The organism is Vibrio sp. 811, assembly GCF_033339195.1.
On the sequence record NZ_JAWOUB010000001.1, the window covers coordinates 346028 to 461370 of the forward strand.

Genomic DNA, 115343 nt, shown 5'->3' on the forward strand with positions numbered 1-115343 from the left:
AAGAGTTTCCAGGGTTTTATTTATATATACCTTCACGAGAGCATATGCCGAAAAAAATCCGCGTCTTGATGGATTTTTTAATCAAAAAGCGCGAAGCTCTGAAACTCAAAGAGTAATTGCCAAATTGCTTTAAATAAAAAAAGCGAGCACGAGGCTCGCTTTTAACTTTCTGTTTTCGTTATATATTACAATAGCTCAACCGATTGTTTGGCTATCACAAATTCCTCGTTAGTAGGAATAACTAGTGCTTTCGCACCGAGCAACTCAGATGTTGCAATAACACCTGCGTTACCAAATCTTGCGTCTTCGTTACCTTTCTCATCTTCAACAAAACCTAACAGTTTTAGGTTTTTCAAGATTTCACGACGAATTGGTAGTGAGTTTTCACCAATACCACCAGTGAAGATGATGCCGTCTAATGAATCCAGAGCCGCGAGGTAGGAAGTAATGTATTTCGCAACGCGGTAAGTGAAGATCTCAAATGCCAACTTCGCACGTGAATTCCCCGCTTCCATTGCTTCTAGTACGCCACGAGCATCACTTGTCACACCAGATACACCTAAGAAACCTGACTTCTTGTTCATCATCTCGAACACTTCGTCTTTTTCCCAGCCTTTACGGAAAAGGAACTCGATAACACTTGGGTCTAGGTCACCACAGCGAGTGCCCATCATTAGGCCAGCTAACGGCGTCAAACCCATACTTGTATCAACACATTCGCCATTTTTAACCGCACTCACTGATGCACCGTTACCTAAGTGCACAGTGATAAAGCTGCTTTCTTCAACCGGCTTATCTAGCATTTTCGCTGCTTCACGGCTTACGTAGTAGTGGCTTGTACCGTGAGCACCGTAACGACGCACTTTATGCTCTTCGTAAAGCTCGTAAGGAAGTGCGTACATAAAGGCTTTGGCTGGCATTGTTTGGTGGAAAGCAGTGTCAAATACAGCAAATTGAGGCAGTGAAGGGAACGCCGCCATTGCCGCTCTCATGCCTTCAGCGTTCGCTTTGTTATGAAGTGGTGCAAGTTCAGCAAGGCGCTCTACTTCTTGAATAACTGTTTCATCAACTTTCACAGTTCCTTTAAAGGTTTCACCGCCTGCGACAATGCGATGGCCTACAGCGACAAATTTTGAGCTCAAACCTAGAGTTTCGAGTAGTTTTACCACTCGCTCAACAGCGTACTGATGATGGTTACCGCCAGCTGGAATTGCTTCAACGGTTTTTTCTCCCTGATATTTCCAACTGATTTCAGCTTCAGGTAGACCAAAACACTCACCAATACCTGATACCAAAGCTTCACCGGTTTCAGAATCAATAACAGCAAATTTTAATGAAGAGCTACCAGAGTTGATCACCAGTACAAACGAATTAGACATGAAATAGTTATCCTGTTGTAGAGCAGAGGTTGTAATAGCGCTTGTGCGCTGCGTACTTCTTGTTTGCCCCTCTATTATTCAATAATTTTTTAATCTTTCAACAATCTTTTAGTAAAAGCGATTTGATTGAACAAATTTTGTTGATCTGTAGCAAGTTTTGATTTTATTTGAAGGCTAAAAAATATCACTTGTTAAACATAATTTATGAATAGGTCAATTTGTACAAAGTCAGATATATAAGCTACGTTGTTTATTGGGTGAACAAAAATAACAAACCAATCAATAAATCGGGGTAATAATGTGCCCACTATTGCATTTCTATTAGTGATCTTAGGTTTGATTTTGCTCTGCTGGGGATGGCAGATGACAAAAAACATCTGCTCGAAAACTGACGTAACCGGGTGGACTTTCCTATTATTGTTAATCAGCTGTTTCATTTTTGCTTATGCCGTTTTTTTGCACGCCATCATGCAAAAACCTATTGCTTCTCTCTTAGAAACTGGGGTTTCTCTTATACTTTTTGGCGGCAGTATCTTTGTCGTGCTGGTGATTAAGTGGAGCAACGATTCGATATTAGAGCTTCATACCGTTGCTGAAAGAGAGAAGCGCAATGCTGTCCATGACGCTCTTACTGGGCTCCCTAATCGTAAATACTGCTTTGAGTCTATCGAAGGCAGAATACAATCTAGAGACCCATTCTCGGTGATCCTTTTTGACGTGGTTAATTTTAAACAGGTCAACGATGCAATGGGTCACTTTTGTGGAGACCAGTTACTTATTCAAATTGGTCAACGCCTTCAGGGGAAACTGAAAGGCAATGACCAGATATTCCGCGTTGGTGGTGATGAATTTGTCATCCTGACATCTTCTGCATGCGAGGAAACGGGTAAAAAACTCATAGAAGAACTAGATTCTGCAATGTCTGAACGCTTTCATTTAGATGAGTTTCAAGTTTCCTGCCGCGTTGTTTTTGGTATAAGCACCTACCCATATGACGCCCTAACCAATGATCTTTTGATCAAGCACGCAGATATCGCTATGTATCACGCCAAGCGTAATGGCAATCTTTTTGCGTTTTATAATGAGGATATGAACGTCGGGGCTAAGTACCAACTTGAGATATCTTCTCGTATTCAATGTGCGCTTGAAAAAGAAGAGTTTCAGTTATATTACCAACCGTTGATTGATGCACACACTAACTTAGCTGTCGGTTTTGAAGCAGTGATTCGTTGGCATGACGAAAATGGTAAAACGATCTCACCCAACGACTTCATTCCTATCGCAGAGCGTAGCAATCAGGTGCACAACATTACCATGTGGGTTCTTAACCAAGTAGAAAGGGATCTGCAAACATTTATAGAGAAAGGCATTAAGCTTCCTGTCCACGTAAACTTATCAGCGAAAGATCTCTCATCTAACTTGCTGTTTAATCGCTTAGAAACTTTGCTCAAAGTAAACCCGCAATTCGCTGACCTAATAAGTTTAGAGATCACTGAAACGATGGCGATCGATAGGGTCGTTGAGCTCAACCCCTTAATTCATCAAATTAAAGGATTGGGTATAAAGATCAGCTTGGATGATTTTGGCACTGGGTATTCATCTTTGTCACTGTTAAGAGATCTTCCGGTTGATCAAATTAAAATCGACCGCTCATTTCTTTCCACAGCAAGCCGCACAGAAGGCTCCCGCTCTATCGTTGAGAACACGATTGCGCTAGCACATGGATTAGGGTATTCGGTCGTAGCAGAAGGCGTTCAAGACATGGACACACTGCATTTTTTGAGAAGTCGAGGCTGTGACATCATTCAGGGTTACTTGTTCTGTCCTGCCCTGCCCTTAGACGAAGTAATAAGTTGGGTAAACAAACACGATGAAAAGCAAAACCGTATTAGACGCGCATAAAAAAGCCGAGCGCTTTGCTCGGCTTTCAATTCTTTTTGTAGCAACTTAAACCGTCGCTTTAATCACTCGTGATTATGCGTCTGTACGACGGCCACGACCGTGACCACGTTCACCACGATGTGCACCACGGTGATCACCACCACGGTTGCGATCGAAACGACGTTCGCCACCTTCGCGATTGCCATCGCGGTTGCCGTCACGGTTACCGCGGAAGCCACCTTCGCGACGACCGCCTTCACGACGATCACCACCACGATTGCCGCCTTCGCGGTTGCCACGGTAACCACCGCCATCACGACGACCACCATCGCGACGACCACCGTCACGGCGACCACCACGAGACTCGCGGAAATCATCGAAGTCACATACTACAGCACCAACATCTTGTTGACGGATACGTAGTTTGCTTAGCTTGTTCGCTGCGTCTGAAGTCATTGCTTTAGGTAGCTGTACGAATGTGTGACCTTGAGCTAGTTTGATCGCACCGATAGAACCTTTACCTAGACCTAGTTCGTTTGCTAGAGCGCCAACGATGTCTTTAACTTGAACGCCTTGCTCACGACCAACTTGAAGCTGGTAAGTATCCCAGTCTTGGTTGTTGAAGTTACGACCGCCGTCGCGACCACCTTCACGGCGCTCTTTACGACGTTGCTTGTCACGCTCAATTGCTTCAACCATTGGGTCTTCGCCAATATAGAACAGAGGACGTTTGCCTTGCTGACGCTTAAGAAGCATAGCAGCAAGTGTTGCAGGGTCGATGTCTAGAGAAGTCTGTAGTTTCTCTACCAACTCAGCAAATTTGTCTAGTGCTTTGTGCTCTTTCTCTGCTTCAAGCTCAGCGCCTAGCTTAGCTAGACGAGCTTCAGCAACTTGGTCACGTAGAGGAAGTTGGATTTCTTCCATAGATGACTTAGTTACACGCTCGATAGTGCGAAGCATACGAATTTGGTTAGTGCGAACTAGAAGGATCGCTTTACCCTTACGTCCAGCACGGCCAGTACGACCGATACGGTGGATGTATGACTCAACATCAAATGGGATGTCGTAGTTGAATACGTGCGTAATACGTGGAACGTCAAGACCGCGAGCTACAACATCAGTTGCAACTAGGATGTCAATAACACCTTGTTTGATGTGATCAACAGTACGCTCACGTAGAGACTGAGGAATGTCACCGTGCAGTGCAGCTGCTTTAAAGCCACGTGCAGATAGCCAGTCAGCCAGACGCTCAGTATCTTGACGAGTACGTACGAATACGATTGACGCGTCAGTTTCTTCAGTTTCAAGAAGACGAGACATCGCTTCATCTTTCTCTACACCTTTCACTACCCAGAACTGTTGTTGAACTTTGTCTACAGTGTGGTTTTTACCAGCTACGTCAACCGTTACAGGGTCACGAAGGAAACGCTCAACGATCTTCTTCAGCATTGGAGGCATAGTTGCAGAAAACAGAACGCGTTGTGCTGACTCTGGAGCGTGCTCCATGATCGCAGTTACGTCATCTACGAAACCCATGTTTAGCATTTCGTCTGCTTCATCAAGAACGAAAGTACTAACTTCGTCTAGGTGTAGACGTTCGCGATTGATAAGATCTTGAACACGGCCTGGAGTACCGACAACTACATGAGCGCCACTTTTAAGAGCACGCATTTGGTCGACAATAGATGCGCCACCGTAAATCTCTAGAACTTTCAAACCTTTGATGTTTTTACCAAGGTTTTTCATTTCCGCTGCAACCTGAATTGCCAGCTCACGAGTCGGAGCAAGTACAATCGCTTGCGGTTTGCGTTGGTTTAGATCGAGTTTGTTGAGAAGAGGCAGAGAGAACGCTGCTGTTTTACCTGTACCTGTTTGAGCTTTACCCAGCGCGTCAGCACCTTCCAATAGGTGTGGGATTGCCGCAGCCTGAATTGGAGTTGGTGACACGAAACCCATTCCGTCTAGAGCAGAAAGGATAGAATCATTCAGAGATAAATCACTGAATTGAATAACAGAATCTTGCATTGGGATCCTACTTAATTAAACAAAAAAACAGTCCCATATGCTCTTCCAATTCGATACTGATCCATCCAGATACTGATTCCATTCAGACGGGAACACAGCACAGTACACAACCGCGATAAGCCATTAGGGACGACTAAGGGAGGCGGATTATTCCTTAAAAGCATAAAAAAATCCAGAAAAAATTGAATTACATCACAATTTATTCTCAACAATGGTATTTTTAGCATATTTTTCCACCAACCCTACCATTCCCCGTAGATTCGCGTAACTCACAGATGAGAATTTCATCAATATTTAAGCCAATTTCTCGTGGTTAAATTGGCAAAATTCACGGCGAAATTACGCTCCACAGGTAGTAATAATAGCTCGCAATGATTATAGTGTGCCCAACTCCATAGGTAATTTAAGAAAAGATGTTTCAAGATAACCCACTACTCGCTCAGCTTAAGCAGCAAATCCAAGAAAACCTGCCTAAAAAAGAAGGCTCAATAAAAGCCACAGATAAAGGCTTTGGCTTTTTGGAAGTGGACAGTAAGACGAGCTTCTTCATCCCGCCTGCGTACATGAAAAAGTGCATGCACGGTGACAAAGTCATCGCCATTATCCGCACCGAAAATGAACGCGAAGTTGCAGAGCCACAAGAGCTGCTAGAACAAGCCGTGACTCGCTTTATTGGTCGAGTAAAAATGTTCAAAGGCAAGCTCAACGTAGCACCTGATCACCCACAGCTTAAAAAGCCATCTCTTAAAGCGAAACTAAAGAAAGGTCTAAAACCTGACGAGTTCGCCGAAGGTGATTGGGTTGTCGCACATCTTATTCGCCACCCTCTAAAAGGCGATAACTCTTTCTTCGTAGAAATTTCTGAAAAAATCACTGACGCGAATGATAAAATTGCGCCTTGGTGGGTAACGCTTGCTCAAAACGATCTACCAAACTCTGAGCCAGCAGGCATCGATAACTGGGAACTGAAAGACGACGCGGAGCTAGAACGCGTAGACATGACTCATGTTCCATTCGTCACTATCGACGGTGAATCGACTAAAGATATGGACGATGCGCTGTACGCGAAGAAAACCGTATCTGGCGATTTCGAACTCACCATCGCTATTGCGGACCCAACCGCTTACATCACACCTGAAGATGAAATGGATAAAGTAGCGCGTGAGCGTGGCTATACTATCTATCTTCCAGGACGCAACATCCCGATGCTACCTCGCGATTTAGCGGACAACCTATGTTCTCTGATTGAAGGTGAAACCCGCCCTGCTATTTGCTGTACCGTAACGGTAAGTAAAGATGGTGTGATTGGCGACGATATTAAATTCTTCGCGGCAAACATCAAATCACATGCACGCCTAGCATACGATCACGTGTCTGATTGGTTAGAAAACGGCAGCTCTGAAGCATGGACGCCATCTGAAGAGATCGCGACCATCGTTCGTGATCTTTATGAGTTCTCTCTTGCTCGCGCTGAATGGCGTGAGAAAAACGCAGTGGTCTTCCCTGATCGTCCTGACTACCGTTTTGAGCTCAGTGAAGATAACGATGTAATCGCTATCCACGCTGACATGCGCCGCAGTGCAAACCGCCTTGTTGAAGAATCCATGATTACCGCAAACATCTGTGCAGGTCGTACATTACGCGATAAATTTGAAACAGGTGTCTTCAATACGCATGCAGGTATCAAGAACGAGAAGATTGAAGAAGTGGTTCAACTTGTCAATCCAGAAGGCCAGTTGGAGTTCACAGCGGAGTCTATTGCTACGCTAGAAGGCTTTGCTGCGTTGCGCCGCTGGTTGGCTGCTCAAGAAACGTCTTATCTAGATAACCGTATTCGTAAGTTCCAAGCATACAGCGAAGTGGGTAATCAGCCTCTGCCTCATTATGCAATGGGTTTAGACATCTATGCAACTTGGACATCACCAATTCGTAAATACGGTGATATGATCAACCACCGTATGTTGAAGGCCGTCATCCTTGGTAAAGAACCCGTACAAAAACCAGATGACCAAGTAGGCGAAGAGCTAGCTCTACATCGTAAACATCATAAAATCGCTGAGCGAAATGTCTCAGATTGGCTATATGCACGTACGCTTGCTGATGAGCCGAGCAAGAAAACTTGTTTCACAGGTGAGATTTTCGATATTAATCGTGCAGGCGCACGTGTCCGACTTCTCGAAAATGGCGCAGCAGCCTTTATTCCTGGTGCACTAATTCTTGATAATAAAGAAAGAATTGAGTGCAATGGCGACAACGGTACCATCTCTATCGATAAAGAGGTCGTATACAAACTTGGGGATACATTGGAAATTGTCCTTACGGACGTAAACCAAGAAAACCGCAGTTTAGTTGCAAAGCCAACCCAGGTATTCGCTGAACAACCAGCAGCACAAACAGAACAGACTGTAAGTGAATAATACCGAATGAAGTTAAAAGGCGCTCTATTGAGCGCCTTTTTTATTTGTTATGTAAAACGATAAGAACGAGTATGCCGAACATTGAGATCATTCGCTTTAATCACTTCACTGCGCGCAAAAGTGAGCGTTACACTGCAACACATAATGGATTATATATTGTTGAAGAAGGTGCCCTATTAGTTCATCAACCTAATGGTGAGCAATTTGAACTTAAAGCCGGAGATTTCACACTCTATAACTCCGCAGATCTGAGCAGTGCAGAAGCCGTCTCTAGTGACGGTGGCTTTAAAGCACTGGCTTTGGTCTTCAACCCAAACATATTCTGTGACTTTAAGAAAGCGCACCCGATGCTACGTTCCAAAACGGAAGAAAGGCGCTTCTATCCTTTTTCAACGCAATCCAGTAGCGAAGTAGCACAATTGAAGGACATGTTGGTTAAGTTAGCGAGTCGCAACGCTCCAGACTACACACAAAGCCATATCGCAATGGCATTGCTGTCGTTGATGGTTGAGGTAGAGCCAAACATCCTATCTATCATAGATGATGCAAGTAGCCTGAGCGACTCTCAAAAAGCCATTAAGTACATTGAGGGTAATATTGAAAAAGACATCACGCTAGAAGGCTTAGCGGCTCATATGAGCATGTCCATCGCGACCTTGAAACGTCGCCTCGCCGCAGATGATCTTTCGTTTTCTCAGATATTAAAGGTGAAACGGATAAACTTCGCAGCAACCCAACTGCGCAAGTCAGAAAAATCAATAACAGAAATAGCGTTTGAGTCTGGTTTTAAAAGTGCAGCGCATTTCAGTACAGCATTTAAATCCGTTTACAACATGACCCCCAAAGACTTTAGAAACCAAGTCGTTAAGCCTAAAGTATAAATCATGTCGGCATTCGCATCCGTTGGGCTCGCCCTATTCCCAAAAACACGCTTGAGGATCGCGCTCCAACTCGTTGAGTAAGTCCTCAAGCATTCGGCTAAATGGAAGTGGCTTATAAGGCACCCACCTTAACAGCTCGTTGTGATATGTGGGAACATAGAAATACCAAAGTTGGTTGTCCTCATCAAACATGATCTTCGCGACGGGAGAAGTATACTCGCTATGCTGAGAGTCGAGGAGAAAATGCGCCCGATGAAGCTCAACGCCATTTTCTACTAGCTCATAGAGGCACTTGCCCTGTTCGACAGGCAAGTTAGCATTACGCGCAGAGCAGAGCGATTGAACTGATTTGTATAAACGACTTGTCGCCATTTGGGACACTGACATCAACGTTCTCCCGATGGATGATAGTTAGAGCTGTCGATCCTAGTATATAACCTTTACATCATCACCGATGGTAGTTATCTACCTAACTCAAGTATAAGATATCTATATTATCATTTACCCAGATTATCATCTCAATCCACTTGGAAACGCTAGCTCCATCACCTCTTGACTAGAAACAATTCCCCTGTTTAGCGCTAACAGTTCACAAAAGTGTAACCTGAACGCAATATCATAAACTCTGCTTTATCCCGTATATGGAGTTTAATATGTTACGTTTTACTGTGGCGACGTTATTGGCCATAGCAGTCTCCCTCCCTACCATTGCAAAAGAAATCAACATCTCGGGTTCAACGTCGGTTGCTCGTGTGATGGATGTACTTGCTGAGGAATACAACAAAACACACCCAGACGATTACGTTGCTGTTCAGGGCATTGGTTCGAGTGCTGGTATCACCATGGTCAATAAAGGAGTAGCCGAAATAGGCATGAGCTCTCGCTATCTGACTGAAAGCGAAAAAGGTGAAGATCTCAATGTATACCCTATCGCTTATGATGGCCTCGCTGTTGTTGTAAACCGTACCAACTCTGTAGAAAACCTTTCTCAGCAACAGCTGTTTGATATTTACAAAGGTAAGATTAAGAATTGGAAAGAGGTCGGGGGCGCAGATCAGCCTATCGCGGTGGTTACTAGAGAAGCGTCTTCAGGTTCACGTTACAGCTTCGAAAGCTTGCTGGGACTGACCAAAATCGTTAATGATCGCCTTGTCTCGGATATCAGCCCAAACAACTTGGTTGTAAACAGCAACAGCATGGTAAAAACCATTGTTAACCATAACACTCGCGCCATTGGTTTTATCTCTGTAGGGTCAGTAGATCGCTCGATCAAGGCGATTCAGTTAGATGGTATTGACCCAACCTCGACAAACATTAGCAATCATAAGTACAAGTTGGCGCGACCATTCCTAGTGCTATACAAAGTAGATAAGATTAGCGATGCAGGTAAAGGTTTTATCGCTTTCCTTCGTTCAGAGCAGGGACAAAAAGCGATTGCAGATTACGGTTATACACCAGTAAAAAACTTTAATCAGTAAAAATAAAAAAGAGAGCACCTTGATGCTCTCTTTTCCTATGTCGTGTTCTATCCGGTTTCGGAATTAGAAATGCAGTTGAATTACAGAGACCACAACCGCACCAGGTCGACGAATACCTTCAATTTCCACTTTAATTTCGCGCTCAATCTCCAAACCTTTTTTGATTGGCGTTACTTTTGTTAACGTGCTGACTGCACGAACATTATTGCCTGCTTTGACAGGGTAAGGGAAACGGACTTGGTTTAAACCCAAGTTAACTACCATTTTAGCTGTTGGGAACATTGGCTTGTCTGGATCAACTGAATCCGTCAGTTTAGGCAGCAATGCTAATGTTAAAAAGCCATGAGCGATAGTTGTCTTAAATGGAGATTCAGTTGAAGCACGCTCTGGATCAGTATGAATCCATTGCATGTCTTCCGTTACCGCACCAAATTGGTTAATACGTTCTTGAGACACATGAACCCAATCACCAGTGTGAATAACTTCGCCAATTTTTTCACTTAACTCGTCATAAAGCTTTTGAGCCTCAGGTGCCATTACGATCGGTGCAGGTTGAGGTGCAACTTCTTCGTTGACGGCTGGCTGCTGGTGATCACGAACTTTTGAGAAAAGAAAGCTATTTTGAGCTTTCCCCAAAAAGTCACTCCAATAATCGCGTAACGTTGGAGACATCCAATTCATAAACTCGGATTGATGAGCAGAAATCGCATCAACTTTGTCTTTAAATAGATTTGTGACCTTCATAAACACCCTTAAGAATTCTAAGCACAACTGGCTATACCAGTTAATTTTGAATTAGTTCACAAAGTCTTGCAAATACTTTCGGGCGAACACATGTACCCTAAAAGCATGTTATGTCTTATATATCAGTAAGATAACAATAAAACACCATTTTATTGACGTGCGCCAATATAAAGTAAAAACTCTATAAATTGGTACTTTTTGTCCCTTTTTCACTCCGTTTTCAAACTGTCCAACATCAGATCAGTGATCATAAAACAAGCAAACTGTACTTCTATTATAATTCAGCACTTTACAAGTCGGACTATGCTCCTTATTATACCGCCCACACGGAGAGATGGCTGAGTGGTTGAAAGCACCGGTCTTGAAAACCGGCATACGTTAATAGCGTATCTAGGGTTCAAATCCCTATCTCTCCGCCACTTATTTAGAGAGCTCGCATTTATTGCGAGCTCTCGTCGTTTTAGCTCTTACAAAAACGAGATTTAGAAATCCTCGCTCGTAAGCGAATCCAGCACTTCACTATATTCCAGTTAAAAGCCCGCTAATGTTTAGCGGGCTTTTAACTTCGATTTTCTAAAGTTTAAGCAAACTTCTTAATCATTTCAGACAGGTCATTGGTGCAATTTTGCACTTTGGTGTTCATATGATTCGTTTCAGTCATCAGTTCATACGATTCACTGTACTTTAAATTAAGCGACTGGATGTTTTCATTTATTTCATCCGTTACATAAACCTGCTCTTCTATCGCGACCGCAATTTGTTGGTTTCGTTCGACGACGTCCTGAACAAGGGACTCCAGTTGTTGAATGCTATCCAAAGCAGTACCTAGCAATGTTACCGTTCCGGTCGACATTTCATTACCTTTCTCTAACGCAGAAACCGCTGATTTGCTCCCATTTTGAATCCCTTCAATGGCCGATTTAATCTCTGTTGTCGATTCCTGAGTTCTTTTAGCTAAGGTTCTCACTTCATCTGCTACAACGGCAAACCCTCTGCCTTGTTCGCCTGCCCTCGCGGCTTCAATTGCAGCGTTCAACGCTAATAAATTAGTTTGTTCGGCAATACCATTGATGACTTCAACAACGGTTCCAATTTGCTCGGTTTGTTGGTTCAAACGTATGACCACTTTAGATATTTCGCCGAGCTCACCCACCAACTCTAAAACCGATTGGTTAACATTATCGATAACGCTACGGCTGTCTATCATCGTATTTTGCGCTTCTAACGTAGCCTCGGCGGTCGCTTGAGCATTATTTGATATCTCAGATGAAGAGGCTTGCATCTCGTTGACCGCTGTTGCGACCGAGTCAATCTCCACTTTCTGTGCGCTTAAGTTCTCCGTCACTTGCTGGCTATTTGTCGCAGCACTGTTAGCACTTGCGCGCGTTTTTTCGCAAGAGTCTTTTACAGACACGCCAACGCGCCCCAATAGCGCATTGGCAAATTGCTTACGCATCTTCATACCCAGCTCAATCTCAGCCAGATCGTTGATTCTTCCGCAATAAATATATTCCATGAGTGGATTGTTGAAGTCTTGCCTAGCCTGTTTAGCGAGCTTCTCAACTGGTCTGGTTAATACATAAATAGAGAAAACGGAAAGTAACGCAACAACGCCAAACGCTATCACTGGTGATTGATTCATTTGTAGAATGAGTAAGCCAAGAAGGTTTGAAATTAAAAGGAAGAAGGCCGATCTCATCCACAAACGTGTACGAGGAAGATACATTTTCCACGGCTTACGATTATTTCGAAGCTTCGAATACGCTTTTTCCGCTCGCTGGATGTGTATACGCTCAGGTTTAAATCTCACTGATTGGTATTCCACAACTTCACCATTAGATTTTATAGGAGAAGCAAACGCGTCAACCCAATAATAGCCGCCGTTTTTACGTCGATTTTTGACCATTCCCATCCAGTGTTTGCCAGTTTTCAGGTGAGTCCATAAATCTTTAAAAGCCTGTTTTGGCATATCAGGATGACGCACAACATTGTGGGGTTTACCGATAAGCTCCCCTTCATCAAACCCCGCTACTTCATTAAAGTTTTCACTGGCATATTTGATGTAACTGGAGGTATCGGTAATGGAAACTAGGCTGTAACTCGAAGGGTAATCGTATTCCGTTTCACTCATAAACATGTGTCCTTACATTGATTAATTAACAAACGGCAAATATGAATTTATCAGCATAACATTTACATGCATAATGATAGATTGATTCAAAAATAAAACAAAATTATTGACAAGCTTACTTGTTACTTAATGACTCTAGTCGCATTTTTATCCTCTAATACAAGGCTTCGTTGATATGCACAAGACTGAGCACTGTTCAAAATTAATACACAAAAGCGCTTCCGTACTGAGTTCGTAAATTGTTATAAGTAATCCACTAAAACGAAAACAAGGAAGACAAACACAATGACTATTCACTTTCGTCAGCTTGCAGCTAAGAGAAACACGACACACTTGTTTATTGACGATTGGAAAATTAACACTCAGCAGTCTTGGGGGATATTCAGCGCGGATGGAGATATTGGCTCTCTGCTTGGAGACCTTATTTGTGATGAAATGTCACCAAATAGTGGGGAAATTGAGCTAAATGGGCTATCCGTTGCGCAAGTGTCGTTATCAGAGCAACAGCGATTACTGGAAAGAGAATTAGAAAAAGATGATACGGATTTTCTTGATCGTATCGACCAAGGAAGCACTGTTTATTCATTAATCCTAGAACAGAGCCAAGACACTAACTTAACTGAACAGCTAGTTAATGATCTCGACCTAAGTCATCTTAGAGATAGTGGCTTCCGTGTTCTCTCTACCGGAGAAACCAGAAGAGTAATGCTCGCCCGAGCTTTAGCCACACAACCTGACTTAGTATTACTCGATAATCCATTTACTGGCTTAGATATTGCGCACCGAGCTGCTCTCGCTCGCTATTTACACTCGCTTTCTCAAAATGTGCAACTACTCATAACCTTCTCTCGCGAATCTGACATGCCTGAGTGGATCAATAGCATCGCGCTTTTCAGTGCAGGAAAGCTTGATAGTACAATGGATAAGTCCAGTTGGGATAATCATCCAATCATTGGACAAATTAAATCTCAGTCAGAACAACAGAGTGAAGAAATGATGAGCTTGATACGTCAGCATCAGCACTCGACACCATTCAACAACCCAATATTTGAACTAAAGAATGGGGCTGTTGAATACACCGATAAGAAGATTTTTACTGGCTTGAACTGGCGCATAGACAAGGGCCAACATTGGCAGGTCAAAGGTCCAAATGGTTGTGGAAAGAGTACCTTACTTGGATTGATCTTTGGCGATCATCCGCAATGCTACAGCAATGACATTGATATTTTTGGTAAAAAGCGTGGTACTGGCGAGACAATCTGGGAAATTAAGCAGCATATCGGTATGGTGTCTTCAGCGCTACACCTCCAATATCGAGTCAATTGCAGCGCATTAGAAGTCATTTTGTCAGGATTTTACGATTCGATTGGGTTGTATAACCAGCCAACTCGCAAAGAGATGGATATTGCAAACGAGTGGCTCGATATCTTACATATGAGCCAGTACAAAAAAACCTCATTTAAGCAATTAGAGTACGGTCAGCAGCGACTATTACTGATTGCAAGAGCCATCGTGAAACAACCCACATTATTGATTTTGGACGAGCCGTATCAAGGGTTAGATTTTTTGGGTAGACGGTTAGTTAAGAACACACTTGAACTCATCGCTAGAGAGAATTTAAGCCAACTATTGTATGTGTCTCACTACCAAGAAGACCGCTTAGATAGCATCAAAAATGAGTTAGAGTTTGTGTTTGATGAAAATGCTCAGTGTTACAGAGCTAACGTCTACCAATCATAATGACTTCGCTGCGCAAGCTGCTCATAAGGTAATGGTTTGGAGTACAGGTATCCCTGATGATATCTCACTCCCATCTGCTTTAAGTGTTCAGCTTGTGCTATGGTTTCCACGCCTTCAGCGATCAATTGTACTTGTAATTCTTCCGCGAAGTGAACCATCGCTTTTAAGACAGAAGCACTAAGGCTAGGAATACCAATGGTTTCGACAAAGCACTTATCGATTTTTAAGTAATCTATGCGCATGTGCTGTAGAAATGCTAACGAGGTTTGGCCAGTTCCAAAATCATCGATCAGCACATCAATACCATGCACTCGCAGTGCTGCAATGCATTTTCTCGCCTCTGAATCAATGAGCTGACGCTCCGTTATCTCTACCCCTAATGAGACTTTGTTTCGGCTCAACTGTCTGTCGAGCAATTGAATTTTTCTGATCGCGTTTGGTCCGACTAAATAACCAGGCGGCACGTTAATACCAAGGTGGACAGGCTGATCAAAGCCTAATTTACTGAAGTCCTCTGCCGCTTTATCCAGAACGAAATCAGTAAGTAAAAAAACCAATCCACTTTGCTCTGCCGCAGGGACAAACTCATCCGGAGAAATGAACCCCTTACTTTGATGCTCCCATCGCACTAGCGCTTCAAACCCGAATAACTGGCCGGTATCAACGTTAACTTGCGGTTGGTAATACAGGGTCAACTCTCCTCTTTTTATCGCTCTTTTAAGATCCAGTATCAAATTGCGATGAGGATCAATAAACTTATTCAACGCATACAAGCAAAGGTAGATCACGAAAATAATTGGAATTGAGTACAAAAAATAGGAAAGTGTTCTCTGTTTGACGAAAAGATCGCTGGCTTCACTCAAAGCTTCATACTCAAACATTTGCGACGATTTGATACCGATAGGATTACTTCCCGCTCTTAATGCTCCTTCTGGTGAAACTTGATCATGGATAAACAGCGCAGAGCGTTTTAGGCGTAAATCGTTGTTAAACCCTATTGTCGCATTAAAGTAGTCATGATCGATAATCGTTACGGCTTGATAACCCCGCTCTCCTTCCGTTACCACTAGCAAGAACTGATCGTACAAGCTATCAACACTACCAAGCGCTAGCGTTTGTCCCTTGGGAAAGGCGATGTGCTCAGCTAACGGTTTAGAGATACTTCCCAATTTCGAAGAACAAGTAATGACTCCCTCTTTCACAATGAGCATTTCTTCAATATCTCGTTCAAACATTAAGCTTTGCTGGAGCTCTTCACATCGTTCAGGGTGTAGCAACGCCGTGCGGTTTTCTGTCTCTATTTGGAATAAAATTTCATCTGCAATTTGCACATTTTTTTCTAATAAATGATTGAGATTGTTTTGCACGCTTTCACGAGCTAAATACAAAACCTCTCCAATAACCAAGGGAATAGGCAGAAGAAAAATGATGGCTTTTTTAAAAATCGCCTTATTCAGCATATAAAAGTAACCTTTTATAAAACCGATTTACTGAGATGGTACCTCGATTCCGATACCCGCTAGCAACTCACGTTTTTTAACATTATTTGTTTGGATTAACTCAGTATGCGAAACGCTGAGTAATACCGCAAACTAAACAATGTCTTATTCACTCCTGTTCCAATTTAGTATCAAGCGCCTCAAACCTGAGACTTTAATTCGACACCATGTTATGTCTATCGGTACTTGCGAAAGTCTTTACCTGTCTGTTTCTCATCATGTAAGAATTACCCATTAAAATTATTTTTCTTTTCTCAGTGATTAAGAATTATATTTGTCGTAACTCCTACAACACGTTACAACACTCTCATGACGACAAACAAAGCTAATGCTAACCAGGTAAACGAAAAATCACTGCAGTTGTTAATGCAAGTTGCAGTTAGTCCGTTCCCAGTTTCTGCGAAAACGCTAAGCGAGCAATTGAACGTTCCTTTAAGCAGCCTTTACCGACACTTAAAACTGCTTAAAGAGTGGAACTTGATCGAAGAAAGCGTTCACGACAAGACATTTGTAGTTGGTCCGGCGGCATTATTACTCATGCACAGCTATGAGACCGCGCAACATGGGCTCGACATGGTCGAAACCATACTGGCTAGGTTGGTACAACAAACCGGGGAAATGGCCGCTTATATGGTACCAGCGGGTTATCGTGCGCTTTGTGTCAGACAGAAAGAAAGTATGCAGGCGCTGCGTTGCAGCTTCGTCCAGGGTCAAAGTCAACCTCTGCTGCGCGGTGCCTCATCTAAAGTGATGCTTGCTTTTATGCCTCAAAGTCGATGCGAGAAAATCTTGAGATATTTTAATCAAGATCACCGACGTGACGAGTGGGAAAAAGAGCTCACAACCATCCGTAAACACGGATATGCCGTCAGTACTTCTGAGATTGACCCTGGTGTTTCAGGTATTAGCGCACCGGTAATGAAAGGAAGCAAACTGATTGGCGCAGTCTCGGTGATGGCTCCGGCCCACCGAGTCGAAAAGGATAAGCAGCGCATTATTTTACATGTACTGCAAGCGGCAAGGGCACTACCACCAGAAAGGTAATTCATCATGTTAAGCTTTTTCAAACGCTATAAACTCCACCACACCGTGAAACAGCCGCAGCATTACCCTTTTTCTTTTATGACAGTGTGTGAGTATTTGCCACCCATGTCTAAGGGCGCGTTTGAATTAGCTGATCAAAGTTTGGAAAATGCTAGCGATTGGCTATACCAACAGCATGATCATGAAACCGCTGAAAACTTTGGTCACTTCAACCACGACAAGCTGGAAAATGGCGAGTTTCAGGAAGCATTAAGCCTTTCGCTTTCTCGCCACTCAATTCCTGTTTTAGTCACTAACTGTACCGAGGCAATCTTGTCCATGTTACCTGTGGTCGTGTCCTATCGAGACGAAGTGGGTGTGGTAAATATTGGACATGACATGAACTTGAAACCAACACTTGAACCACGTTTAGGCTCGGCATTCCATTTTGCTCTTTCTCGCTATCAAAACGTGCGATTATTTTTTGCTGGTGTTAGCGAACAAGATACAAAGCAAGAAACGTGGGAATACGCGGAGGATCAAGGTTGTGACTGGGTAACCGATAAAGAGTTTTCTTTTCGTCATCGCAATAATGTTAAGCAACAGATCGGCAATTACCTAGACCACTGCGACCAAATAATCATTAGTATCGACCTTGGATCTCTAAAAACCAAAAACAGCCTTGATGGCGCGTCAGAAATTGATATCCAAATGGTTCTACGCACGATTAGGCAATGTTTGGTTGCAGGTAAAGTGAGAGCAATTCAGCTCGTTGGCGATCGAGATTGTCTGGTGTATTCGAGACAAACGAAAGCCATACTAGAAGAGTTATATCAGATGGCTCCACTCATCGTTCACGCTGCCTAGCGTTATAAACATTCAGAATCAGGATCGCGTCCTTCCTGATTCTGAACCAACATGCTTACTTATTATCCTTAACTAACAAATAGTTACACATATAAATCGACACACATCACACTTGCCTCTTGAACTAACCTGACACTTACGTTGTAATAAGGCCGCTAAACTTTGGTATGACATACGAAATAAAAAACAACCAAAGTTCAATAACTAAGCGGCTTCAAAACAAAAAGTACCGCAGCTATTCCAATTTCAGTGAGCATTTGCTCACGCTCGCTTGATGCCATCTTGTTCCACTCATTAGGACATTTGATGATGCGTCTTTGCAGTATTTTCACTGCGGTTCTTTTTTTACCGCTAACCTCACACGCCACCACCTATGACGTAAAAGATCTATCTGAGTTAGGTCAACTTTGCTCACACAAGAGTTTTAGTATCGAAAGCGATGGCACGACTTATCGCTGTACAGGGAAACTAGTCCTACCCGCTGGTGATAAAATTGTCTCCTCATTACCGGAAAAAGAGATAACGTTAAAAGCAGATTATGGAATTGTGTTAGAGGGGAATAATACGATTGGTGAACCCAATAAACGTATCTCTCTACACGCCCTCGCTACCGGATTAACGGTTAACAATGAGAAAGCATCAAACCTCGACGATTACCAAAACAAACACACTGTCATCTATGGTGATCTTCTATCGGCATACCCAACAAAGCTGCATAACATTCTCATAGACGGGAATATTAAGCTAACAGGTTCGACACTTAACATTGATGGAACGTACAACACCATTATTGGAGATATTTCGACACACAGCACGACCAATATACTTAATACAAACATCTGTGGTAAGGTCGAATCACAAGGCGAAACACTACACCTAAAAACAAACCATCCTTTACAAGACCATTTTGTCGTCGGTGATGTTTCTGCGCACAACTCTCTGATTATAAAAGATATGTCGATCTATGGTACGGCTGAATCTGTAGGATCGTCAGCTACATTAAGTGGCTCATTCTATAGTTCCACCGCAGCAATTAAATACTTCCACACATTGAACTTCAACAACGCTCCAAATCAGCCTAGTCAAGTTTGTGGTGAAATCCAACAAGCGCCAGGAAGTGCACAAACGAAAGCACAAGACAACACATACACGCAATACTGTGGATTTGACCAGGCTGATTGTCACTACTCTTCCCAAATCTGTCCAATCACCCCTCAAGATGTTCCGAATTGCAGCATGCAGCCTCCATCGGAGAACGACTTAAACCTCAGCGTCACACCATCGGACGACATGGCACTGATGTGCGGCGACGATCTTCCGCAATTTACAGCAATGACAACCAATAATGGAGAAGTTGTAAGCGCAGAAGTCAGTGCAGCCCTATCACACCCTGACTTGTTCACTTTAGAGGTGATCAAAGGTCAGCAGACATTAAAAGCAAACCAATTTATGTCTGACGACAATGGTGAGCTCGTTGTTCGAGTGGTCCCGAACGATATTGATACCATCGCGTTAGGTACTAACTACACGCTGACTTTCACTATGGCAGAAGACACCAGCAAACATCAAACGGTTAGCTTTATGTTTACGCCATTTATGTTTGAGGCCTACTCAAAGACGAAAAGCGCCACTTTAAATGAAATACGCGTTATTGCAGGTAAACCAGAAAACGTGCATACGCGATTGCTTGCTTGTGCTTCCACCGGCGAACCTGTAGTCGCAAGCAACTACAATGGTACTCCTAAGGTTTTTCATCCATTGGTTCAACCATTAGGAGGAAGTGAAGGAAACTTTAGCTATTCAGCGGAATTTAAAGACGGCTTGTCTGAACATGGTCTTGTCACGAACGAGTCCGGCATATTTGAAGTGACATTGTCCGATCATTTTGAATGTGAGGGATTTGAAGAGTGCCCTGAAGAAGGCAAAGTGGAAGTGAAAGGGACATTTAATGTGCACTCGCGACCATGGACACTCGCTATTTGTGACAACCAACGTGCTTTGCCTTCTGGCACCTCTGAACAAGGAGAAGGGTTTCTTGCTGCCGGAGAACTTTTCTCTCTAACGGTGAAACCAATCATTTGGCAACCTGACGGCTCTGTAAGTGGGTCTGTTGAATCAGCACGCTATTGTAATGCTTCTATCACCCGTAATTTTACGCTTGATGACGCTCCAGCAGCATCGGTTGTCTTGTCGAGTGAGCAACATACGCCATCAGAGACAGCGAACCAAACCTCAAAATTGCTAAAAAGTAGTGACTCACTGGCTCAGGCGCATAATTCAGCCAAGAATGATCAATTCGTCTTTAATGGATTATATTGGGAAGAAGTCGGGAGCTTGAGAGTAAAAGCAAACCTAGAAAGTAAATATCTAGGTATGACTGTGAACGAAGGCTATCGTTACGTTGGTCGTTTTTACCCAAAATATTTTCAAGTGCAAGACCAAGAATGGCACTACCCACATGGCCAAACTTTTGCTTACATGAATCAACCTTTTGAGAAAGTCACTTACGATGTTGTCGCACTCAATGCGAATAAGGAAAACGTGAAGAATTACGTCCACTTTTCGTCTAACCTTCAACAACATTTCGATTTAGGCGAGCTAAGCTCATACTCCGATCGGTTTTTGCCGCCTAAGCCTAAGAAGGTAGACTGGAAACTACTGGGTAGCGCGAGTGTTGGAACGTTTGTTATAGAGAAGCCCTCGACCAATGCGACTTGTAACAATAGCCCATGCTGGAGAAAGAACACGACAGATAAGCAATATCCTGATGGCCCATTTAATAAAGGGACTAACAGTGACAGCAGCAAAATAGGTATAGTCACGACTAAAGCCGTTGATGAGGTAAATTTCTTTGATAACAGCGAAATGCTCACTCAACAACCGGACATTCGATTCGGTCGTTTGAACTTTCAAGATGTAGGTGGCAACCAAGGCATGGTGTTCAAAGTGCCACTTGCTGTAGAAACTTGGCAAAACGGTCGATTTACGACTAACTTCGATGACAGTTCAACGACGGCGAATGGTGAATATTACTTCAGCACGCCAATTTGGTCGAATGCGCCTGCAAACAACGCCATGCTTTCTGGAGTTGGGACAATGCATGTTGGCAGGATGACCGATATCGTTGCAAGCCAAATTGACTCAGCACGCGAGCAAATACAATTCCACCTGGATTTAGACGGCTCAGGTAATCGCATCCCTTGGCTGAAATACGATTGGGATAACACGACAAGTGAAGAGGAAAATCCACCTGTTACAGTTACGTTTGGTATTCACCGAGGAAACGATCGCATTATTTATCGTGGTGAGCCAAATATGCTTGGCCTAAATTAACGCGAAACGACAAAACAAAAAGAGCCCCTCAATTGAGGGGCTCTTTTCACACAGACTGTGTAATTTACTTTACGCCACGACGCGCTTTCAGGCGCTTCACCATAGCAAGACGACGCTCTGCCGACCCTTGGTCTGTTGCCGACTGGTTCGGGTTATTACGACGACCTTGACGATTCTTAAACGCTGGTTTTGAGTGCAGCTTTTCAATGTAAGATTCACGCTGTTTTGGTTCATAGCCTGCAAGCTCAATACGGCGAATTCGCTGCTGGATCAGATTTTCAACCTGAACAACCGTGAGCTCTTCATCTCGGTTTACAAATGAAACGGCATGACCTTGTTTACCTGCACGGCCTGTACGACCAATTCGGTGAACGTAATCTTCCGCTAGAAAAGGCATGTCATAGTTCACAACGTGAGGTAAATCTTCAATATCTAGACCTCGAGCAGCGACATCGGTAGCCACCATGACACGTGCTTTACCGGACTTGAACTCTTCTAACGCACGACGACGAGCACTTTGAGCACGGTCACCATGACAAACCACCGCTTTGATACCATCAAGTTTCAGCTCTTTTACCACTTCGTTTGCGGTCTCTTTGTAGTTCACAAATACCAACACTTGTTTCCAGTTCTTACGACCAATCAGCTCCGAAAGCAGTTCCGTTTTTCGCTCTTGATCAACTGGATATAACACGTGAGCAACTGTCTGTGCTGTCGTATTCGCTCGCTCAACTTCAATACGCTTAGGCTTACGCAGGATATCTTTTGCTAACAGATTTAGTTGGCTCGAAGTCGTTGCCGAAAACATCATAATTTGCGGATCAGTATCCACATCTAGCATGATCTTACGTACTGCGTGAATAAAGCCCATGTCCAAGATACGGTCTGCTTCATCAAACACTAAAAACTCTAAGTGTGCGACCGAGACATTACCTTGTTCAATGTGCTCTTCCAATCGACCAGGTGTAGCCACTAGGATATCTACACCGTTTTCTAATGCCGTTACTTGAGAAGACATTTTACGGCCACCGAAAATCGCGGCCACCGACAGGTTCGTGTACTTCGTGTAAGCTTTGATGTTGTCAGCAATTTGTTCAGCAAGCTCACGAGTTGGAGCCATGATAAGTGCGCGAGCAGTCTTACGAGAAGCGCTACGGTTACTGTCTAGCAGCTGCTGAATCATAGGCAGAGAAAACGCAGCCGTTTTACCAGTACCTGTTTGTGCTGTAGCGAAAATATCATGGCCTTTGCGAGCCATTGGAATCGCCTTCTGTTGAATTGGCGTTAACTTTTCATAACCGCATTCTGCCAGTGCTTTAACCACTTCTGGCGCAAAACCTTGAGATGAAAATGACATTGAGCGTATTCCTTAAACAAACCACTAAAAATAGCTTTAAAAATTTAGCCGTGCACTATACCCGAATTTGAGTGATTTATCTCACTTTTCTCATTGAAACGCTACAAAAGCAAAAACGGCGAACGCAGACAGATTGCTGGCTCACCGTTTCCGTTTAACATTTGTTCGATTTAACGCTTGATGCCAGACAACTGAAGGAGAATTCGCTCAAGCTCATCCCATGGCAACAGCTGAGAATCTATCACTTCTAATCGTGATTCAAACCCTTCTAAGCTGATTTCATTCACCGACACGACTCGGTTGGCAACATTAAACGCGTAGCACCCCTGATCCGTGTTGACCACCGCTTTAACGCGTTCCGCCGTTAAGTCCGAAAGCATTGAGAAAAGTTTATCAAAATCAAACGTGTACTCTGCCCCAAACAACCACCCGCAGCTAAAATACCCTTGCCCTTTGTTCTCTTTGCGCACAAAGGCTTCACCTGGCGGCAACTGGAATTGAGGCTCTTGGTGAGCATGGTCATGATGATGTGACTCGATATGGGAAGAAGCGCTGCCGTAAACCCGTTCGATATCCAATACTTCTATCGGTAACTCACCATCATGAATAAGCTTACTGAATACTTTTGAGGGAGATTGGTCCGTCACCCAGTCATTAAACACATCAATGTCGTGACTGGTACAAAGGTCAACCTTACTACCTATAACCACATCTGCACTGTCTAACTGGTCCACGAAATTTTGGTTAGAAAGGTATTTTTCATCACTTAAGTTACGCGGATCAACCAGAGCGATCGTCGCTTTTAGATCAACGTAAGGTTCATACTGCTGTGAGGTAAGCGTCGCGATAACCTGTTTTGGATGACCAAGGCCTGTCGGCTCAATCAATAAACGGTCCGGTTTTTGGCGCAGTAACGCGGTAATACCGACCGACATCGGCACACCCGCTGTGCAACACATACAGCCACCCGGCACTTCTTTAATCAGCGCACCTTGGTCGGTCATCAATGCACCGTCGATGCCAATCTCACCAAATTCATTGACCAAAACCGCCCAGTTTTCGTTTTCCGGTTTGTTCTTCAGTAGATTTAAAATCGTGGTCGTTTTACCGACACCCAAAAATCCGGTCAGTATGTTGGTTGGTACTCGATTTGACATGCTTATCTCCGACACGTTAGTGCATTAATGCTCCAGCAAAGTATACGGAGAATGTGACTCGCTTCAACGCTTTTTATCGCACGCATCAAGCTCATTGCATGATGCGTTGGAACACATTTTTCGAGCTTGTTTGGGTTGACTTATCAACTCTGAACGCTTCATATCAGACAGGTATCTACTGGTATAAATAACGCAAGTAAAAAACGCGATAATAGCGACTACGATGGGAAGAACTCCGAGCGTGTTTTCGAATTTAAGCGCAGCAATAGCCAACGCGAAAACAACGACAGAGATAAGTGCGATTGACTTACTTTTGTTGCTTTTCATAATAACTCGCCTTTCGTAAAGTTAGCCCCCTAACACCTCCTGTACTAGAGGAATGTCAGTTTGAACAACATCCAACCTGACTATTCAATGCTACTCCTTTCGCTACTTGTGAAATTTGACAAAGCTAACATTTACTACAACATCAAACGACGAGCTTAGTATTATCTTTCAGATACTTACTGGATTTTAAAACACTTACTAGCAAATCGTTCCACCGCTTACCAGGATATCGCTATCATTGGCAATACAAACTTGCGCCACCAGCTTTAGCCCTTCGACTATCATGTCCAAAGACATAGAAGGCTGACTGCCATCTGCTGCTTGTTCTGGCAATAATGGAATATGAACAAACCCGTGACGAATCGGATTGTCTTTCAAGTAATGTTGGATCCCATAAAAGAGATGGTTACATACAAATGTTCCAGCACTGTTGGAAATCTGGCTAGGTATACCCTGCGTTTGCAACGTTTGCACAACACGCTTTATCGGTAGTGTCGAGAAGTAAGCATCAGGACCATCAGCCACCACGGGTTCATCAATCGGCTGATGACCAGCGTTATCTGGAATACGAAAATCATCCACATTAATTGCGACACGCTCTGGGGTGATCGCGCCACGTCCGGCCGCTTGCCCAACGGTAATCACACAATCTGGCTGGTGCGCTTCTATCGCTTCAATAACGACTTTCACCGAGTCATATCGAACTACGGAGACTGGGCAAGTAACTATCACACCGCCTTTTATGGCCGCAGCCTCTAATTGCTTGACCGCTTCTAAGGCGGGGTTAATGGCGTCACCACCAAAAGGTTCAAAACCGGTAATCAGGACTTTCTTCATAACAGCCTTTAGGAAAAGAGTTTTACAAATTATTGCACTCCCCTTCACCCCATCCAATAGCAAAAGTATTGTTGACATAAGCCAGACAACATTGTGTGACTCATGTCTAACCAGAGAGTGTTTTCTGCCTCATTGAATCTAGGCAAGTTCCGGACTATCGAGACTAACTTATTGATGATTAGTGGCAGGGCAAGGTTCTCTCATTACATGACGCACGTAGAAGCTTGGTTTCCACGCTTAACTTAGGTAGAGTACGCGACCGCAATGCAATTCGAAGAGATTGAATACAATGAATATTGATAACCATGTAATCGAAACGATTGAAGAGTTAGAGGCATTTCTGCATTTAGTAGAAAGCGGCGCTCTGGGTCTTGAAGGTGTCACTGGCGTTGCGCTAGCCACCTCTAATACCGATGGCCGTCCATTTGTTGCCGTATTAGGAGAAAAGCACCAATTGCTCCTTGGCCGCTGGGTTTCGCAGCACGTATATGACAATGGTAAAGACATCGTTCGTAACGGCCCAACCAGAAAACACTAAGCGCTCGACGCCACCTATAACATCACGCCGTCTTATACACCAAGCGTATGCTTTGAAAGCAATGCGCTTGGTGTACTCAAAAAAATAAAAAAGAAAAGGCTAGCCTTTATTAATTTTGTCGGTATACTGCACATCAGCTCTTACGGAAAGAGCTATTAATGTAATTAAAGATCAAAGTTTCTCTCAGTTCCACATCGAATTCCTCGTTTACGTTCCTGCGACAAAATAGTTATCTCTAAAATCATATAGTAGCACTTGATATTAGCTAAAAATTCAATATTTAAAACAATCAAATATAGAGGTATCTATGTCTAATAAATTAACTGGTTCAGTAAAATGGTTCAACGAAACTAAAGGTTTTGGTTTTATTTCTCAAGACAATGGCGGTGATGACGTATTCGTTCACTTCCGTTCTATTGTTTCTGAAGGCTTCAAAACTCTTACTGAAGGCCAAAAAGTATCGTTCGTTGTTGAACAAGGTAACAAAGGTTTACAAGCAGCTGAAGTAACTGCACTGTAATTCTTTGTGTGGCATCAATGTTGTTGGTGCCACAATCCCCTTCCACTTATTACTGTCCTTACTATTCTCTATCTAAGTTTATATACCCAAATCACTTACCTCTCCCACACCATCATTAATCACTTTCAATAAAGTCACTTTGGTATACATCTTTAGGTAACCACACAGTCTACCTTGCAATTCCAGTTTGGAACTAAATTAATCTCATTCATATCTGAATCACTTCGCCTCATGCTTTGCTCATAAAAATAAAGTTTATAAAATAAAAGCGATTGGCGAATATAAGAGAAAAAATGAAATTAAATATATCTGCTCAATAAATAAATTCTAATAATTACGAGCACATTATCCCTAGCTAAGAGATTGAGTTTGCACTGAAATGCCATTACATGAAGCCATTTATCGGACAACACTTCATAGGGACAGCGTCTGGATTCACACACTTCGGAGCATTTGTTGAGTTAGAGGAAAACCGAATCGAAGGTCTCATTCCTTTATCAACTTTCCAAAATGGTGAGTTCGAATTTGATGCAGTCAAACAAAAAATTTCCAGCCAGAGCGCCACGTTTACTTTAGGGACCAAAGTGCACGTGTTGGTTAAAGACACCGATTCGAAACAAAGAAAGATCATGTTCAACTTAAAAAATGCGGAACACGCGGTAGGTTAGCCTGTTTTAGGTTACTTTCTAATCCATTAATCAAAAATAAAAAATAAGCTTTTAATACCGCAATTAACTTGTGACATTTCGCTGACATCGACTCATTCTAAAACCCTAATATCTGACATAGGAAACGAATCTAATTTTTGTTTCCAGACACCATCGCAGAGTGTATTTCCAGCACTCTGTTTGCCTCGAGAGGTTCTTATGACAGCCTAGGATCTCTCGAGGCTTTTTTGCACCTATTCAAACCACCTGATTCTACATCACAACTATTATCCCCTACACAAACTGTACTTTTTAACTAGCGCACTAGATCGCGAACTCTGATTTAAGCAACTGATCACACAACCACTTCTAAATTTTGGGTATAAAAGTATCAATACTTTCGTTAACTAGGATGTAAATAATGAAAAACTCGTTTGATCTCACTATGCCCAACGGAGAAGGATACTTTGGTGAATACGGTGGTAGCTTTGTTCCACCTGAGCTTGAACAAATCATGCATAACATCAACGCAGCTTATGAGGAATGCAGCAAAGATCCTGAATTTAAAGCGGAACTCGCTCGCCTGTATAAGCACTTTGTTGGACGACCTAGCCCAATCTTCCATGCGGAAAACTTGTCTAAAAAATACGGAGCAGACATCTACCTAAAGCGCGAAGACTTAAACCATACAGGCGCACATAAAATTAACCACTGCTTAGGAGAAGCCATTCTCGCTAAAAAGATGGGTAAGAAGAAACTGATTGCTGAAACTGGCGCAGGACAACACGGTGTTGCGCTTGCTACAGCCGCGGCATTGGTTGGCTTGAAATGCGACATTTACATGGGTGAAGTTGATATCGCCAAAGAACATCCGAATGTCGTCCGCATGAGAATCCTTGGTGCTAATGTCATTCCTGCCACTCATGGGCGCAAAACCCTCAAAGAAGCGGTAGATTCTGCATTCGAAGCTTATCTGAAAGATCCTGATACACAACTTTATGCGATAGGCTCTGTCGTTGGCCCTCACCCATTCCCTAAAATGGTACGAGATTTCCAATCAATTATCGGTAACGAAGCACGAGTTCAATTCAAAGAAATGACCGGCAAGTTACCCAATAATCTCGTCGCATGCGTTGGAGGTGGTTCTAACGCGATGGGGCTGTTTACTGCTTTCTTAGAGGATGAACAAGTCGCCATTCACGGCGTTGAACCTGCGGGCCGCTCTTTGCAAAAGGTTGGCGAGCATGCTGCAACACTCACACTCGGTGAGCCAGGTATCATGCACGGATTTAAGTCTTACATGCTTAAAGATGCACAAGGTGAACCTCAGGAAGTGTACTCTGTAGCAAGTGGCTTGGATTACCCATCGGTTGGACCTCAGCATAGTTACTTAAAAGACATTGGCCGTGTCAATTACGGCTCAATCAGTGATGACGAAGCGATTGATGCCTTCTTTGAGCTGTCTCGTGAAGAGGGAATAATCCCTGCTATTGAATCCTCACACGCTGTCGCTTACGCAATTAAACTCGCGCAGCAAGGAGAAACCGGCTCGATTTTGATCAACTTATCAGGCCGTGGTGACAAAGACATTGATTTTGTCGTTGAACACTACGGCGCAAAATACGGCATTGAATCACTCATATAGCCTAACTCCGTAGCCTAACCCTACATGCAAAAAGCTACCTGGTACTAGGTAGCTTTTTGTTTTTGTCTACTATTTTAAGAAGCAAGTCCCTTTACTCACTGTTCTCACTATACCTTTAGAGCATAATTCGATTAACCGATAAGAGCTGGAATGCCTGGAAGCTGACCAACAATAGCAAGGGAGCCTGCACAAACGATAAACGCAGTGCCAGGAATCAGATATTTATCTTTGCGCGATAGTTCGTTAGCACGCTCATGGTCGCCGATAAGCCCGAGGTTATCCAACAGCATCGTGATTGCCCAACCGAAGACTGGATTAACGAATGCACAGGCAAAAATACAGATACCTGCACTGAGTGAATCTTTATGCTTATGGATCATCTGCATACCCGCTTCTAAAAGTGGTAAGAATACACCGACAATCAAAGCAACACGCAGAACAGGCTCCCACATTGCTAGATCCATTGGGTAGCCAATTACCGCCGCCGCAATACACATGAAACCCGTTAACAGTGCGCCACCTGGAATAGGACGTTTGGCAATTGCGGCTGGAATCATGTACGTACCCCAAGAAGAAGCTAAATTACCGCCACCTAATAGTGAACCAACCCCCTGACGAACAGACGCTCCGACCATCGTGTCGTCGACATCCATGAGTACGCCTTTCGCTTCTTTTGGGTAGTTAAGTTCTTGAAACACACGATGGCCGAGATAATCAGGGGACCACATAGCGACTGCCAATAGAGCAAATGGAGTCACGGCAATAAAGTGCTCTAGGGTTGGCCAGCCTAACTGCCAGCCTGTATCTTCACCCCACCAGTAGAATGGACTGAAATTAGGCAGGCCCGGCTCTGTGGTAAAAGCAAACTCAGCGCCCATCAAATAAGCAACAATACCCGCGAGTGCAGAGCACAGTGGGATAGCTAGCCAACGTTTATTGATCTTGGCTAAGTAAGCGTAAACCATAACGGTTAGGCCTATGACCACAAACGAAATGTAACCTTGGTCCGTACTTGCAGCCCACGCTTCCGTCTTATTAATTTGCCCGAGCAACCCAACAGCACCAAGGTAGATCAACAACCCTCCTCGAACCCCGATACCAGTCAGAGTCATGAGTTTAGAGCCACCTTTGGTTAAAGCGAGAATTAAACCAAAAACACATACCATCAAACCTAGCGCGAGAGGGTGTCCTCCTGCTGCTGCGATCATAGGAATCAGCGGTATCATTGGGCCATGGGTTCCCGCTAAGTTTGCATTCGGGTTTAGGATGGCAGAAAACAGAATGACGAACAGGGCTCCAGCGATAAGTAATTCGTAACGCACGTTTTCTGCAATGAATTCCGGAGATAAACCAAACTGAGCAGCAAAAGCGGAAACCATGGCAGTGACCATCACCACCTTACCAATAGTTGCTGCTAATGCAGGTACCCAGTCTTCGATTTCAATACTGTAATCACGTGAGGGCAAATGAATTCCCCAGCGACGGAAGCTCATGACGGTTAAATCATGATTTAGAAAGTCTTCTCGGCTTTCAAATTCATGCGGTTTTTTGCGCACATCCCTGTAAAAAGTCTTACTTTTGTCAGACATTGAGTCATCCTTTTATGTTTCAACGTTGAACTACGTCAACTAGAGTTTCGCTTGGTAGACAGACCTTCGACCAATACGAGACAACACCCACATCAAACTTCTAGGCCATACTAAGAAAGCGGCATGAACCAATTTTGATTTTGAGCTTATTAAGCATGTGTTGCTATGGGTAGGAATATTAGACATTAGTAAAAGAACAACAAAAATCTCACTTATTACACAATAATTTAACATTAAACTAAGACGCTTGAACTTTTATGAGTCATTTTTGAGCAGAGAGCTAAGTAGAACGGCCAATTCCGATTTATACTTTCGAGGTAGAGAGCACTGCGCTCGCATCCATCGCAAAGTAACTATAGATATCTCTGCATTGTATACTTTGTTAAACTCCGCCCTTTAATGAGTAAGGCCCTTAAAAATGATGACTGACGAAGAGAGAATCGAGCTGCAACAGAACAATCCACTGCACGGGTTAAAGCTAGAGACTATGTTGCAAGAGTTAGTAGATTTTTACGGCTGGGACATTCTAGATACAGCAATGCGTTTTAATTGCTTTAACACTAAGCCTTCGATTGCAAGTAGCGTGAAGTATTTAAAGAAAACCGAATGGGCGAGAGAAAAATTAGAAAACTTTTACCTTTATCGCTTTAAGCGTATGCCACGCGCGAGCGAAGAAGAATACAACTTACCACCAAGAGCTCGTACCTTCCCTCATGACCTTGAACCTAAAGAGCCAATGCCGCTAACCGTTGACTCTATTCTTAAGTCACAAGCTAAAGCAGCGTCTGCATTTAAAAAGCGTTCACCTCGCGGACGCCCTGCTCGTCGCCAATAACACTATCTTGAAAAGCAATAGAGCCCTACTGGTAGCTCCAGCAGGGCTCTATTGTTCTTTAAAGGAATGGCTAGAAGCGAAGACTCAAGCTAGTGAGCATTCCCTTTCTCCAGCAACTCCCGTAAGTAAACTCACATGTAGTTTACGTTTTCTATTGATTACGCTTTTTCTTCTTTTTACCCGTACCTGCTGGCTTCGCTCGCGGCTTCATTGGTAAAAAGTAGGCTTCACTCTGATCGTCTTCCACTTCAAAACCGACTACCTGCTCGCGTTCAAGTTGGAACTTATTTTTCTTTTCTATCACTTTGAAATGGTGGTAGTCGTCGTAATCGATAAGAGATAACCCTAAACCTACTTCACCAGCACGACCACTACGACCGATTCGATGCATATAATCAGCAGGGCTACGCGGAAGATCGAAGTTAATCACCACTGGAAGTTTTTCAATATCAAGGCCGCGTGCTGCGATATCGGTGGCAATAAGAACTTGAATCTCGCCAGACTTAAAACCGTCAAGGACACGAGTACGAGCGCCCTGCCCTTTATCACCATGGAAAACTTCAGCGGTAATACCGCGTTTTGACAGCTTTTGAGCTAAATGGTTACAGGCATTCTTAGCATTCACAAAAATCAAAGTCTGTCGCCACTGATGCTGTTTGATTAAGTGCGCGAGTACCGCCGTCTTCTCACCTTTATTTACACTAAACACGCGCTGCACCAAAGTGCTGGCTTCTGCGCTCTGCAACTGAACTTCAACAGGGTCGCGGAGCAACTGCTGAGCCAGCGTCGTGACTTTATCAGGGAAAGTAGCAGAAAATAACAGCGTCTGTTTCTTCTCTGGTAGTAACGCAAGAATCTTATTCAGTTCTTCGGTAAATCCGAGGCTCAACATTCGGTCGGCTTCGTCAAGAACAAGCGTTTTTACTTGGTCCAACTTAATCGCGTTACTGGATACCAGATCAAGTAATCGACCCGGCGTTGCAACAATGATGTCACAGCCACCACGAAGCGCCAGCATTTGTGGGTTCACCGATACACCACCAAATACGGCAACCGTTTTGATCTTATCTCTGAGATGGTATGAGTAAGATTTGACGTTATATGCCACCTGTGATGCCAACTCACGAGTTGGTACTAAAATCAGGTGGGAAACGAAGTTGCCACGGCGATTGTTTGATTCGTCTTGCTGAACAATTTTTTGCAAGATTGGCAGCGAAAAAGCAGCGGTTTTACCAGACCCCGTATTGGCACCACCAATAATATCTTTCCCTTCAAGGATATCAGGAATAGCACGGGATTGAATGGGCGTCGGTTGGCTGTATTCCAACGCTTCTAGTCGCTCGACTAATGTTGGAATCAGGCCAAGATCGGCAAATGTCGCTTGCTGTGTTTTATCTGTCATTACGATGAGTGGCTCAGTGCTAGTAAAGGCCGTGTATCTTATGCTATTTCGCGTCTGGATGTTAGAAATAATGGCCCAAACAGAAGATTGGTGAAAGAAGCACTATAGGGTTCAGGAATTTCCTTTCACTAAAAATGAGTTAATGGTTTCGGTAACCAATACTCTACGACCAAGATGGTAGCGTTCGCGACGAATCTGTTATCCACTTCGAAATTGATTTCAGCTCATTTGGGGTAGAAAGAAGTTAGAAGCACTTGCTTATGTTGGGTGAGTAAATGTATGTAAAGCCTCAGTACATAAAAACGAACCTAATTTAGGTAAGCTCTGGCAACTATATGCCACGACTCGAAAAGTAACGCGTGGGTGTATCGCCATAGACCCGACGAAACATCGCAATAAAGTTACTGGGTGTCGAATAACCCAAAGCATGTGCAACCGCTCCTACAGATTCCCCTCGAGCTATCATTTCTAATGAATGTATTAGCAGTACTTGTTGCCGCCATTCACTAAAACTCATGTTTAACTCACTTCGAATCAATCCCAGCACTCTCTTGGACAAAACCTTCTTAGTTCTATCACTTAAATTAGAGAAATACGGATAACTTTTGGTATCAGAAAGTCGCTTCTTTATATATCCAGTCCGGCTGGGCAGATCAAAAGCCTTTGATGTTAATTTTTAAAGCAAACATCAAAGGGTAGATAGTAATTCATAGGCCCTTTAAGAGTGTACGAATTATTCGATCGCGAAATATACGTAAGATAAACCATGTTATCGCTATCGTCGCTGATACCACAACCAAACTGTCTACAGCCATCACGATGTAGAATAAGCAGCCGACAATAACACCAATCAGCATCGCTACGTTAAATGGAAAAGCGTTACATTTAACTATACCGGATGAGCCTTCTCTTAGCTCTACCTTTAGTCCTTGCAAGTAAAAGAAGAGTAAAGCGCACCCACCGAAAAGACCCAATATTGCTATAATCATTATAACTCCGAAGGATTGATTAGGCCTCTGAGGATCAGTTCTTTTCTCGCATCTTTCATGCCTTTGGTTTGCATTGCATTAAAACCAATAATCATTATCACAAAAGCGCCAAGCATTCGCCCTGACTCACCTACAAGTCGCTTTCTTAATCCCAATTCTTTCGCTGTCTCTAGCACCTTATTCGAACTAGCGATACTCGTTAGACCTTTGGTCACTGTTGTTTTCATTCCTTCATTAAAAACAGAATATGCGCCAGCGGCTAACACTCCGACTGAAATCGTTGGAACATCAAAGCCAAGGCTACTGAGTAAGTCAGAGATTTTCTTGTTTGAATTATAATAACTTTTTAACTCAGAATCACTTAGTGACCAGCAGAACCAGTATGGATTTGCGACAATTTGGCCTATCATTCCATAGAGTTTAGACTTCAAGCGATTGTTCTTTAAATTCAACACACTACTCGTTACTTTTCTTTGGTCGGGCTTCGATAAATGTCTGTACAACACAATACCAGACAAAAGGCTTAACGATTGATTTTCGCGATGTAAATCATTTCTATATGGTTCTAGACTCATGAGAACAATGAAGAACTTTAACGGCTCTTGATTGTGTTGCCGGTGGGTGTATCTGGAAGATGTGACGCTTAAAGAGTCCATGCCTAAAAGTCCTTTGTTAATTTCAATACACAAACCATTACATAATAATAAGTAGGCGTTTCTTGTGTAAAATGTTATTAGCTTCTAGTGTATTGGCATCTAGCACTATATTAAAAGTGAGACCTAGTAAGCCCTGAGAGCGGTATCCACTTTTAGATTACAAAAGCTGATGCAAATTTATGAAGTTGCGTCGTTGACTGTAACTTGGCGAAAATCATTTTGGGGCACTTTTGCGTTGGAAAGTACTCAACATGAAGGCTCTCGACAAAGATGAATCAACTCGATGCTGCCCAAAAGACGTCTAAGCGAGTTTCAGATTTCAAGTAACTTTTGAGACTTTGAGCACAACTTCGAGCACTTTATGTATATCGGTGTGTTCAATCCTAATAGAGCATTGAATAGTTAGATATTGAGCAATCCATGTGAACTATGAAACTTAAGTTAACCGTTTGATTTGCTCTCTTACGATATCTAAAGCTGATTGCAATTGTAATCGGCTTAATGGACCTGCAAGTGATATCCTCACTGCTGCCGGCACTTCATACCGACCCACAGCAAACATTTCCGCTTCCCTCACTCTGACACCATGTTTCAACAACGACTGGTTAAAGTGATATCCTGTTAATGGCTCAGGCAAAGGTAGCCACACATTGTAACCAGGAACACCAATCTGGATTTCGGGAAATACTGCCTTCCAGATCCGATGACGTGCACTGAGTTCCATCGCTATCTCTTTGTCCACGGCTTGCATAGCTCCGCTAGTTAACCAACGACAAACAAGGTCGATTATCAAAGGGCTAACATACATACAACTGGCTCGTAGCGCACGTTGCAGTAAATCTTTGAACGACAAAGGCAGAATGATGAAACCCAGCCGCAATCCACCTGCAAAGTACTTAGAAAAACTGCCCACGTATAAGGTAATATCTGGAGCGATAGCAACTAAGGGACTCTTTCGATGAGACGGTGGGCAGTAGAGAACATCGTCCTCAATAATCAACACATTGTAACGACGACATATCTCTATGATTTTTAGTCTTCGGCTATCCGTTAACTGAGCTCCGGTCGGGTTCTGTACTCCCGGCGTAAGATAAAGCAGTTTTGGGCGATGCCTCTTACAGTGCAAAGCCAGATCTTCTGGATCTAATCCATGTTCATCGACTTTTACTGGCACTAGCTTTCGTTCGGATTGCTGACATGCATAGATGAACTCTGGATAACACAGCCCTTCAGCAAGAATTGTATCTTTAGGGCGGCTTAGAGATTGAATAATCAACGATATCCCGTGTTGCCCTCCATGAGTCCACACTAGACGCCGTGCATCAATATCGATATTGAATTTGGTCATCAGCCATTGTCGAAGAGTCTCGTTATGACCCCGAATGCCATCAGCGGAGTAGTAATCCAGCACGGCTGCCTGCGCAATTTCCTCGTGTGATAGCTCTTTCAACGCATTCGCAAGAAATTTCGGCTGCGATAATAGCAAAGGTCGGCAACGTGCCAGATCAATGCCTTTTTCTTCCAATACCGGATGATAAAAGTGGTTCAGTTCAGTTTCTCTGTTACGTACATAAGTACCGCTTCCTACTTTTGGTTCCGTTAAGCCCCTCCGCTCTAGCTCCCTATATGCCCTCGTCACCGTTCCAACCGTCACACCTAAGCGATAAGATAAAATACGCTGAGGAGGTAATTTAGTGTCTGGTTCAAGTTCACCACTCTCTATCACCTCTGCAATCGCTTCAGCCAGTGCCATAAACTTAGGTCCGGAACGACCCGATATATCAGGGACTAACATTGTCTCTCTCCGAAGGGGTACAATTAACTCTTGTATTCAGGATAAATAAGGCCTGACGAAAATGAAATCAAAGAATTGTCACCATGACGCATTAACTGTAGGTCTCTCTCACTTCATCCCTTTATTCTTGGCTTATCAGCACTAATTTGAGAAGAAAAGAAATGACAACATTATGGGACCTAACTCCAGCGATGAGTTTATTTGCGTTTGTCACCGCCATAACACCCGGCCCAAATAACTTATTGCTCGCCAACTCAGGGGCACAATTTGGTATAAGGAAATCATGGCGACACCTAATTGGTATCCGTATTGGCGTAATAGGGTTAATTCTGCTTTGTGCATGTGGTGTCGGTGTTGCCCTACAAACTCATCCAAGTTGGTATCTCGCTATAAAATACATCGGTCTGGTTTACATGTTCTGGCTGATGATTAAGCTGCTATGTACTAACCCTTTCGCAGGCAAACCCACTAAAAGCAAACCAATCAACGTAACTCAGGCTACGTTGTTTCAACTGGGTAATATGAAGGCTTGGATGGCATCACTTGCTTTGGTCACAAGTTATAGTCTCCCTTCTAACTATTGGTTCTCTGTTACATTGATTACTTTCGTGTTTACGACATTCGGACTGTTTGCAAATATTACTTGGGTCTGGGTTGGTAAAAAAATTCGTATTTATCTCAATACCGTATTAAGACAGCGCGTGTTCAACATCAGCCTAGCGACGATAACATTCATATCATTGTTACCAGTTTTGGGGCACTCTGCCTGAATGACAAAGAGCAGAGTTTTGTATGTATAAAATTGCCAATTATCTAAATTCGCATTTCGAGGCGTAACACACTTTGGGACAAAAAAGAGTCAGCCTAACGGTCTGGCTCTTTTGAATGAAAAAATAGTCTGGTGGGAGAACTTGTAAGGCTGTGGCAGGTTACACTCACTTACTCCTTAGGCAGGTGACCAGTTTCCTTCGCAAGCTTTTGCATCGCCTCGGCAAACGTTGTTGTCCCGCCTTTAGCTTTAAGCTGTATTACCTTATATCCCAACTTTTCCAACGCTTGGCGCTCTGCCAAAACAGCTTTGTCATTGTGTTGGCTACCTTGAGCTGGCTGATGAATGTAACATCCCTCTAGTTTACCATCTTCGACCAATTGGTGGTGTTTCAGTGCATCGATATCAAAATTCATAATAAGTCTTTTCATTAAGAGTGGGAGTTTCTGTGGCTAGTTACATACGCTTCAAAGGCTTCACGACACTATCTAAGCCTTCAATTTTGAGCGCTAAACATAGCTTGAGCAAATCCCCTAGCTCGCCGCTTGGCCAGCCCTTTTTATCAAACCACAGTAAGTATTCTTCAGGCAGGTCGATTAACACTCGCCCTGCATATTTCCCAAATGGCATTTGCATTCTAGCGAGTTTAATGAGGTTTTCTTTTTCTAACATAAGTGACAGAGAGTTAAGGTAACTCGCCCAAGGGTAACACTGGTTCTCCCTCCTCACCAGCAAATCGCAGTCACGTTTATTTTTGGCGGCCTTGACTCGCTTTATGCTAGAGTACGCGGCATAAAAAATGAGAACGAGAAAGCAATGAAGTCACCTTGTCGAGCAGCATGTAAAAATAACGCCGGAATATGCTCTGGTTGTCACCGAACGATGGATGAAATCATCCAATGGAAAGACAAAACCGATCTCCAACGAGATGCGATTATCGAACAAATCGCAGGAGAAGATTCAACGCACAGTTGTGCTGAGTGCGGGACTCAAGCCCATTGTGATATCGCCGCAGGCAAAGAGACATGCTGGTGCTTTACTATTGAAACCCGTGATTTACCCAAGCCAAGCGCCAACCAGCTGTGTTTGTGCCGAAAATGTCTAGAAAAAAAGCCAGTCGCGTAATACGACTGGCTTACTGATCATCGTTTTCTTACTGGTGTTTATTTAGCGGTTAAAGCGGACGCTTCAAACTTAATGCCTTCCCACCCTGTCACCATAAAATTACGAATATTCTGGTGATCGCTGTTCTCTGGATGCTGCAATACATCTTCACGATAAAAACGGCCAAAGCAGGCTAGCGTCGCTTCTTTGTCTAGGTTGTTTAGCAAACCGAAAGCGAAGATCTTACACGAACCGTTGTTCTCGCCTGCATTGTTTTGTGTCTCACCATTTACAAAAGCGGTTGGCTCAAACGTATAGTTATCTTCGATCACCGCCATCGTTGCTTCAAATTCGACCTGCTCTGGTGACGCTGCCAATAAATCTAAAAACGATTTTAATTCCATTATTCCTCTATCCCTACTTCATCATATTGATGACACATTAGTTTCATAAAAAGCCAATATAAGAGTCATCAATCATACATATATTCAGAGCCTTACCAAATCACACGTCATTCAGCGCTCTATCATTCCAATTGCGGAAATGGACAGCAGCATAAAACCCATGCTGATTGACAACCTATCGGATTGATAAGGAGATATCATGATCACCCCTTTAAAGGCAATCGGTGTACTCGCATTGTCATCACTTGCCATCGCGTGTTCATCACAACCCGAAGATACCGTGGCTTCATTCGCTACACAATGCAAACCTACCACTGCACCCGTTACTGGGGAAACGTCAATTCAAGGTTTAACGTTTATCGGAACATCCGTTGCTGATGCTCCATTCGACACATCGGCAGCTGAAATCGTGAGTTATGACGCCTGTACAGATAAGCTCTATGTGGTGAATGCTCAAGCAAAACGTATCGATGTACTTTCTATGGATGACAACGGCGTACCAACGCAAAGCGCATTCATTGATCTCAACAGCGCTGGCGAAGCAGCGGGCATTGAAATTGGCGCAGCAAACAGTGTCGCTGTATTCAATGGTTTGGTAGCAGTTGCGATTGAAAACAGTAATAAACAAGCGAATGGTATTGTTGGCTTGTACCGCTCCGACGATTTGTCATTAGTCACGACTTTCCCAACAGGCGCATTGCCAGACATGGTTGGCTTCTCAAAAGATGGCCGATACATCGCAACCGCTAATGAAGGAGAACCAAACAGCGATTACAGCATTGACCCTGAAGGTAGTATCACTTTGATCGATCTGAGCCTTGGTGTTACTCAAGCAGAAGTGACACAAATTGGCTTTAACGAATTTGATGGTTCACGAAAAGCAGAGCTCCCAATGAATGTGCGTATTTCGGGGCCAAACGCCACCATCGCACAAGATCTAGAGCCTGAATACCTCACTTTTGCAGATAACGGCAAAATCTATGTCGCGCTACAAGAAAATAACGCCATGGCAATCGTCAATCCAGAGAGCAAATCGGTAGAAAAAATTGTTGGCTTAGGTGAGAAGTCTTGGTCGGGCGCTAAACTCGATGCATCCAACAAAGACAAAATCATTGGGAACTTGAAAAGCTACCCACAACTGGTTGGCTTATTTATGCCTGACACTATCGACAGCTACTCAGTGAATGGGAGTACTTACATCGTATCTGCAAATGAAGGCGACGGGCGTGAGTACGGATTCAAAACCACTCAAGAACTGTGCGACAAAGCTGGCTTTATGTGGGATGAAGACGATTACCTTGGTACAGATGAATACACATCTGAGCAAGGGAGCTGTTTAAGCCATATTGATGAAGTGCGCGGTAAGAAGCTGAAAGTAGCAGCAGAACACCCATTGGCAGAGGCACTAAAAGACAACAAACAACTCGCGCGTTTAAAAGTGATTAAGCCGGAACAAACGCTTTCTGCACAAGAGAATGTTCAAGCATTTGGCGCGCGTTCATTCTCGATTTGGGATAAAAACGGCAAGTTGGTCTTCGATAGTGGTGACGATTTCGCGACCATCGCGCTGCTGAATGAAGGTAAAAACTTCAACAGCACCAACGATAACAATAATAGTGGCGATGACCGAAGTGATGATAAAGGTATTGAGCCAGAGGCGATTGAAGTAGCACAAATTAACGGTCGTCATTACGCGTTTATCGGCTTGGAGCGTCAAGGCGGTATCATGATTTATGACATCACAGACCCGAAACAAGCGCAGTTTATGCATTACGTAAACCGCCGTGATTACAATCAGCCAGTATGTACAGAAGTCGAAGATGGCGAATGCATGAACGACACATACAATCCAAAAGCAGGCGATTTAGGTCCAGAGTCCATTAATTACTTTACCCGTAACGGTGGTCATTTTATCGTCGTTGGCAATGAGGTATCGGGCACGACATCCGTCTTCCGAATCAATCTATAAAGTAATGTAAAAGTCATTTAGAACCAAAACGCCCGACATAAGCCGGGCGTTTTTTGTATGAGGTAATGTCCTACTCTGCCGATGCTAGCGCGTCACACTTTGATGCGCAGATAAAATCGTTTTTATGCAGACCTTTGATAGAGTGACTCCACCACGTTACGGTAACCTTACCCCATTCCAACAAAATAGAGGGATGGTGGAACTCATCTTCTGCCAGTTCCGCGATTTTGTTACTGAAAGCCCATGCTTGTTTGAAGTTCTTAAATTTATACACCTTTTCTAGTTGAGGTATATCTTCTCTTTCAATGATCTGCCAATCAGACAATTGCAGAAGCAGAGACTGTTGTTCTTCTTTGCTTAGTGCAATGGCATCGATACTACAAGCTTCGCATTTTTGTTCATTCAACATGAGCAGGTTCCTTTGGTTCAAAAAGTGGAGGAAGCAGTCCAGCTTCAATCGCTAGATCGGCTTGTTTCAATAAATTTAACTGACTGATTGTAAAAAGCTGAGAAAAGTCATCAATCACGTAGTACTTCGGTTGCATGATGTCGATACGATAAGGCGTTCTCAGCACTGTTTGTAATTCAAATGGGTCGCGAATTGCTACATCACTCTCTAATGCGTAGAGGGTTTCGCCAGGAGATGAAAGAATACCACCACCGTAAATTTTGGTTTTGTCCCCTTCTTTCACCAAGCCAAACTCTACGGTAAACCAGTAGAGGCGAGCGAGATAGGCTCTTTGTTTTGGGGTAGCGGCTTGCCCTAGTTGACCATAATGCTCGGTAAATGCAGCAAAGTCTGGGTTGGTTAACATCGCGCAATGACCAAATATTTCGTGGAAGAAATCTGGCTCCTGTAAGTAATCGAACTCATCTCTTGTACGCAAGAATGTGGCGACTGGAAAGCGCTTATTACCGAGTAGATTAAAAAATCGGTCGAAATCAATAAGCGCGGGAACGGGCTCCACTTGCCAACCTGTTGTCTCCATCAAGACACGATTAATTTCTGGTAACTGAGGAACGCGGTCTTGAGGTAAATCAAGCAGCGTCAAACCGTGTAAATAAGCCTCACAAGCTCTGTTTTGGATCACACCCATTTGTCGTGTTACCAAATCTCGCCAAATGGCGTCTTCTTCACGGCTCCATTCAACCCTGCCTTCCTGGTTTACGGGTTTAGAACGATACTGGGTCATGGCTCATCTCCATTAACAAATCCTTTACATTAAGCCTATCTGTAGTCTTAAGAGCTTCCAATCCCTACGCGACTTTCTCAGCATCATCCCGATGTAACATATTGTTTACAATGCATCGTAACTGCATGATTTTTATGACACGATATAATATCTGGCTTGTTTGACTTTATCGTGTATTCCTCTCAAACTAAAACCTGTTATCACTTTGTTATAGAGGGACCTATGCGCGAGAGCAGCAAAGTATGGCAACCGAGCGAAAGTCGTATCGAAGAAGCCAACATTACACAGTTTATTGAACACATTAATCGACAAGGAAATACCCTTGAAAGCTTCGCTGATCTGCATCAATGGTCACTCGATCATGTAGAAAAATTTTGGCAGGAAGTTTGGCTATTCTGCGACGTCATTGGCACTCCGGGAGAGACCATAAAAGAGCGAGCAGAAAGTCGCTGGCAGCAACCCGTCGAAAATAGGGATATAAAATGGTTCCCAAACGCGCAAATTAACTACGCCGAAAATTTGCTAACCTACGCGTGTCACCAACCCGATGATCTCGCGATTTGGTTTGAAAATGAACGTGAAGAAAAACAGACCTACACATGGAAACAATTGTGCGAAGAAGTTTCGAGTGTGCAGCAATGGTTGAAAGAATGTGGAATTAAGCAAGGTGATGTCGTCGCTGGTTATTTACCTCACCTACCTCAAACGGTGATAGCTATGCTAGCAACCACCAGTTTAGGGGCGACCTGGACTTCCACCTCACCTGATTTTGGCGTCGAAAGCGTTTTGGAGCGCTTTGGTCAAGTGAAACCCAAAATCCTGTTTACTTGTGATGGCTATACATTCAATGGCAAAACTTTCGATATGTCTGAGAAAAACCAGCATATTGCGGATCATCTTGATGGTCTTAAACAAGTTTGCCAAATTAGCTACCTTAAACCACACATTTTTGAATGCGATGTCTGCACCCAAGATTGGCAAAATGTCCTGAATCAATACACCCCCGAAGCGTTGACTTTTACTCGTGTGAATTTTAACGATCCGCTATTTGTGCTTTATTCTTCAGGCACAACAGGCAAACCGAAATGCATCGTTCATTCCGTCGGCGGAACGGTGCTTAATCACTTGAAAGAGCATCAACTGCATTGCGATATCCAACCGAACGACCGAGTGTTTTATTACACGACCTGCGGTTGGATGATGTGGAACTGGCACGTTTCTTCACTCGCGAGCGGTGCATGTTTGGTGATTTTTGATGGTAGCCCTGTTTACCCCACTCATGATGTGCTCTGGGACCTCGCAGAACGAGCCGAAGTGACGCTGTTTGGAACCTCAGCAAAATACCTAGAGGCGCTGGAAAAAGCATCTTTTTCTCCGCAGAATAGTGATGCATTTCCAAGTCTGAAAACCATTTGCTCAACGGGCTCTGTTCTGTATCCAGAACAGTTTGATTATGTCTATCAGCACATTAAAGAAGATGTACACCTCGCCTCGATTTCTGGCGGAACAGACATTTGTGGCTGCTTTGTTCTGGGCAACCCTATTTCTCCCGTTTATCGGGGAGAGTGCCAATCAGCAGGGTTAGGGGTTGATGTCCGAGTCTTTAACCCACAAGGTAATAGCGTAATGGGAGAGCGCGGTGAGTTGGTTTGTGCCAATCCATTACCCAACTTCCCTACTGGCTTTTGGAACGACACCGGTGAGAGATATCATCGCGCTTATTGGGATAAATTCGACAATATTTGGCACCACGGCGATGATGTTGAACAGACCAGCGTTGGGGGATACGTGTTTTATGGTCGAAGTGATACCACGTTGAATCCCGGTGGCGTAAGAATCGGCACGGCCGAAATCTATCAGCAAGTGAACTGTATAGACGGTATTCTAGATTCGATCGCAGTAGGAAAAGAAGTCGATCGCAACGAACAAATATGGCTGTTTGTCCAATTAGTCAAAGGGGTAGAGCTCAATGACGAGATGATCGCTTCCATCAAAGCACAGCTAAAGTCTGCATGTTCTCCAAGGCATGTACCTAGTGCGATTTACGCAATAAGCGATATACCTAAGACACGCTCAGGAAAGCTGGTCGAGTTAGCCGTTAAGCAAGTTGTTAACAACCGAAACGTCGAAAATTTAGGCGCAATAGCCAACCCTGAAGTGCTGGAGGAGATACGCAGGATAATCGTCTAAAAATTACCTCCGAAGACTTAGTTGTTCGAGTATGTCCTTGCCTGCACCATGACGACTTGTTTAGAGCAAGTGAAGTTACACATACCCTCAGCAGATAAGAAAAAAGCGAGCTTGTTAGCTCGCTTTTGTCAATTTTTGTTCTTTATTCAGCGGTATTAGCGACGACCAAGCCCCATTAATACCGACATTGTTTTACCATCAGATGTAATGTCAAAAACGTGTCGCGATTCAACTTCAGTAAAACCCGCTTCTTTCAGTGCACGCTCAGACTTCGCAAGGGTAAAACCGTCTTGTTCACATTCTGCAATCCAATCAAAATGAACAAAATAGCCGCCGTGGTTAAGTAGAGAATGCGAGATCGTTAATGACGCGTCTAAGTCTTCCACGAACGCTAAAACTGATGATGCAACCACCAAGTCGAACTGTCCACGAAACGCAGGGTGCTGAGCAACCAAGCCGCGAGATAGTGCATCTACCACAGGTTCTACGTTGACGAGCTCTTTTTTATCGAGTTCCTCAATCATGGCTTCCGATGCGTCTAATGCTACGATGTCTTTAACCATCGGTGACAATCGTTGACTTAACTGCCCTGTTCCGCATCCAAAATCTAGTACTTTAATGCCATCAAGCTGAGTTAGCTGTTGTAACTGCTCAAACACCGACTGCGCAAATTGCTCTGTTGCTGGATTTGATTCCCAGTTTTTTGCTAAGCCGTCCCAATCTTGTGCCATCGTGGCCTCCATGTTCACTTTTTGTAACCCACATAGATTACCGCAAAACCGTTAAAAGACCATAGACTTATCTGGCGGATTCGCGTTTTTTTCGATAATCTTTCATGGCTTTGGGAGCGCATCTGCATAATACCCAAATTATTTGAATTCATTTATTGGTTGTGTCAAATCATGAACTTAACTCAAGTAGAAGCCTTCTGCACCATCGCTGAGTGTGGTTCTGTTTCTGAAGCGGCAAGGCAACTCGACTGCAATCGCACCAAACTCAGTATGTCGATTAAGGCATTAGAGAAAGATCTCGACGTTGAATTGTTTAACCGAACTGGCAACCAGCTCACCCTCTCTGAAGCTGGGAAAGCCATTTACAAAGATTGCGAACACCTACTTATCATCGCACAACGGGTCAGAAAGACCTGCGCTCAAATCTCGGAAGGGTTTAACGCGGAAGTTTGGGTAGCACGTGACGACTCCTTACCTGATGATCTCTGGCAAGAATTATCTCATACATTGAATAACCGCTTTCCTTCAACAACCTTCAACTTAATCTTGGCATCCAGTGGCGACTTAGCCAACTTGGTCAGTACCCACCAAGTAGATTTTGCTTTCGGCGTTGATTATGAGCGAGTAGACGATCCTCGTATCGTATACAACCCGTTAGGCAAGATACGTATGATGTCAGTATGCAGTGTAGAACACCGCCTAAGTAAGATGCGCCGTGTCTCAGACGAAGATCTACGTAGTCAAATGCAAGCACTAATGGTGTACCTAAATGAGAAAGACAACCCTGAACTGCAACCTTTCTCGACTCGATATATTGGTTTTTCGAGTTTTGACTACATGCTGAACACCATCTTAGAAGAAGACGCTTGGGGCGTGCTTCCTGAACCATTAATCCGCCATTACCTTCGTCAGCAGAAGCTCGCCGTTATCAAACACACATACGGATTGACGCAAGAAGACTACTGTATGTTTTCACCTAACGGCCATGCTGAGCATCCTGCAATGACGTGGTTAGCAGATAAATTGAGCGAGTATTTATTTGACTTCTAAACATTTTATCAGTGAGCGTCAATTTTGTTGACACCCAAGAACCACAGTAAGTCTTTGTTTTATAATCACATAAATAAAAACGAAATTTTTTAGATTAGTTACTGGTCACTTTGTGGTTGCCTAAATTACCTTATGAGCGAAGAATAGTAAGGTATTAAAATTCAAAGGCATCTTTTATGTGTGACAGGACAAGCAAAAACGAAAACCGTATTCTAACCATTTCAGCCCTTTTGGCATCTGGGTTTGCTGCTGGTGGTATGGTACTTGGCTTGCTTGTAGGCTCAATTGTCATCGTTTTTGACGGTGTTTACTCTTTGGTCAGCTTACTGTTAACTTTATTGTCACTGGCCGCTTCTTACTATATTAACAAACCTTCAAAATCTGTATTCCCATTTGGAAAAGCGGTCTTAGAACCAATCGTTATTGCGATAAAAGCAGCCGTCATTTTAGTGGTTGTAAGCTTCTCTCTCTACTCTGCGATATCAGCATTGATGTCTGGAGGTCGTGAGGTCGATGCTTCTATTGCGACCTTATTCGGCATCGTGAATGTTATCGGCTGTGGTTACGCTTGGTGGTTTATGGCGAAACGCAGCCGCCGATTCTCATCAGGCTTGATTGAAGCGGAGAAAAAACAGTGGCAAATGGATACTCTGCTAAGTGTGGCGGTGACCGTAGGATTTATCTCGGCTTGGGCTGTTTCACTAACGCCATTCTCTGAGTATGCGGTATATGCCGATCCCATGATGATGGTTTTAATGGGCTTTTACTTCCTCAAAGTACCGTTCGATATGCTAGTAGGTGCCTTACGTGAACTACTAATGATGACGCCAAGCAAAGAGCTGTGTCAGAGCGTTGGCAAAGATGTTCTTGAGATTGAAAAAGTGACTGAGCATCAATTGAAACTGGCTGGCGTAACGAAGGTTGGCCAAGAGCTACGAGTAAATGTGGACGTACATATTGATGACGACACATTGGAGCTTGATACACTAGAGCACACTCGTAAGCAGCTTATCAAGCGACTGTCGAAGCACAGATTCAAGCTTCAACTACACTTGAACGTCGCTTATTAGGGCGCCACCAAAGAGCCGTTAAAACTCAATAAAAAGCTCCCAATCTCGGGAGCTTTTTTAATTTTTTCGATTTAGTTGCTTCGTATTCGAATACAGCTCGCAAGGGAGATCTGTTCGTTGCTCACTTAAATTCTCCGATCTCGTTGGTAACTTACCCAGCCGCTTCGCGCTTCTCTTTGGTGACTAACCAACACATCAGCGAGCCCACCGTTACCATCACAACGCCCTGCCAAAAGCTATGGCTCAGAGTTACGCCAAGAATAATGGAAGAAAATAAAGCGGAAAAAATGGGCGTGAAGTAAGACAAGGTGGCGAGAAAAACCATATTGCCGCCAACGATCGCGATATTCCATAAACCATAACCACCAGCCATTAAAGCCGCAGAAGCCACTAAGTACCCCATCGCTTCCCAACTGAATGTCATTGGTGGCTCATCCGTAAACGCATATTTGACCCAAAGCGAAACAGCTGTTGCAATGAAAAACAGGGTAATCGCATTATGTTTAGATTGCTGCCTTTGGGTTAAGTTGCAATAAAAAGCCCATATAACCGCGCCAGCGAAAGCCATAAAATACACCAGAGGGTTGCTACTAACATTGGACATGATCTGAGTTATGGATAAGCCATTCTCACCGCTCACAGTCCAAGCAACCCCAACAAACGCCAGCGTAACTGCGGGATAAAGCAACCAGTTTGTTTTTTTATTGCTGCCAAGGACCGCAAATAAAACCGTCAGTGCGGGCCAAAGGTAGTTGACAATCGACACCTCAATTGCCTGCGCGCGCGAGTTGGAATATCCCAAAGATAGAGCGAGAAATATTTCATAGCAGACGAACATCGCACCACCAAGCACAAGATACTTGGGAGAAAAGTAAGACAACTTTGGAATACCGACCACGATAAGAAGGAAAACAGAGCTAAGAGAGTACAACATGGCTGCCCCGCCTACAGGACCTAAACTCTCCGTAACCAACCTCGCGATGCCAAGCAGACAACTCCAAGAGAGAATTGCGATACAACCATAAAGTGTGAAACGAAATTGCACTGATTTCATGTGACCTACCACTCACGAATGCCAAAGGAAACGTCAGCTTAACTCAAAAATGATCAGGTTCAACGTACTGTTTTATAAAAATCAGTATAAAAATCATTCTATTAAGCCGTTGGAGTTGATATGAAACATTTTCTGCCCTCTAGTGTTATGCTTACACCCTTTGTTGTGCGCTACTATGATGAAGATGACGACGAGAGTGAAAACGTTAAAACACATTCGGAAACGCATGGTCTAGATAGCGAAGAGCAATCTAAGGAACGTTCAGAGTAAAGGAATCCAAACATGAAAAAAGTCGCAGTCATTTTAAGTGGTTCAGGCGTTTACGACGGTTCTGAGATCCACGAAGCAGTGTTGGCGCTCTACGCCATCGAGAAGGCAGGTGCAACTTGGCACTGCTTTGCACCTAACATTGACCAACTCCACGTCATCAATCACCTAACTGGTGACGAAATGGATGAAACACGTAACGTATTGATCGAATCAGCTCGTATTGCACGCGGAAATATTGACGATGTCGCCAAACTTAACGTCGATGAATACGATGCCCTACTGCTTCCAGGTGGGTTTGGTGCCGCGAAAAACTTAACCGACTTCGCTGTTTCGGGTGCGGAGTGCTCCATTAACACACACGTAGCTCAAGCTTGTCGCGCGTTTGCTAATGCGAAAAAACCAGCTGGCTATCTGTGTATTTCTCCTGTCATTATTCCGATGATTTATGAGCAAGGCGTGAAAGGAACGGTAGGCAACGATGAGGCAGTCTCAATAGCATTTAATCAAATGGGCGGTGAACACACCACGTGCCCTGTCGAAGACATCGTTTTTGATGAAAAACACCTCGTACTTTCAACCCCTGCTTACATGTTGGCAGAGAATATCTCTCAAGCGGCTTCAGGTATCGAAAAGTTAGTATCAAAACTGATTAAAATAGCTTAATTATTAGTAGTTAGCTTATAAAACACTTCCCTATCCCCATTGATAATTAAGTTATTAATGGGGATTTTTTATACTTTAGTCGAATTTAGAGATATATCCGCGTCAGAAGTCAATTTCTGCCAATCGTTTGCGTCCATAGTTTCATATTTGTTCTACTTTATATCAGTGTTGCACTTATACGCAGTGCAACAAGATCACTGTCACAGTTTTTCTCTTGCAAGTACCTCTAAGCGGGTAAACTTGCTTTAGATCAACTTCAATCTGGAAACGAATGTGCGACAGTAAATGGCAAATTAAGAAAGATTATTAAAAATAACGACGGAGCTATCTAATATGACAAGTGCATTTTTTATCCCTACGGTAAACCTAATGGGCGCTGGTTGTTTGAAAGACGCAGCAGACAGCATCCAATCTCAAGGCTTTAAAAAAGGTTTGATCGTTACGGATAAGATCCTTAACCAAATCGGTGTAGTCAAACAAGTTCAAGACCTTCTCACTGAGCGCGATGTAGCAACCGTTGTGTTTGATGGCACTCAACCAAATCCAACTATCAGCAACGTTAACGACGGCTTAGCACTTCTTACTGATAATGAATGTGACTTCGTTGTCTCTCTAGGTGGTGGTTCACCACACGACTGTGCGAAAGGTATCGCGCTTGTTGCTTCTAACGGCGGCAAAATCGCAGATTACGAAGGCGTAGACCAGTCTGCAAAACCAATGATGCCACTTATCGCAATCAACACGACGGCAGGTACTGCATCTGAAATGACGCGTTTCTGCATAATCACTGACGAAGAGCGTCACATCAAGATGGCTATCGTTGATAAGCACACAACACCGCTTATCTCGGTAAACGATCCAGAGCTAATGCTAGCTAAACCTGCTTCGCTAACTGCGGCAACAGGTATGGATGCCCTAACTCACGCGATTGAAGCTTACGTATCTATCGCAGCAACACCAATCACTGATGCGGTAGCAATTAAAGCGATTGAGCTTATCCAGGCTTATCTACGCACAGCAGTGAAAAACGGTGAAGATCTAGAAGCTCGTGAACAAATGGCATACGCGCAGTTTATGGCGGGTATGGCATTCAACAACGCGTCTCTAGGTTACGTACACGCAATGGCACACCAGCTAGGTGGTTTCTATGACCTTCCACACGGTGTTTGTAACGCGATTCTTCTACCTCACGTACAGCGTTACAACGCGCAAGTATGTCCTGAGCGTCTACGTGACGTAGCAAAAGCAATGGGCGTAAACGTAGAAGGCATGTCTGCTGAAGCAGGTGCAGCGGCAGCAATCGACGCTATCGTTACTCTAGCGAAAGATGTGGGTATCCCAGCAGGTATCAAAGAGCTTGGTGCGAAACTAGAAGACATCCCAACACTAGCAGACAACGCACTGAAAGACGCTTGTGGTTTCACTAACCCTAAACAAGCAACTCACGAAGAAATTTCTAAGATCTTCGAAGAAGCGATGTAATCTCGCTAACTAAACAATTCTCTAGCCTTAATTCAATCCCCGATCTCGTATCGGGGATTTTTTACATTCATATACAAGTGAATCTCTGCCAAACATAGTCTTTTAGTGTTAGCTTTTAAGTATTAACACGATTCATATTGGAAGGAACCATGAGAACGATTGCTGCTGCCCTACTCGCTTGTTTATCCTTTTCTGCCAACGCTGCCGAATACCGCGCGAACGAGGTGGCGAATGGATTTCAGATCCCTTGGGGGATCGAGTTTTTAGATAACCAACGCGTTATTGTCAATGAAAAGAACGGTACGGTTTCGTTGCTGGATATCACCACAGGCAAACCTCAAAAGCTGTTTAACGTCCCCAATGTGAACACCAGTGGACAAGCCGGCTTATTGGATGTCGCGCGCGCACCGAATGCCGATACGCAAAACCCGCAACTCTTCTTTACCTACAGCAAGCGCACGAGCAAAGGCAATACGGTGGCGTTAGCGACGGCGCAATTGCAAAACAATCAGCTTGTAGGTTGGAACGATCTCTTTGTTGCTGATGCCATCACCGACACGGGTCGCCACTACGGCAGTCGAATTTCATTTAACGACGACAAAGTTTACTTCTCAATCGGTGACCGTGGCGAACGTGATAATGGCCAAGACACTCAAACCCATGCTGGCAGTATTGTGCGCCTTAACCTTGATGGTTCGGTTCCGCAAGACAACCCATTCAAACCTTCCCAAGCTCGTCCTGAGATATGGAGTTACGGGCACCGCAACCCACAAGGTATGTTTTACGACGAAGCAACAAAACAGCTGTGGTCGATTGAACATGGACCACGCGGTGGCGATGAAATTAATCTAATCAAGAAAGGCGCGAACTACGGCTGGGCAAAAGTCTCTCATGGTAAAGAATATTGGGGACCGTTGGACGTTGGGGAAGCTAAGTCGTTACCGGGAATGGAAGATCCCAAGCTGGTATACGTCCCTTCTATCGCGCCCAGTAATATGATTTTGTACCGTGGTGATAAATACCCAGAATTGGACGGGAAAATCCTCGCAGGCGCATTGAAACTGGCGCACATCAACGTGGTTTCTATTGATAATGGCAACCTTACCGAATCAAAAAGATTAATGGAGAATCTTGGTGAGCGAATAAGAGATATAACCATCAGCCCCGATGGTTATATCTACTTTTCTACCGACAGCGGCAAAATATTTCGTCTTGAGGAAAGGTAATCAAACACTAAAATCGTTAAGACTATTTAATTTGTGACGTACTAGTGATTTATTTTCGTACAATCTAAGCAGAAGAATCTAAACTTAACAATAACCTTTTGTTTTTTAAAACGATAGTTCGGTTAAGTTGTACGAGGTCATTATGATTCCATTCCCTTTACAGCTCGATAAAATTAAAGCCGTGGTGTTTGATTTGGACAACACCTTGGTGAGTTCTGATATGAACTTCGGCGAATTGCGACAACAGCTTGGATGTCCGCAGAGTGAAGATCTATTGGATTTTGTCGACGCACTTGAGCATCCTCATCATCGAGAGCACGCTCATAACGTGATATTTGATTACGAGATTTCTGATGCTGAGCAGTCTGCTCCAATGATTGGCTGCCATGAATTGCTCGCCCACTTGCATCAAAATGAAATCAAAACCGCTATCGTGACGCGCAACTGCCAAATCGCCACTCAGCGCAAACTAGAGCACAACCAAATCTCAGTAGAACGAGTCATCACTCGTGAATGCTTCCCGCCCAAGCCAGACCCTTTGTCTCTGCAGGTATTGGCGAAAGAGTGGCGTTTGATGCCTGATGAAGTGCTTTATGTCGGCGATTACCTTTACGACTTGCAGGCAGCGTATAACGCGCAGATGCCCTCTTGCCTTGTGCACCATGGGAATCAAGAAACCTTCAATGACTCAGCCTCGTTAGCGCTTAATGAACTCAGTGATTTATTGAGCCGTTTCGAATCCTTACCACGCAAATAAAGCACACATATAAAATACGCAAACAAAAAAAGGGGCACCAACGTGCCCCTTATGACTTATTCCCGATTGTTTCATGCGTTCCCAAGGATTGCTTGGGTGATGCGCTGCTTAGCCTTGTAGGTAAGCGTTAAGCATCCACATTAATTTTTCTTGCTCACGGATGTAGTCACCCATCAATGCCGCTGTACCTTCGTCATCTGCTTCACCCGCGTTTTGTAGAATCTCACGCTGTTTTAGAAGTAGAACGCTAAAGCCTTGAACTAGCCCTTGTACACACTCCTCACCAGAAGTCGCGTTTTGATGTTCTTTAATTTCACTTGCTTCCAAGTAGTTGCTGAATGCGTGCGCTGGTGTATGACCCAAAGTTAGAATACGCTCTGCAAGCTCATCGATTTTTGTTTGTAGATCCGTGTAGATCTCTTCAAATTTTACGTGCAGTTCGAAGAATTGCGCACCTTTAATGTTCCAGTGGTAACCGCGAGAGTTCATGTACAACACTTGGTAATGCGCTAGCAGTTGATTTAGCTGTTGAGCTAGTTGTGCTGATTGTTCGCTGTCTAGACCAATTAGGCTTACTTGTTTGTTCATAATCTTGCTCCTAGAAGGATGATACCAATCGTAGTAACGAACGATTCTCTTACCGGGATTGGTATAAAGTTTAAAAATTCTTTTGCAGTATTTGCTGCCGATGGAGTCATATTACGACTCCGGCTCGGCGAAGAGAATTTGGTTTTAGCTATGATTTAAATAGCCAAATCCAATGAGCAAGTAGACGAATATCGGCGTATCATCCAACAAAAAGCCCCAACCCTTTTTGTGTAAAAAGGATTGGGGCTTTTTTACTATTTGGTTAACGTTCAAAAGTAGATGAACAGACGTAAACCTTATCTACGCCGTTTTAAAAGTTGCCATCTGTTGATTCAGCTCAGTAACTTGCTCTTTTACTTGCAATGATGTCTCTGATGCACGTTGGCTGTTATTCGAAACCTCATCCACTGATTGAGTAATACCGGACATCAATCCAGTGATCGAATTGGTCGCATGAGATTGCTGCTCTGCCGCTGCCGCAAGTTCTGCCATTTGTTCATTCAAAGAACCAATTTGCTCGGTCGTGACGAGCAAACGAGTTACCGCTTTTTCAATGTGCTCAGCGCCCTGCTCCGCAAGTGATTGACTGTGTTCAATCTCCTCAACCACCGAATGGGTCGAGCGTTGAATCGCATTGATGATACCGTTGATTTCTGTCGTCGATTGAGTAGTGCGCGTCGCTAACATGCGTACTTCGTCCGCCACAACCGCAAAGCCTCGTCCTTGGTCACCCGCACGCGCTGCTTCTATCGCGGCATTCAATGCCAGTAAGTTAGTTTGTTCTGCTAAGCCTTCAATCACTTCCGTCACTCGACCAATGGCTTCGCTCTCTTTACTTAACTGCGTCACTTGCGTGCTCGCGGTTTCAATGCTGCCATGTAAGCTTTCCATGGTGACTTTGTTTTGCTCTAGTGCATCGCGACCTTGTTCAATCTCGCCTTTTGAATCAGAAAGCTTCTGCACCGATTGATTGGCTTGATCTAGGGTGTTACGCGCGGCTAAAGCGATTTCATCCAATTGGCTTCCCATTTCAACAATGCTGGTCTGTTGCTGTTCAACATTCGATGAAGTGACTTGCGCCGATTCCAATAAAGCCCCCATGCTGGTATCCACTTGGTGCGCTTTCTCACTCACCCCTGCCACGATGCTCGCTAACGATTGGTTCATGCGGTTAATCGAATCGGTAAGGTCTGCCAATTCATCTTTCCCAACAACAGTTAACGGAGGCTGAGAAACGTCCCCTGAAGCGATCGTCTTTGCACGTTCCGATAAGTTTTTCACTCGGCGACCAATGGTGTTGCCCATGTATTTTGAAATCGCTACTGCGGCAAACAAAACCAATGCCGCAGCAATGAACATAGTGGTGAGTACGTTCTTGATCGACTGATTAATACCCTGTCCACTTTGATCAGCACGACTTTGCTGAGCCAATACGAGCGTTTCTAAGCTTTGATCTAGTGCATCCGCTGCTGGCAACAGTTCATTCGCCATTAACAAGTTTGATTCATTCCACTCTGGCGATTGACGTAATGCAATTACCTGCTCTGCTAAAGGAAAGTACAGCTGCTGCATTTCTTTAAACAGTGACCACAGTGATTGGTCGTCATCGGTAAGTCTGTCGAGTTTGCTGTCGATTTCCGCCACAGACTGATTGTGGTACTTAATCAAGTCATGGTATTTGTCTAGGTGATCTTGCTGCCCGTACAACAGGAAATCTCGCAAAGCAGACAGTGCATTGGCGAGGGAGGTATAACTGTCGGCGTAAACTTTAAACAGACGCTTTCTGTCTCCACCAAATGGGTTTCCTGACTCTTCGTTGATTAAGCTTTGAAGCTGATCAAGTGCCACTTCTGCAATGGGTACCGCTTCGTTAATAAAGAGGTTGTGCGCGGGTAAGTTCTCATCACTGTGGCTAAGTTCAATCAGCTTGTTTAGAGAAACTTTTACCGCATCCCACTGGGTTTGAATCGCTTGAAAATCCTGTTCAGAGATCAAAGCCTGCAAAGTCGGAAGCGACTCGTCTGTAGATGCCATGATATTGCGAACGTCCTCACTCAGACGTGTGCTCGCCTCTTCATCGCCACCTAGCAACATGTAGGCTCGAATAGAAGACAGTGACGCTTGAACGGACTGTTGTATACCGCGACTGGTGTCGACGGTCGGTAAATCGGATTTAAGTAACGAAGAGGCGTATTGCTCTACGGTGGTGACGTTGCGATACGTGAATACCGCTGATGCCATAAAAAGTACGGCTAGCAGCACAAAACTGAGCTGCAACTTCCCTGATATCGTAAGGTTCATCCATAAACTCCTGACAACGATGAGCCTTAAATATAACGATGTTTACAAAAATGTTAAATACAAGTATCAAAAGTTACTAAGAAAACCATGTAAACCACTATTTCAAGCCAAGAAATGGGACTTATTCGAAGTATGGTATGCGCTCACTACGTAAAATCAGATAATTAACGTAAGTGGTTTCTAAGCAGTCTTGCTCCCACAACGAGAGAATCCGCTTGGTGGCAAAGTAGTAATCTTTATTACGCAGTAGCACACCCACTGTACGGCTGAGCTGCTCAAAGCGCTGTTGCTCATTAGCAGAGATGTAATTGTCTTCACTCTGAATGATGGGCGCCAATCCATCGGCAAACCAATTGTTCAGAATTTCACGCATCTCAAGTTCCGACTCTGGTACATCGATACTCGACAACTCACGATGCTGTGGTGGTGGCACTATGTACTTCGATGCTTTTGGCGAACTGACATAACGGTACATGTCGCTCCTCCTTATAAATGACTCTTATACCCAAGTGACTTCAAGATGCAAGATTCAGAGCGTTGTCATTGATTCGGGGTCAAGGAAAACAACGCAGCGTAATAGTCAGCTCTTTCCAAGTTGTTTGACACAGAAGCCGAGTCAATGACACGCTCCCGAAGGGCGAGCTGTCTTGGTTTGTATACTTTGTTGTCGATTCTTGATTTAGACCCACTAGACCTTTAAATCGCCGCCGCGTCTACAAACCAAGCCATTCTCGCTGAACCTAACATCTCGAGGTTACTTGGGTATAAACTAGCTAAGAATACTTTTTTCAATTTCCAAGTTTTTTTCTACAGCTCATAGAAAGAAGCCCAACAAAAAGCCATGCAAAGTAGGCCCTGCATGGCTTTGGTTTGGGCAGCAATGACACTGCCCTCGTCTAGGACTGGTTACATTGAGCTTTGATCGAAATCGTTGCCTTGGTCAGTACCTGTTTGAGTATCCGAGTCGAAGCTGCCAGAGTCATCCGTGAAGTCAACACCTTGATCTTGACCTCCTGCACTTGTCCAGTCGCTGCCGCCAGACTCCATACCCGCCATATCTGGTTGCTGATCTTGAGCAGAACCTTGCATGGTGTATTGATCATCGACTTCAACTTCAACTGTGCCATTCGCACCTTCTACTGCGCTGCCCAATTCGTCGTAACCTTGGAATTGGATTTCGCTCGTACCTTCGTAACCTTCTGGTAGGTCAACCGATACTGGTTGGTTCAGGTTGCCACTTAATGTGAAGCTGCCATCGCCATTATCCAGTGCGTTGCTTACCGATGCGCCATCAGGTAGACCGGACATTTCTGCATAATCCACCGATTCGTTACCGCTGACCTCATCTGGAACCGAGATAGAAATGGTATCGCCTGGTGCTGCAGTCACATCAGCTGCGCTCTCCTCTTCACTGTCTGCACCGTTTGCTGCTTGCTCTTCAGGCTGTTGCGCTTCGCCAACTTGCTGCTCTGCTGATGCTTGAGCAGTTTGGATTTGTGGCTCGTCGCTTTGCGCTGAATCGTCCGCAACTTGGATGCTCAGATTCTGAGTCGATACTTCACCGTTGTCGTTGACCTGAACATCCATAGCCAAATTGCCATCGAAGTCATCGTTCGGCCAGTATGTCCACTCTTCGTCACCTGATTTCGCGAAGAAACCAGCATCGTTTGCATCGGCTACATCCAACACTTCTGCAGAGGGGCTAACGCCAAGCTCATCAATCAACTGCGCTTCCGTTAGGGTTAGTGAACCATCATCAGCCAATGCGTAGCCTTCGCTGGTTGTGGTTTCACCTTCACCTTGGATGTCGACATTAAAGAAGCTCTCAATGCGGTTTTCACCGTCAGTTGCAATGAAGCCAACTTGAACATCTCCGGTGTAGCCTTCTGCTGGTGTGAATTGGTAGTTACCTTGGTTATCGGTCTCTATCACACCTTGACCTTCCATTAGGCTCACTGACTCAATGCTCAAGCTGTCGCCTTCTGCATCGCTCAAGGTCGATAGCATGTCATCATTGGTGAACGACAAGGTGCCATCCGCTGCCATTTCTGTGGTAGAAATACTGTCGATCTCTGGAGAAGCATTCTCTTGTGGCGCATCTTCTTTCACGACCACACCTGTTTGCTCATCATGAAGCACACCGTCTTTATCAATCACGTATGCGATATCCGCTTCACCCGTAAAGCCTGGTGCTGGATTGAATGTCCATGTGCCATCACCGTTATCGACAATCTCACCTTGGCTGCGATCAGCTAGGTGAACGAATTTCACTTCATCACCCGCGTCAGCATCTACGTTCTCTGCCAATCCGATTAGGTCATCAGCGGTTAGGATAACGGGCTCACCCGCTAGGGTTTCGAAGTCACCTGAATCGATGCCATCTTCGAACTCTTCTGGCTCGTCACCATAATCCACCGTTGTTGCGGTCACGGTTACGAAGAACTCGCCATTAAAGTCAGCTGGAGGCGTCATTTGCAGGTCTGAAATATCCCACTCGTTCAAGTCGATGTATTGACCCGGTTCCGTAATGGTAATGGTGTTCACACCATCCGTAACTTCGAAGCCAACAGGGAAACCAGTCATCACTAGGTTACTTAGCGTTTCTGAATCGTCGATCAGACCGACATTCAAGCCTAGGTGACCTGTTTCGTCCTCACCGAAGACTAACGGACCATCATGGTCGGTTGTGATGACTGCGCCATCGGCAACAGGGCGAACAAACACTGGTACATCAAGTACCGTCTCAAACTCACCGTCACTTACCACAACTTGCAAGTCAGAAACCCCTGCAAAATCGCCAGTCGGCGTGAATGTCCAAGTACCGTCACCGTTGTCTGTTACCTCACCACCATCTTCACCTTCTGCGGTGATAATGCGTGATACGACTAGGTTTTCAGTGTCGATATCGCCGAACAAGTTCATCAAGTCGCCAGCGTCGAAGGTGAATGCGCCATCCTCGTCAGTTGCCATAAAGGCATTACCCACATTGAATGGAGCATCGTTGACTGGAATAACATCCACATTCAACGAGCCTTCAACCACTGCTTCACCATCCGTCGCGGTGTAGCCCAGTTCCACCAAACCATTGAAGTCTTGAGTGGTTACCAAGTGGTACATACCATCTGGCTGCTGAGTTAATGTCGCGTTTGCAGGAGCACGAACCGTGATGCTTTCTACGCTGATTTCGTCACCATCAAGATCCGTAACTTGATCAGCGATGTAAGCTGGGTCAATCACCATGACCACATCTTCTTCGCCTTGCATCTGGATGGTTGGCGCTTCTGGTGCATCGTTAACCGCTTCGATGTTTAGATTGCCTTCAACCGGCGTCACTAAATCACCATCGCTAACACCGAACGACATTGGCACATCACCATTGAAGTTCTCTGCCGGAGTGAATGACCAAGTGCCATCACCGTTGTCTAGCAAGTCACCGTATTGCTCATCAATCACTAGGTCGACAGCAGACAGTTCGTCGTAGGTGTTGTCGATGTCTGTTGCGTTAGCAAGCAACATGTCCTGCGTGATAAGAATGGTGGTATCTTCGGTGCCAGCAATATTCACTGGCGTTGATTGCGGCGCATCGTTAATTGGGTTCACCGTTAGGTCGACGCCCACTTCCACGCTCGCACCATCATTATCAATCAAGTCGAAACTTAGGTCGATATCGCCATTGAAGTTCGCATCAGGCGTAATCGTGAAGCTACCATCTTGGTTCTCAACAACGGTCGCATTGGCTACCGCGGTTAAGTTCACCGCTTCTAGATTATCGCTGTCGACGTCACCCGCTTGAGCCAGTAACTGCTCTTGACTCAATGTGATTGAACCGTCTTCATCGACGCTGTAAGCCAAATCGCCAGATACCGGAGCATCGTTGACTGGCAATACATCAATGTTCGCGTTGGTTGTCGCAGTTGCACCGTCTTCATCAGCCACTACTACGTCTAGACTTACGCCACCGTTGAAGTTTTCATTTGGCGCGAAGCTATAAGTGCCATCGTCATTCGCCGTTAGAATGCCGTCGCTACCACTGTAAGAGACGCTTTCTAGGCTCACGTCGCCTTCCACATCGCTTGATTGCGCTAGCAGTTGCTCTTCCGTGAAGATAATGACTTCGTCTTCATTGACAGAGTAACTTGTCGCACCTGCGATTGGTGGATCGTTCACCTCAAGAACGGTAATACCCGCAGTGGTTGAGTCTGTCGCACCCTCATCATCGACAACCACAACGTCTAGGCTGACCTCGCCATTGAAGTTCTCGTTTGGAGAGAAGGTGTAAGTACCATCGCCATTAATTTCTAGCACACCGTCGTTACCGCTGTAACTCACGCTGCTGATCGCAACATCACCCTCGATATCAGACGAATTAGCCAGTAGTTGCTCGTCACTGATGGTGATCGAGTTATCTTCATGCACTGTGTAAGACGTGCTGCCTGCCACCGGTGGATCGTTCTCTGGCGTCACACTCACATCGATATTCGCGGTCACGGTGTCCGTGCCATCAGAAACATCGAAGGTAAAGTTCACATCACCATTGAAGTTCTCGTTTGGAGCAAAGCTGTAAGTGCCATCGCCATTGTCAGTAAGAACACCGTCCGCGCCAGTGTAAGTGACACCTTCTACCGATAGGTCATCGCCATCGATATCCGTTGCGCCATCAAGTAGGTCTTGATCAGTGAAGGTCAACACGCCATCTTCACCAATGGTGAACGCTTGATCTTCTGGCTGCGGTAAGTCATTGACAGGGTTAACCGTTAGGTCCGCCGTTGCAACGATAGTATCGGTGCCATCGTTGATATCGAACGTGATATCAATGTCGCCATTGAAGTTCGCGTCAGGCGTAATGGTAAAGCTACCATCGTCATTAGCCGTAACCGTCGCATCACCGTCAACCACTAGGTTAGATGCAGTTAGTGCATCACCTTCTACATCCGTTGCTTGTGCCAACAATTGTTCTTGGCTTAGCGTGATTGAGTTGTCTTCGTCGACACTGTAAGCCAAGTCACCCGATACTGGAGCATCATTGATTGGCAGAACATCAATGTTTGCCGTCGTCGAAGCGGTCGCACCATCTTCGTCCACGACTACAACATCAAGGTTCACTTCACCATTGAAGTTTTGGTTTGGTGCAAAGCTGAACGTACCATCACCATTGTCGGTAAAGATACCTTCGCTGCCACTGTAGCTCACGCTATCTAGTGTTACCTCACCTTCAATATCGGAAGAGTTTGCCAACAACTGTTCTGCACTGATGGTGATGACTTCATCTTCATCAATGGTGTAACTGGTTGTGCCTGCGATTGGTGGATCATTCACCTCAAGAACGGTAATACCCGCTGTTGTTGTATCAACCGCGCCGTCCTCGTCAACCACGACAACATCAAGGCTAACATCGCCTGTAAAGTTTTCGTTTGGTGAGAAGGTGTAAGTACCATCGCCATTAATTTCGAGCACACCGTCGTTGCCACTGTAACTCACGCTGCTGATCGCAACATCACCCTCGATATCAGACGAATTAGCCAGTAGTTGCTCATCACTGATGGTGATCGAGTTGTCTTCATGTACGGTGTAAGACGTGCTGCCTGCAACTGGCGGATCGTTCTCTGGCGTCACACTCACATCAATGTTGGCAGAGGTTGTATCCGTACCGTCTGATACATCAAACGTGAAGTTCACATCGCCATTGAAGTTCTCGTTAGGCGCGAAGCTGTACGTGCCATCGCCATTGTCGGTTAGGACACCGTCCGTGCCAGTGTAAGTCACGCCTTCAACTGTTAGGTTGTCACCTTCTACATCCGTCGCGCCTGTTAACAAGTCTGCGTCTGTGAAGGTAAGAAGACCATCCTCACCCACGGTGAACGCTTGATCTTGTGGCTCTGGAGCATCATTGACTGGTGTCACCGATAGATCGAGACCAGCCGCAACCACTTCTTCACCATCCGTGACATCGTAACTAAACTCGATATCACCGTAGAAGTTCTCGCTTGGAGTAATGGTGAAACTGCCATCCTCATTCATTTCAACCGTGGCATTTGCATCGTTGGTGCTCAGGTTGATTGCGCTTAGGTCATCGCCATCGATATCAACAGCGTGCTCCAGTAACTGCTCTTGAGTCAGCGTAATGCTGTTGTCTTCGGCAGTGACTGCTGTGATATCGCCCGTCACTTCTGGTGCGTCATTGGTCGGCGAGATATGAATTGTCACATCTTGCGTCGCTGTCGCCGTGGTTCCGGTATCCACATCCGTAGAGGTTGCGTTCACGATTAGCGTCACATCGCCGTTGAAGTCCGCAGAAGGAATAAACTCTAGTCCTTCTAGCTCGCCTGGTTGTAGTGACCAAGTGCCGTCCCCGTTATCAACACCCGCTGATAGCGCGCTGCCTTCTGGCACATCTTCAATCAAGATAGCGAGGTTTTCTGAACCATCTGTATCGGTTAACGCTGCATCGATATCAAGTGGCACTGGTGTATCTTCGGTACCAATGATTTGGTAATCCGCGTCCGCTACCGTGATTTCGATGTTGTCGATACCAAACGATTCATCCCAAACGTCTTGATTCAAGGTTGAACCGAAGCCGAGTTGCAGTTCACCATCCTCGACAGGAACCGTCAGGTTGATTTGGTGAGCTTGGTCGTTCCAACCACTGAAGCCTTCACGTTGAGAGGCTCCGTGGATCACTTCACCCACTTCATTACCATCTGAGTCGTAAAGCGTTGTCGTGCCATCTTGAGTACGGAACGCGGAGTTTTCCAAGGTGGTTAGCTGTTCACCGCCCACAAAGATTTGGAACGACTCGCCATCCCAAGAATCGATTTCGTAGAAGCTAAACGAGATATTCACTTCATTAACATCGCTTGGGATCTCGTAGGTTTTGCTGACCGCTTCATCACCGCCAGTGCCACCAATACGACCCAGCATGTCGCCTGTTTCGAAGCCTTGTGAGCTCTCAGTGTTCGCGTTCCAACCGTTCGAGCCAGACTCGAAGTTATCAGAGGCAATCACCAAGTCCGAAGCAATCGACAACTCTGGCATATCAACCACAGATTGAACATCAATGTTCGCTTCAGCAGGAACCGTTGCAGTGCCATCGTTGACATCAAACGTCACGTTCACGTTGCCGTCGAAGTTTTCGTTTGGTGCGAAGGTGTAAGTGCCGTCACCGTTATCAACCAAGGTACCGCTGTCAGAGGCAACGTTTTCAACCGTTAAGTTATCACCATCGATATCACCTGCATTTTGCAGCAGTTGCTCTTCAGTGAAGGTGAAGCTGGTATCCTCTTGCGTGACGAACTGTGGCTGACCAACCGTTGGTAGGTCATTCACTGGGTTCACAGTCAGATCGGCAGTCGCTTGAATGGTTGCATCACCGTCCGTAATGTCGAAGCTCAGATCAATGTCGTCATTGAAGTCCGCATCTGGTGTGATAGTGAAGCTACCATCGTCATTCGCAACAACGGTCGCATTGCCATCAACTGTCAGGTTCGATGCGGTTAGGTCATCACCATCCACGTCGCCGGCTTGAGCAAGAAGTTGCTCTTGGCTGAGAGTGATAGAACCATCTTCATCCACGCTGTAAGCCAAATCACCTGATACCGGAGCATCATTGATTGGCAATACATCGATGCTTGCATTGGTTGCTACCGTTGCACCATCTTCATCAGTCACAACCACATCAAGGCTGACATCACCGTTGAAGTTTTCGTTTGGCGCGAAGCTGAATGTGCCATCGCCGTTGTCAGTAAAGATACCGTCGGAGCCGCTGTAGCTGACGCTATCAATCGCCACCTCACCTTCAACATCAGAAGCATTCGCCAATAGCTGCTCAGAGCTAATGGTGATGACTTCATCTTCGTTAACGGAGTAGCTGGTCGCGCCTGCGATTGGTGGGTCGTTCACCTCAAGAACAGTAATGCCAGCGGTGGTTGAGTCCGTCGCACCGTCTTCATCTACCACGACAACATCTAGGCTCACTTCACCATTGAAGTTCTCGTTTGGCGAGAAGGTGTAAGTACCGTCACCATTGTCTTGGAACACGCCATCTGCGCCACTGTAGCTGACGCTGTCGATTGCTACTTCACCTTCTACGTCAGATGAGTTAGCCAATAACTGCTCGTTACTGATGGTGATCGAATTGTCTTCATGCACCGTGTAAGACGTGCTGCCTGCCACTGGTGGATCGTTCTCTGGCGTCACGCTTACATCGATATTTGCGGTCACGGTATCCGTGCCATCGGAAACATCGAAGGTAAAGTTCACGTCGCCATTGAAGTTTTCGTTTGGCGCGAAGCTGTAAGTGCCATCACCATTGTCGGTTAGAACACCATCAGCGCCTGTGTAGCTCACGCCTTCAACCGATAGGTCATCGCCATCGATATCTGTTGCGCCATCAAGCAGATCTTCATCAGTGAACAACAAGACGCCATCTTCACCAATGGTGAACGCTTGATCTTCTGGCTGTGGTAGGTCGTTAACTGGATTAACCGTCAGGTCAGCTGTTGCAACAATAGCGTCGGTGCCGTCGTTGATGTCGAACGTGATATCAATGTCGCCATTGAAGTTCGCATCAGGCGTGATGGTGAAGCTGCCATCATCGTTTGCCGTGACCGTTGCATCACCGTCAACCACTAGGTTAGTCGCGGTTAGCGCGTCGCCTTCTACATCCGATGCTTGAGCAAGAAGCTGTTCTTGGCTTAGCGTAATTGAATTGTCTTCATCGACACTGTAAGCCAAGTTGCCCGATACTGGCGCATCGTTGATTGGCAATACATCGATGTTTGCGTTAGTTGCCGCAGTTGCACCGTCTTCATCAACAACCACAACATCTAGGCTGACATCGCCATCGAAGTTGGCGTTTGGTGCGAAGCTGAATGTACCGTCACCGTTATCGGTAAAGATACCGTCGGAGCCGCTGTAGCTGACGCTATCAATCGCAACTTCACCTTCAACATCAGAAGCGTTCGCCAATAGCTGTTCAGAGCTAATGGTGATGACTTCGTCTTCGTTCACTGAGTAGCTAGTCGCACCTGCGATTGGTGGATCGTTCACCTCAAGTACTGTAATACCTGCGGTAGTTGAATCCGTCGCACCGTCTTCATCGACCACGACAACATCTAGGCTCACTTCGCCATTGAAGTTCTCGTTTGGCGAGAAGGTGTACGTACCGTCACCATTGTCTTGGAACACACCATCTGTGCCGCTGTAGCTCACGCTATCAATCGCCACTTCGCCTTCTATATCAGACGAGTTAGCCAACAGCTGTTCGTTACTGATGGTGATCGAGTTGTCTTCATACACTGTGTAAGATGTGCTACCTGCCACTGGTGGATCGTTCTCTGGTGTGACTGTCACATCGATATTCGCAGTCACGGTGTCCGTGCCATCGGAAACATCGAAGGTGAAGTTCACATCACCATTGAAGTTCTCATTCGGTGCGAAGCTATATGTACCATCGCCATTGTCAGTTAGGACACCGTCCGCGCCTGTGTAAGTGACACCTTCTACCGATAGATCATCGCCATCGATGTCCGTTGCACCATCCAACAGGTCTTGAACAGTGAAGGTCAACACACCATCTTCACCAATGGTGAACGCTTGATCTTCCGGCTGCGGCAAGTCATTAACTGGGTTAACGGTTAGGTCCGCCGTTGCAACAATAGTGTCGCTGCCGTCGTTGATATCGAACGTGATATCAATGTCGCCATTAAAGTTCGCATCTGGCGTGATAGTGAAGCTACCATCGTCGTTTGCCGTAACCGTTGCATCGCCATCAACCACTAGATTAGATGCGGTTAATGCGTCGCCTTCTACATCCGATGCTTGAGCAAGAAGCTGCTCTTGACTCAACGTGATTGAGTTGTCTTCGTCGACGCTGTACGCCAAGTTACCCGATACTGGTGCATCATTGATTGGTAAGACATCGATGTTTGCGTTAGTTGCCGCAGTTGCACCGTCTTCATCAACAACCACAACATCTAGGCTCACATCGCCATCAAAGTTGGCGTTTGGTGCGAAGCTGAATGTACCGTCACCGTTATCGGTAAAGATACCGTCGGAGCCGCTGTAGCTCACGCTATCAATCGCAACTTCACCTTCAACGTCAGAAGCGTTCGCCAACAGCTGTTCAGAGCTAATGGTGATGACTTCGTCTTCGTTCACTGAGTAGCTAGTCGCGCCTGCGATTGGTGGGTCATTTACCTCAATCACAGTAATGCCAGCAGTGGTAGAATCCGTTGCACCTTCTTCATCGACAACGACAACATCTAGGCTCACCTCGCCGCTGAAGTTCTCGTTTGGTGAGAAGGTGTAAGTACCATCACCGTTGATTTCTAACACACCATCGTTACCGCTGTAGCTCACGCTATCAATCAACACATCGCCTTCAATATCCGATGAGTTCGCTAATAGCTGCTCGTCACTGATGGTAATCGAATTGTCTTCATGAACGGTGTAAGCCGTGCTGCCTGCAACCGGTGGATCGTTCTCTGGCGTCACTGTTACATCGATATTTGCCGTCACGGTATCCGTGCCATCAGAAACATCGAAAGTGAAGCTCACATCGCCATTGAAGTTCTCGTTTGGTGCGAAGCTATATGTGCCATCACCGTTGTCAGTAAGAACACCGTCTGCGCCTGTGTAAGTGACGCCCTCAACAGATAGGTCATCCCCTTCAATGTCGGTAGCGCCTGTTAGCAGATCCGAATCAGTAAAGGTCAGCACACCATCTTCACCAACAGTGAACGCTTGATCTTGTGGTTCAGGCGCATCATTAACTGGTGACACCAATAACTCAAGGTTGGTAGAGACAACATCATCGCCATCAGACACATCGAACGTAAAGGTGATATCACCATTAAAGTCCGCATCTGGCGTTAAGGTGTAAGTACCGTCGCCATTGTCTGTGATGGTGATGTTTTCATCATCCGTAGCCAAATTCAGCGCTGTCAGTTGGTCTCCATCCAAGTCACGCGCATTAGCGAGTAAATCTTCTTGCGTAATTAGGATTGAACCATCTTCTTCAACCATCGCTGAAACAGGCAATGCTTCAGGCGCATGTTCAATGTGGGCACCAGTTGCATTGACGTAGATGGTTTGAGAAACGGTTTCAGAATCATTATTTGATAGCTCTGTTGCCGTTGCCGTTACGTTGATTTCTAGCTGTTGGTTAAAGTCTTCTGGCAATTGAATCTGTAGCTCTTGTTCAATTGCTGTGGTTGGAAGCGTTACAGAACCATCTGGTCCTACTGTTACTTCACCGCTGTAGATCTGGCTGTTCACTTCACCTACATCAATGGTGAAGTTGAAGTCTGTGTAATCGGCATCGCCGCCACCGTAGAGATCTTCAAAGCCGTAAACCAGTTCACCGTCTTCGTTCACGGTAGTTCGGGTATGTTCAATACCATCTTGGTTGAGCTCTGAGCTTGAACCACCGTGGAAGACTGCATCACCGAATTGACTTTGAATCACGGTTTCAGAACCATCAGCGCCAACAAACACGAGTTGTGGGTCAACTGTATCCATGTTCGCAGGAGAGCCATCTGCTGCACGGAACTCATATTGACCATCTTGCATGGACGCGAAGTCATTAAAGTTATGACCGTTAGGGATCAAGAATAGGTTGAAGCTTTCCCCTTCCGAGATTTGGAAGCTGAACTGATCTTGTCCCGGAACGAGGTCACCGCCGCCGCCAACTTGAGAGGCGTTTTCGTACACCACTTCAACGCCCGTGATGTTGCCATCTTCATCGACTTTGTAGTAACCCGCTGTGTTTTGGTAACCCGCGGTTTCACCTTCAAACGTAACCGTGATTTCAGTATCGTTGAAACTGGTGATACCGTTGTCTTGATCGTTAAGCACCCCTTCGTTGTCGTAGCTGATCACCGAACCTTCAGGAACACCATCCACGGTCACAGTCAGCGTTTCTGACAAGTCTTGGTCAACCAATGCTGCGGCAATGTTCACTTCAACAATACCGCCTGGCTCAACCAAGATCGCTTGGTCATCCACGTTTCGACCGTCGCCATCAGTGATGACTAGGTCTGGCGCATCTGCCACGGCTTCGATATGGACATTAATGTCTTGCTCAACTTCATCAGTACCGTCAGAAACCGTAAAGCTGAATTGCAAGTCACCACTGAAGTGCTCTTCTGGTACGAAGCTAAATGTACCGTCACCGTTGTCCGTTACAGTACCTTCATCACCCGAGTAGTTAATGCTGGTAACGGTGAGGTCATCACCATCAATATCAATCGCGCCACTTAGCAGATCTTCTTGCGTGAACAGGATGCTGCCATCCTCTTCAATGTGGTACATGCCAGGTGCAACAATTGGAATGTCATTAACTGGGTTCACCGTCAATGTCATTTCATTGGCAACACTCAATTCACCGTCGCTCACTTCATAAGTAAACTCGATGTCTCCATTGAAGTGCTGTGAAGGTGTAACGGTAAAGGTGCCGTCGCCGTTATCCACGATAGAGGCATTCGGATCATTGGTTTCTAGTGCCGTTGCGTATAGGTCATCACCATCTTGATCGCTGGCGTTTTCAAGCAGCATTTCTTGTGTCACGAGGATAGAGCCATCCTCGTCCACGTCTGCCACGATTGGCGCTGCTTCTGGCGCATCGTTGACGAACTCAACTTTCAAGTCGATGTTTGCCGCCACCACATCGGTGCCATCGCTCACATCAAACGTAAGGTCAACATTACCAAAGAAGCCCTGCTCTGGCGTTAACGTGTAAGTGCCATCGCCATTGTCTGTCACTTGAACCGTGTCGCTTAAACTCGTCACGTTCACAACAGATAAATCATCGCCTTCGATGTCCGTCGCTTGAGCCAGCAGCTCTGCTTCAGTAATCGTGATAGCTTCACCGTCTTCTGTGGTGAAGGACAAATCAGGTACATCTGGCAGGTCGTTCACTGGGTTAACGGTGAGGTTTAGATCCGCAGCGACGGTTTCGATCGCGTCAGTTACGTCATAAGTAAATTCGATTTCACCAAAGAAGTTTTCGCTCGGTGTAATCGTAAAGCTACCATCAGCGTTCTCAACGATGGTTGCATTAGGATCGTTGGTCGACAGGTTCACCGCTTCAAGGTTGTCACCATCCACGTCCGTCGCGTTCGCTAACAAGTCTTCTTGAGTAATGGTAATTGAGCCATCTTCATCAACGACCGCATCAACAGGACCGCTGACCTCTGGACCTTCGTTGACGATCTCAACATCGATCTTCGCTGTGCTTGGTGCACTTGCTTGACCGTCGCTGATGTCGAAGGTCAAGTTCACTTCACCATAGAAGTTCGAAGTTGGTTCGAAGGTAAAGGTGTTGTCGCCGTTATCTGTCAACGTACCTTGTGACTGGTCAACAAGCAGCAGATTCTCGATATGCAGAATGTCGCCATCCACATCAGTCGCACCTGATAACAGGTCTTTTGCTTCGATGATGATGGTGCCGTTTTCTAGCATTTGAGTGTGCAGCGGTGCACCAGGAACTGGCACATCGTTGACAGGAATAACGGTCAGATCTAGATGGGTATCGACTTCATCGGTGCCATCGAAGACTTTGTAGTCGATGTCGACTTCACCATTGAAGTTTTCATTCGGCATAAAGGTGTAAGTGCCGTCGCCATTGTCGACAAGCTCACCGTTATCACCGCTGTAAGAGATATCAGAGATAGACAGCGCATCGCCTTCCACATCACTTGCATTCGCAAGCAGATCGTCCGCGCTAAACGTAATGCCCACATCCTCATCAGTCGACAACACAATCGGACCAGAAACAATTGGCGCATCGTTTACTGCTTCGAAGTTGATGTTGATGATGTTGTCGTCAGTGAGTTCTCCATCTGTAACTTGGTAACCAAGCTCAATCTCACCGTAGAAGTTCTCATCTGGTGTGACTGTCCATGTACCATCGCCGTTGTCGGTTAACGTAGCGTGCTCCGCGTTATCCCCCACCAGCTCAAGGTTTTGAATATCAAGAACATCGCTATCGATATCACTCGCTTGTGCTAAAAGCTGTTCTTCTGTGATAACCACAGAGGCAAACTGCGTAGAACCTTCGGTATCAATGGTCACATTTGGCAGATCAGCCGTCAGTTCGATTTCACTGTCACCTTCACGGATATTCAGTTCTACCGTTTCAGTGATTTCCGTGCCGTCCACGCCAATAGAAGTGAACACCGCTTCATCATGACAAGTTTGCGATACCGTCATGTTTTGAACCACGTAAGTACCGTTACCTTGAATCGTACCTAGCTCAAAGTAAGATACCGGCTCGTTCACCGTTAGGGTGTAATCCGTCTCATAGCTACCACGATCTTCTTTGTGGTAAGTCATCGAGTCGATCAAGTCACCATCAGAGTTGAATGCGCGAATTTCGACTTCGGTAAAGTGGCGAGACTCTTCCATAAACCAGCCGCCTAGACCATCTAGGTGGAAGCTGATTTCGTTGATGTCTTGACCTTCAACGGTCACAGTTAGTTTTTCATCACCACTCAAGCCTTGGCGGTCAGTATCGCCAATACCATGCCCAATGTGTGTGTTACCATTCCACGCACCAAGCGGATCATCATTACTCTGCACCGTGACGGTCAAATCACCATCAGTGAACTGGCGAGTATATGGGTCAATTTCATCACCCCAATCATCAACACTTGCATTGTCATCAAAGGTACCGATTTGAGTGGTATGCGTACCGTTCGCCAACGCATCATCATTTGGAATGAAGCGCACTTCCGTGTCTGCAGGAACCTCCTGCCCGACTTCTAGCTGTACCCATTCGTCATTTAGATTTGCTTCAATGATGCCGTTTTCAGGGGCTTGGTCGAGACGTAACGCAGGCTCTTCACGCAGAGAAACACCCACTGTTTGGTCTTCTTCCGCTTGAATAAAGATCTCATCGCCCGCTTCTGGCGCATCGTTGACAGGATTAACGGTCAGATCCAGCGTGGTAAGAACATCATTTTCGCCATCGCTGATGTTATAAGTGAAGTCCAACTCACCGTTAAAGTTTTCCGTATGCGTAATGGTGAATGAACCATCGTCGTTGGCTACGATCGTCGCATCTGGGTCATTGGTTTGTAGATTGCTGGCAACAAGGTCATCACCTTCAATGTCTGTCGCATTCGCAAGCAACTGTTCTTGTGTAATGGTGATGGCGTTATCTTCATCCACTTCAGCTTGAATGCCTGACGTTTCTGGTACGTCGTTCACCGCGATAACATCGATGCCTGCGGTTGTTGTATCCGTTGCACCATCTTGGTCGATAACTGTAACGTCAAGCGAAATGTTACCGTCAAAGTTTTCATTTGGCGTGAAGGTATATGTGCCGTCGCCATTGTCCACGAAGCTACCGTCGTTACCAGAGTAGCTAACATTCGCCAAGGCTACATCGCCTTCCACATCAGAAGAGTTAGCTAACAACTGCTCGTCACTAATGGTGATTTGACCGTCTTCTTGAACCGTGTAAGACGTAGAACCTGCCACCGGCGGATCGTTCACTGGAGTCACGCTGACATCAATGAATGCTGGTGTTGAACCTGTGCCGTCAGACACATCGAATGTGAACTGAACATCACCGTTGAAGTTTTCATTCGGCGCGAAGCTGTAAGTGCCATCGCCATTGTCGGTAAGCACACCATCCGCACCTGTGTAGAGTACGTTTTCGATAGACAGATCATCGCCATCAATATCCGATGCGCCTTCCAATAGGTCTGCATCCGTGAACAGCAAGGTGCCATCTTCTTCTACCGTGAACTGTTGATCTTGCGCTTGTGGCAAGTCATTCACAGGATTAACCGTAATATCCAGACCAACTTGTACCGAGCCACCATCGTTATCAATGATATCGAAGGTCAGATCTAGGTCGCCGTTGTAGTTTTCATCCGGTGTGATGGTGTAACTGCCATCATCGTTGTATTGAATTGTCGCGTTGTCATCTGTCGATAGATTGATGGCTTCAAGGTTCTCGCTATCAATATCGCCCGCTTTGGCAAGCAACTGCTCTTGGCTTAGCGTAATTGAGCTGTCTTCGTTGATGGTGTAAGCCAAATCACCCGATACTGGTGGATCGTTGATTGGTAAGACATCGACATTGATGTGCGTATCAACGGTTGCCCCATTTTCATCTTGAATGGTCACATCCAACTGAACTTGACCATTGAAGTTCTCGTTTGGTGCAAAACTACAAGTACCATCGCCATTGACGGTAAAGATACCATCCGAGCCTTCATAGCTGATGCCAACAAGCTCTACATCGCCCTCGATATCAGATGCGTTGGCAAGAATTTGTGACTCACTGAATGTCAGAACTGAATCTTCATCAATCGTGTAAGACGTTGGACCGGCAACTGGAGGATCATTCACTTCAATGACCGTAATGCCTGCGGTCGTTTCGTCAATCGCTCCTTGCTCATCCGCCACAATCACATCAAGGCTGATATCACCACTGAAGTTCTCATTCGGCATGAAGGTGTAAGTACCGTCACCGTTGTCTTGGAATACGCCATCGGTGCCTGAATAGGTCACGCTATCGATGGACACCGCGCCTTCCACATCCGAAGAGTTAGCCAGAAGCTGCTCGTCGGAAATCGTAATCGCATTATCTTCATCAACCGTGTAAGACGTTGAACCCGCAACCGGAGGATCGTTCACTGGAGTGACGCTCACATCCACATTGGCAGGTACGGTTTCAGTACCGTCAGAAACACCAAAGCTAAAGCTGACATCACCGTTGAAGTTTTCGTTTGGTGCAAAGGTGTAAGTACCATCACCGTGGTCAGTTAGCACACCATCGCTGCCTGTGTAGCTAATGCCATCAACCGTTAAGTTGTCGCCATCGATATCGGTCGCGCCAGCAAGCAAGTCTGCATCGGTAAACTGAAGCGTGCCATCTTCTTCAACACTGAACTGCTGGTCTTGAGGAACAGGAAGATCGTTAACTGGATTAACCGTTAGATCCGCCGTTGCTTGGATTGTGTCTGTGCCATCTGTAATGTTGAATTGGATATCAATGTCACCATTAAAGTCCGCATCTGGTGTAATCGTGAAGCTGCCATCATCGTTCGCTGTAACGGTTGCGTTTCCATCGACAGTCAAATCGCTAGCAGTCAGACCATCTCCCTCAATATCAGACGCTTGAGAAAGAAGCTGCTCTTGGCTGAGTGTAATCGCACCGTCTTCATCAACGCTGTAAGCCAAATCACCCGATACTGGCGCATCATTGATTGGCAATACATTCACATTGATGACGGTATCAACTTCTGCCCCATCTTCATCTCGAATGGTCACATCAAGTTGAACTTGTCCGTTAAAGTTCTCGTTTGGCGCGAAGCTGCACGTGCCATCATCGTTAACAGTGAAAATACCATCCGGACCATCGTAACTAATGCCAACAAGCTCTACATCGCCTTCCACATCAGAGGCATTCAACAGCACTTGCGACTCACTGAAGGTCAGAACTGAATCTTCATCAATAGTGTAAGAAGTTGGTCCTGCGACTGGTGGATCGTTCACTTCCAGTACTGTAATGCCAGCAGTGGTGGCATCCGTTGCGCCTTCTTCATCAGCGACGACAACGTCAAGCGTCACTTCACCATTAAAGTTTTCATTTGGAGAGAAGGTGTACGTACCGTCACCATTGATTTGCAACACACCATCGCTGCCAGAGTAGCTCACGCTATCAATCGAGACATCCCCTTCTAAATCCGAAGAGTTTGCCAGCAGCTGCGCGTCAGAAATGGTAATAGAGTTGTCTTCGTGAACCGTGTAAGACGTTGAACCAGCCACCGGAGGATCATTCACCGGCGTGACGCTCACATCTACATTCGCTGAAACCGTATCCGTGCCATCAGATACGTCGAAGCTGAAGTTCACATCGCCATTGAAGTTCTCATTTGGCGCAAAGCTATATGTGCCATCTCCATTGTCAGTTAGAACGCCGTCGGTGCCTTCATAGCTGATTCCCGTTACAGAAAGGTCATCGCCTTCAATGTCGGTAGCACCTGCAAGCAGATCTGCATCAGTAAATTGAAGAGTGCCGTCCTCTTCCACACTGAATTGTTGATCTTGAGGAACAGGCAGATCGTTGATTGGATTAACGGTTAGGTCAGCGGTTGCTTGAACGGTATTCGTGCCATCTGAGATATCGAAGCTGATGTCGATATCACCATTGAAATCTGCGTCCGGCGTGATGGTGAAGCTACCATCGTCATTTTGAGTCACCGTCGCATTGCCATCTACCGAAAGATTAGATGCCGTCAGTGCATCGCCTTCCACGTCAGAAGCTTGCGACAACAACTGCTCTTGGCTCAAACGAATCGAGCCATCTTCGTCCACCGAGTAAGCAAGATTGCCAGACACTGGCGCATCATCGACTGGTGTGACGCTTACATCAATGTTGGCAGAAACCGTATCTGTGCCATCGGATACATCAAAGCTGAAGTTCACATCACCATTGAAATTTTCATTTGGCGCAAAAGTGTAAGTCCCATTGCCGTTGTCGGTCAGGATGCCGTCGCCACCATCGTAACTTACACCTTCAACTGTGAGGTTATCGCCTTCAATATCCGTTGCGCCAGCAAGCAGGTCAGCATCGGTGAAGATCAGCGTACCATCCTCTTCAATCTCAAAGGTTTTATCTTCAGGCACTGGTGCGTCATTGATTGGACGAACAGTTAAATCAATCGAGCTAGAAATGGTTTCTTGACCATCACTGATATCAAACGTTAAGTCGAGTTCACCATTAAAATCAGTATCAGGTGTGACGGTATAAGTGCCATCACCATTATCCACAACCGATGCATTAGCACCCACTTGCACGTTGAATGCGGCAAGATCATCGCCATCAACATCACTCGCGTACCCGAGAAGTTGTTCTTGAGTGAAGGTAATAGTGCCATCTTCATCCATGATGTATGCCAGATCTTGCCCTACTTCTGGCGCGTCATTTTCACCTTCGACTTTAATTTGGAACGTTTCGCTCGTAGTTTCGGAGTCGAAATCGTCTTCTACTTGCGTCGTGGTTTCTTCGCTGGTGTCTTGTACATCCACCGCGAAGCTCTCTTCAGTGGTTTCTGAATCTAGCTCGTCACCACCTTGAGAACCTTCAGAGTCTGAAGAAGCACTTGGCGCAGATGAAGTTTGTACCGCTTGTCCTTGCGCTTCATTGCCTTCTGCGTCCGAACCACCTTCAGAGCCAGAGGCATCACCACCACCGACCGCTTGGGCACCCGCCCCAGAATCCGAACCACCGCTGCCCAGAGCCTCGTCACCTGATTCTCCGCTAGAAACTACACTATCAACAACATTGGATTGTGCAGCGTCAGAGTCGCTGCTACTTTCAGTATCCTCTTCTTGAACTGCGCCACCCGAGCTCACTGCTTCTTCTTCCGTACCCGCGCCACTAGGATTTTCTTCCATCGCACGATTGGCTTCATCAACAGCATCTGCACTTTCAGCACCAGTCGCTACAGTCGAAGAGACGGTCGACTGCTGTTTTTCTTCTTTTGTCCCCGTATCCTTCGTTTCTGTTTGCTCTACCGCATCGTTAAGCTTTTCATTGTCTTTTTCTTGATTAGTGTCGCCTGCCATTACAGCCTCCGTTGCTTTTAGCTAACTGATCGTATTTAGAGGCAGTAAAGGACACCATTTTTAGAAACCAACTTTTTTATACAACTTTTTTCATACCTTTCGAGTTCCATAAAAACAAAAAAATTTGAAAACCCAGTATAAAGATCCTTACTTGTTGTCATTAAAGCAATTAGTGCGGTGGGATAATGATAAATATGACAAATCTGTTGCGCTCAGTCGACAACAGCCATAAGGGGCTGCAATTGCTATTAGGCGATTTTTACCAAGATTTCAGTGATGCAGGGATTGATATTGAGATGCTGCATAAACAAAACCGTTTTGAAGCACTCAGATGTTATTCAAAAAGGCTAAAGACCATTCTCGTCTTGTTATGTGATGACGACTTACCACCAAAATTGGCAAAGCTTGAACACTTAAACAAACACCATTTCCCTGCTCCTAATGAATTGATCGAGGACGTTAAAACCGAGCTTAACAACGTAAACAAACAAATTAGCCAGCTGTTAAAAATCGAAAATTCAATCGATAGCCGCACAGGTAGTGAATCGTAGGGGTGGCTCATGAGTAATAAGCAAATAGAACATCACCTCAAAAAGGCACTCGTTTCGAACAACGAAGCTTCGAAGGTAACAGCAGACGATACAATCGTGCTAGCCAGTGCAATGACCAGCGTACACAAAACCTTGCTGGTTATCTTTTTGCTTTCCATGGTGGCTATCGCCGTGGCATCTCAGGCTCGTATCGACATTGTGGTGTCGGTGCGCGGTGAGCTATTGCTCGAATCTGACATCGAAAAAGTGCAACACCTTGAAGGCGGTATTCTAGAAGAAATGCTAGTACGCAAAGGCGAAGTGGTTTATGAAGGTCAGCCTATTGCACGCCTTCGCTCTCTGGATAGAAACACTCAACTTGATACGGTAAACACAGAGATCATTCAGCTTGAGCTAGACAAGATTCGTTACGAAAGCCTGCGCGATATGGTGGAACCCGATTTTTCTGCCTACATCGAAAAGTACCCAGAATTAGTGCAAGTCAACATGAATACCTGGCAGCAAGAGTTTTCCAAAAACCGTTCCAATGAAGAGTTGATCACTCACGATATCCAACATAAGAATTCACTTATTGATTCAATGCTCAAGCGCCGTAAAAGCTCCGAGAACCAGCTCTCCTTGATCCGCAAGCAGCTCAATATTAAGAACACCTTGTACAAAGAGGAAATGGCGTCTTACGTCGATGTTCTGAATATGCAGGTTCAAGAGTCAAACATGGTGCGTGAGATAGAAAACCTTGATGAGTCGGTCATGAATGAGCGCTTCCAACTCGACAAACTAGAGAAGCAGTTCCGAGACTTGGTGGAGAATCGTAACGCCGAGTATCAAGCGCAAATCATTCAAGCAAACAAGGACTTAAAGTTGAAACGTATATTACGTCCTCAACACTCAGATAAAGTGGATCGTCTCGTGGTTTACGCCCCTATTGACGGTGTAGTAGATAAAGTGCACTTCAACTTCCGATCCGCTGTGATACCGCCAGGTGAAAGCATCGCGGACATTGCACCGATCAATAACGCCCTTCATGGAGAGGCGAAGATCCCGCGTAAAGACATGGGTTTTGTAGAAATCGGACAAGCGGTCAAAGTGAAGATGGATACCTACAACTTTGCCAAATACGGATTTTTGGAAGGTCGAATTGCATCGATCAGCCGTTCTTCTTATGAAGAAGAAGACGCAGAATTCTATCTCGCGGAAATCCAAATCAGTCAAAACTATCTAGAGCGCGGAGGCACACAATACAAGCTGTCCCCTTATATGGAGTTTACCGCAGACGTGAAAACAGGTTCACGCCGGGTGATCGAATACGCAGCGAAGCCGGTTATGTCGGCTATCGAAGACGCATTCGATGAGAGGTGATGGATGAGTAGCAAACCTTCTTACAATATTTCCGTTCCTGTTATGCGCCTAAGCATCGCTTTCAGCTTGATGCTGGCTGCCCTCGCCTTTTATTTGTATATCTCTTGGGAAAAAGTGGATTCAGTCGAGAAAGTGCAAAACGCGCCTCTGTTGGTTCAAGCTCAACAGCTCAACCAAACTATCGAGTTTGATATTCAAACGCTTCAACGCTGTTTAAGCGCACGTTATTGCAGTACAACAGAGCTTGATTTTGAGGTTCTGAAAGACGAAATTGACCAATTTAAGTCGCTCGCGTCACTCAACAAAACCGAGTTTAGCTTGGTGGGCGCGACCGAATACACGCAGCTTGAACTGGCAATCAATCGCTTCTCAGACAGCCAAAAAACACGCGACGATGTGTTGGCACTGTACCTCTCGCTCACCAATAACTACCTACAAATGGACGACAACTACCGGACCATATTTAACAACCATGCGAGCGACCTAATGATGGAGAAAAACGAGTTCTTCATTTGGTTGTTTGTGGTCGTTGTCGTACTGGTTGGTATCGCAGTGCTATCGAACTTGGTGGCAATCCTTAAACTGAAAAAATCCAGCTCGAATGAGCGTGACATTGACCAAGAATTCGATGAGCTTTATCAAGAACTCAAACTACTGGATTTACAAAGGTTGGAAGAGTTGCTGAATGAAGTGAGCATCAATCCTAAGCAGCGTCAGATCTACTCACACCTAAAACTGATTTTCAGCAAACTCGAAGAGCAAAAACGCAATAACGATCTCTACAAGCAGCTCTATGCTCTGATTGGTTACGAGATTCGTGGCATCACCAACACCATTAACGGCGGCGTGCAATATCTCGTTCAAGAGACCGATGAGAGCGGAGTGTTGATGGCGCAAGATATAACCTCGGCTGCCAATACCCTGTCTGAATTGGCAGAGAACTACAACCGACTCATTTCACAAGGGACCGAGAGCAAATCGAAAGAGTTTTCACTGCTGAATGTACTGTCTGAATTGATGATTCACATCAGTTCAAAAGTGCAGCGAAATGAAGGTGAGCTAGACTGCTTTATCTCAGATAACTTACCAAACCGTGTTGAAGGACAATCCACCAGCTTATTCTGGGTGTTGTTCCTTCAGCTATCAAATGCCATCCAACTCAAAGCCGACAAGAAACTGTTTGTCACCATTGAATCAGGTGCGGCGTCAGACATTGAAAATACCCGCCTGACCATCAATCTAAACTTCTTAACCACGCTGGATGTGCCGCTTGCCAAGCTCAATACCCTACACTGGAGCGACCATAAACAGCACACTGCAACCAAAGACGATTTGGCGAAAAGCGTGTTGAAAGATTATGGCTATTACGAGAGCCATTGGTATCAATCGGGCAATCAGGAACGTTTTCAAATTCAGCTCGATTTGAAAGCCAAAAGCTTCCACACCGAGAAAACTCGCTTCGACAATAAGCGCCTATTACTGTGTGCCAACTCTCAGTTGCGCATTGATGTGATGAGCAAAATGTTAGTCAACTTGGGCTTAGAGATTACGCCAATTCGAACGCCGAACGAACTCTTCTCTGCGGCAAAAACCTTTGGCGAATACGATGCCATCATGCTGACCGACACGTTCGAGCCAAACAAGCTGCCCTCACTGAGCAAAACGGTGAAATCGCAACTGCGCAATCACCCGAACACCAAGTTGCTGCTCTCGGTCACTAGCACTCAGCAAGCGCAAGAGAGCCATACCTTTGTCGACAAGATTCTGAACTCCCCTGCGATTCCGTATGAGTTTATCCCCAATCTTTTAGCAATCATGGAAGCGGAAGCCTCAGAAGATCAGATGGAGAACAGCTCATTCCTGATTGTGGAAGATGACCGTGTTCAACAGATTCTACTCAAACGTATTTTGAGCAAGCAAGAATACGAAGCCGACACCGTTGGCGATGGCGCAGACGCTGTTCAGCACTTCATGAATCAGCGCTCGGACATCATTTTTATGGACTGCATCATGCCTGGCATGGGCGGTATTGAAGCAACCAAACGCATTCGACAATACGAACAAGAGAGCGGACAAAACCCTTGCACCATCATAGGCGCGACAGCATTGACCAGCAGTAATGAACACCAAGCTTGTATCGAAGCTGGAATGGATTACGTGATCAGCAAACCTTATAAAAACGACGAAATCATCAAGGTGATCAACAAGTATGTGGCGGTACAGAAACTTAACTAGCTGCGTATTGGCAGCGCTTACATTGAGCAATGCTCCTTCGGCAATGGCGACCACCTTGCTTGAGGCGGTCAAACTCGGCTTGGAAAACAATTTATCTCTGCGCGCTAGTGACAAAGGCGTGGAAGAAAACGAATACAACATCGACATTAGCCGTTCTAAGTTCCTGCCTTCTTTAAACGGTGCCGCTGATACAACATGGAATGAAAACGAGACCATATTAACGGGAACACCAGATAAACGTTCAAGCTACAACTCAAATAGCTACAGCGTGTCTTTATCGCAATCGGTGTTTAACCTTGGCGACATCTTCAAATACGGCACCGCGAAGCTGGATTTCAACATTGAGGAAATCAAACACGAGAACAAAATCCAGAGCACCATTTCTGAAATCGCGACGCAATATTTCGAATACCTCAAAAACAACGCGCAAATCAAAGCCACCCAAGTAGAACTTAAATCGTCTGAAACACGTGAGCGCCAAATGCGTCGCAACGTGGAACTTGGCAACACTGCGGCGAGCGAATTGTATGAGGTAATTGCCCAGAAAGAAGGCATTGCCAATCGCTTAAGAACCTTAGAGAAAGACCGGCGCGTAATTTTGAACGGTTTAGAGATTCAAGTTCAATACCCAGTCACCCCATCACAAGACATCTACGAAAGTGTTCCCTTGGAGGAAATCAGCGAATCCGAACAACGTGAGATTCTTGAACAAGCTTTGAAGCTCAATAACGACTTATTGGTTGCGAAGAAAACCGTCGAGCGCAGCCGAAGAGGCTTGAAAGAAAGCGGTTCAAACTTTGTGCCGACCGTATCGCTCTCTGCCAGTTACCGTTACGACGATGCGAACAACTATGACCGAACCGACCCAACCGCAACAGGGGACAGTAACTCGACCAGCGTCGGGTTGAACTTGAATGTGCCAATTTTCTCCGGCGGTTCGGATTACTACGGTTATCAAAAATCGTCGACTGCCATCGAGCGAACCGAGCTGCTGTACCAAGATTCATTGTTCGCGACGCGCAATAGCGTTAACACCTCAGTACTCAACATTAACGACTTCTCCCGCGCCATCAGCAGTTACGAGAACATCATCCGTGCCAACTACGCTTCCTACAAAGGCATTCAACGCGCCTATCAGCTTGGTACGCGAACCATTACCGACTTACTGGCAGCGGAAAGTAAACTGTTCAGCGCGCTACGTGATTACGAGAGCGCGCGCTATGACTACATCATTGAATCGATCAATCTTGAGCAAATCAAAGGCATGCTATCGGTTCAATCTATCGAAAGCATCATGCAGTTGATGAGCGATATCGAAGGCAGAAGCAATCAAGACTTAGTTCCAAAACACCTTCTCTCTAAACCATCGATTAAGAAAGGAGGTCGCAATGCAAACTGAGCACTTTTCCCAAAAGATTAACTTTGCTGACAAGTGTTATCTGACTTTCTCAACGGTCATCTCAACACTGTTTGGTTTAGTGCTGCCCTTTTCGATTCTTATTATCTTTGACCGTGTTTTACCTAACCAAGCCAAAGACACGCTGTTTCTTCTGTTTGCCATTATCTTGATCACCATCTTCCTCGACTATCACTTAAAGAATCAGGAAGAGAAGATTTCGTCGGTGATCATGAAGCAATTCGAAACCAACTTAACCAACAAGGTGTTTCAATCAATCTGTTTGGCTGAGATATCGAAGTTTCGTCGTCTAGAACCCGGTGAATACCTAGAGCGTATTGCGACCATTCCAGAGATTAAATCCTTCTTTGGCGGAGAATCTGTACGGGCATTGATCAACCTTGCTGTCAGCATACTGACCATTCTGATTATCGGTCTGATCAACATCTGGGCAGGGGTGACCATCTTGCTCGCCTCCATCGTTTTAGCAGTGTTCGCACTCAGCCTCTCTAAGCAAAAGATCAACAGCCTAGAAAACAAATCCGACATCGAAGGCTTAACCACCTCGAAAATCATCGAGATCATCTCTAGCCCACTCGATATCAAAGCGCGCAATATGGAATATCGCGTTGAGAGCTTGATGACAAAAATGGTGGAAGAGCGTGAAGTCGAGAACATCAAGTACGAGCAAATTGAATCAAACTTCAGCCTGATCTTGTCGCTCATACAACAGCTCTCCATCGCTTGTGTGGTGGTGGTTTTGGCAACGGCCGTTATCAACATGCAATCGAGTCAAGGCATCATGGCTGCTATCATCATGCTTACCAACCGTTACTTCGCGCCATACCAGCAAGTGATGCGCACGGTGAGCCGCTGGGAGTTGAACAAGCTTCATATTCAACGTATCGCCGAGCTGCTTGAGCTTGCTGCATCAGTAGAACAACAAAATGACACGACGGAAGTCGAGCGCATCTCGGTGAAGTATTCGGAAAAGCAACGCATCGAGTTTGAACGTGGTCAGGCTTACTTGCTAACAGGGAAAAGCGGCGCAGGCAAAACCCACCTCGCGAATTGCATTACGCGACAAAACACCGACGCCAAGCTCGATATCCAAATCAACGAGACACCATTGGATGACGTTAACTACAATGTCTGGCGTAATAGCGTGCTCATGGTCGACAAAACCAGTTCGTTCGTCGAAGGCACCATCATCGACAACCTAACTTGTTTCCGCCCGAGCTTAAACAACACCGCATTTGCGCTTTGCGAAACCATGAACATCAAAGCACAAATCGATGCCCTTCCCGCTGGTTTTTACACCGAGCTAAAAGGACATTTACGCAACCCATTCTCGCGCCAAGTCGCTTATGCCTTGTTGCTGGTACGTGCCTTACTTGCGAACAAACGTGTATTGATCTTCGATGACATCGACTGTGTTTATGATGACGACTTTGCTCGATTGGTTTTGACCAGTACCGCCTATCGTGCCAACGACAAAATCCTCATCATCGTCAGCAACAAGATGGACAAACTCAATCATCGCCTCAAACGCGTCAAACTTACCGGAGGTGACCAATGAGTATTTTGGTTGATTTTAATAATGTCCCTCAGCGCTTGTTGGACTTTGAGGCTCGCAGTTATGACGAGCGATACAATGAGTCACCTTTGATTCGTGGTTTAGCTTACACCCTCATAGCGCTTGAATGGGAAGGCACACCTTCCATCCTCAGCGACGCTTTTATCCCTAAACCAAAAGACAGCGACAGTTTTATCGCTACGATTGAACGCCTTGGTTACCGTTGTGACGTCACCAAACTAAAAACGTTGGAGCACATCGAGGGGCACCCTCATCCTTGTTTTATCGAGATAGAAAACCTCACTGCGATTTTCTTGGGCACCAAAGACGGCAAGCTGATCCTGTTTGATTACACCAATAACAACACCATTGAATACCCGCTCTGCAAGAAGCCGTGCTTGTTGGTGTCGATCAGCGAATACTCCCGCTTATTCCGAGAGCCGCCACCTGAATCTCAAGACCGCAGTAACTGGATTAAATACGCGTTTTATCGCTACAACAATGAACTCAAAAGCCTGATTATTCTCAGCTTCGTGGTCAGCATTCTCGGCGCACTCCAGCCCTTTTTTATTATGAGTGTGTACAACTTCGCCTTAACCTCTAGCTCGCAAGCCACGCTTTATTGGCTCACGTTATTTGCTGTGATTGTTGGGTTCTCGGAATACTTTTTCAAGAAAATGCGGGTCAACATCATCGCCACATCAGGAAAGGATTTGGCGGTGCATATTTCTCAAAACGTAATATCCAAACTGTTGTGGCTTCCTTATTCGATGACATCTACCGCTGGTGTCTCTTCTCAGTTAGCACGATTGAAGGACATCGACACTTTCCGCCGTTTGGTAACCGCAGAGTCAACATTAAGCTACTTCGACATGCCGTTTGTTATCGTATTCATTATTGCCATTGCTCTTATGTCTGGTACCGCAGCGCTAGTCGTTATGGCGGGGTTGATTCTAATGTTGGTGTTCTGTGTTTATTCTCGTTACATCTACTCGCAAGCCACGTCCAAGAGCTCTCGCGCCAACGCCATGGTTTCTTACCAATGGAATGAGATTCTTCGTGGTATAAAAACCATCCAAGGCTTGCCATTATTGCGTGTTATCCAGTCCCGCTTTAGCGCATCGCATTTACAAAGCACCAACGATGCAGAACATGTTTCAGTGACTAATAGCAGGGTTCAGGCAGCAGGCGGGAGTTTGATTCAGGTTATTGGTACCGCAAGTATCGTCGCGGCCGTTATCGGCGTGATGGACGGCACCTCCGATGCAGGTGCAATGCTTGCTACCGTAATTTTAGTCTGGAAGGCGTTGGGGCCTATTATGGGCATCTACAACTCTATTTCTAAGTTCCAATCCATTAAGGCGTCTTCTGCGCAAATCAACAACCTTATGGCGATGAATGACGATAAGCTAACGTTAGAGAAAAGCCCCCCTATTCGCCTCTTTCAAGGTAGTATCGTCGGCTCTGGTGTGAGCCATCGTTATAGTGGTGCGGCAACAGGCTTAACTAATCTTGGTTTTAAAATTCCACCGGGCGCAAAAGTTGTGATTTGTGGACCAACAGGTTGCGGTAAAACGACGCTCATTTCTATTATCGCTGGGCTAGAGGAACGCTATCAAGGCTCAGTTTCGGTGGACGGTTATAACATCAAACAATTCAACAGTTACCGCTATCGAACCTCGATTAACTACATCCCGTTTAACCTGCATATTTTTGAAGGCTCCTTGGAGACTAACTTCATCTTGCATAATGGGTTAATCCCAACAGAAAAAATGCGTGAAATGGTGAGTTTCTTTGAGCTCGATACATGGTTGCCACAAGGCCTGGACACTCAATTGAGCGTTGATATCTGTAAAAGTTTACCAAATGGTATTCAACAAAGACTGCGGCTCGCATTAGGGCTAGGCAACTGCGAACAATCTTTGATTATCATTGACGAGCCATTTAATGGTGCAGAGCAAGAAAATTCCCACTACTTCAAGCGGTTATTTAGCGACAAACTACTCAATAAGACCGTTATTTTCTCAACGAATGATCCGGGCATGATCTCTACATCCAATATGAGCTTAGTCTTGGAGCCAGATGGCAACCTGAAGTATTTCGGGTTAACCGATAAGTACTTAAAAAGTCTAAGTTAAGTTCGGAATGTGGTGTGGTTCATCATTCATACTTGAGCACGGTCATTGACAAAAATGTAAACGATGAGACTATTTACTCTGTAAGCGCGTACACTAAGGAATCCGATGTATACATTTGTTGCAGACAAATTGGATGTGGTTTATTTATCAACGATACCAGAAAACTACCAGTTACAAGACTTCGACGTGCCTGAAGAAGAACTCGAAATTCGTGAAATTGTAGAGGTATGGTATGAGTGTGCGTTTCTTCCTGACTTTAACCTTCAACACATCGACATCGAAAACAAAACTGCTTTGGTCGAGACACAAGCGCAAGTCGTAAACAACTACACAAGTACGCTCGCTTTTTTACTCAAAAGTCGTACTTATCGCGCAGCACTTAACCGATTATTGAGTGTATGGAGATTGGAGGCAGCAGCTAAAGCACAGCTTGAGCTGCTGTTACTTACGGAAGAACAGAGTAGCAAGCCAGTAAATTAATCAGCTAGGATAAGGGGCTAAAAATCTTAAACCCAACCATCGAATCGGAGACGTTTCTGCACGCGTTCAACCGCCTCTATCTGCATCTGACGAACACGCTCGTTAGATACGTTTAATAACAGGCCTATTTCCGACAAGGTTTTCACTCTCTGGTCAAATAATCCGAATCGATGGATCAAGACTTTCTGCAACTTAATTGGCAAAGTTTTAATAATATTTTCAATAGCTTGAGTAAAGCACTGGTTTTCACAGTCTTGTTGTGGATCTGGCGTATACTCACTTTCACACAGTTCAAGAACAAATGGAACACGATGTAGGTCCGCAGTGGTCGATACATCAATAAAACCACTTAGAGCAACAAGTTCATCTATACGTTCTGCTTTCACCCCTGAGCAGCGTGAGAGTTCAGAAATAGACAACTCCTTGCTCTCACTTTTTGACGCATCGAGCTTTTTTAAAGCCAGGCTATTTATCTCTTTGCACACATGAGCAGGTAAACGTACCGTGCGGCCATTGTTCATTAATGCCGCTTCTATATTCTCGCGAATCCACCATACCGCATAAGTAGAAAAACGGTAGCCTGGCTCAGGATCGAACTTATCGACCGCTTTTATCAAACCAATGTTACCTTCTTCTATTAAATCAAGCAGAGTAAAGTTATTGCCTGGCCGTTTGAGGTAACCTTTTGCGATTTTCACAACAAGTCGAAGATTAGACTCAATCAACATTTCGCGCGCTTCTTCATCACCAGCTCGATTAAGTTTGGCGTAATGCAACTCCTCTTCACGAGACAACAAATCAATCCCCACAATATCTTTGAGATAGTGAGCATAAGGGTCTTTCCCAACTGACAACGATTCTTTCATTGACAGTTCATCCGTGACAGCTCGGAACCTAGCAAAGCATTCGTTGTTCATTCCCCGTCCTTCTCAAGCCAACTTATTTCTTATCTTCTTTAATTGTTTTTGTACAACACTGTATGCATCATGCTTTATATGCATTACTTTACACTGAGTGTAGACAGGGGTTCTGATCTTTACCAAGAAATCACTTATCACTTTAAAACAATTACTGCTTCTATGATAAAAACGTGAGCAGGTGGGGGGTTATATATATGAAAGTGCAAGTATTTGTACGCAAATTGGCCTCAAAGAAAACAACGCAACGTGATCGTTAACGCTTACCACGTTACTCTGACTAAAACTTTGAGGCTTGAGGATGGTTTGAAGTATCAGTTGAATTAGCGAGATCTAATTCACTTGACGAAGCGCAGGTTGAAGCTGACAGTCTGTTATAACTTGGAAAACTACACGATTCTTTCCTTCAGACTTACCTTGATACATCAACTCGTCAGCATCTTGCAAGCTCACGATGTGGGTAAACTCAGGATAGTAAGCACAGCCCAAACTGATACTCAAATGAATTGCTTGTCCGCCCAGTATAACAGGCTGATCGTAAACTGCTTTACAGAGCATATTGGCAAAATTGAGTGCTTCTCGCTCTGACAGAGAAGACGTAACGAGTGCGAACTCTTCTCCTCCAATTCTCGCCAATGTCATTCGGTCATCAGTCATCGACTTAGCGGCTTCTGCGATGGCAACTATTGCTCGGTCTCCAGCAAGGTGGCCATATCGATCATTGATTGATTTAAAATCATCAATATCAAACACCATCACCGTTAAGTTTCGCTTCAAATGATTCAGTAGCGCCAATTGCTCAATAAGGTGTCTACGGTTGTATAGCTTTGTGAGAGAATCCGTCAACGTCATCTCCAGCAATTGCTGATTGGCAATCGTTAATTGCCTTGTCCGAAGAGCAACCATACGTTTGAGGGCAAAAATATGATAAAGCGTTGCAACCGCCATGATGAAAATGGCAATAGGGAAAAGATAAAGTGGATAAACCGTTTTCACCACACTCCAACGGGTGAGGATCCGCTCACGATCCGTATCGATGACTTTTTCAAACGCTCTTGATACCTCTAAAATGGAAGTTGCACTGTGCATTCCTGCTGCAATCCGAAGATCTTTACTATATAAGCTAATTGTCGGGACAAACATACCCGCTCCCGGCGTGGTTGCCATATAAAAGTTAGCAACTTGCAGGTCTGCAACGAAGTACAGCACCTTTTTATCGACGGCGGCTTGTATCATCGAATCATTGTTAATGTATTCTGCGATAGGTGCATTCGGGTAATTCGTCTGAACAAACTCAGACTCGTAACTTCCTTTAACAACGCCAATTGGCAGCGTCATTTCGCCAGTTAAAACACTCCTGATATCAACCGAAAGTACATCTTTATTTACGTACAATTTGGTTTGGATAGGCATTATGACTGCGCCAAAGTCCATATACTTCGCTCTTTCGGGCGAGTAGACAAGTCCTCCGTGAAAGTCAGCCTTACCCTCTTTTACGGCTTGTAAAGAAGCATCCCAATCCAAAAGGAGAAACTGAACGTCGATTTGGTTGTTCGCCGCGTACTCTTTCCAAAAGTCGATTAAAATACCTTTAGGTTCACCATCTGGGCTAAGGTAAGAGAACGGCTTCCACGCTTTGGAGTTAGCAACAATTAAAGAATGAGACTCTGACTTGTGTGCATGCGCCATCGGACAAATGGACAGCCACAGTAGTAATAAAGAAGCACACGCTTTTTTACATTTGCAACCATAAGTACCATAACTCGTCGATGACATACCTACTTCTCACCAGTCTTTTTAAACCATAATCTCGGCTGTTTGATTAGACTAAAGATATAGTAGAGTTGCATAATACAGGAAGTGACGCTTATTGATATGAATCTAACTTAGTAAGTTTTAGTACTTAATTGGTACTTTCAACGCTTGGTTCGCTGAAGCAGTTGAAGCAGTTGAAGCAGTACATGATAAATTAGGAAAACTTATCTGGTACTAAAAAATTGAATATCATCAGTTTTGCAAACACCTAGTACCAATAAAAAGCCCTATTCAAAATCCACCTTGGGGAGAACTTTGAATAGGGCTCTTTGCCTCTATGCTTCATTTTACGGCTGAAGCTACCTTTACCTTTTTTCGCTTTAACGACTCGTATTTGGAACAGCTGACTGGTAACGACCGCTTTTAACGCGTTGTCTTTGATTTCACCTCTGCCGAAGTCGGTCTCATGTTGTGAGCCACTCGGTTGAGGACTGATTTTACGCTTTGCCATAAATCCTCCTTAATGGTCGAACCAGATTGGACAATAATTATATAAATAAGTCAAATTTATAGATTTAGTTGAATTTTATGCTAAAAAACTTCACATCACCGTCATTTATTTGAAATTTAATCAAAAACATGCTGGTTAAATAGTGACTAAATACAAATATTTGTCCATAAAGCACTAATATATGTTGACTCTTCGTGGAATTAACCTAGACTCAAACACGGCTAGAAAGAAAGTTCTTTGTTTTCACATTTCGTTGGATTACTTGTAACCCGTCGTCCTGTGGTACGCAATAGCAATTTATTTTTCCACGCTATAAGCGCCGTTGAGGCGAAAGATTACATTATTTAGATATTTAGGAAATAGACATGTCTAACACAGCTACTGGCACAGTTAAGTGGTTCAACGAAACTAAAGGCTTCGGTTTCATTCAACAAGAAAACGGTCCTGACGTATTTGCTCACTTCTCTGCAATCACTGGTGACGGCTTCCGTACTCTAGTTGAAGGCCAGAAAGTAGAATTTGTTATCTCTCAAGGTCAAAAAGGCCCTCAAGCAGAGCAAATCAAAGTACTTTAATTCTTAAAGAATTTGATACGATAGCCAGCTTTTAAAGCTGGCTATTTTTTTGCCTAAAACTTATTTTGCCAACAAAACGATATAAATCTATGGCTCTTAAACCAACCATTTACAAATTTCGTATCGCCATTTCCGATATGAATAATGACTATTACGATTCTAAAAATCTAACTATCGCCCTTCACCCTTCTGAAAAGCCGCAACGAATGTTGGCTCGCATTCTAGCTTACTGTTTAAATGCTCAAAGCAATCTGGAGTTTACAAAAGGACTCTCTACGATTGAAGAGCCTGATTTATGGCATGTTGGCGATGATCAAAGCATTACTCACTGGATTGAAATTGGCGAACCAGAACCAGACAGAATTAAGAAAGCTTCTCGCCTAGCAAAGCATGTAAAAGTTTACACTTATAACACCAAAGCGGCTGTCTGGTGGGACAAAATGTCAGGAAAGTTCTCAATGCTTCCCGTCAACGTAGAGAGCTTTGACTATGACGCTATCGACTTGATTTGTCAGCACCTTGACCGAGGTACTAGCCTTTCTGTTATGATTACTGGCAGCTCAATTTTTGTTGATATCAATGATCAACATATCGAAGTAACGGTGAAGGAACTAAAAAACCATGACGTCTCTTAGTGAACTGAGTCAAGAGATGGGATTTGAAGAAATCCCCTTTGTTAAAGAACATAAAGCAGCAAAGCGACGTTGGTTAAAAGAACAGTCACAACTATTTACAAAAGTTTGTGAGAACAAACCCACAACAGCACCTACTCTTCACCTGCTTGGCCTTTTGACCAAATCACATATTGAAGCAAGTGCTAACTACGAGCAAAATGCTCACTCTACCCAGCGTATGCAGCAAGTTCTGACTGACTCCTTGGGTAATGAGCACGCGGATAAGTTTACTAACCAATCTGCTGAAGACCTAATCTTAGTCACCCACCTTTGGTTATACACGCAAGGCTATTTAAATATGGATTTCAGCTTGGCGCACGATCATGCCGAGCAGACTCAAAATACATTGCAGCACGAGCTTGTCATAAAACGCATGGACGTTGATGCATTCAGAACCGAACTCATGCAAAGTTTTTATCAAGGTAAAGAAGCCCGTCCGGCTTCAGCAAGTGGCTTTTGGGGTTGGTTTACACGTCTATTTTCCGCATAAAATACATGGTTTTATCCATTTCAAACAACTGATAGACTTCACGCTCAGTGCAACAAGCATCATGATTGCATTCTTAAAGGACAATTACCCAATGAACATCAAGGGATCATTATGAAGTTTATCCGTTGGATTTTAGGCAAGGTTATCTTATTGCTGAACGCGGTGTTCTCACCTCGTGGTATTAAGCGCACCGCAGAAGAACAGCAACGTATTGATGAAAAAGCGAAACAATACGCACTTTACCAATTTGAAGCCTGCCCTTTTTGCGTAAAGGTCCGCCGTGCAATGAAGCGTCAATCGGTGAACATTGAGCTACGTGATGCAAAAAATAACCCGACTCATCGAGCTGAACTAGAGCAAGGTGGTGGGCGAGTTAAAGTCCCTTGTCTTCGTATCGAAAAAGATGGCGAGACACAGTGGTTATACGAGTCATCTGACATCGTCGCTTACGTTGAAAAAGAATTTGCCTAAGTTCCCCCTATGAACATTGGCGGATGTAAAAGAGGCACCTAACGGTGCCTCTTTTCTATTTTTTCTAGCTAAATGTTGCCGTGCGAGCTTTCCTTATTCAGTCTTCTTGCTCAACTCCGAACTTAAACTCCACTAAGCAAATAACGGGTATGCAAGAACAACACAACGAAGATTACCGCCTAACGTCTGCGTTATTCATCCACGATCAATGTTAGCTCTACGCGCCGATTGCAAGCTTTACCACTCGCTGTCGCATTGCTGCACTTCGGTACATACTCTCCGAAGCCTCTAGAAAACACTCGTTGACGTGGAATACTCGTCGCCAATAGTTGTTTTTCTACTTCACGAGCTCGCTTTTCAGATAGCGTGTCGTTGAAGCTTTCAGCTCCCGTACTATCCGCATGACCATCAATCACGACATCAACATCAGTTCTTCCCGCCAGATAGTGACCAATGTTTCGGATCCAGTCTTGAGATTGAGCAGATAACCTTGCTGAGCCCGTTTGAAAATGCACTTGCTCTTTCAAACGTATCATCAGGTGGCCACCACTGAGCGTCTCGTGAGGAATGTTATGCCTGCTCAGGAACATTTCCAGAGAGGTCACGTTTTGCGACTTTTTTACTGACGCCCTCGCCGTTTGATATGAACGAGAGGAAGAAGCCACATTGGATGCGCTCGGGTATCCCCACTCTGGGTGTCTCAGCTCAGTGTTTGATTTAGGAGCTGTATCTAAAATGTTCCCACCTGGGACCATATCTTGATCGAGGCTACTGCACCCGGCCAGAATGCCACAAACAATTAAAAACCAATGCTTCATACCATTACCAACGTAGAAAAACTCTTGTTCATTGTGTCGACAAAACACGCCGAATCTTTAGCGCTTTTGTCCACCGATTGGTTTGTCTATGCAGCGTTCATGCCACTGGAGTCAATGCAAAATCATCTCTCAAATAAAAAGCAACACTAAAATACCCTACCCTTACAGCCCATACGTCAGGCAAAGTCTGTTACCAATGGTCTCACTTTATTGTTATTTAATGGTTTTAGTCACTATCGTTAACCGATAAACTAACGCAAATTTCTCATTTAGAGCACTACTATGTTAAAAACCATATCGAAAGGCTTTGCTGTTGTTGTTGCCGTAATGGCTTTGTCGGCATGCGATAGCGGCAAGAGTCAGCCTCAGCAAGGCAAACAATACGAAGTTTTGCCAGTATCCCTTGAAGAATATGATTTAGCTCCCCTGACTGAAGCATTCTCTTTAACTTGTGGCCACTGCCGCTCAATGGAAGAGTTTGTCCCTCAAATTGAATCATTGACCGATCAAAGCGTTGAAAAAATGCATGTAACGTTCAATGAAAGTGCACAAGTGAGCGCCATCATCTTCTATACTGCCGTAATGCAGCTTGAATCAACACCAGATAAAGCGTTTATGGCAGATCTTTTTACTGCTGTGCAAATGGGTGCCGATGCAACGGCTGAGGAACGCCAAATCGCTGTTGAGAAAGCCTTTGAGTCTCGCAACCTTATCAGCCCTTACCATTTAGATGAAGCACAGCAAAAAACGCTGTTTGAGTACATCACTAAGGCAGAAGCGATCACGACTCGCGGCCAAATTAACTCCGTTCCAGCCTTTATCGTAAACGGAAAATATCAAGTGATTACTGGTGGTCATGACAGCGTTGAAGCCATGGCAGAAACCATCAACTTTTTGCTAAAACAACCTAAATAGACAAGGAGATTACGTGTCTAAATTTTTGTTTCCTCTTATTATTTTTATTTTGGCGGGCTTTTTCATTTACCGTACTTGGACAAACCATAAAGTAGCAGATGAAAACTTTGCCAAAGGCCAAGCATTCTTACTAGAAAATGCGAAAAAAGAAGGCGTCATCACAACAGAAAGTGGCCTTCAATACATGGTTCTTGAAAAAGGCGAAGGTGAGGTTCACCCAACGGCAACAAGTAAAGTAAAAGTACACTACCACGGCACCTTGATTGATGGCACGGTATTCGATAGCTCTGTTAATCGTGGTGAGCCTATTTCATTTGGTCTTAACCAAGTCATTAAAGGCTGGCAAGAAGGTCTACAATACATGGTAGAAGGTGAGAAAATCCGCCTTTTCGTACCAAGCACGCTTGGCTATGGTAAGAGTGGCTCTGGCCCAATTCCACCAGCAAGTGTTTTGATCTTTGATGTTGAACTGCTAGAAATTCAATAAATCTAGAAAGCTTTGTCTTAAAGCCAAAGTATCAAAACCAAAAACGCCGCGAACCACGCGGCGTTTTCTGTTTTAAGAGAGGTTAAAAACCAATATAGTGATCCGAAAGCAATGCAATGAACAACGCCAAAAGATGATAGATAGAGAATTTAAACGTCTCCATCGCGGTATTTGGCTCTGGTGCATATTTTAGCTTCCATGCATGGTACATAAAGCCAACATTGAGTAGTAGCGAGGCAAAAAGATACACCACGCCGACCATACCAACCAAAACCGGTAGGACACAAACCAAAGTCAATAGCACCGTATACAACAGAATAGAAGTTTTGGTGTACTCAATGCCGTGTGTCACTGGCAGCATGGGAATATCTACCTTGCGGTAATCCTCGACACGATGAATAGCCAGAGCCCAAAAATGTGGTGGCGTCCAGATAAAAATGATCATCACGAGCAGCCAAGCATTCGCATGTAATTGCCCTGTTACAGCAGTCCAACCGAGAAGAGGCGGCATCGCACCGGCAATCCCTGCAATGACGATATTTTGGGGCGTAGCACGTTTGAGGTACATTGTGTATACCATCGCATAGCCGAGCAAACTCATCAAAGTCAACCATGCCGTCAGCGGGTTGACCATCGCATATAGAAGTACAAACCCTAAGACACCTAAAACTGTAGCGAAGGCTATCACCGATGATGGCTTAGTCTCACCCGATGGCAATGGTCGTTTGTGTGTGCGTGCCATTCTCGCATCAATTCGGCGGTCAATTAGATGATTAAACGCTGCCGCAGACCCGGCCATCAGACCAATCCCCGTTAGGCCAACTACCGCCTGCAACCAGGGGAAATCATCAACCGGGGCTAAGCTCATCCCTACTACTGCCGTCACCAACATTAACGCCACCACTTTAGGTTTCGTTAACTTCAAATAAACGGAACTTAGTCGCTTTCGCCCATTTAACGACAGCGCGATTTCTTTACTCATAGCGAACTCCTTTCGCGGTGTAATTCCAAGCCGTTTTACCCTGCCACAAGTAAAACTGACTAACACAAACGAGACTCAACATAACAGCGGCACCAAGGTTGTGCGCCACCGCGACATAGATAGGAAGTTGAAATACTACGTTGCTTACACCCAGCATAATTTGGCACACCAGAGTGAATAACAACCACCCTCCGATTCTCTGTGAATGATGAGAATCTTGCCTCATAAGCCCAATACTATAAGCCAATACCACGGTGGCGGTAACAATAGCGCCTATACGATGAGTGACGTGTATAGTCATTCTTGCCGGATACTCCAAAACACCAAATTCATAATTCTCGAATCCAGTTTGCCAGAAAGAAAACGCTTCTTTCCATGAGAGATGGCTCATCCAGTCTCCCTCACAAATCGGCAGTGTGGTACACATCAGCGCAGCATAATTTGACGAAGTCCATCCTCCAAGGAGCACTTGCACCAAAACAACCAGAAAAACCAACAATGAAAAGCCTCTCAGAGAGCTAGAAGATGGAGAGAAATAGAGATTGTTTTGCGCTTTTAATTGGCAGTAAAAAATCGCCTGTAACGCCAATAAAACAAAACCACCGAGCAAGTGAAGCATCACGATGACGGGCATTAATTTAAGAGTAACTGTCCACATTCCCAAAAGTGCCTGCCCAATCACCAATACGCTTAGCAACATCGGAATGATTGAATTTACACGCTCAGACCTTACTGATATTGCAGCCATCGCAAAAATGACTAAACCTAACGTTCCTGCAAAATAGCGATGAATCATCTCAAGCCATGCTTTCTCATGCTCTACTGCCCGCTCGGGGAAGTTCAGGTTAGCACGTATGACGTCTTCTTCTTGATGCGGCACAGAAAAGTGCCCATAACAACCAGGCCAATCCGGGCAACCTAACCCTGCATCTGAAAGGCGAGTATATGCCCCTAACATGATCACCACGAGAGTTAGCAGCAAACTGAATCTAACCAACTGAATTAATTTCATATGCACTTCCTCTAACCGACTCGTGACAATTTTAAGAGCTTGCGTAAGTCCACCAACATACCTTTATTCAATAGGACTAAGTCCTCATTTGGTTTCGGCGAGTAAGACATCACCAGTTGCCCAAGAGGATCAACGATCAACATTTGCCCAGGTTTCACTTTTGCGGTAACCAATTCATTCATTTGCATCGCTAACATCGATACTTCTATGGGATCTGAATGCTCAGTCTGCCAAACGACTGGCACTACTCGCTCTTGATACTTACCTAAAGCAACATGGCTTTGCTGAAGCAGGTAAAGCTGCTGTTTACACTCTTCAGTGCATTCGTTAGGCAATACATAAGCGAGTTGCCAACCATGGTCTTTGAGAGGTGACTCTTGACCAAGTTGCTCTAACGTCGTGTATGGTTCGACTAACTCGCCTCTATTGGTCACTCCGCTTTGATACCACCCTTGTGTGAGAATGACTTTTGCAATGACAGCGGGAAGCGCGAACGTACAAACCAGCGCAATCAACATTAGTCGTCCTTTGGTTACTTTAGATGTCATGCTTCACCTCCATGTGACGCAACTTTTTTTGCCAACGAACAAAAACAATTAAAGTCAGTAATAAGAAAACACCTGCCATCGAAAACCATTGAATCGAATAGCCAAAATGTTTGGCACTATTGAGTGGCAATGGATTCCAAGGAAAGTCATAGGGCCAACGAGTTAAATTGTCTGGCTGCAAGACTGCGGGCATAAGTTCAATATTCAGTAGCTGATTCAATTGCGCGATGTTTAGGTTTTGCACGCGAATAACATCGCCAACTTCCGGCATTAACTCTGAGCTCAGTGGATTAGTAGATTTTCGGTACAGGCGTCCTGTGATGAAAGTCGAATTATCGAGTTTGGTGACCGTTGGTAACACTGAGCGTTCTGCTCTTCCCTCGACAAAACCAAGCTCCAATAACGCATAGGCACTAGGCTCATCGCTCGTCAATACAATCTGAAATGCTAAATATCCCACACTGCCTTGATGCGTTTGGTTGTCTAACAAAATTACGGGAAACGCCTGAGGAACAACATTAACTTCCACTTTTTTCCCGAGGATACTTTCCTCTCGCCAGTCGTTGTCTTCAAGAACGACGCTTAGTGCTCGGTACGCACTATCCGCACGCGCGAGAATGGCTTGTTCCAATGCTTGTTTTTCTTGCCCTCTCTCAAACTGCCAAAAACCCAGTTTGACCAAAAGAGAAAACACAACCACAGTTAAACCAACTGCAACCCAAAACCGTTTCGATAGCCATAATTGTCTTGATAACAACAATGATGAAACCGGAGGTGCCATGTCCACCGTATTTCTATTCAAACTGACGCTTGTCCTTTTGCTGCTTTTCATTATCTTCAACCTCGCAAAAGCGCTTATCGAAATGGTTCGTGAAGACCCAGATAATCCTGAAAAAAGAGACAAACCCATGAGTCATTACTTAGGCCGTCGAGTCATGTTCTCCGCTTTGGTGGTCGTCCTTTTGCTTATTGCGCTCAGCTCGGGTTGGCTAGCACCAAACCCTCGCCCTTATTAGTCGGACCAAGAGTTCACAATGAGCCTAAAGTACGTAAACAAACACAAACAGACATAACCAAACCACATCCACGAAATGCCAATACCAGCTGCCCGCTTGAAAGGCAAAATGGTTCTTTGGCGAAAAGTGATCTTTAGCGATTCTGAACAGCAGCACGATTAAGAAGATAGTCCCAAGACAAACGTGTAAACCGTGGAATCCCGTCAACATGAAGAACGTGTTACCGTAAATACCGGACTGCAACGTGAGCCCTATGTCTTGATAAGCATGAACATACTCAACCGCTTGGTAATATAGGAAAAAGCCAGCAAGTACGATGGTTATCTCTAACCAAACAATCAGTGCCGTTCTTTTGTCTTGTTCAAGGCTTATATGCGCCATATGTAGCGTAATAGACGACAATAGCAGCAAGATAGTATTGGTAAGGGGTATGCCCTGCCACGGCATAGCTTGTGTTGTTTCTCCCCCCGGTGTCAGTGTGAGTGGCCACATCGCTTCGAAGGTTGGCCACAGGACTTCGTTGGTCATGAAGTTATTATCTGCCCCACCTAACCAAGGCACAGAAATCATTCTGGCGTAAAACAAGGCACCAAAAAAGGCACCAAAAAACATCACTTCAGAAAAGATAAACCAGCTCATTCCTTGGCGAAAAGAACGAGTAATTTGCGAGCTGTATTTTCCACTCAGTGATTCAGTAATCACATTACTAAACCAACCAGCCAACATGTAAAGCAAGAACAAGAAGCCCACCGCTAGCACAATGCCACCAATGGTTCCCACTGCACTGTCACTTTGTGTCCCCTGGACGGTCATGCCTGCGCCAACAGCCACTAAAAACAGAGCAAATGCACCGATGATCGGCCAGCTACTTTGAGCGGGAACATAATATGTTCCTGGCTTGTTACTCATAATTTTTCTCCTTACTGACCAACCTTGGTCTGTATCTCTCTCCCTGAGTGGCTAAGAGCCTGTAGGAGGGGGAAGTTTATAGAGTGTGTAAGACAGCGTTAACGTGTGTATAGACTCCGGCAAGTCCGGTTCGATATAAAAAATCAACGGCATTTGAGCTTGCTGTTTACCATCCAGGGGCTGCTGGTTAAAACAAAAACACTCAATCTTGTTGAAGTAAGCAGCTCCAGTCCCGGGAGAAACAGAAGGAACGGCTTGCCCCACCAACTTCTGCCCGCTTTCATTAAATGCAAGGTATTCGGTTTGCACGACTTCACCTGGGTGAACATCCATCGAAATCACTTTGGGTCTAAACTCCCAAGGCATATCTGGGCTGACATGCGCCATAAACTCCACGCGAATAGTTCGGCTCATGTCCGGTTGCATACCTGTCGGTTGAATGACGGCCACTTCACTTGTCTTTCCATTGATTCCCAGTGCGTCGCACATCACGTCATAAAGTGGGACCAGTGCATAGCCGAAGCCAAACATTAACAGGGTCGCCAAAAGTAACTTCACTGTGAGCTTCTTGTTTGATGGATTCGGTTTCATGTCACTCACCCCACTTGCTAGTCAATCTTAGGCGGTGTAGTAAACGTATGATGTGGCGCAGGGCTTGGCACTGTCCACTCTAAGCCTTCCGCACGTTCCCATGGTTTTGCAGAAGCCTTCTCCCCGCCACGAATACACTTGATCACCAACCATAAGAAGATCAGTTGTGACAACCCAAATGCCAACCCGCCAATTGATACTATTTGATTAACATCAGCAAACTGAATGGCGTAATCCGGTATGCGTCTTGGCATGCCCGCTAAGCCTAGGAAGTGCATTGGGAAAAACAGGACATTGACGGAAATAATTGAGCACCAGAAATGCCATAAACTCAGCTTGTGGTCGTACATATTGCCCGTCCACTTAGGTAGCCAGTAGTATGCCGCTGCCATGATCGAGAATACCGCACCAGATACCAACACATAATGGAAATGGGCAACCACGAAGTAAGTGTCATGATATTGGAAATCCGCCGGCACAATCGCCAACATCAGTCCCGAGAAGCCGCCAATAGTAAAAAGCACAATAAAGGCAATGGCAAACAACATTGGCGTTTCAAATGTCAGAGCTCCACGCCACATGGTGGCAACCCAGTTAAAGACTTTAACTCCCGTTGGTACCGCAATCAGCATAGTGCAATACATAAAGAAGAGCTCAGCAAAAACTGGCATCCCCGTGGTAAACATGTGGTGCGCCCACACAAGGAAAGATAACAATGCAATGCTGCACGTCGCGTAAACCATCGAATGATAACCAAACAGCTTCTTACCACTGAAAGCAGGCAGAATGGCGGAGATGATTCCAAACGACGGTAAAATCATGATGTACACTTCTGGGTGACCAAAGAACCAAAAGATGTGTTGGAACATTACCGGGTCACCACCACCAGCTGCGTCAAAGAAGCTAGTCCCGAAATATTTGTCAGTAAGAACCATGGTCACCGCACCCGCTAATACCGGCATAACCGCGATTAGCAAGAAAGCGGTAATTAACCAAGTCCAAACAAACATTGGTAACTTGAACCAAGTCATTCCCGGAGCTCGCATATTTACGATCGTCACGATAACGTTGATCGCGCCCATAATGGAGCTGATACCCATGATATGCACAGAGAATACAAACAGCGCAGTGCTATCCGGGCCATAAGTCGTGGACAGCGGAGCATAAAACGTCCAACCAAAATCAGGACCGCCGCCAGGTAAAAACAACGAGCTCAACAAGATGAGAAATGCAAAAGGTAAGATCCAAAAGCTCAAGTTGTTCATGCGCGGCAGCGCCATATCTGGAGCGCCGATCATCATCGGGATCATCCAGTTAGCAAGCCCCGTAAATGCTGGCATCACCGCACCAAATACCATCACTAAACCGTGTACCGTGGTCATTTGATTAAAAAACTGCGGATCGACTAGCTGTAGCCCTGGCTGGAACAGTTCGGCACGAATGATCATAGCCATCGCACCACCTGTTAGAAACATCGCAAAGCTAAACCAAAGGTAGAGGGTGCCTATGTCTTTATGGCTTGTAGAATACAACCAACGAGTGATGCCCTGGGGTGCATGATGCTCGTGACCATCATCAATCGCAATGGTACTGTTCGCACTGGCTTCTGCTGGCGCAGACTTCACTGCCTTATCTATTGGCTTACTCATATTTCCTCCTTAGCACTGCCTTGTGCTTTAAAGGCATTCACATCGGATGCTTGCACTGTATCGCCAGTATCGTTGCCCCATGCATTTCGTTGATATGTGATAACCGCGCCAATTTCTTTGTCACTTAACTGATTAGAAAAAGCCTGCATTGCGGTGCCCGGGCGACCGTTGACAATAATATCTATGTGCTCTGTAACATCTCCGGTTGCAATAGGACTGCCTTTAATCGCGGGAAATGCACCCGGAATCCCCTCACCATTTGCCTGATGACACACAGCGCAACGCGCCGTGTATATCGATTCGCCTTGCGACATCAATTCATCCATAGATAAGTCTTGAGAGAGCGCTTCTTGTGCCGCCGCTTTTTGAAGTGCGAGTTCTTGCTTCTTACTCGCTAGCCATTCATCGAACTTCTCTTCTTCCATCGCATGCACCACCACCGGCATAAATCCGTGTGCACGACCACATAGCTCCGCACATTGGCCGCGATATACGCCTGGCTCATCAATTCTTGTCCATGCTTCATTAATAAAACCTGGAATGGTGTCTTTCTTGACGGCAAAGTCCGGTACCCACCAAGAGTGAATGACATCATCAGAAGTCATCAAAAAACGCACTTTGCGATTCACAGGCAACACCAAAGGGTTGTCTACTTCCAGTAAGTAATGTGCGCCTTTAGCTTCGATTCCATCAATTTGTTTTTGGCTGGTGGCAAGCAAACTAAAAAACTCAACATCTTCGCCAAAATAGCTGTAATGCCATTTCCATTGCGAGCCTGTGATCTTGACCGTGATATCCGATTGGCTTGTGTCTTCCATTGCTACTAGAGTTTTTGTTGCGGGAAACGCCATAGCGACAAGAATGATGATGGGTATGACCGTCCAAATAATTTCCACTTTTGTACTTTCATGGAAATGTGCGGCAACTGCTCCTTTTGACTTGCGATGACGGAAGATGGAATAGAACATCACACCAAAAACAATCAAAGCAATTACACAGCAGATATAGAAAATCAGCATATGTAATTCATACACTTGCCCACTTATCTCTGTGACCCCTTTTGTCATGTTGTAGTCATTTTCCTTTGACCAACCAAAAGAGGAAAATGTGATTAAAATCACATTCAGTGATAAGGCTAGAGTAGTCGTTAATCTTTTCAAAAGATCTCTCCTCTGCTCAGCCGCTACGCCTACGCGAGCTTCCTTGCGTCCCGATGCAAATATCGAACAACTTTACGAAAAATCACAAAAACTACGATTTCGACACGGTTTGTTATATTTATGTTAAAAGGCTAGTTATAGTTCCAAGGTTCTTCAAGAAATTAAATATGATTAAATTTTGTTCGGATAAGAAAAATTAATTCGGTTTATCGATTGCCCTCTTTGAAATGTAATTGAGAACCATTTACATTGATTTAAAAGAAAACATTGAGATACTTACCAAACGAAGTGTCCAAGAAAGTAGGCTCCCCCTACTAAGGAATGACTGATATGACAGCACTAATTACGCAATGGCTAGAACGAGACCCTGATCCTAAGACTCGTGAAGAGCTACAACACCTCGTCGATACGAACAATGAACAAGAACTTACTGATCGCTTTGGCTCACGCCTTGCCTTTGGTACTGCAGGCTTACGTGGCAAAGTGGGCGCAGGTCCAAACCGAATGAACCGCTTGGTGATTCAAGAGACCGCCACTGGTTTAGGGAACTATTTGCTTGAGCAAGTCAAAGATGCCGCGAGTCGTGGTGTCGTTATTGGCTACGACGGTCGTCCCGATTCAAAACAATTCGCGCATGATACCGCCTCCGTACTGACGGCCCTTGGTATCAAGGTTTACCTAACGTATGACGTTGCAGCAACCCCAATTGTTGCGTTTGGTGTCCGTACATTGAATGCTGCGGCCGCTGTTGTTGTTACTGCCAGCCACAATCCACCAGAATACAATGGCTTTAAAGTATATTGGGAAAATGGCGCACAGATTATTCCTCCGCACGACTCTGGAATCGCAGCGAAAATTGATGACGCAACAACGAAGCCATTACCTTTAATGTCTCTCGATGATGCAAAACAGCACGGTTTGTTAGTTTGGTTGGAAGACGACTACTACCAAACTTACCGTAAGACAATGAATGAAAACGCGCTGCTTACTCCTGACAACAATACCGATATATCTATTGCTTACACCGCAATGCATGGCGTTGGCGCGAATATGGCGGAAACGCTACTTGCCGACGCAGGCTTCCAAAAAGTGGCAAGTGTTAAGGAACAGCGCGAACCTGATGGAAGCTTCCCAACCGTCAACTTCCCAAACCCTGAAGAAGCCGGTGCAATGGATATGGTGATGGCATTAGGTAAGTCCGTAGATGCCGATATCGCTTGCGCGAACGATCCAGATGCGGACCGTTTTGCCGTGGCAGTTAAACGCCCAGATGGCGAGTATCAAATGCTAACAGGTGATCAGGTGGGCTCACTGTTTGGCGATTACTTGCTGGAACAGCAACCTAACGCTTTGGTTGGCAACACCATCGTATCCTCAAGAATGCTGAGCAGCATCGCTAAGGCGCATGGCGCACAATACTATCAAACATTAACTGGCTTTAAATGGCTTACTAACGTTGCCATGGAACAAGAGACAGAAACCAACCCATTCTTGTTTGCTTATGAGGAAGCGCTCGGTTATACCGTGGGTAACAAGGTGTGGGATAAAGATGGTTTATCTGCAATCGTCGCGTTTTCACAGCTAACAGGCAAGCTTAAAGCGCAAGGCAAAACACTGTGGGATAAACTGGAAGAGCTGTACCGCGAGCACGGTTTCTACTTAAACGCACAACGCAGCATCGCTCTCGACCCGAACTCTCCACCAATCGGCGACAAACTCCGAGCAAATCCACCAACAGAGATTGCTGGTAAAAAAGTTGCAGTAACCGAAGATCTTAAAACATCGGTTCGCATGTTTGACGACGGCTCTGAAGAATCCATTGACTTACCAGCAAGTGACGTATTGATTTATCACCTAGAAGATCAATCACGCGTGATTGTTCGTCCTTCTGGTACTGAGCCAAAACTAAAATGTTACTACGAAGTCATCAACCTCTTCCCTGCGGATATGAGCTATGAACAAGCACAGCAAGCAGCAGAAGCGAAGATGAACGAACTTATCGACGCGCACCAGCAAAGTTTGTAAGTCAAAGGGAAACATAGATATTTGATACAACAAGAGGCGCAAATTCGCGCCTCTTTTTTTGATTTTGACTAGAACAAGTCAAGCTAACCCGTGCTTTCCCTAGCCTACAATTTCCTTTTGTAGAAAGTACTTGTGGATGCCCTCTGCAGGATAGCCTGAATACTGCCCCACTTTCTCAAAACCCAATTTGAGATAGAACTCAAGAGCTTGAAAGCTGTAGGTATCCAAATAAACATGGGTAACCCCATGAGGCTTTACTTTTTGTTCTAGCATCGACATTAATTGACTACCGAGACCAGAGGTTCGACTTTCAGCGTCTACCCACAAAAACTCAACAAACACCGTATTTTTAAACATTTCGCCAGTCAAGCCACCCATGATCTTGCCATTCTCATCTTTTGCGAAACAGCCTACAGCATGCACTTCCCCTTCAGGTAAATGCAGTCGGTTATAAGATCGAATACCTTCACGAACAAAATCAAGGTCTGTTTGATCTGGATTTAAACAAAATTCAAGCTTCATATATCCTCTCCTTAGGAAACACCAATATCCTAAAACAAAAAGCCAGCAATTGCTGGCTTTCTGATGGAATATGATAACTTTACAAGGCGAAACTACTCAGCATCCACAACGCCAGAATAACAAACACTAACCCCATTAGTTTATGTTGATACGTGCGGAATTTTTCGTTCTCGAGCAGCCCTTTGCCCAATGTGCCTGCTAACCCAACAAGTAATAAATTGAATGACAAGCCAAGAACGTTCAACAATAACCCTAGCGCTAGCATCTGCTCACCGGAAGATGCCGTGATATTGCTTGAGACAAACTGCGGCAAAAACATTACAAAAAAGACCAAGGCTTTAGGGTTAAGCAAATTACTCATCAAAGCACGCTGATAATAAGTTGATGCCATTTTGTTTTGACCATCAAGCTCTGGAGCCGAAGAGGCCTCAGCTCGTAAGCAGTCCCAACCCATTTTTAGCAAGTAAGCGCCACCTAATAGATGAAGGACTTTAAGGGCTATTGGGCTCATGGCAATCAGGGTAGATACGCCCATTGCAGCAAGCAAAGTAAGAATAACACCAGACGTCGCATTGCCTAAGCTAGCAAAAAGACCGACCTTCTTACCGTAACTCATACTAGAGCTCGCTATCAGCAACATATCGGGCCCTGGTAACAGCAACAAAGCCACTACTGCGGTGAGATAAACAGGAAGTACAGATAAATCAATCATGATGGAACCGCTTTTCTACAACAAGGCGGCGAATGTTATACCAACAAAATGACATCATCCAGCCCAAAATAGCCAAGATAAATCAAAAAATAAAAATCATAGTTTGCCCAGCCGAAAAATAGCAATCAATTCGCCTGTTTATCAAAATCGAATAGCAATTTTGTACAAAAATAAGCACGATGGATCCGTTACACTTCTAAAATGATTTTCTTGAGCAGACCGGATAAAGATGAAAGAAAAGAATAAGGAAATCGCTACCTTCAAGATAGCTCAAGAGCTCGGCGGTTTAGAACTTCTCGATGCAAAGTATGAGAAGCAGAATTTTTCACGCCATAGCCACGAAGGTTACACTATTGGTGTCATCGAAAAAGGGGCACAACAATTTTTTAGGACGGGCGGGAATCATATCGCGCCACAGGACAGCATCATCCTTGTTAATGCAGATGAAGTACACAACGGGCATTCAGCCTCGGAAGGCGGCTGGGAATACAAAGCAATGTACCCCGTACCTCAGCAGTTTCAAACTTTAGGACAAGAGCTTGGCTCACCAAATGTAGCTCTGCCCTATTTCCCTCAACCTGTGGTTTACGATCCTGAGCTGGCTAGTCAGTTACGACTGGTATTTGAAACACTAGAAAAATCAGACAACCGTTTATTGAGAGAAACTTTGGTTTACGGCACGTTGATCAAGCTAGCCAGTAAACACAGCACTCATCGGGCACCACTGAAAGAGTCAACCAGAGCTCAGCGACAAGTGCAGCTAGTCAGAGAATTTTTGGAAGACTTTCCACAAACGGACGTCTCACTAGAAGAACTCGCGAAACTGTCTGGATTAAGCCCTTTTCATCTGTTGAGAGAGTTTCAAAAGCAATTTGGCTTTCCGCCTCATGCCTATCAAATTCAGCAACGTTTACGTATGGCGAAGAAGCTACTAAAAATGGGACAAAAAATTTCAGACGTGGCACAAGAATGCGGCTTCCATGATCAAAGCCATCTGCATCGACACTTTAAAAAAGCCATGGGCGTCACTCCCGGCCAATACGTCCGTCACAGCTAAAGCAGCAATATTGTACAAGGCGTTATGCGACTACCGAGCTATCTTGGTAATCTGATTTAGGAATAAATAAGAAGAAACTATGGACCACACTTTGCCGTTAAAAAAAGAATCAAAAGCCACGCTATTTTGGCAAGGTACACTTGCGATGATGCCTCTGAGTATCGCAGTGCTCCCTTGGGGCTTACTCGCAGGCTCATTCGCAATTGATACTGGGCTTCACCCTTTGGAAGGACAAGCACTATCCGCCATTTTGTTCGCAGGTTCTGCACAGCTCGTCGCGATGGGAATGATTAAAACGGGAGCAGGTCTAGTGACCATGTTACTGACAACGTTTTTTATCACCTCTCGACACTTCCTCTACAGTGTATCGATGCGCAGTAAAATTTCACCGCTCCCTCTAAAATGGCGATTATCACTCGGCTTCTTACTTACTGACGAGCTGTTTGCGATTGTAGGCCACCATTCCGATAAACAATTTAATCGCTGGTATGCACTTGGGGCTGGTCTGAGTTTTTACCTGTTTTGGAATGTCGCGACATTGACGGGCATTATTGCGGGAAGTCTAATCCCTGAACTGAACGAAATGGGTTTGGAATTTGCTGTGGCCGCAACTTTTATCGCAATTGTAGTTCCGACTATTAAAAATGCAGCGGTGCTCGCGAGTGTTCTTGTGGCTTTGGTGAGCTCGGTTGCCCTAACCTATTATCAAATTGAGGGAAGTTTGATGATTTCAAGCATTTTAGCCATGCTTACTGGTTACTTTGTGGAACAAGTAAAGGAGAAACGCTAATGATCATGTTGGCTATTTTACTGATGACGGTACTTGTTTTCACAAGCCGCTACTTGTTTTTAGAACCCAAGCTACCATTGCGATTAGGGACGCGCACTCAAAAAGTACTCAATTACGCTAGCCCAGCAGTACTGACTGCGATCTGGGCACCTATCGTTTTCATTCCCGATGGGGAGCTCAGCGTCAATGTGCAAAACCCATTTTTACTGGCTGCCGTACTGGCTGCTTTAATCGCGTATTTTACTAAAAATGTTCTTTTAACGACGGTTATCAGTATGGTGGTATTTCTCGTTCTACGAATTTGGCTTTAATCCGCCAACCACTCAATCTCCAACAAGGTGACATCGCCACACTTTAATCGACCAAGGAAGATGTCACCTTCATGTACCTCACCAACGCCCTTTGGTGTACCAGTCATCACTACATCGCCATCTTGAAGTGTTGTGTAACTGGTTAATTCATCCAGGATAGTTAGCGGCGGGTAGAGCATTTGGTTAACGTGACCTTTTTGTACACGAACACAGTTAATTAAGAGCTCAAGGTTAAGATCGTTGATATCAATGTTATCCAAAGAGACAAACCGACTAAACACAGCAGAGCCATCAAATGCCTTAGCACGCTCCCACGGCAACCCCTGATTTTTAAGCGAGGATTGCAAACCACGCTTGGTCAGATCCAATCCCAAACCAACCGCTGAATAACGTCCATCCTTGATCAAAAAGCAGATTTCAGCCTCATAATGAAGGGGCTCTTGATGGAATGAACGCAGAGTTGTTGATACGGAAGTTGCGGGTTTATTAAATACCACCATTTGCTCAGGCATTGCATTATTAAGCTCATGAATATGTTCAACGTAATTTCGTCCAACACAAAGCACTTTACCCACTTCTACTTTCTTTTCTTCAACTTGAATAACACTCATCATTCTTCCCTGCAAAACAAAAATCCCATCATAATCTAACCTATTGACTTAACGACACTAAATAGCAACCTCTAGTGTAAAAAATAAGACATTCACCCCGTTTTGAGTTTTGTATCATCTAATTGAAACAGCAAAGTATTTGTAAAACAAATAGACAAAAAAGCCAGCACGAGGCTGGCTTTAGATCAATGAGCTGAATAATAGTTCTCGCTAAATCCTATTATAGGTAGTAACGAGCACCTAACGCCCATTTGTCATCAGTTTCACGACCATTGTCGTCATTTAGGTCAAACTGGTAACCCGCGTAACCAACAAATTTAGGCGTGAAGTTGTATTCTGCTTGTAGTGCCATTTCTTCACGAGCAGTTTCTGTTTTAGAGCTCTTAAACTCTTTACCTTCCACCATCTCATAGTTAACACTCAAGTTTAGGCTGTTTGCTAGAGCGTATGCGATGATCGCTTCGTATGCATCACTTTCTTCTAAACGGTCGCCTTTTGCACTGAAGTTCATGTTTTCGTTTGAACCATAAACCGCAGCAAGGAATAGGCCTTGGCCGTACGCACCGTAAGATGCTGATACAACGTGTGATTCCGCCGTGTGCTTACCTGCATATGCAGGGTGCTGGAAATCGCCGCCATTGTAAGAGTAACCGATTTTAGCGCCCATGATTGAGTAAGAAAGCGCAGCTTGCACACGGTCATCGTATTTAGCACCGCCAGTTATAACTCCAGCATCGTTGCGCGTGTAATCATCGTTTGCACCCTGCCAACCAAGACCAAAGTTGATCACACCCGCTTCACCCAGCTCGATGGCATTACGGTAAGAAAGCATTTTATCCGCACGGCCAGTGCCAAGGTTTCCATGATCGTCATAGATGAAGTCGTTGGCAAACGCGATTGGCATATCTGCAATACCTGCGACATCGTAGTAAGGTGACCATTGCGTACCACCTACTGCACGACCATAAACCTCATGCGTTATACCTAAGTAACCTAGACGAGTTTTAAACGACTCTTCACCACCGTCTAAGTAGTTTAGCGCCCATTCACCACGTGCGTCTGCGGTGAAGCCATTACCCAAATCCTGTGTCGCAGAGATATTGATACGAGGAGAGTTAGTACCCACATCCGTGTCACCTTGCTCTGATCCATTTAAATTAACAGAAACGTGGCCGCCCATCGAAAATGTTGTGCCATCGTTATTATATAGTTCCACTGCAACTGCTTGAGTACCGAAGGTTGCTGCCGCGATTGCCGCTGCTAATAATTTTTTATTCATTTCTAAATCCATTACTTATTAGTTGGTTAGTCAGTTTTAGACCCGGCTTTGGTTCACTTTCGTAAAAACGAAATGATGAACAAAGAGAGGAATACAAAGGCTATCCGAGGCATCGTTTCCACCAGATTAGTTTTACCTTTGTGTAACAACTGCCGACACTTTATTTGATTAGTTCCTGACAACCGAGTGAAAAGATCTCAGACAAAACCTAAAAAGCAATCGTTTACTTAGCCTTCAAGAAATCGAGAAATAAAAACCTTACAATAAGAAATGCTTTAGAGAGAGTTAGCTCACAAATAGCTGATGATTCGCTATTTTTAGGCCAAACTTCCCTGCCAAATTGAAATGTTTACTTACATTTAGGGTCAAGAAACAATTCAGGAACTTTTTGAAAAAAACACAGTCTTCAACGGAGAGGAAAAAACCTCAAAAAAGATAAACCTTTCTTTTTATAAGTGGTATGAGAAGGGGCACTTATTCTCGCCAGCAATAAAAGTGCAATCAAATCATAACTTAACAGAAATCTATCTTTCATTTTCAGCCTTTACCTTAGCGTCATCAACACATCGGGCAAGAAAGCCCATCGATTACAACTAGGGTAATAAGAAAATGAAAAAGGCAGCACTAACTACTGCAATTCTTACAGCATTGGTATCAGCACCATCATTCGCAGCAACTGTATACAAAAACGACGGTACTGAATTAAAAGTTGGCGGCCGCGTTGAGTTTCGTGGTGACTTCATCGGTTCAGACGGTGCTGAAGTTGAAGGTTCCATGGAAGATAAAAGCCGTGCTCGTCTTAACCTAAAAGGTAAAACAAACATCGGCAACGGCCTTTCTGCTTTCGGTGTTTACGAAGCCGAACAAAAAACGGGCAAGAGTGAATTCAAAAACCGCTACATGTATGCAGGCGTCGACTCTGATATCGGTGCTTTCTCTGTAGGTCGTCAAGACATGGCTGCAGTCATCATCTCTGACATGACGGATATCACAGAATTCTCTGGTGTTCAGCAAGTTATTGATTCGTCTTCTGATAAGCAAGACAGCGTTTTCGCATACCGTGGTGCGTTTGATGCACTACAACTTCAAGCAACCTACCAAGCAAACTCTAGCGATAACGAAGATAAATACGGCATCTCTGGAATGTACTCACTACCAATGGGCCTCGACTTTGGTCTTGCATACTCTGGTGGCGATGTAGATAAAGATAACTCTGAAGATCAAATTCTAGGTGGTATCGCTTACTCGATGGACAACCTTTACCTAGCAGGTACTTATTCTCAAGGTTCCCTGACTGACTCTGAAGACTTTACGGCTTACGAGCTAGTCGCAAGCTACAAAGTAGCAAGCAAAGTGACACTTGCAGCTCTATACACAGCTCAAGAGAATGATCCAGACAACGGTTCAAAGTACGACACAGTTGAAGGTATCGAGCTTGTTGGTTACTACAAACTAAACAGCAACTTCCGTACTTACCTGTCTTACTACATCAACCAACTTGATGAAGCAAAAGATGCAACAACAGGTCTAGTAACAGAAGGCGAAGATACACTGCGCCTAGGCGTACGTTACGATTTCTAATTCACTCTTGTCCTAAGAGCGAGTCCACTTGGCCAGCACCTTTGCTGGCCATTTTTTATGTAACCCAACACAACTCGATAAGTTTTCACACTATCCAAGCATCGCTCAGCAATGAAAAACGAGCGTAACGACGCCTACTTCTGCCCTCTTTTAATGCGATTGATCACTAAGTTAGTGCATTTCATCTAATCGACAACATAGAAAAACCAAAAAACCATTTAAAATCAAATATATAAAAGTTGGCACGTGTTCTGCAATATTATTTATGCAAATGCATGGCAGCGTTTGTGCTTCTCGTTCTTTGTACCTGTTATAACAGGCACGTCCTTTGAATTGGTAATGTCGCCTCCCTCTGGGAGGCATTTTTTTATTGGCGCGAAAAACAATAGGACGTATGATCCCGCCACCTCTATCAAACTGGAATTTTTCAATTGAATCATCATCCTGTTCAAGGTGCGTCCTGGATGCTAACAGCTGGCTTGGCATTCGCCATAGTGAACAGCTTCGCCCAAATTGCTAGCATCAACTTTGGTGTCTCCTCCACCACATTTGCGTTATTCCAATATGCAATCGCCTTATTTGTTATTCTGCCCTACCTACGTACACTTGGGATTAGACGTTCTTTAAGAACCCAACACTTTGGCTGGCATGCATTCCGCATTTTTCTCTCTGTTATCGGGATTCAACTTTGGTTATGGGCTCTCGCTTACCCAGTTCCAATTTGGCAAGGTATTGCACTTCTCATGACCTCCCCGTTATTTGCCACAGTTGGTTCTGGCTTGTTACTCAAAGAGAAAGTAGGTACTGCACGCTGGTTAGCGACATTGACGGGGTTTGTTGGTGCCATGATCATTCTTGAGCCTTGGGCAGACTCATTTACATGGGCGACCCTGCTCCCTGTTGGCGCCGCATTTTTCTGGGCAGCGTATTCATTAATGGTAAAAAAAATGTCGGTAAACGATCCGCCATCAACCATGGTTGTCTATTTATTGCTGCTGATAACACCATTTAATATCTTGTTAGCGATACCGACGTTTACTATGCCAGATACGTGGACGATATGGGGTGTGCTTTTAGCCGCAGGTGCACTTACAGCACTCGCTCAATGGGCTATCGTTAAAGCATATGCAGTAGCAGACGCCTCATTTGTGCAACCATTTGATCACGCCAAACTGCCTTTGAATGTTGTTGCTGGTTGGTTGGTGTTTGGTTGGGTGCCACCTGGTCGTTTATGGTTAGGTGCTGCGATTATTATTGCATCTATTGCGTTTATTACGCATTGGGAAGCGAAAAAGACAAAGTTAGTTGAAAGAAAAATCTAATTTAAAAGTTCTATATTTTCAGGAAAGGAAATGAGGAACCCATATGAGTCAACCAATCAAAATTACACTGTATCGCTGGGCTGGTAGTTGGGGCCCATTCAAAGTCAATATTCCTTGTGGTGAATGTACATTAACCAAAGATATTTTAAAGGATACTTTTGAAAACGAACTAGCCGATGTGCCCGTTGAACTTGAAGTAAAAGATTGGTTATCGCACTGGTGGGAACCATTAAAAGCTGGTGCTTGGCATGCACCCATTCTTCTTGTCGAAGGGAAAGTTATCAGCCAAGGAGAAGCATTGAATCGGGGTGTGCTTGTACAGTCTGTTATTGCTGAGTGGGTAAAACGCGATGAGCTAAAAGGCAACATTGTTTATGGTAAAGCAATTTGCCCTTACTGTGTCAAAGCCAAACAATTACTTGACGAGGCTGGCGTTCAGTATGAGTACCATGATGTAGTTAAAGACAGCGCCGCCTTATACCGCATGATTCCTGAAGTAAAAGCCATCATTGGCGAAAAAACACCGGTAACAGTGCCGCAAATCTGGTTAGATGGAAAATATATTGGAGGCGCTGACGATTTAGAAAAGTGGTTATCAGCAAAGGGGCTAGATAAAGTGCCTAACAATGTTGTGGAGATACCAAGCCAATCCGCGTAATTCTAGATTTAAATGTCATCAGTCTTTGAGTAGCGTTTTGCCAATGTTGTGCAATATGTTGGCTACTTACTAACAACAAAACAGAGAAAAGCAAAAAGCCCTGATTTTTCAATCAGGGCTTTTTAAATTATTTCGCCAGTTTTTTAATAACACGAGCAAAAACAGAAGCTTTTTTCTTCTTCGCTTTACCGTAAAGCGCTTTGTGCATCGCGTCTTTTGCAATCATCTGGCCAATATAAGCACCACCAAGTTCGTTACCCATGACCTTCTCCTGAATGTATTGACTTAACTATGTTGTAATTTTACACCACAATTAGATAAAAACAAGACTCAAGTCACATTTATTTTGTAATTAACTTTCAGTTTGATTTTCGTGGATTTCTTGAAATGAGCGTCTATCGCTTAGGTTGTTGGTATGTTTTACCCGCTGCGACGTACGTATCTTTCTGTTTGATTTCAAAGAATGTTTCAAAGAACCACGCAGCAAACTTGATCAAGTGATCGCCTTCATTCATGACGTGCTCTACGTATTCTTGCTCTTCTCCGGACTCATCTTCTTGAGTGGTAATATGGTAAATACGTTTCTCACCATCAACTTCTGCAAGGCCAAACTGACCCGTTAGGGATTGCGCCGCTTGTGCAACTTCTTCTTCCTCACACGCCTTCAAGATTTCAAGTGCCTTTGGCATGCTTTCTTGCTGAGTAATTTCTTTTACCAGTGTTTCAAATTCGTTTTGTTGCATTCTTTCACCTAACGATTAGAGATCGGATAGCCATTGGGCAGAAATGTATTCCAAGCTTGAGAGAAGTATCAAGGTTCGCCCTCTTCCTTTCAAACCAAGTCATTCAGTATACACAACAGGCCAGACTTAATTTAGCTGCGCATTTTAGAAAGCCGACCTTCTGGTTGCAAGTATATTCAGATGGAAGTTTCTGCTTGAACCGTCCCTTCTGGCACTTTACGAAATTGGCTTAGTACAAGAACAAAGCAAGAAAGTAACGCAATAAACAAATAAAACACCCCAAGCTGCTGCTGATTCGTAACCCATGAGTCTACTAAGTACCCACCAAACAAACCTGCTAAACACATTTGAATAGAACCAGATAGCGCAGAAACCGCGCCTGCCTGTTGCTTATGTGGTGAAAGTAGCAAACTGATCGATACCGGGAATGACATTCCTTGAGCAAAACTTAAACACGTGAATGCCGTCAGCAATGAAAATACACTGAAGGGGGTAACCAACAACATGAAGCCTGCAACAGCAACAATCGCGAAACTCATCAGCAAGATTTGCTGAGCTTTGTAACGAGCATTGATCAAGTTCAGCACTAAGCTACCCGTCAGCAAACCAACTGATGGTATGATCATCAAAGAGCCGTAATCTGCCGCCGTTAATCCTAACTCTTGTTGCATTAAAAATGGATACAAGGAGAGCGTAACCAGAGCCGATAAATAACTAAGCCAGTTGTAGCTCGCACTACCAATCACTTGTGTATTCGTTAACAGACGCAAATAGTTCGCGCTTACTTCGCCTACTTTAAATTTTCTCTTCGGATAAGGCAGCGTTTCTGGCAGCACCAATAAACCAAGTGTAAAAATTGCCATTAAGTAAATCAGTACAAACACGAAGACAGCATGCCAACTCAGGTGAAAAGCAATCCAGCCACCAAACAGCGGAGCAATAATTGGCATCACTGAAGCAGTGACTGAAATATAAGATAGCGCTTTGGTTAATTGCATACCGTCATAACTATCACGCAGTACTGACCGACCAAGTACCGAAGCGCTGCCCGCTCCTAGGCCTTGCAGTAACCGTCCCGCTTCAAGGGCAACAATGTTGTCCGAAAACGCGATGCAAATAACCGTACCAACTAGATATACACTTTGCCCCAGAATAAACACCGGCCGACGACCAATCGCATCAGACAATGGGCCGTAAAAAAGCTGAGAGATACCGAAGCCAATGAGAAATAGCGTGACGAGATTCTGAATCGAATGTTGCGGCAAATTCAAGTCATGACCAATCAATGGCAAAGAAGGAAGATAAATACTAACGCCAACTTGGCCTGTGGCGATGATCATCATCGCTAATAACAATGGTGTTTTACGCAAACGTTCCTCCTACTTTGTGACAGATTGATGGTAAACAGTGTATATTTGATACTCAAAGATGATAATCAGCTAAGTTGGAAAGGAATTAATTCCCAAGGAGACACAATGGACTGGATTCAAAGCGTGAAGAGTTATATTCGTGTGGTCGAAGAAGGTAGCTTTAATGCCGCAGCGCGGAAACTCAATACCACCAGCTCAGCTATCAGTAAACGAGTGCAATGGCTAGAAGATAAAATTGGCGTTCAGCTACTTAAACGCACGACCCGCTCTATTAGCCAAACCGAAGCTGGTGCGCTGTTTTATCAACGAGCAAAAAATCAGTTGGATTCATGGCAATCAGTATTAGATGAAACTCGCTCAGTCAATCAATCACCAGCGGGGTTATTGAAAATTGGCGCGACACTGGCGGTTGGTTCTAAGTTTTTGGTGCATTACCTAGATGATTTTCTTGAGAAATATCCAGACATCACGCTTCAATTAACGACAACGCTACCAGGCCAATTGCCAGAGCTAAGCTTAGACCTGTTTATTAGCCGGGAATTAGAGCAACTGAACTCTCTGAGTTTCAAAGCCACTGCGCTTTTCGAACATAAAGCCCAGTTTTACGCTGCGCCTAGTTACCTAAAAAAATACGGCACCCCACAATGCGTTGAGGATCTGACAGAGCATAATGTCCTGATTTGGGGAGAAAAACCCTCACGAGAAATCAAAACAAATCGAGGCAAACGTATCAGCTTGTCCGGTAACTTTGCCACGACCAACCCAGAAGCGCTGTTTCATGGTGCCAAAAGAGGCATGGGTATTTTGATGACGAACAACGTCATGATCAAAGATGATCTCAAATCCGGCGCGTTAGTCCCTATCCTGCCCGATATCACAGCGGATAAAGCCATTGTATATGCCTACTATCCAAAGCTGGATTATCAGCATACCCGGACTAAGCTATTCCTCGATTATCTCAAATCACGATTAGAAGAGGAGAAGCGCGCCTAGCTTAGCGTTTTTATCGCTATACCTTTAAAAGGTTCAAGCATAAAAACATGAAAATAATGATTTGTTCGTTCACAAAATTTGAAAAATCTGCCTTAGTAACCGATAGTTTATTTGATGCATATCAAATAATAATTCGTCGTGTCTTACACGATATGTTAATAACAACGCTAGGTGAAATGCTCGATGGGTCAGGTACAAATCAGTTTCCACAAAATTGATGAGATATTGAAGCTAAACGGCACGGCTCAGCTAAACCGAGTCACGTTAGATATTCATCAACACTTGCAGAGCCATTGCACTTGCGTTGTAGAAGTTGCGCATCTTCAGCATTCGGCTCATACCATTTCCTTCGCCAGCAATGGAAAAATTACAGACAACCTAAGCTACCACCTTTCAGGCACCCCCTGTGAAAAAGTGGCGAAAGACATTGGCGAACATATTTTCTATCAAGACCAGGTATACAAGCGTTTTCCTGAAGATAAGATGTTTCAAGAAGATGGCATTCAAGCTTACATTGGCCTGCCATTGAAGACACAAAATGGCGAAGTTCTGGGAATTTTACTGTCTACCTTTACCCGAAGCATCCACGCGAAAGAAGCGCAAGATATCCTCGACTTCCACCGATTTTATGCCAATGTCATTATTCATAGCTTACGTGAAAAGTGGGTCAGTGAACGTTCAGATAAGCTTCTTAATCAGCTTAGCTATGAGGTATCGCATGATAACCTAACTGGACTGCTCAACCGTAGCTGTTTAGCTGATACCTTGGAGACATTAACGCAGCAGGCGACTCGCCCATTCAGTTTGGCGTATCTTGATATCGATAATTTCAAATCGATCAATGATATCAACGGAAACTATATCGGCGACCAAATCATTAAGTTCACAGCTAACGCCATTCAACAGAGCTTGTCGTCGCCAAACAATGCGTTCCGTGTCGCAGGAGATGAATTCGCCTTCATCACGTACGACGAAGATCCTGTAGCCGTGTGTCAGGAAGTACTCGACAAAATTGAAAGTGGCTACAGCGACAAATCTAACCGGATTTCTTTCACCGTTAGTATTGGTATTGCGCGTGCCCCAGTACATATGTTGAACAGCGATGAGCTGATTTTGAATGCCAGTCTCGCTCTCAAAGATTGTAAAAAACACCGCGATACACGGATTCAGCATTACGACACACACCTTAGTGCGTTATACCACCGTAGGACGCAGCTTATTGAGGCAATGCGAATCCAGCTAAGTACTGATATACAAGACAGCGATGAGTTGTATGTAGTGGTTCAACCGATCGTCGATATCACGAGCGACCGCTGGAATTACTTTGAAATTTTGACTCGTTGGAATAGCAATATCTATGGAAATATCTCTCCAGCGGAGTTCATTGAAGCTGCCGAACAATCAGGCCTGATTATCGAGTTAGGTGAACGGATTATTGAACTCGCGTGTATCGCAAAGCAAGAACTCGAAGCGAACCTAGGCTATAAAGTCAAACTCTCCATCAATTGCTCAGCGTATGAGCTGGTTGATTCCAACCGTTATATTAATCACTTAACCAACATGGTTGAAAAGTATCAGCACGAAGCAAAAGACTTTGTTATAGAGCTCACCGAGACCGTCTTACTCTCACAAAGTGGCCGTGAACAGATGGTACTTAACTCGTTGCGATACTTGGGTTTTAAAGTCGCACTGGATGATTTTGGTACGGGATACTCAAGCTTGAACTATATACACAATTATCCAATTGATAGCATCAAAATCGATGCTACCTTTGTGCAGAACATGCTCTCAAATACAACCTCTGAACAAGTAGTGTTTTTGATAGCGCAATTGGCAGAGCTGCTTGATGTGGATTTGATTGCCGAAGGCGTAGAAGACGATAGAGCACTACAAAAGTTAATTGAAATGGGCTGCCACTACATCCAAGGTTATTTTTACTCTCGTCCACACAGTGTTGAAGAAATCGTACACCTGATAAATGAACGTGAAGTGCGGAGTGCCTAACGTACTGAACAGACTGCTGTCATAGAATTCAAATCTAGTTAATGCACAAAGTA

The 115343-nt window shown here is 44.7% G+C and carries 92 protein-coding genes, 1 tRNA gene and 1 pseudogene (1 of these 94 cut by a window edge); 49 read left to right on the forward strand and 45 right to left on the reverse strand.

The genetic code is table 11. The features are described 5' to 3' along the window. Positions 1-116, forward strand: the end of a protein-coding gene (locus R7Q46_RS01505) for a LysR family transcriptional regulator (RefSeq protein WP_262647148.1). Its footprint begins 814 nt before the window's first position; 116 of the gene's 930 nt are visible here — the last part of the coding sequence; its start codon lies off the left edge, out of view; it ends in the stop codon at positions 114-116. Between the two features lie 69 nt (positions 117-185). Here the strand turns inward: R7Q46_RS01505 and R7Q46_RS01510 are convergent, their stop codons facing one another. Then, positions 186-1379 carry an acetate/propionate family kinase gene (locus R7Q46_RS01510; protein WP_005386205.1) on the reverse strand — a complete coding sequence of 398 codons (1194 nt, stop codon included), beginning with the start codon at positions 1377-1379 and terminating at the stop codon, positions 186-188. Between the two features lie 363 nt (positions 1380-1742). Between R7Q46_RS01510 and R7Q46_RS01515 the strand changes: the two genes are divergently transcribed. Beyond that, positions 1743-3281: a putative bifunctional diguanylate cyclase/phosphodiesterase gene (locus tag R7Q46_RS01515; RefSeq protein ID WP_031781023.1), complete on the forward strand. Its 1539-nt coding sequence runs from the start codon at positions 1743-1745 to the stop codon at positions 3279-3281. A gap of 72 nt (positions 3282-3353) precedes the next feature. Here R7Q46_RS01515 and R7Q46_RS01520 read toward each other — a convergent pair whose 3' ends face one another. Next, the gene (locus R7Q46_RS01520) at positions 3354-5285 is read right to left on the reverse strand and encodes a DEAD/DEAH box helicase (protein ID WP_005375680.1); all 1932 of its coding nucleotides are present in this window, start codon (positions 5283-5285) and stop codon (positions 3354-3356) included. A gap of 413 nt (positions 5286-5698) precedes the next feature. Here R7Q46_RS01520 and rnb point away from each other — a divergent pair, with 413 nt between their 5' ends. Then, on the forward strand, positions 5699-7702 hold the full coding sequence (gene rnb / locus R7Q46_RS01525) for an exoribonuclease II (RefSeq protein ID WP_213871183.1): 2004 nt from the start codon (positions 5699-5701) through the stop codon (positions 7700-7702). Between the two features lie 71 nt (positions 7703-7773). Further along, positions 7774-8583, forward strand: coding sequence for a helix-turn-helix transcriptional regulator (locus tag R7Q46_RS01530; RefSeq protein ID WP_053307810.1), 810 nt, complete (start codon positions 7774-7776; stop codon positions 8581-8583). 33 nt (positions 8584-8616) lie between these two features. On the opposite strand, the gene R7Q46_RS01535 is transcribed toward R7Q46_RS01530, so the two are convergent. Then, positions 8617-8970, reverse strand: a complete 354-nt coding sequence (locus R7Q46_RS01535) for a DUF3024 domain-containing protein (protein WP_017635751.1) — start codon at positions 8968-8970, stop codon at positions 8617-8619. 266 nt (positions 8971-9236) lie between these two features. Between R7Q46_RS01535 and R7Q46_RS01540 the strand changes: the two genes are divergently transcribed. Beyond that, on the forward strand, positions 9237-10061 hold the full coding sequence (locus R7Q46_RS01540; protein ID WP_017635752.1) for a phosphate ABC transporter substrate-binding protein: 825 nt from the start codon (positions 9237-9239) through the stop codon (positions 10059-10061). A gap of 63 nt (positions 10062-10124) precedes the next feature. On the opposite strand, the gene R7Q46_RS01545 is transcribed toward R7Q46_RS01540, so the two are convergent. After that, positions 10125-10805, reverse strand: a complete 681-nt coding sequence (locus R7Q46_RS01545; protein ID WP_005375670.1) for a MaoC family dehydratase — start codon at positions 10803-10805, stop codon at positions 10125-10127. Positions 10806-11133: 328 nt separating this feature from the next. On the opposite strand from R7Q46_RS01545, the gene R7Q46_RS01550 reads away from it, so the two are divergent. Continuing rightward, positions 11134-11224 (forward strand) — tRNA-Ser (locus R7Q46_RS01550). A gap of 161 nt (positions 11225-11385) precedes the next feature. On the opposite strand, the gene R7Q46_RS01555 is transcribed toward R7Q46_RS01550, so the two are convergent. After that, positions 11386-12936 (reverse strand): PAS domain-containing methyl-accepting chemotaxis protein, encoded by a 1551-nt coding sequence (locus tag R7Q46_RS01555; protein WP_025768974.1) that lies wholly within the window; start codon positions 12934-12936, stop codon positions 11386-11388. Between the two features lie 285 nt (positions 12937-13221). Between R7Q46_RS01555 and modF the strand changes: the two genes are divergently transcribed. Then, entirely contained in the window at positions 13222-14676 is a 1455-nt protein-coding gene (modF, locus tag R7Q46_RS01560; protein ID WP_025768975.1) for a molybdate ABC transporter ATP-binding protein ModF, read from the forward strand. On the opposite strand, the gene R7Q46_RS01565 is transcribed toward modF, so the two are convergent. Beyond that, on the reverse strand, positions 14664-16136 hold the full coding sequence (locus R7Q46_RS01565) for an EAL domain-containing protein (RefSeq protein WP_005386194.1): 1473 nt from the start codon (positions 16134-16136) through the stop codon (positions 14664-14666). The genes modF and R7Q46_RS01565 overlap by 13 nt on opposite strands. Before the next feature lie 348 nt (positions 16137-16484). On the opposite strand from R7Q46_RS01565, the gene R7Q46_RS01570 reads away from it, so the two are divergent. The 3 genes from R7Q46_RS01570 to R7Q46_RS01580 all read left to right on the forward strand — a co-directional run bounded on the left by R7Q46_RS01570 (position 16485) and on the right by R7Q46_RS01580 (position 21398). Continuing rightward, positions 16485-17219 (forward strand): IclR family transcriptional regulator, encoded by a 735-nt coding sequence (locus R7Q46_RS01570; RefSeq protein WP_005386192.1) that lies wholly within the window; start codon positions 16485-16487, stop codon positions 17217-17219. 6 nt (positions 17220-17225) lie between these two features. Then, the gene (locus R7Q46_RS01575) at positions 17226-18065 is read left to right on the forward strand and encodes an arginase family protein (protein WP_025768977.1); all 840 of its coding nucleotides are present in this window, start codon (positions 17226-17228) and stop codon (positions 18063-18065) included. 306 nt (positions 18066-18371) lie between these two features. Next, complete coding sequence (locus tag R7Q46_RS01580) at positions 18372-21398, forward strand: DUF6701 domain-containing protein (protein ID WP_318077243.1); 3027 nt, start codon at positions 18372-18374, stop codon at positions 21396-21398. 64 nt (positions 21399-21462) lie between these two features. Here the strand turns inward: R7Q46_RS01580 and R7Q46_RS01585 are convergent, their stop codons facing one another. The 4 genes from R7Q46_RS01585 to pcp form a co-directional block, all read right to left on the reverse strand. Continuing rightward, positions 21463-22755 carry a DEAD/DEAH box helicase gene (locus tag R7Q46_RS01585; RefSeq protein WP_239932955.1) on the reverse strand — a complete coding sequence of 431 codons (1293 nt, stop codon included), beginning with the start codon at positions 22753-22755 and terminating at the stop codon, positions 21463-21465. 170 nt (positions 22756-22925) lie between these two features. Continuing rightward, entirely contained in the window at positions 22926-23912 is a 987-nt protein-coding gene (locus R7Q46_RS01590; RefSeq protein ID WP_239932953.1) for a CobW family GTP-binding protein, read from the reverse strand. 63 nt (positions 23913-23975) lie between these two features. Further along, positions 23976-24239, reverse strand: a complete 264-nt coding sequence (locus R7Q46_RS01595; protein WP_239932952.1) for a hypothetical protein — start codon at positions 24237-24239, stop codon at positions 23976-23978. Between the two features lie 198 nt (positions 24240-24437). Continuing rightward, positions 24438-25076 carry a pyroglutamyl-peptidase I gene (gene pcp / locus R7Q46_RS01600; RefSeq protein ID WP_239932950.1) on the reverse strand — a complete coding sequence of 213 codons (639 nt, stop codon included), beginning with the start codon at positions 25074-25076 and terminating at the stop codon, positions 24438-24440. Between the two features lie 289 nt (positions 25077-25365). Here pcp and R7Q46_RS01605 point away from each other — a divergent pair, with 289 nt between their 5' ends. The 4 genes and pseudogenes from R7Q46_RS01605 (at position 25366) to trpB (ending at position 28426) form a co-directional block, all read left to right on the forward strand. Then, on the forward strand, positions 25366-25614 hold the full coding sequence (locus R7Q46_RS01605) for a hypothetical protein (protein WP_005375646.1): 249 nt from the start codon (positions 25366-25368) through the stop codon (positions 25612-25614). 307 nt (positions 25615-25921) lie between these two features. Further along, positions 25922-26134 (forward strand): cold-shock protein, encoded by a 213-nt coding sequence (locus R7Q46_RS01610; RefSeq protein WP_005375644.1) that lies wholly within the window; start codon positions 25922-25924, stop codon positions 26132-26134. A 359-nt stretch (positions 26135-26493) separates the two neighbouring features. Beyond that, positions 26494-26802, forward strand: a pseudogene (locus R7Q46_RS01615) (S1 RNA-binding domain-containing protein); the annotation flags it as partial. Positions 26803-27202: 400 nt separating this feature from the next. After that, positions 27203-28426 (forward strand): tryptophan synthase subunit beta, encoded by a 1224-nt coding sequence (gene trpB, locus R7Q46_RS01620; protein WP_239933112.1) that lies wholly within the window; start codon positions 27203-27205, stop codon positions 28424-28426. A 131-nt stretch (positions 28427-28557) separates the two neighbouring features. Here the strand turns inward: trpB and R7Q46_RS01625 are convergent, their stop codons facing one another. After that, complete coding sequence (locus R7Q46_RS01625) at positions 28558-30015, reverse strand: DUF3360 domain-containing protein (protein WP_053303744.1); 1458 nt, start codon at positions 30013-30015, stop codon at positions 28558-28560. 418 nt (positions 30016-30433) lie between these two features. Here R7Q46_RS01625 and R7Q46_RS01630 point away from each other — a divergent pair, with 418 nt between their 5' ends. Continuing rightward, positions 30434-30850, forward strand: coding sequence for a VF530 family DNA-binding protein (locus R7Q46_RS01630; protein WP_213964128.1), 417 nt, complete (start codon positions 30434-30436; stop codon positions 30848-30850). A 151-nt stretch (positions 30851-31001) separates the two neighbouring features. Here R7Q46_RS01630 and R7Q46_RS01635 read toward each other — a convergent pair whose 3' ends face one another. The 4 genes from R7Q46_RS01635 to R7Q46_RS01650 form a co-directional block, all read right to left on the reverse strand. Then, a complete protein-coding gene (locus tag R7Q46_RS01635) occupies positions 31002-32252 on the reverse strand; it encodes a DEAD/DEAH box helicase (RefSeq protein WP_213873946.1) in 1251 nt (416 codons plus the stop codon). A gap of 331 nt (positions 32253-32583) precedes the next feature. After that, entirely contained in the window at positions 32584-32799 is a 216-nt protein-coding gene (locus R7Q46_RS01640; RefSeq protein WP_318077244.1) for a helix-turn-helix domain-containing protein, read from the reverse strand. Between the two features lie 441 nt (positions 32800-33240). Further along, entirely contained in the window at positions 33241-33897 is a 657-nt protein-coding gene (locus R7Q46_RS01645) for a hypothetical protein (protein ID WP_318077245.1), read from the reverse strand. Between the two features lie 436 nt (positions 33898-34333). After that, positions 34334-35692 carry a PLP-dependent aminotransferase family protein gene (locus R7Q46_RS01650; protein ID WP_213871189.1) on the reverse strand — a complete coding sequence of 453 codons (1359 nt, stop codon included), beginning with the start codon at positions 35690-35692 and terminating at the stop codon, positions 34334-34336. 161 nt (positions 35693-35853) lie between these two features. Between R7Q46_RS01650 and R7Q46_RS01655 the strand changes: the two genes are divergently transcribed. After that, positions 35854-36462 (forward strand): LysE family translocator, encoded by a 609-nt coding sequence (locus R7Q46_RS01655; protein ID WP_005389411.1) that lies wholly within the window; start codon positions 35854-35856, stop codon positions 36460-36462. 169 nt (positions 36463-36631) lie between these two features. Here the strand turns inward: R7Q46_RS01655 and R7Q46_RS01660 are convergent, their stop codons facing one another. Further along, a complete protein-coding gene (locus tag R7Q46_RS01660; protein WP_033906842.1) occupies positions 36632-36877 on the reverse strand; it encodes a hypothetical protein in 246 nt (81 codons plus the stop codon). A gap of 40 nt (positions 36878-36917) precedes the next feature. Next, positions 36918-37133 carry a DUF3820 family protein gene (locus R7Q46_RS01665; RefSeq protein ID WP_005375557.1) on the reverse strand — a complete coding sequence of 72 codons (216 nt, stop codon included), beginning with the start codon at positions 37131-37133 and terminating at the stop codon, positions 36918-36920. A 144-nt stretch (positions 37134-37277) separates the two neighbouring features. On the opposite strand from R7Q46_RS01665, the gene R7Q46_RS01670 reads away from it, so the two are divergent. Next, entirely contained in the window at positions 37278-37586 is a 309-nt protein-coding gene (locus R7Q46_RS01670; RefSeq protein ID WP_171344114.1) for a cysteine-rich CWC family protein, read from the forward strand. A gap of 38 nt (positions 37587-37624) precedes the next feature. On the opposite strand, the gene R7Q46_RS01675 is transcribed toward R7Q46_RS01670, so the two are convergent. Further along, a complete protein-coding gene (locus R7Q46_RS01675) occupies positions 37625-37969 on the reverse strand; it encodes a HopJ type III effector protein (protein ID WP_005375560.1) in 345 nt (114 codons plus the stop codon). A gap of 199 nt (positions 37970-38168) precedes the next feature. Here R7Q46_RS01675 and R7Q46_RS01680 point away from each other — a divergent pair, with 199 nt between their 5' ends. Then, positions 38169-39938, forward strand: a complete 1770-nt coding sequence (locus R7Q46_RS01680; protein ID WP_318077246.1) for a choice-of-anchor I family protein — start codon at positions 38169-38171, stop codon at positions 39936-39938. Between the two features lie 70 nt (positions 39939-40008). Here R7Q46_RS01680 and R7Q46_RS01685 read toward each other — a convergent pair whose 3' ends face one another. Together R7Q46_RS01685 and phhA are read right to left on the reverse strand one after the other, a co-directional pair. Further along, positions 40009-40347, reverse strand: a complete 339-nt coding sequence (locus tag R7Q46_RS01685; protein ID WP_005375563.1) for a 4a-hydroxytetrahydrobiopterin dehydratase — start codon at positions 40345-40347, stop codon at positions 40009-40011. Next, entirely contained in the window at positions 40337-41131 is a 795-nt protein-coding gene (gene phhA / locus R7Q46_RS01690; RefSeq protein WP_213871191.1) for a phenylalanine 4-monooxygenase, read from the reverse strand. Before phhA ends, R7Q46_RS01685 begins: the two co-directional genes overlap by 11 nt. A gap of 222 nt (positions 41132-41353) precedes the next feature. Here phhA and R7Q46_RS01695 point away from each other — a divergent pair, with 222 nt between their 5' ends. Further along, positions 41354-43321, forward strand: coding sequence for an acetoacetate--CoA ligase (locus tag R7Q46_RS01695; protein WP_213871192.1), 1968 nt, complete (start codon positions 41354-41356; stop codon positions 43319-43321). Positions 43322-43476: 155 nt separating this feature from the next. Here the strand turns inward: R7Q46_RS01695 and R7Q46_RS01700 are convergent, their stop codons facing one another. Continuing rightward, positions 43477-44052, reverse strand: a complete 576-nt coding sequence (locus R7Q46_RS01700; protein ID WP_054728907.1) for a class I SAM-dependent DNA methyltransferase — start codon at positions 44050-44052, stop codon at positions 43477-43479. 171 nt (positions 44053-44223) lie between these two features. Here R7Q46_RS01700 and R7Q46_RS01705 point away from each other — a divergent pair, with 171 nt between their 5' ends. Then, positions 44224-45102 (forward strand): LysR family transcriptional regulator, encoded by an 879-nt coding sequence (locus tag R7Q46_RS01705; protein WP_053307827.1) that lies wholly within the window; start codon positions 44224-44226, stop codon positions 45100-45102. A gap of 176 nt (positions 45103-45278) precedes the next feature. Further along, complete coding sequence (locus R7Q46_RS01710; protein ID WP_005389400.1) at positions 45279-46172, forward strand: cation diffusion facilitator family transporter; 894 nt, start codon at positions 45279-45281, stop codon at positions 46170-46172. 151 nt (positions 46173-46323) lie between these two features. Here the strand turns inward: R7Q46_RS01710 and yddG are convergent, their stop codons facing one another. Then, positions 46324-47226 (reverse strand): aromatic amino acid DMT transporter YddG, encoded by a 903-nt coding sequence (gene yddG / locus R7Q46_RS01715; RefSeq protein ID WP_042521459.1) that lies wholly within the window; start codon positions 47224-47226, stop codon positions 46324-46326. Between the two features lie 120 nt (positions 47227-47346). On the opposite strand from yddG, the gene R7Q46_RS01720 reads away from it, so the two are divergent. The 5 genes from R7Q46_RS01720 (at position 47347) to R7Q46_RS01740 (ending at position 51624) form a co-directional block, all read left to right on the forward strand. Next, positions 47347-47496, forward strand: a complete 150-nt coding sequence (locus R7Q46_RS01720; protein ID WP_165439042.1) for a hypothetical protein — start codon at positions 47347-47349, stop codon at positions 47494-47496. Between the two features lie 12 nt (positions 47497-47508). After that, entirely contained in the window at positions 47509-48159 is a 651-nt protein-coding gene (elbB, locus tag R7Q46_RS01725; protein ID WP_017634378.1) for an isoprenoid biosynthesis glyoxalase ElbB, read from the forward strand. Between the two features lie 333 nt (positions 48160-48492). Beyond that, a complete protein-coding gene (gene yiaY, locus R7Q46_RS01730; RefSeq protein ID WP_042521463.1) occupies positions 48493-49641 on the forward strand; it encodes an L-threonine dehydrogenase in 1149 nt (382 codons plus the stop codon). A gap of 149 nt (positions 49642-49790) precedes the next feature. Then, positions 49791-50867 carry a PQQ-dependent sugar dehydrogenase gene (locus R7Q46_RS01735; RefSeq protein ID WP_213871195.1) on the forward strand — a complete coding sequence of 359 codons (1077 nt, stop codon included), beginning with the start codon at positions 49791-49793 and terminating at the stop codon, positions 50865-50867. 142 nt (positions 50868-51009) lie between these two features. Next, positions 51010-51624 (forward strand): HAD family hydrolase, encoded by a 615-nt coding sequence (locus R7Q46_RS01740; RefSeq protein ID WP_005388252.1) that lies wholly within the window; start codon positions 51010-51012, stop codon positions 51622-51624. Between the two features lie 108 nt (positions 51625-51732). Here the strand turns inward: R7Q46_RS01740 and R7Q46_RS01745 are convergent, their stop codons facing one another. The 4 genes from R7Q46_RS01745 to R7Q46_RS01760 all read right to left on the reverse strand — a co-directional run bounded on the left by R7Q46_RS01745 (position 51733) and on the right by R7Q46_RS01760 (position 74097). Beyond that, a complete protein-coding gene (locus R7Q46_RS01745) occupies positions 51733-52212 on the reverse strand; it encodes a Dps family protein (RefSeq protein ID WP_005388254.1) in 480 nt (159 codons plus the stop codon). A gap of 300 nt (positions 52213-52512) precedes the next feature. Continuing rightward, complete coding sequence (locus tag R7Q46_RS01750; RefSeq protein ID WP_213871196.1) at positions 52513-54513, reverse strand: methyl-accepting chemotaxis protein; 2001 nt, start codon at positions 54511-54513, stop codon at positions 52513-52515. 121 nt (positions 54514-54634) lie between these two features. Beyond that, the gene (locus R7Q46_RS01755; RefSeq protein WP_042605716.1) at positions 54635-54988 is read right to left on the reverse strand and encodes a hypothetical protein; all 354 of its coding nucleotides are present in this window, start codon (positions 54986-54988) and stop codon (positions 54635-54637) included. A gap of 431 nt (positions 54989-55419) precedes the next feature. Next, positions 55420-74097 (reverse strand): tandem-95 repeat protein, encoded by an 18678-nt coding sequence (locus R7Q46_RS01760; protein ID WP_318077247.1) that lies wholly within the window; start codon positions 74095-74097, stop codon positions 55420-55422. 182 nt (positions 74098-74279) lie between these two features. Here R7Q46_RS01760 and R7Q46_RS01765 point away from each other — a divergent pair, with 182 nt between their 5' ends. The 7 genes from R7Q46_RS01765 to R7Q46_RS01795 all read left to right on the forward strand — a co-directional run bounded on the left by R7Q46_RS01765 (position 74280) and on the right by R7Q46_RS01795 (position 83832). Further along, positions 74280-74648: a hypothetical protein gene (locus tag R7Q46_RS01765; protein ID WP_031777210.1), complete on the forward strand. Its 369-nt coding sequence runs from the start codon at positions 74280-74282 to the stop codon at positions 74646-74648. 9 nt (positions 74649-74657) lie between these two features. Then, on the forward strand, positions 74658-76007 hold the full coding sequence (locus R7Q46_RS01770; protein ID WP_318077248.1) for an HlyD family type I secretion periplasmic adaptor subunit: 1350 nt from the start codon (positions 74658-74660) through the stop codon (positions 76005-76007). Positions 76008-76010: 3 nt separating this feature from the next. Further along, positions 76011-78242 (forward strand): response regulator, encoded by a 2232-nt coding sequence (locus R7Q46_RS01775; RefSeq protein ID WP_005389023.1) that lies wholly within the window; start codon positions 76011-76013, stop codon positions 78240-78242. Next, complete coding sequence (locus R7Q46_RS01780; protein ID WP_062730940.1) at positions 78217-79641, forward strand: TolC family protein; 1425 nt, start codon at positions 78217-78219, stop codon at positions 79639-79641. The genes R7Q46_RS01775 and R7Q46_RS01780 overlap by 26 nt, the downstream gene beginning before the upstream one ends. Beyond that, positions 79631-81217 (forward strand): ATP-binding cassette domain-containing protein, encoded by a 1587-nt coding sequence (locus R7Q46_RS01785; RefSeq protein WP_318077249.1) that lies wholly within the window; start codon positions 79631-79633, stop codon positions 81215-81217. Before R7Q46_RS01780 ends, R7Q46_RS01785 begins: the two co-directional genes overlap by 11 nt. Next, positions 81214-83352, forward strand: a complete 2139-nt coding sequence (locus R7Q46_RS01790) for an ATP-binding cassette domain-containing protein (protein WP_053350479.1) — start codon at positions 81214-81216, stop codon at positions 83350-83352. Before R7Q46_RS01785 ends, R7Q46_RS01790 begins: the two co-directional genes overlap by 4 nt. Before the next feature lie 105 nt (positions 83353-83457). Then, complete coding sequence (locus R7Q46_RS01795) at positions 83458-83832, forward strand: hypothetical protein (protein ID WP_005375619.1); 375 nt, start codon at positions 83458-83460, stop codon at positions 83830-83832. A gap of 26 nt (positions 83833-83858) precedes the next feature. On the opposite strand, the gene R7Q46_RS01800 is transcribed toward R7Q46_RS01795, so the two are convergent. The 3 genes from R7Q46_RS01800 to R7Q46_RS01810 all read right to left on the reverse strand — a co-directional run bounded on the left by R7Q46_RS01800 (position 83859) and on the right by R7Q46_RS01810 (position 87015). Then, positions 83859-84749 carry an RNA polymerase sigma factor RpoD/SigA gene (locus tag R7Q46_RS01800; protein WP_025768458.1) on the reverse strand — a complete coding sequence of 297 codons (891 nt, stop codon included), beginning with the start codon at positions 84747-84749 and terminating at the stop codon, positions 83859-83861. Positions 84750-85082: 333 nt separating this feature from the next. Further along, the gene (locus R7Q46_RS01805; protein WP_167415932.1) at positions 85083-86525 is read right to left on the reverse strand and encodes a diguanylate cyclase; all 1443 of its coding nucleotides are present in this window, start codon (positions 86523-86525) and stop codon (positions 85083-85085) included. Between the two features lie 247 nt (positions 86526-86772). Beyond that, a complete protein-coding gene (locus R7Q46_RS01810) occupies positions 86773-87015 on the reverse strand; it encodes a ribosome alternative rescue factor ArfA (protein ID WP_318077250.1) in 243 nt (80 codons plus the stop codon). Between the two features lie 365 nt (positions 87016-87380). Between R7Q46_RS01810 and R7Q46_RS01815 the strand changes: the two genes are divergently transcribed. From R7Q46_RS01815 to R7Q46_RS01830, 4 genes are all read left to right on the forward strand, one after another. After that, a complete protein-coding gene (locus tag R7Q46_RS01815) occupies positions 87381-87590 on the forward strand; it encodes a cold-shock protein (protein WP_005375625.1) in 210 nt (69 codons plus the stop codon). Between the two features lie 89 nt (positions 87591-87679). Beyond that, the gene (locus tag R7Q46_RS01820) at positions 87680-88225 is read left to right on the forward strand and encodes a YaeQ family protein (protein WP_005375627.1); all 546 of its coding nucleotides are present in this window, start codon (positions 87680-87682) and stop codon (positions 88223-88225) included. Continuing rightward, positions 88212-88754: a hypothetical protein gene (locus tag R7Q46_RS01825; protein WP_167415930.1), complete on the forward strand. Its 543-nt coding sequence runs from the start codon at positions 88212-88214 to the stop codon at positions 88752-88754. The genes R7Q46_RS01820 and R7Q46_RS01825 overlap by 14 nt, the downstream gene beginning before the upstream one ends. A 111-nt stretch (positions 88755-88865) precedes the next feature. Then, on the forward strand, positions 88866-89225 hold the full coding sequence (locus tag R7Q46_RS01830; protein WP_005375631.1) for a glutaredoxin family protein: 360 nt from the start codon (positions 88866-88868) through the stop codon (positions 89223-89225). 191 nt (positions 89226-89416) lie between these two features. Here R7Q46_RS01830 and R7Q46_RS01835 read toward each other — a convergent pair whose 3' ends face one another. Then, the gene (locus tag R7Q46_RS01835; RefSeq protein WP_085569492.1) at positions 89417-90043 is read right to left on the reverse strand and encodes an OmpA family protein; all 627 of its coding nucleotides are present in this window, start codon (positions 90041-90043) and stop codon (positions 89417-89419) included. Between the two features lie 282 nt (positions 90044-90325). On the opposite strand from R7Q46_RS01835, the gene R7Q46_RS01840 reads away from it, so the two are divergent. Next, positions 90326-90958, forward strand: coding sequence for a thiol:disulfide interchange protein DsbA/DsbL (locus R7Q46_RS01840; RefSeq protein WP_005375635.1), 633 nt, complete (start codon positions 90326-90328; stop codon positions 90956-90958). Between the two features lie 13 nt (positions 90959-90971). Continuing rightward, a complete protein-coding gene (locus R7Q46_RS01845; RefSeq protein ID WP_005375638.1) occupies positions 90972-91445 on the forward strand; it encodes an FKBP-type peptidyl-prolyl cis-trans isomerase in 474 nt (157 codons plus the stop codon). An 82-nt stretch (positions 91446-91527) separates the two neighbouring features. Here R7Q46_RS01845 and cyoE read toward each other — a convergent pair whose 3' ends face one another. From cyoE to R7Q46_RS01865, 4 genes are read right to left on the reverse strand one after another with little or no spacing between them, the layout of a single operon-like run. Continuing rightward, on the reverse strand, positions 91528-92427 hold the full coding sequence (gene cyoE, locus R7Q46_RS01850) for a heme o synthase (protein WP_005375639.1): 900 nt from the start codon (positions 92425-92427) through the stop codon (positions 91528-91530). Then, positions 92420-93439 carry a COX15/CtaA family protein gene (locus R7Q46_RS01855; RefSeq protein WP_086047292.1) on the reverse strand — a complete coding sequence of 340 codons (1020 nt, stop codon included), beginning with the start codon at positions 93437-93439 and terminating at the stop codon, positions 92420-92422. Before R7Q46_RS01855 ends, cyoE begins: the two co-directional genes overlap by 8 nt. A gap of 11 nt (positions 93440-93450) precedes the next feature. Further along, on the reverse strand, positions 93451-93987 hold the full coding sequence (locus R7Q46_RS01860; protein ID WP_086047291.1) for a cytochrome oxidase biogenesis cluster protein: 537 nt from the start codon (positions 93985-93987) through the stop codon (positions 93451-93453). Continuing rightward, positions 93977-94768: an SURF1 family protein gene (locus R7Q46_RS01865; RefSeq protein WP_033906819.1), complete on the reverse strand. Its 792-nt coding sequence runs from the start codon at positions 94766-94768 to the stop codon at positions 93977-93979. The genes R7Q46_RS01860 and R7Q46_RS01865 overlap by 11 nt, the downstream gene beginning before the upstream one ends. Here R7Q46_RS01865 and R7Q46_RS01870 point away from each other — a divergent pair. After that, a complete protein-coding gene (locus tag R7Q46_RS01870) occupies positions 94767-95003 on the forward strand; it encodes a DUF2909 domain-containing protein (RefSeq protein ID WP_005375504.1) in 237 nt (78 codons plus the stop codon). The genes R7Q46_RS01865 and R7Q46_RS01870 overlap by 2 nt on opposite strands. A gap of 24 nt (positions 95004-95027) precedes the next feature. On the opposite strand, the gene R7Q46_RS01875 is transcribed toward R7Q46_RS01870, so the two are convergent. From R7Q46_RS01875 to coxB, 4 genes are read right to left on the reverse strand one after another with little or no spacing between them, the layout of a single operon-like run. Then, complete coding sequence (locus R7Q46_RS01875; protein ID WP_213903487.1) at positions 95028-95912, reverse strand: cytochrome c oxidase subunit 3; 885 nt, start codon at positions 95910-95912, stop codon at positions 95028-95030. Positions 95913-95963: 51 nt separating this feature from the next. Continuing rightward, positions 95964-96503: a cytochrome c oxidase assembly protein gene (locus R7Q46_RS01880; RefSeq protein ID WP_225496291.1), complete on the reverse strand. Its 540-nt coding sequence runs from the start codon at positions 96501-96503 to the stop codon at positions 95964-95966. A gap of 17 nt (positions 96504-96520) precedes the next feature. Next, complete coding sequence (gene ctaD, locus R7Q46_RS01885; protein ID WP_318077251.1) at positions 96521-98152, reverse strand: cytochrome c oxidase subunit I; 1632 nt, start codon at positions 98150-98152, stop codon at positions 96521-96523. Beyond that, on the reverse strand, positions 98149-99312 hold the full coding sequence (gene coxB / locus R7Q46_RS01890) for a cytochrome c oxidase subunit II (RefSeq protein WP_318077252.1): 1164 nt from the start codon (positions 99310-99312) through the stop codon (positions 98149-98151). The genes ctaD and coxB overlap by 4 nt, the downstream gene beginning before the upstream one ends. Before the next feature lie 330 nt (positions 99313-99642). Here coxB and R7Q46_RS01895 point away from each other — a divergent pair, with 330 nt between their 5' ends. Beyond that, on the forward strand, positions 99643-101337 hold the full coding sequence (locus R7Q46_RS01895) for a phospho-sugar mutase (RefSeq protein WP_213871206.1): 1695 nt from the start codon (positions 99643-99645) through the stop codon (positions 101335-101337). 99 nt (positions 101338-101436) lie between these two features. On the opposite strand, the gene R7Q46_RS01900 is transcribed toward R7Q46_RS01895, so the two are convergent. Together R7Q46_RS01900 and R7Q46_RS01905 are read right to left on the reverse strand one after the other, a co-directional pair. After that, positions 101437-101859 (reverse strand): GNAT family N-acetyltransferase, encoded by a 423-nt coding sequence (locus R7Q46_RS01900; protein WP_005375519.1) that lies wholly within the window; start codon positions 101857-101859, stop codon positions 101437-101439. Between the two features lie 79 nt (positions 101860-101938). Beyond that, on the reverse strand, positions 101939-102571 hold the full coding sequence (locus R7Q46_RS01905) for a LysE family translocator (RefSeq protein ID WP_005375522.1): 633 nt from the start codon (positions 102569-102571) through the stop codon (positions 101939-101941). Positions 102572-102800: 229 nt separating this feature from the next. Between R7Q46_RS01905 and R7Q46_RS01910 the strand changes: the two genes are divergently transcribed. From R7Q46_RS01910 to R7Q46_RS01920, 3 genes are all read left to right on the forward strand, one after another. After that, entirely contained in the window at positions 102801-103628 is an 828-nt protein-coding gene (locus R7Q46_RS01910; RefSeq protein WP_005385198.1) for an AraC family transcriptional regulator, read from the forward strand. A gap of 79 nt (positions 103629-103707) precedes the next feature. Next, positions 103708-104418 (forward strand): AzlC family ABC transporter permease, encoded by a 711-nt coding sequence (locus R7Q46_RS01915; RefSeq protein WP_025768466.1) that lies wholly within the window; start codon positions 103708-103710, stop codon positions 104416-104418. After that, positions 104418-104729, forward strand: a complete 312-nt coding sequence (locus R7Q46_RS01920; protein WP_005385193.1) for an AzlD domain-containing protein — start codon at positions 104418-104420, stop codon at positions 104727-104729. The genes R7Q46_RS01915 and R7Q46_RS01920 overlap by 1 nt, the downstream gene beginning before the upstream one ends. On the opposite strand, the gene R7Q46_RS01925 is transcribed toward R7Q46_RS01920, so the two are convergent. Next, positions 104726-105340: a fumarylacetoacetate hydrolase family protein gene (locus tag R7Q46_RS01925; RefSeq protein ID WP_017635857.1), complete on the reverse strand. Its 615-nt coding sequence runs from the start codon at positions 105338-105340 to the stop codon at positions 104726-104728. The two genes, R7Q46_RS01920 and R7Q46_RS01925, sit on opposite strands and share 4 nt — an antisense overlap. 220 nt (positions 105341-105560) lie before the next feature. Continuing rightward, entirely contained in the window at positions 105561-106619 is a 1059-nt protein-coding gene (locus tag R7Q46_RS01930) for a porin (RefSeq protein ID WP_042521502.1), read from the reverse strand. Between the two features lie 609 nt (positions 106620-107228). Between R7Q46_RS01930 and R7Q46_RS01935 the strand changes: the two genes are divergently transcribed. The 3 genes from R7Q46_RS01935 (at position 107229) to R7Q46_RS01945 (ending at position 110180) form a co-directional block, all read left to right on the forward strand. Further along, positions 107229-108200 carry a porin gene (locus tag R7Q46_RS01935; RefSeq protein ID WP_213867820.1) on the forward strand — a complete coding sequence of 324 codons (972 nt, stop codon included), beginning with the start codon at positions 107229-107231 and terminating at the stop codon, positions 108198-108200. 464 nt (positions 108201-108664) lie between these two features. Next, positions 108665-109522, forward strand: a complete 858-nt coding sequence (locus tag R7Q46_RS01940) for a DMT family transporter (protein ID WP_005375542.1) — start codon at positions 108665-108667, stop codon at positions 109520-109522. Positions 109523-109565: 43 nt separating this feature from the next. Continuing rightward, positions 109566-110180 carry a glutaredoxin gene (locus R7Q46_RS01945; RefSeq protein WP_318077253.1) on the forward strand — a complete coding sequence of 205 codons (615 nt, stop codon included), beginning with the start codon at positions 109566-109568 and terminating at the stop codon, positions 110178-110180. Between the two features lie 127 nt (positions 110181-110307). Here the strand turns inward: R7Q46_RS01945 and R7Q46_RS01950 are convergent, their stop codons facing one another. From R7Q46_RS01950 to R7Q46_RS01960, 3 genes are all read right to left on the reverse strand, one after another. Then, positions 110308-110442 carry a hypothetical protein gene (locus R7Q46_RS01950; protein ID WP_017635854.1) on the reverse strand — a complete coding sequence of 45 codons (135 nt, stop codon included), beginning with the start codon at positions 110440-110442 and terminating at the stop codon, positions 110308-110310. Positions 110443-110575: 133 nt separating this feature from the next. Continuing rightward, positions 110576-110923, reverse strand: coding sequence for a hypothetical protein (locus tag R7Q46_RS01955; protein ID WP_005375501.1), 348 nt, complete (start codon positions 110921-110923; stop codon positions 110576-110578). Between the two features lie 176 nt (positions 110924-111099). Continuing rightward, the gene (locus R7Q46_RS01960; protein ID WP_206952745.1) at positions 111100-112293 is read right to left on the reverse strand and encodes a multidrug effflux MFS transporter; all 1194 of its coding nucleotides are present in this window, start codon (positions 112291-112293) and stop codon (positions 111100-111102) included. 105 nt (positions 112294-112398) lie between these two features. On the opposite strand from R7Q46_RS01960, the gene R7Q46_RS01965 reads away from it, so the two are divergent. Continuing rightward, positions 112399-113286 (forward strand): LysR family transcriptional regulator, encoded by an 888-nt coding sequence (locus R7Q46_RS01965; protein WP_137283110.1) that lies wholly within the window; start codon positions 112399-112401, stop codon positions 113284-113286. 183 nt (positions 113287-113469) lie between these two features. After that, complete coding sequence (locus R7Q46_RS01970; protein WP_042521508.1) at positions 113470-115290, forward strand: putative bifunctional diguanylate cyclase/phosphodiesterase; 1821 nt, start codon at positions 113470-113472, stop codon at positions 115288-115290. The last annotated feature ends 53 nt before the right edge of the window (positions 115291-115343 follow it).

What these genes read in the sequence shown, in the direction of transcription:
- R7Q46_RS01510 (WP_005386205.1), bottom strand. Translation starts at nt 1,379, where the DNA reads ATGTCTAATTCGTTTGTACTGGTGATCAACTCTGGTAGCTCTTCATTA.
- R7Q46_RS01515 (WP_031781023.1), top strand. Translation starts at nt 1,743, where the DNA reads ATGACAAAAAACATCTGCTCGAAAACTGACGTAACCGGGTGGACTTTC.
- R7Q46_RS01520 (WP_005375680.1), bottom strand. Translation starts at nt 5,285, where the DNA reads ATGCAAGATTCTGTTATTCAATTCAGTGATTTATCTCTGAATGATTCT.
- rnb (WP_213871183.1), top strand. Translation starts at nt 5,699, where the DNA reads ATGTTTCAAGATAACCCACTACTCGCTCAGCTTAAGCAGCAAATCCAA.
- R7Q46_RS01530 (WP_053307810.1), top strand. Translation starts at nt 7,774, where the DNA reads ATGCCGAACATTGAGATCATTCGCTTTAATCACTTCACTGCGCGCAAA.
- R7Q46_RS01535 (WP_017635751.1), bottom strand. Translation starts at nt 8,970, where the DNA reads ATGTCAGTGTCCCAAATGGCGACAAGTCGTTTATACAAATCAGTTCAA.
- R7Q46_RS01540 (WP_017635752.1), top strand. Translation starts at nt 9,237, where the DNA reads ATGTTACGTTTTACTGTGGCGACGTTATTGGCCATAGCAGTCTCCCTC.
- R7Q46_RS01545 (WP_005375670.1), bottom strand. Translation starts at nt 10,805, where the DNA reads ATGAAGGTCACAAATCTATTTAAAGACAAAGTTGATGCGATTTCTGCT.
- R7Q46_RS01555 (WP_025768974.1), bottom strand. Translation starts at nt 12,936, where the DNA reads ATGAGTGAAACGGAATACGATTACCCTTCGAGTTACAGCCTAGTTTCC.
- modF (WP_025768975.1), top strand. Translation starts at nt 13,222, where the DNA reads ATGACTATTCACTTTCGTCAGCTTGCAGCTAAGAGAAACACGACACAC.
- R7Q46_RS01565 (WP_005386194.1), bottom strand. Translation starts at nt 16,136, where the DNA reads ATGCTGAATAAGGCGATTTTTAAAAAAGCCATCATTTTTCTTCTGCCT.
- R7Q46_RS01570 (WP_005386192.1), top strand. Translation starts at nt 16,485, where the DNA reads ATGACGACAAACAAAGCTAATGCTAACCAGGTAAACGAAAAATCACTG.
- R7Q46_RS01575 (WP_025768977.1), top strand. Translation starts at nt 17,226, where the DNA reads ATGTTAAGCTTTTTCAAACGCTATAAACTCCACCACACCGTGAAACAG.
- R7Q46_RS01580 (WP_318077243.1), top strand. Translation starts at nt 18,372, where the DNA reads ATGATGCGTCTTTGCAGTATTTTCACTGCGGTTCTTTTTTTACCGCTA.
- R7Q46_RS01585 (WP_239932955.1), bottom strand. Translation starts at nt 22,755, where the DNA reads ATGTCATTTTCATCTCAAGGTTTTGCGCCAGAAGTGGTTAAAGCACTG.
- R7Q46_RS01590 (WP_239932953.1), bottom strand. Translation starts at nt 23,912, where the DNA reads ATGTCAAATCGAGTACCAACCAACATACTGACCGGATTTTTGGGTGTC.
- R7Q46_RS01595 (WP_239932952.1), bottom strand. Translation starts at nt 24,239, where the DNA reads ATGAAAAGCAACAAAAGTAAGTCAATCGCACTTATCTCTGTCGTTGTT.
- pcp (WP_239932950.1), bottom strand. Translation starts at nt 25,076, where the DNA reads ATGAAGAAAGTCCTGATTACCGGTTTTGAACCTTTTGGTGGTGACGCC.
- R7Q46_RS01605 (WP_005375646.1), top strand. Translation starts at nt 25,366, where the DNA reads ATGAATATTGATAACCATGTAATCGAAACGATTGAAGAGTTAGAGGCA.
- R7Q46_RS01610 (WP_005375644.1), top strand. Translation starts at nt 25,922, where the DNA reads ATGTCTAATAAATTAACTGGTTCAGTAAAATGGTTCAACGAAACTAAA.
- trpB (WP_239933112.1), top strand. Translation starts at nt 27,203, where the DNA reads ATGAAAAACTCGTTTGATCTCACTATGCCCAACGGAGAAGGATACTTT.
- R7Q46_RS01625 (WP_053303744.1), bottom strand. Translation starts at nt 30,015, where the DNA reads ATGTCTGACAAAAGTAAGACTTTTTACAGGGATGTGCGCAAAAAACCG.
- R7Q46_RS01630 (WP_213964128.1), top strand. Translation starts at nt 30,434, where the DNA reads ATGATGACTGACGAAGAGAGAATCGAGCTGCAACAGAACAATCCACTG.
- R7Q46_RS01635 (WP_213873946.1), bottom strand. Translation starts at nt 32,252, where the DNA reads ATGACAGATAAAACACAGCAAGCGACATTTGCCGATCTTGGCCTGATT.
- R7Q46_RS01645 (WP_318077245.1), bottom strand. Translation starts at nt 33,897, where the DNA reads ATGGACTCTTTAAGCGTCACATCTTCCAGATACACCCACCGGCAACAC.
- R7Q46_RS01650 (WP_213871189.1), bottom strand. Translation starts at nt 35,692, where the DNA reads ATGTTAGTCCCTGATATATCGGGTCGTTCCGGACCTAAGTTTATGGCA.
- R7Q46_RS01655 (WP_005389411.1), top strand. Translation starts at nt 35,854, where the DNA reads ATGACAACATTATGGGACCTAACTCCAGCGATGAGTTTATTTGCGTTT.
- R7Q46_RS01660 (WP_033906842.1), bottom strand. Translation starts at nt 36,877, where the DNA reads ATGAATTTTGATATCGATGCACTGAAACACCACCAATTGGTCGAAGAT.
- R7Q46_RS01665 (WP_005375557.1), bottom strand. Translation starts at nt 37,133, where the DNA reads ATGTTAGAAAAAGAAAACCTCATTAAACTCGCTAGAATGCAAATGCCA.
- R7Q46_RS01670 (WP_171344114.1), top strand. Translation starts at nt 37,278, where the DNA reads ATGAAGTCACCTTGTCGAGCAGCATGTAAAAATAACGCCGGAATATGC.
- R7Q46_RS01675 (WP_005375560.1), bottom strand. Translation starts at nt 37,969, where the DNA reads ATGGAATTAAAATCGTTTTTAGATTTATTGGCAGCGTCACCAGAGCAG.
- R7Q46_RS01680 (WP_318077246.1), top strand. Translation starts at nt 38,169, where the DNA reads ATGATCACCCCTTTAAAGGCAATCGGTGTACTCGCATTGTCATCACTT.
- R7Q46_RS01685 (WP_005375563.1), bottom strand. Translation starts at nt 40,347, where the DNA reads ATGTTGAATGAACAAAAATGCGAAGCTTGTAGTATCGATGCCATTGCA.
- phhA (WP_213871191.1), bottom strand. Translation starts at nt 41,131, where the DNA reads ATGACCCAGTATCGTTCTAAACCCGTAAACCAGGAAGGCAGGGTTGAA.
- R7Q46_RS01695 (WP_213871192.1), top strand. Translation starts at nt 41,354, where the DNA reads ATGCGCGAGAGCAGCAAAGTATGGCAACCGAGCGAAAGTCGTATCGAA.
- R7Q46_RS01700 (WP_054728907.1), bottom strand. Translation starts at nt 44,052, where the DNA reads ATGGCACAAGATTGGGACGGCTTAGCAAAAAACTGGGAATCAAATCCA.
- R7Q46_RS01705 (WP_053307827.1), top strand. Translation starts at nt 44,224, where the DNA reads ATGAACTTAACTCAAGTAGAAGCCTTCTGCACCATCGCTGAGTGTGGT.
- R7Q46_RS01710 (WP_005389400.1), top strand. Translation starts at nt 45,279, where the DNA reads ATGTGTGACAGGACAAGCAAAAACGAAAACCGTATTCTAACCATTTCA.
- yddG (WP_042521459.1), bottom strand. Translation starts at nt 47,226, where the DNA reads ATGAAATCAGTGCAATTTCGTTTCACACTTTATGGTTGTATCGCAATT.
- R7Q46_RS01720 (WP_165439042.1), top strand. Translation starts at nt 47,347, where the DNA reads ATGAAACATTTTCTGCCCTCTAGTGTTATGCTTACACCCTTTGTTGTG.
- elbB (WP_017634378.1), top strand. Translation starts at nt 47,509, where the DNA reads ATGAAAAAAGTCGCAGTCATTTTAAGTGGTTCAGGCGTTTACGACGGT.
- yiaY (WP_042521463.1), top strand. Translation starts at nt 48,493, where the DNA reads ATGACAAGTGCATTTTTTATCCCTACGGTAAACCTAATGGGCGCTGGT.
- R7Q46_RS01735 (WP_213871195.1), top strand. Translation starts at nt 49,791, where the DNA reads ATGAGAACGATTGCTGCTGCCCTACTCGCTTGTTTATCCTTTTCTGCC.
- R7Q46_RS01740 (WP_005388252.1), top strand. Translation starts at nt 51,010, where the DNA reads ATGATTCCATTCCCTTTACAGCTCGATAAAATTAAAGCCGTGGTGTTT.
- R7Q46_RS01745 (WP_005388254.1), bottom strand. Translation starts at nt 52,212, where the DNA reads ATGAACAAACAAGTAAGCCTAATTGGTCTAGACAGCGAACAATCAGCA.
- R7Q46_RS01750 (WP_213871196.1), bottom strand. Translation starts at nt 54,513, where the DNA reads ATGAACCTTACGATATCAGGGAAGTTGCAGCTCAGTTTTGTGCTGCTA.
- R7Q46_RS01755 (WP_042605716.1), bottom strand. Translation starts at nt 54,988, where the DNA reads ATGTACCGTTATGTCAGTTCGCCAAAAGCATCGAAGTACATAGTGCCA.
- R7Q46_RS01760 (WP_318077247.1), bottom strand. Translation starts at nt 74,097, where the DNA reads ATGGCAGGCGACACTAATCAAGAAAAAGACAATGAAAAGCTTAACGAT.
- R7Q46_RS01770 (WP_318077248.1), top strand. Translation starts at nt 74,658, where the DNA reads ATGAGTAATAAGCAAATAGAACATCACCTCAAAAAGGCACTCGTTTCG.
- R7Q46_RS01775 (WP_005389023.1), top strand. Translation starts at nt 76,011, where the DNA reads ATGAGTAGCAAACCTTCTTACAATATTTCCGTTCCTGTTATGCGCCTA.
- R7Q46_RS01780 (WP_062730940.1), top strand. Translation starts at nt 78,217, where the DNA reads ATGTGGCGGTACAGAAACTTAACTAGCTGCGTATTGGCAGCGCTTACA.
- R7Q46_RS01785 (WP_318077249.1), top strand. Translation starts at nt 79,631, where the DNA reads ATGCAAACTGAGCACTTTTCCCAAAAGATTAACTTTGCTGACAAGTGT.
- R7Q46_RS01790 (WP_053350479.1), top strand. Translation starts at nt 81,214, where the DNA reads ATGAGTATTTTGGTTGATTTTAATAATGTCCCTCAGCGCTTGTTGGAC.
- R7Q46_RS01795 (WP_005375619.1), top strand. Translation starts at nt 83,458, where the DNA reads ATGTATACATTTGTTGCAGACAAATTGGATGTGGTTTATTTATCAACG.
- R7Q46_RS01800 (WP_025768458.1), bottom strand. Translation starts at nt 84,749, where the DNA reads ATGAACAACGAATGCTTTGCTAGGTTCCGAGCTGTCACGGATGAACTG.
- R7Q46_RS01805 (WP_167415932.1), bottom strand. Translation starts at nt 86,525, where the DNA reads ATGTCATCGACGAGTTATGGTACTTATGGTTGCAAATGTAAAAAAGCG.
- R7Q46_RS01810 (WP_318077250.1), bottom strand. Translation starts at nt 87,015, where the DNA reads ATGGCAAAGCGTAAAATCAGTCCTCAACCGAGTGGCTCACAACATGAG.
- R7Q46_RS01815 (WP_005375625.1), top strand. Translation starts at nt 87,381, where the DNA reads ATGTCTAACACAGCTACTGGCACAGTTAAGTGGTTCAACGAAACTAAA.
- R7Q46_RS01820 (WP_005375627.1), top strand. Translation starts at nt 87,680, where the DNA reads ATGGCTCTTAAACCAACCATTTACAAATTTCGTATCGCCATTTCCGAT.
- R7Q46_RS01825 (WP_167415930.1), top strand. Translation starts at nt 88,212, where the DNA reads ATGACGTCTCTTAGTGAACTGAGTCAAGAGATGGGATTTGAAGAAATC.
- R7Q46_RS01830 (WP_005375631.1), top strand. Translation starts at nt 88,866, where the DNA reads ATGAAGTTTATCCGTTGGATTTTAGGCAAGGTTATCTTATTGCTGAAC.
- R7Q46_RS01835 (WP_085569492.1), bottom strand. Translation starts at nt 90,043, where the DNA reads ATGAAGCATTGGTTTTTAATTGTTTGTGGCATTCTGGCCGGGTGCAGT.
- R7Q46_RS01840 (WP_005375635.1), top strand. Translation starts at nt 90,326, where the DNA reads ATGTTAAAAACCATATCGAAAGGCTTTGCTGTTGTTGTTGCCGTAATG.
- cyoE (WP_005375639.1), bottom strand. Translation starts at nt 92,427, where the DNA reads ATGAGTAAAGAAATCGCGCTGTCGTTAAATGGGCGAAAGCGACTAAGT.
- R7Q46_RS01855 (WP_086047292.1), bottom strand. Translation starts at nt 93,439, where the DNA reads ATGAAATTAATTCAGTTGGTTAGATTCAGTTTGCTGCTAACTCTCGTG.
- R7Q46_RS01860 (WP_086047291.1), bottom strand. Translation starts at nt 93,987, where the DNA reads ATGACATCTAAAGTAACCAAAGGACGACTAATGTTGATTGCGCTGGTT.
- R7Q46_RS01870 (WP_005375504.1), top strand. Translation starts at nt 94,767, where the DNA reads ATGTCCACCGTATTTCTATTCAAACTGACGCTTGTCCTTTTGCTGCTT.
- R7Q46_RS01865 (WP_033906819.1), bottom strand. Translation starts at nt 94,768, where the DNA reads ATGGCACCTCCGGTTTCATCATTGTTGTTATCAAGACAATTATGGCTA.
- R7Q46_RS01875 (WP_213903487.1), bottom strand. Translation starts at nt 95,912, where the DNA reads ATGAGTAACAAGCCAGGAACATATTATGTTCCCGCTCAAAGTAGCTGG.
- R7Q46_RS01880 (WP_225496291.1), bottom strand. Translation starts at nt 96,503, where the DNA reads ATGAAACCGAATCCATCAAACAAGAAGCTCACAGTGAAGTTACTTTTG.
- ctaD (WP_318077251.1), bottom strand. Translation starts at nt 98,152, where the DNA reads ATGAGTAAGCCAATAGATAAGGCAGTGAAGTCTGCGCCAGCAGAAGCC.
- R7Q46_RS01895 (WP_213871206.1), top strand. Translation starts at nt 99,643, where the DNA reads ATGACAGCACTAATTACGCAATGGCTAGAACGAGACCCTGATCCTAAG.
- R7Q46_RS01900 (WP_005375519.1), bottom strand. Translation starts at nt 101,859, where the DNA reads ATGAAGCTTGAATTTTGTTTAAATCCAGATCAAACAGACCTTGATTTT.
- R7Q46_RS01905 (WP_005375522.1), bottom strand. Translation starts at nt 102,571, where the DNA reads ATGATTGATTTATCTGTACTTCCTGTTTATCTCACCGCAGTAGTGGCT.
- R7Q46_RS01910 (WP_005385198.1), top strand. Translation starts at nt 102,801, where the DNA reads ATGAAAGAAAAGAATAAGGAAATCGCTACCTTCAAGATAGCTCAAGAG.
- R7Q46_RS01915 (WP_025768466.1), top strand. Translation starts at nt 103,708, where the DNA reads ATGGACCACACTTTGCCGTTAAAAAAAGAATCAAAAGCCACGCTATTT.
- R7Q46_RS01920 (WP_005385193.1), top strand. Translation starts at nt 104,418, where the DNA reads ATGATCATGTTGGCTATTTTACTGATGACGGTACTTGTTTTCACAAGC.
- R7Q46_RS01925 (WP_017635857.1), bottom strand. Translation starts at nt 105,340, where the DNA reads ATGAGTGTTATTCAAGTTGAAGAAAAGAAAGTAGAAGTGGGTAAAGTG.
- R7Q46_RS01930 (WP_042521502.1), bottom strand. Translation starts at nt 106,619, where the DNA reads ATGAATAAAAAATTATTAGCAGCGGCAATCGCGGCAGCAACCTTCGGT.
- R7Q46_RS01935 (WP_213867820.1), top strand. Translation starts at nt 107,229, where the DNA reads ATGAAAAAGGCAGCACTAACTACTGCAATTCTTACAGCATTGGTATCA.
- R7Q46_RS01940 (WP_005375542.1), top strand. Translation starts at nt 108,665, where the DNA reads ATGCTAACAGCTGGCTTGGCATTCGCCATAGTGAACAGCTTCGCCCAA.
- R7Q46_RS01945 (WP_318077253.1), top strand. Translation starts at nt 109,566, where the DNA reads ATGAGTCAACCAATCAAAATTACACTGTATCGCTGGGCTGGTAGTTGG.
- R7Q46_RS01950 (WP_017635854.1), bottom strand. Translation starts at nt 110,442, where the DNA reads ATGGGTAACGAACTTGGTGGTGCTTATATTGGCCAGATGATTGCAAAA.
- R7Q46_RS01955 (WP_005375501.1), bottom strand. Translation starts at nt 110,923, where the DNA reads ATGCAACAAAACGAATTTGAAACACTGGTAAAAGAAATTACTCAGCAA.
- R7Q46_RS01965 (WP_137283110.1), top strand. Translation starts at nt 112,399, where the DNA reads ATGGACTGGATTCAAAGCGTGAAGAGTTATATTCGTGTGGTCGAAGAA.
- R7Q46_RS01970 (WP_042521508.1), top strand. Translation starts at nt 113,470, where the DNA reads ATGGGTCAGGTACAAATCAGTTTCCACAAAATTGATGAGATATTGAAG.